The organism is Nesterenkonia muleiensis (genome assembly GCF_003600155.1).
Taxonomy (GTDB): Bacteria; Actinomycetota; Actinomycetes; order Actinomycetales; family Micrococcaceae; genus Nesterenkonia; species Nesterenkonia muleiensis.
Map to the genome: position 1 here is coordinate 1 of NZ_QWLD01000003.1, position 111479 is coordinate 111479.

Below are 111479 nucleotides of genomic sequence, written 5' to 3' on the forward strand. Positions count from 1 at the left end.
TCAACAAACTTGGCACACTATTGAGTTCTCAAGCTACAAACACCCCAACACCACCAGAAAAAACCATCTGGATCGCTCCGGAGCAACTTCTCCAAGTTACCGGTCTTGCTGGCGGCTGTCAACTTGGCGTCTCCGCTGAGTTTTGAGCGCACCACTCTAGGACCGGGGCCTAAGAGGAGTAGTTTTCGGGGTGAATCACCCCGGGTCGTGCTCTCGGTTTCCCGTGGGCACGAGTAGATACTTTACACACACTTCCAACTATCTCGCAAACTCGTTCGGCCGTGAGCCTTGCCACACCCGAGAAGACCCATAAATCACGCTGATCTGGGGCGTTGCAGCGGATTCAGGCTCGGGTGACCACCGCGAGATTCTTCTTGCCCCGGCGCACCAGGAGGTATCTGCCGTAGAGCCAACTGGACTCGGGAACCGTGGTGTCAACGGCATCGACCTTGTTGTTGTTGACGTAGGCGCCACCATCCTGAACGGCCCGGCGGGCTTCTGATTTGCTTGAGACGAGTCCCGTCTCGGTGAGCAGCGAAACGGCCGTTGCTTCCTCTGCTGAGAGCTGTACACCAGGAAGCTCAGCAGCAACTGCCTGGAGGGTCTGTTCGTCGATCTCTGCGATCTCGCCCTTCCCGAAGAGCGCCTCGGAGGCGTCGATCACCTTCCTGGTGGCCTCCTCGCCATGTACCAGGACGGTGACTTCCCAAGCCAGTCGCTTCTGCGCCTGGCGTTTGAAGGGCTCGGATTCAACAGCCTTCGCCAGCTCTTCAATCTCCGCCCGGGTCAGGAAGGTGAACACCTTGAGCCGGGTGATGACATCGGCGTCAGTGCTGTTGAGCCAGAACTGGTAGAAGGTGTAGGGCGAACACAGCTCAGCGTCGAGCCAGATGGCATTGCCCTCGGACTTGCCGAACTTGGTGCCGTCAGCGTTGGTGATCAGCGGTGTGGCCAAGGCATGGGCCGGCACCTCAGCGGCGCGGCGCACCAGCTCGGTACCGGCGGTGATATTCCCCCACTGATCGGAGCCGCCGGTCTGCATGAGGCACCCGTAGTCCTGATGCAGCCGAAGGAAGTCGTAGCCCTGGAGCAGCTGGTAGCTGAACTCGGTGTAGGAGATGCCCTCATCAGAGTTCAGCCGTTTGGCGACGATCTCCTTCTTGATCATGGTGCCCACACGGAAGTACTTTCCGATATCTCGCATCATCTCCAGTGCGCCGATGCCCTGCCACCAGTCCAGGTTGTTGACCATCTGGGCAGCGTTGTCTCCTTCGAAGGCGAGAAAGCGCTGTACCTGTGACTGCAGCCGCTGCACCCATCCGGCTACGGTCTCTGGGGTGTTGAGCACTCGCTCACCAGCCTGCTTGGGGTCACCGATCAGCCCGGTGGCGCCCCCGACCAGCCCAAGGGGCCGGTGGCCGGCCAGCTGGATCCGCCGCACGGTCAGCAGCTGGACCAGGTTTCCGATATGCAGCGATGCCGCGGTGGGGTCGAACCCGCAGTAGTAGGTGATCGGCTCCCCGGCCAGGGTTTCTTCCAGTGCGGACTCATCTGTGGACACATGGATCAGGCCACGCCACTTCAACTCCTGGAAGACGTTCTCAAAGCTGGGGTCATTGCGCTGGGCTGCCAGCGCCGGATTCTTGCTGTTCTCGATCACGTCCAGTACGTTACCGCAGAAATGCGCCGAGCCCTCAGAAACCGGTGGGGAGGGCTCGGGAGGCCAGCACTCGCAGAGACTGGGTGGAGCGAGTCAGGGCCACATAGAGACTGCCGACCTTTCCTGATGCCTCGTCCAGCAGTGCGGCCGGCTCGAGAAGTACGACGCCGTCGAACTCCAGTCCTTTGGCCTCATCAGCACTCAGAGCCACCACATCCTGGGCCATAGACCCAGCACCGGTTCCCACCCGCTGACCGTAGGCCCGCACCAGGGCGTCCCTGACTGCTGCGACCATCTGCTCAGGAGCGATCACGGCCACCAGCCCCTCCTCCAGACGCTCGTGCTCGGCGGCCACCGCGGTGACTGCCGCGGGGACCAGTGCGGCGGCGTCGTCGCATTTCTCGACCACAGGCGCATACTCGCCCTCACGCACGGTGCGCAGCGACGTGATGTCCAGACCATTGGCAGCGGCCACCTTTTCGGCCAGCTCCACAATGTTCTTCGGCGTGCGGTAGTTGACGGTGAGCTCTTCGATGCGCAGCCGGTCGTCGGTGAAGGGCCCGAGACCCTGTTCCCAACTGCGCGCAGAGGAGGGGGACGATCCCTGGGCGGTATCACCGACGGCGGTGAATGACTTCAACGGGCATCGGCGCATCAGCACATGCCACTGCATCGGTGAGAGCTCCTGGGCCTCATCGACCACGATGTGCCCATAAGTCCAGGTGCGGTCGACCCCGGCGCGTTCAGAGGCGGTCATCCGTGGCCCGGTGTCTGCGTTGAGCTGGGCCACCGCCTCGGCGTCCAGGAAGCCTTCGATGCCCATCTCCTCCAGCTGCGGGGTAGCGTTCTCCACCGCCTTCTGGGCATTCTCCAGGTCTTTTTCCCGCTGGGCCCGCTGGCGGGCCTGATCACGTCCGGCGGATTCATCCAGCTCCCCGAGCAGCTCTGCGGCTTCATCCAGCAGCGGTACATCGGCGACGGTGAAAGCGCTGCCAGGTGAGCGCTGCAGCATGCCGCGCTCACCCTCGGTGAGCTGGGGGGCGACGTCGGCCAGGTAGCGCGGTTTCGAGAACAGGTCCTCCAGCAGCGCCTGCGGGGTCCGCGGCATCCAGCACAGGTTCAGCAGGATCCGCACATCACGGGCACCTCTGACGTCCTCCACCACGTAGCTGCGATCGGCGTCGTTGCCCTCCGAGCGCTTCTCCAGGATCCGTTCGAGCTTGTCTGCGATCTCCCTGACCATGACTTTGACAAAGGTCGAGCGCGCCTCGTTGTAGGGCTTGCCCGTCCCCCTGGCCCGTTCCAGCCCACGCTTGACCATCTTGGGCGTCACCGTGACTTTCACCCCTTCGACGCTGACCTCACGCGGTGCCGAAATGTTGCGGCGGCGGTGTTCGACTGCGCTGGCAATAATCTGCGCCCAGTCCAGGCGTCCCTTGATCTCTTCGACCTCCGGAGTCGCTTCCTCCACTCCGCGGACTCCGGGGTAGAGATCGGCCAACGAGGACATGACCACTCCCGTCTCACCCAGGGAGGGCAGCACCCGTTCGATGTAGGACATGAAGGTGGCATTGGGTCCCACGATCAGCACACCGGCAGACTTCAGCCGGTCGCGGTGGGTGTAGAGCAGATAGGCAGCGCGGTGCAGGGCCACTGCGGTCTTCCCTGTGCCCGGGCCTCCCTGGACGACCAGCACCCCAGAACGATCGGCACGGATGATCCGGTCCTGTTCGGACTGGATGGTCGCGACGATATCGCCCATCTGTCCGGTCCGCCGGGCGGTGACCGCAGCCAGCAGCGCGCCATCGCCGTGGTTCTCGGTCCCCTCCTCCAGCACTGTGGCATCGAGCAGTTCATCCTCCAGGCTCTGGACCGCCCGCCGCTTGAGCAGCAGATGACGACGGCGCCGCACACCGTGACGGTCGAAGGCGGTGGCTTGGTAGAAGACTCCGGCCTCAGGAGCCCGCCAGTCCAGCATCAGCCGCTGCCGAGCCTCAGAGGTCAGCCCAATGCGTCCGATGTAGCGGGCTTCCCCGTTGTCCAGATCCAGCCGGCCGAAGACCATACGGTCGTCGACGGCATTGAGCTGCGCCAGCCGGTCTTCGTACATGGTGGCGAAGGCATCCCGCTCAGAGATGTTCTGCATGGTGCCCACTGCGCCGGTGGAGCGAACTTTGGACAGCTGCTGCTGATTCTCTTGGCGCAGCTCATCCAGCCGGCGGTAGAGGGCGGCAACGTACTCGCGCTCCTGGTCTATCCCCGCCTCGATCGGTGGCAGTGGGATCAGTCCGGCGTCGCCGTCATGTCCATTAAGATCAGCGGCCGTTGACGCTGTGGTGTCGGTGTCACTCATGCGGTGGTGAGACTCTCCCGTTTTCGGCAAAACGATCAGTCAATCCTACCGCCTATCACGTAAACGGGAGGTGACGGCCTGATCACCGCTCGTGGCGAGCCCCGCTCAGCCCACACGGACCAGGGTGAAACCGTCCCAGCCCTTCATACCGACAGTCTGCAGCGCTGTGGCGGTGAGCCCGGGCTGCTCGGCGATCATGTCGATCAGCCGACGGGTGCCGATGATGTCCGGGTCCTCGGAGGTTTCGTCGATCACCTTGCCCCCGCGCACGGTGTTGTCGATGACGATCACGGTTCCCGGTCTGCTCAGCTGCACCGCGGCGTCGAGGTAGGTGGGGTTGGACCTCTTGTCGGCGTCGATGAACACCAGGTCGAAGCGCTCTGCTCCCTGGTCGATCATGCTCTGCACCGAATCGGCGGCGGCGCCGAGCATGATCCGCACGCGATCGGCAACACCGGCGCGCTCGAAGTTTGCCCGGGCAACGGCGGCGTTGGTCTCCTCCAGCTCACAGGTCACCACATCTGCCTCGGCCCCGGCGGCCCGAGCCATCCAGATCGCGGAGTATCCGGCCAGGGTGCCGATCTCCAGTATCCTCCGGGCCCCGGTGATCTGGACCAGCAGACTCAGGAATGCGCCCATATTCGGGGCGACGTCGATGCCGGGAAAGAGCGTGTCCCCAGAGCTCTCCCTGGTGGCCTCCAAGACCTGGTCCTCCTGGACCAGCTTGTCGATGAAGTACCGGTCAACCTGTGCCCACTGCTCTGCTGTGCTCATGGATCTCAGCGTAGCGCAGAGGGTTCGTCAGGCGGTCGCGGCCGGACTCCGCTCCGTTTCAGGCCTTGCCTGCCCGGACGGTACTGCGAGACCGTGGGGTGTCCCTCGATCCAGAACCGCCAAGGGAAGGCCTCGGTGCCGCCGGCGCCGGAGACGCCCACCCGCGGACCCGAGCCGACGGCGGGGATCGGCGCCTGTGCTGGTGTGAGTCGGAAGCTCACCTCCGTATTGGGTCCCGGTGGTGCGCCGGCGTCGTCATGCGGTTCTCTCTGCACTGTCTTTTCTTCCTGCGCAGTCTGTTCAATCAACGCAGTCTGCTCTACCTGCACTGCGCTGCCGTCCATCGGCAGGGTCACCCCCAGCCCCTGTCCCAGCCGGCCGGGCCCGGAGAGCAGCTTGGCGCCGGTATCCTTGCCGCCCCGGCGGTCGACAGCGAGATCACGGCCGGTGAGCACCTCAGCGGCGCGCAGCAGCACTCCGCCGGCGGCGGCGGTGTGGGCAGTGAGGTTCAGGCAGTAGTGGATCCCGTAGGACTGGTACACATAGGCATGCCGGGGTGGGCCGAACAGCGAGGCGTTGCGTGCGGTCCTACCCCTGTAGCTGTGCGCTCCAGGGTCCTCGCCCTGACCTCCATAGGCCTCCACCTCGGTCAGCCGCACGGTGACCGAGCCGCGGTCAGTGGTCACCGTCAGCTCACAGCCCAGCAGATGCGGGGCCAGTTCCACGGCGTGGGAGTCGAATAGCGCCCTGAGCTGTTGGGCATCCACAAGCGGCCCTCCTCTCAGTTCTCCGTCGCCGGGGCGTAGCGCTGGGCATAGTCTGCCACCTGGTTGGCATATTCCACTGACTGGTTGTATGCGGTGACGGCAGCGTTCCACCCCTCGTCGGTGGTGAGGTCATCGCCGCGGTCGCAGAGGTAGACCGCGGCGGTGAGGGCGGCGTCGTCGTACTGGTGGATGTCGGCCTCACCGTCCAGGTTTCCGTCCTGGGCGTAGCGCTCCCAGGTGGTGGGGATGAACTGCATGGGCCCCACAGCGCGGTCCCACTGATCATCGCCGTCGAGCTCACCGCCGTCGGTGTCCGGGATCTCCATGACACCCTCACTGCCGTCCAGCGGCACACCGATGATCTCCGGCGCCACCACACCCTCCTCGGTGACCGTGGAGTCTCCGAAGTGCCCATGGACCGATTCCACCTGACCGATGCCGGCCAGGGTGTTCCATCCCAGGCGGCACTCCGGCTGGGTCTCAGCGATGTGCAGGGCGGCTCCGGCGTAGGCCTCCAGCGCCCGCTGAGGGATGCTGGTGGCCTCAGCGGTCTCGGCGACCCACTGCGAGTCGGGCAGCTCGGCCACAGGCGTGTTCTCGGCATTGCCGGCATGCTGCGGTACTGCCTCCGGGAGGATCTGCTGCGGTGCTGGCGGATAGCCCAGTTCCGCAGGATGCGGAGGTTCCGGCTCGCCGTCTGCACCGCAGCTGCGGGCCAGCACGACGACGCCGATCACTGCCCCGGCAGCGCCCAGGGCTGGGTAGAGGCGTTTTCGGCGGCGGCGTTGGAGGCTGCCTGTGTTGTTCCTGCTGATGCTCAGCCCTGGGGCTCGGCGGCGAGGGTCGGCTCCATGGTGGCGATGCCGGAGCGCAGTGCTGCCGATCTCTGCTGTGCTGCGGCCAGCTGCTCAGCCACGCGGACCGGGGCGGTGCCGCCGACGGCGTCGCGTGAGGCCAGAGAGCCCTCCACGCTGAGCACCTCGCGGACTGCGGGGGTCAGTGCTGGGTGGATGGCGGTCAATTCCTGGTCGCTGAGCTCGTGGAGCTCCTTAGCAGGGCTGTGCTGCTCACAAGCGCGCACGCACTCCCCGGCAACCTCGTGGGCCACCCGAAAGGGGACGCCCTGGCGGACCAGCCACTCGGCGATATCGGTAGCCAGGGAGAATCCCTGAGGCGCCAGCTCGGCCAGCCGCTCGGGGTGGAAGGTCAGGGTGGCAACCATGCCGGAGACCGCCGGCAGCAACAGTGCCAGGGTGTCCACGGCGTCAAAGACCGGCTCTTTGTCCTCCTGCAGGTCCCGGTTGTAGGCCAGCGGCAGCGCCTTGAGCGTGGCCAGCAGCCCGGTGAGGTCCCCGATCAGCCGGCCGGACTTGCCGCGGGCCAACTCAGCGATGTCCGGGTTCTTCTTCTGCGGCATGATCGAGCTGCCGGTGGAGTAGGCATCGTCTAGGGTCACGAAGCCGAACTCCTTGGTGGCCCACACGATGACCTCCTCGCTGAGACGTGAGAGGTCGACGCCGATCATCGCGTTGACCCAGCTGAATTCGGCGACCAGATCGCGGGAGGCGGTGCCGTCGATCGAGTTCTCCACCGGGCCGTCGAAGCCCAGTTCAGCAGCCACCTGTGCGGGGTCCAGACCCAGCGAGGATCCGGCCAGCGCACCGGACCCATAGGGCGAGTAGGCCAACCGTCGGTCGAGGTCGCGCAGCCGTTCGACATCGCGCAGCAGCGGCCAGGCATGGGCCAGCAGGTGGTGGCCCAGCAGCACCGGCTGGGCATGCTGTAAGTGGGTGCGGCCCGGCATCGGCGTATTCGGGTGGTTCCGCGCCTGCTCGATCAGGGCATCGACCACACCGAGCACGCCCTCGGCGATGCCGCGTGAGGCATCGCGCAGGTACATTCGCACCATCGTGGCGATCTGGTCGTTGCGGGAGCGGCCGGCGCGAAGTTTTCCGCCCAGTTCCTCCCCCGCGCGTTCCAGAAGTCCCCGTTCCAGGGCGCCGTGGACGTCCTCATCGGAGGCTGCGGGTGTAAAACTGCCGGAGGCGACGTCGTCCTCCAGCCGGCCAAGCGCGGAGAGCATCCCCGCCAGCTCATCTGCGGTGAGCAGTCCGGCCCGGTGCAGCACACGAGCATGCGCCTTGGAGCCGGCGATGTCGTAGGGCGCCAGTTTCCAGTCGAAGTGGGTGGATTTGCTCAGCGCAGCCATCACATCGGCCGGTCCTGAGGCGAAGCGGCCACCCCATAGGGACCCCTCGTTGGTGGTGGTCTTGTGCGTCATGGCCTCTAGGTTACTTCTGCACACCGGCCCCGGAGAGATCCGGCTTGCCGTACAGCCGCTCCTCGCGCTGAGCGGCGGTCTTGGCGGAAAGTCCATAGATGTCGATGAACCCGCGGGCAGAGGTCTGATCGAAGCTGTCCCCGGTGTCGTAGGTGGCCAGGTTGAAGTCATAGAGACTGGTCTCCGAGCGCCGGCCCAGGACGGTGGCGCGGCCGCCGTGGAGCTCCAGCCGGATCTCGCCAGAGACGTACTTCTGGGTCTCATCGATGAACACATCCAGATTCTTCTTCAGCGGGGAGAACCACTGTCCGTCGTAGACCAGCTCGGTCCACCGCTGGTCCACGGTCTTCTTGAACCGGGCCTGCTCGCGCTCCAGGGTGATGTTCTCCAGCTCGCGGTGAGCGGCGATCAGCGCCATGGCGCCGGGGGCCTCGTAGATCTCACGGGATTTGATGCCCACCAGGCGGTCTTCGACGATGTCGATCCGGCCCACGCCCTGAGCCCCGGCCCGACGGTTGAGCTGCTCGATGGCCTGCAGAGCGGTGACCGTCTCGCCGTCCAGCGCGACCGGAACGCCCTGGTCGAAGGTGATGGTGACAACGTCTGGTGAGGGTGGGAAGGCCGGGTCCTCGGTGTAGTCGTAGACGTCCTTGGTGGGGCCGTTCCAGATGTCCTCCAGGAAGCCGGTCTCCACCGCGCGGCCCCAGACGTTCTGGTCGATGCTGAACGGGTTCTTCTTGGTGGTCTCGATGGGCAGCTCGTTGCGCTCGGCGTAGTCGATGGCCTTGTCCCGGGTCAACGCGAGGTCGCGGACCGGGGCGATGCATTTCAGCTCCGGGCCCAGGGTTTGGATGGAGACCTCGAAGCGGACCTGGTCGTTGCCCTTGCCGGTGCAGCCGTGGGCCACGGTGGTCGCACCGAACTGCTGGGCGGCGGCCACCAGGTGCTTGGAGATCACCGGCCGGGAGATGGCTGAGACCAGCGGGTAGGCATCCATGTAGAGGCCGTTCGCCCTCAGGGTGGGCATGCAGTACTGATCGGCGAACTCGTCGCGGGCATCGGCGACATAGGCCTCCACGGCACCGCAGTCCAGAGCGCGCTGGCGCACCGTCTCCAGGGACTCGCCGCCCTGTCCGACGTCCACGGCCACGGCAATGACCTCGGACCCTGTGGCCTCGGCGATCCAGCCGATGGCCACCGAGGTGTCGAGTCCGCCTGAATAGGCCAGAACAATGCGATCAGTCACTGCTGCTCCTCAAAAATGGGTTGGTGCATTTGGCTCACTGATAGTCTACATAATTATTCGAACCCATGCATACTTATCGTTATAGCCGGCGGATGAGGGGCGATATGGACCGAATCGCCCACTGAGGGGCCCGCAGCCAGGGGCACCGGTCTTCCTCAGTACGGCCAGCCACTCGGCCATGCCGCTAGTGGCCTTGAATCATGCCGTTGTTGGGATCTCATGGACCTATAGGACCCTGATATCCAGCTGACCCCATGAAAACCGGATCCCACTGCCGCCATCAGCCCGTTAAGCTGATGGGATGGCCGATGAGACCACAGCTGAGCCCACCGAGCTGACCGATGAGCAGCTGGAGTTCCTCAACTCGCTGTTCGATCGTGCCCGTAACGGTCAGACTGATGAGCTGCTGGGGCTGATCGACCAAGGCATCCCGGTGAACCTCACCAACGCCCAGGGCGACACGCTGCTCATCCTGGCGGCCTATAACGACCACGCGGACCTGGCCCTCGGGCTGATTCAGCGTGAGGCTGACGTCGACCGTCTCAATGACCGTGGACAGGGTGCCCTGAGCTGTGCGGTCTTCCGGCAGAACCAGCAGATCACCAGCCTGCTGCTCGAGGCCGGCGCCGACCCTCATCTCGGTGAGCAGAGCGCCTATGCCGTCATCGACATCTTCGGCCTGGATTCCATGCGCTCCTTGATCGACCAGTACGTCCAGGAGATCTGACCGTCGCTGAGCCACCGTGGACCGCCTGTTAGGGTGTGGAGTGACCGAGGGGTGTCCTGGCTGAAGGACTGAGATGCCGCTGGCTCACGCAATGAGCAGCGCGGCAACCCTTTGAACCTGATCCGGGTCATGCCGGCGAAGGGACGGGGCTCTTCGCGCATCCGCTAGAGATTCACCGCTCCCCGCCTGGCCCGAGCCGGACCATCAACCCTGAGGAGAGCAGATGAGCGAGCGTTTCACCGACACCCTCCGCGCAGAGAGCCAACCGACCTGGAACGACGCCGTCGGGCACCGTTTTGTCCGCGAGCTGCTGGCAGGTGAGATCAGCGACGACGTGATGGCCGCCTATCTGGTTCAGGACCACAGGTTTCTCGACTCATTCGTCACCCTGCTCGGGTCCGCGATCGCCAGTGCCGACACCTTTGAGGCGCGACTGCGCTTCGGCAGTTTCGCCGGGATGGTCTGCAGCGAGGAGAACACATACTTCCTGCGCGCCTTCGACGCCCTCGGCGTCACCGATGAGCAGCGCACCACAACGCCGGACACCGCGCCGACCGCAGGCTTCAAGGCCATCATGCGCGAGGCCGCAGAGACCCGCGACTATACGGCGGCGCTGGCGGTGCTCAACGTGACCGAATGGCTTTACTACGAATGGGCACGCACCCTACAAGGCCCGCTGCCGGAGAACTTCGTGCACGCCGAGTGGATTACCTTGCATGACAACCCCGCCTTCACCGAGTTCGTGGAGTTCCTGCGCAGCGAGCTCGACCGGCTGGGGCCGGGGGCCGACGATGTGGCGCGCGACTTCTTCCACCGTGCCGTCGGCCTGGAGCTGGACTTCTTCGACGCCGTCTACACCGCAGCAGAGAACCGGTCATGACGCTCTTCGCACTGGAACCCTTCCGTCCGCTGCTGAATCTGCGTCCGGATGCCTGAGATTCTTGACGGGGAGTTCAGGGATCCGCGCCTCGCGGCGGTCTATGACGCGTTAGACCCTGACCGCACAGACCTGCGGCAGTATCAGCAGATCCTGCTCGAGGAGTTCGGTGCCTCCACAGTGCTGGACATTGGCTGCGGGACTGGGGTCTTTGCGCTCCAGCTGGCCGCATGCGGAGTCACCGTCCACGGCGTCGACCCCGCCGAGGCCTCCCTCAAGGTCGCCCGGAGCAAACCCGGAGCCGACGCCGTGACGTGGCATGCCGGCACTGCCGATACGTTGCCCCCGCTGCAGGTGGACGCCATCACCATGACCGCGAACGTCGCACAGGTCTTCATCACCGATGAGGACTTCGACCGCGTGCTCAGCGCCGGGTTCAGCCGGCTGCGCCCCGGCGGCGTGCTGGTCTTCGAGGCCCGGCGTGCGGAGGATCGCGGTTGGGAACGTTGGACACGCGAGCAGACCCGAAAAACCGTCCAGGCTCTTGATGTGGGGCGCGTCGATTCCTGGAATGAGCTGCGCGCAGTTGACGGCGAGCTCACCACTCACGCCGTCCCGGTGATCTTCCATCACGACGGCGCCCGCTACGACTCCGTCTCCACCCTTAGGTTCCGCTCCCGCGAGGCCATCGAGGCAGCGCTGGAACGCACAGGTTTCACGGTCCACGATGTCCGCGACACCGAGTACGCACCGGGCCGGGGCTGGATGTATATCGCCCTCGTGCCTTGATCAATGTCCGTGATCGAAGCGCACTCCGGTCGGACTGACGAACAGGCTCACCTCCCTGTGACGCAGAACGGCCTGCCGGAAATGTACCTGGTGAGAAAACGGCAGGCTCGCGTACAGTCGGGAGCAGGAGGCTGAAGAATGTCTGTCCGGCGTAGACCGCACAAGCGGGTCACCGCCCACCTGCACCCGGGTGGCTATGCCGATGCCCACCAAAACATGCCGCTGACTGACCGGGCCGAGCGGGAGCTTGCTGCGCTGCGGAATCAGACCAAAGAGCCGCCTTCGCTACCAGAGTCCAGCTCCGAGGAAGGCGCTGCTGATACGACGGAGAAGGTAACCCCAGCGCGCCGGCGTCGGTGGATCCTGGCAGCCTGCGGTGCGGTGCTGGCGGGCATGATCGGTTACCAAATGTTGGGCGACGTCGGCCCCTTGCCTGTTGTGGAGCAACAGACACCGGAGCCCGAGGCGGACTACCCGGTCTACCACTCGCTGGAGGAGGCGCTGACGCAGTCCTCCTTGGTGGTGGTGGGCGTACCGCTGGATTGGGAGGCGCGGGAGGATGATGGGCTTCACTTCACTGTCGCCACCTTCGAGGTCAACCAGACCCTATACGGCCAGGACCAGGAAGGGGAGGTCATTGAAGTTCGCCAGTCAAGCTCGCCAGATGATCCCGGCTCCAGCATCTCGGAGTACTACGTACACCTGGACGATGTGGAGTCCGAGGAGATCCTGCTGTTCCTCTCAGACTCCACCGCAGGTACGTACAACCCGATCAACCCGATGGACGGCATCCATGCTGTCGACCAAGGAGAGGTCTCTTCGATCCAATCCAACGTCATCGAGCTTCCGGCAACACTCAATGAGCTCCGGCAGCAGATCCAGCACTATGAGGACACTGAATCTCAGCATTGAGAGGGATGCTGCGCCGGCAGGTCAGCCGTATGGTGAAGATATGAGCACAGAAGAGAAGAGGAAGAAGGCTCCCGAGACAGCAGTCTGGTACTTCGTCGGCGCGACCTTCGCCTTCGCCCTGGGCCCGATGCTCTTCAGCGACGGTGGCCCTGACAGGTGGCAGACTGTCCTCTCCATGATTCTCGGAGCCGGACTGTTCATCAGCGGCTGCGTGGTCTTCGCCAAGGAGCGCAGACTGCGCAGGGAGGCCCAGAGCAAGCCGGTCGAAGACAGCGATGCCCCTTCAGGACCGTGATTCTGCCAGGCCGGTGAAGTAGTCGGCGATCTGCTGCCCACCGCTGGGGTCGCGGGCGATGACCATAATGGTGTCGTCCCCGGCGATGGTGCCCAGGATGTCTTTGGACGCGGAGTGGTCCACAGCGCTGGCCAGGAACTGCGCGGCTCCGGGCGGGGTGCGCAGCACCGCGAGATTCGCACTGGCCTCTGCCGAGACCAGTAAGTCGCGGCAGAGCGAGGCGAGCTTCGCGGTGGTCGTCTCCGCGATATCGGCCTGGAACTCCCGGTCGTGGCCCTCCGCCGGCACCGCATAGATCAGCCCGCCCTCCCCTGACCTGACCCGGGCCGCACCGATCTCCACCAAGTCCCGGGACAGGGTCCCCTGGGTGACTATGACTCCCTCATCGGCCAGCTTCTGGGCCAGCTCGGCCTGGGATCGGACCGAGGACCGGGAGACCAGATCCCGGATCTTGGCGTGCCGGGCGGTCTTGGTGGACAGCGCACTCCCACCGGAAGATGCGGAACTTCCCGAGGCCTGCTGCGTCATCGCTGTTCTCCCTCCCGCACCAACTGCGCAGTGGTCTCATCAGCCAGCCCGGACTCCACCAGCAGCCAGGCCATCAGTGCCTTCTGGGCGTGCAGCCTGTTCTCTGCCTCGTCCCACACCACTGATTGCGGACCATCGAGCACCTCAGCGGTGATCTCTGCCCCCCGGTAAGCCGGCAGACAGTGCAGCACGACGGCGTTCTCATCCGCTTGCGACAACGACCGCGCGTTGAGCTGATAATCGCCGAACAGTGTCATCCGTTGGGACTTCTGATCCTCCTGACCCATGGAGATCCAGGTGTCGGTGGCGACCACATCGGCCCCACCCAGTGCGGTGTCCGGGTCAGTGGTGACGGTGACCTTTCCGCCGGTCACCGCGGCCCGGTCCTCTGCGGCCCGGATGATGCGCTCCTGGGGCAGGTGCCCCTGAGGCCCGGCCACGCGCACATCCATCCCCGCATTGGCTCCGGCCAGGAGATAGGAGTTGGCCATGTTGTTCGCCGCATCGCCCAGGTAGGCCAGCTTCAGTCCGCTGAGCCTGCCCTTATGCTCACGGACGGTCAGCAGGTCTGCCAGCAGCTGGCAGGGGTGGTAGTCGTCAGTCAGGGCGTTGATCACCGGTACCTGTGAGTGCTCTGCCATCTCCTCCAGCCCGGACTGGGCGTAGGTGCGCCAGATGATCAGGCTGACCACCCGCTCCAGCACCCCGGCGGTGTCAGCGATGGACTCCTTGTGTCCCAGCTGCGAATCCCCGGGATTGATCACTTCCGGATGCCCGCCGAGTGCGGCGATGCCAGCGGAGAAGGAGAACCGGGTGCGGGTGGACGTCTTGTCGAAGATCACCGCGGCGGTCTGCGGCCCGGCGAGAGCTTTGACCGCATAGGGCCGCTGCTTCATCCAGGCGGCCAGGTTCAGCACCCGGTCCAGCTCCTCAGGACCGAGATCCAGATCGGTCAGGAAATGTCTGGTCATCGATCGCATCCTCCATCGGTGGTGAGACTCTGACAGGCGGCGGTGAGGCGCTCGGCGGCCTGGTCCGCCTCCTCGGTGGTGAGGTTCAGCGGCGGTGCCAGACGAAGGGTGGAGTCTCCGGTGGCGTTGATGATCAGCCCGTGCTGCTGCCGGGCGAGGCTCACCAAGTCCTTGGCCGGGCTCTCGGTGCCGGGAACGGGCGTGAGGTCTACTCCGATGTGCAGCCCGAACTGCCGCACCTGGGCCACCTGCGGGATGGCACGCAGCCTCCGGGCAAGGTGTGCCCCCACCGTCTTGACATGCTCCAGAAGACCCCCGGTCTCGATGACATGCAGGGTGGCCAGAGCCGCCGCAGTGGCCGGTGGATTGCCGCCGAAGGTGGTGCCGTGCTGGCCCGCCCCCATCAGCGTGCTGGCCCGCGCGCCGAAAGAGACCAGAGCCCCGATCGGGAACCCGGACCCCAGTCCCTTGGCCAGAGTCATCAGATCCGGAACGATGTGGCCTGCTACGGCGTGGTGCCGGAACCACTCTCCTGTGCGTCCGATGCCTGTCTGCACCTCATCACACACCAGCAATGCGTCGCAGCTGCGGGTGAGCTCGCGGGCACGGAGCAGGTATGCGTCGTCGAGCGGCAGCACTCCGGCCTCGCCCTGGATGGGCTCGAGGAAGACTCCGGCGACGTCGTCGTTCTCGAATGCGGACTCTAGGGCAGTGAGGTCGTTGAAGGGCAGGAACTCCACCCCACTGATCAGTTCACCGAAAGGTTCCCGGTAGGCCGGTTTATGGGTCAGTGACAGCGCCCCGGAGGTGCGCCCGTGGAAGCTGCCCTCCAGGGCGAGGATGCGCGGTTTGGCGGTGTTCTTCCGGTGGCGGAGCACTGCCTTCAGCGCAGCCTCATTGGCCTCGGACCCGGAGTTGGCGAAGAACACGCTGGACCCTGCCGGCGCTTCGGCCAGGGCAAGCAGCTTCTCGGCCAGGGCAATCTGGGTCGGAGAGGTGAAGAGGTTGGAGATGTGCCCCAGGGTGGCCTGTTGGGAGCTGATGACCGAGGTGATCAGCGGGTGGGCGTGGCCCAGGGCGTTGACAGCGATTCCGCCGAGCAGATCGAGGTACTCGGTGCCCTCAGCGTCCCAGACCCGTGCCCCGGAGCCGCGCACCAGCACCGCCTGGGGTGTGCCGAAGACCCCGGTGAGGGACTGCTGATAGCGGTCCATGAGCTCGGCGCTCTGACCTGAGTGCAGAGCGGAGGAGGTCAGTGCCGCGCCGTCGTTGGTGTTCATCATGACTCCTGATCGGGGACGACTTGGGTGCCCACGCCTGCGGAGGTCACGATCTCCAGCAGCATCGAATGCGGTTGCCGGCCATCGACGATATGTGCGCGTGGGACTCCGGAGTCGACCGCAGCCAGGGCGGCGGTCATCTTCGGGATCATGCCTGACTCCAGGCTCGGCAGCATCGCGCGCAGATCCGAGGCTGAGAGCGAGGAGATCAGCGAGGATCTGTCCGGCCAGTCGGCGTACAGTCCTTCGACGTCGGTGAGAATCACCAGTTTGGCCGCGCCCAGTGCTGAGGCGACAGCGGAGGCGGCGAGGTCGGCGTTGATGTTCAGCACCTCACCGGTGGGCCTGCCCGCGGCGTCGAACTCCGGGGCGATGGTCGAGATCACCGGAATCCGGCCGGCCGCCACCAGGTCATTGACGGCCTCCGGGTTGACGCCGGAGACCTCTCCGACCAGCCCCAGGTCCACCTCTTCGCCATCAATCTCAACGGTTTTGCGCACTGCTCGCAGCAGGGCAGCGTCTTCCCCGGAGAGTCCTACCGCATAGGGCCCGTGCGAGTTGATCAGGCCGATCAGTTCCCTGCCCACCTGACCGGTGAGCACCATGCGCACCGCTTCAAGGGTTTCGGGTGTGGTGACTCGCATTCCGGCGCGGAACTCGGATTCGATGCCCAGGCGTTCCAACATGTGGTTGATCTGCGGTCCGCCGCCATGGACCACCACGGGGTTGACCCCTACGTGGCGCAGGAAGACCACATCCTCGGCAAAGGCGCGGCGCAGCCCGTCATTGACCATGGCATTGCCGCCGTATTTGATGACGATGGTCTGGCCGGTGAACCGCTTGATCCAGGGCAGCGCCTCGATGAGGACCGCGGCTTTGTCCCCTGCTGTGGCCAGCGTGGAGGTATCCCGTGGGGTCAGGCTGGAAATCTCGTTCATCTGGTGCTTCCTGTCGGTGCTCACGGATCGCTGTGCAGGCGTTCAGCTGGAGTATGCGCTGTTCTCGTGGACGTAGTCGTGGGTGAGGTCATTGGTCAGGATGGTCGCCTCAGCATCGCCGGTCTTGAGGTCGATGATGACCTCCACCTTCCGCCCGGTCAGATCCACAAGAGACCGGTCTTCGCCGATCCCGCCGCCGCGGCAGATCCAGATACCGTTGACCGCCACATCGATGGTGGCCGGGTCGAAGTCGACCTCGGTGGTGCCCACTGCGGCGAGGATGCGCCCCCAGTTGGGGTCCTGCCCGAAGATCGCGGTCTTGAAGAGGTTGGACCGGGCGACGGCGCGGCCGGCAGTCTCTGCCTGCTCCTCGGTGGCGGCGTTGAGGGTGCGGATGGCGATCTCGTGGTGAGCACCCTCGGCGTCGGCGATCAGCTGGGCCGCCAGCGAGGCACAGACCTCATTGAGCGCTGCCTGAAACTCTGCCAGGTCCACCCCGGCGGGATCAGCTGCCTCGTTCGCGCCGGAGGCCATGACGATCACGGTGTCATTGGTGGACATGCAGCCGTCGGAGTCAGCCCGGTTGAAGCTGATCCGCACCGCTTCCCGCAGCGCGGCGTCGAGGTCCTGCTGGGAGATGACGGCATCGGTGGTGATCACCGAGAGCATCGTGGCCATTCCAGGGGCCAGCATGCCCGCACCCTTGGCCATGCCTCCGATGCTGAACCCCGCACCCGTGCCGGTCTCGGTTTTGATCACCGTGTCGGTGGTCAGGATGGCCTCGGCTGCCCCGGTGGCGGCCGCGGCGTCGTCATCGAGACGTGCCGCGGCGGCGTCGACCCCGGTGAGCAGCCTCGGCATGTCCAGCCGCTCTCCGATCAGCCCAGTCGAACACACCAGCACGTCGGTGGCCGAGACCCCGTGCCCGGCGGCGGTGAGCGCCTCAGCGACTCGTTCTGCGGTGGCGTGGGTGTCCTGGAAGCCCTCGGGCCCGGTGCAGGCGTTGGCGCCACCGGAATTGAGGATGACCGCATCGGCGCGGCCGTCGCCCATCACCTGCTGGGACCACAGCACGGGGGCCGCGGCCACCCGGTTGGTGGTGAACACGGCGGCGGCGTGCTTGTCCGGCCCGGTGTTGACCACCAGGGCCACATCGTTCTTCTCGGCGGACTTCAGCCCAGCGCGCACACCCGCGGCCAGAAATCCCACGGGGAAGGTCACGCTCATGGTGCTGCTCCGATCAGGTTCAGGCCGGTGGTCTCCGGCAGGCCGAGGGCCAGGTTCATCGATTGGACGGCGCCGCCGGCGGTTCCCTTGGTGAGGTTGTCTGAGGCGGAGACCACGATCACCCGGCCGGCGTGGGAGTCCACCACCAGCTGAAGAGTCACGTGGTTGGTGCCCAGCACCTGTTTGGTGGCCGGCCATCGGCCCTCCGGCAGCAGGTGCACGAACGGCTCAGCACTGTACTGGGCGGCATAGGCTTCGCGCAGCTGGCCCTCGGTCGTCCCTGCCGCGATCCGTGCGGTGGAGGTGGCCAGGATGCCGCGGGACATCGGCGCCAGGGTGGGGGTGAACGAGATCTGCACCGGCTGACCGGCCACCTGGCTGAGCCCCTGCTCGATCTCCGGGGTGTGCCTGTGCGAGCCGCCGACTCCGTAGGGGCTCATACCCCCCATGACTTCGCTGCCCAGCAGATGGGCTTTCAGCGACTTGCCAGCGCCTGAGGTGCCGGTGGCGGCCACCACGACGACGTCGGCCGGCTCCACCAGCCCACCGGCGAAGGCCGGTGCCAGTCCCAGCAGGATGGTGGTGGGGTAACAGCCTGGCACCGCGATCCGCTGAGAGCCGGCGAGCTTCTCCCGCTGGCCGGGCAGCTCCGGCAGTCCGTAGGGCCACGTTCCCTGATGCTCGGAGTGGTAGAAGGTCTTCCAATCGGCGGCGGATTCGAGCCGATGGTCGGCCGCGGCGTCGATCACCAGCGTCTGCTCCCCCAGCTGGGCGGCGATCTCCCCGGAGGCCCCGTGCGGCAGCGCCAGGAACACCACGTCGTGCCCGGCGAGATTCTCCGCGGTGGTCTCTACCAGTTCGCGCTCGGCCAATGAGTGCAGGTGCGGCTGCAGCCCACCCAGTCGCTGTCCGGCACTGGAGTGGGCGGTGACCGCACCGATCTCGACCTCGGGGTGGTTGGCCAGGAGGCGCAGCACCTCTCCCCCGGCATATCCGGAGGCGCCTGAGACTGCGGCTGTGAAAGTCATCCTTCGCTCACTTCGCGGCTCGTACGTGGTCCGAACCGGGTCTCCGGCTCGCTGTCACCGCAACTCTACGTGATTTTATGCAGAGGTATCAATATTTATGCATATGTTCCCGGCATTCGACGTGCGCCCCTCCTCCGGTAACCTGGCTGATGTCAGTGCGCAGACTCAACCAGAGGGGATATCGCCAAGGATGAGCGAACCGACCATGTTCGAAGAGGATTTTCCCGACACCGCGGTGGTCACCCGCGCCCGTGAGGCCGGTGGGCCCGAGGTGTTCGAAACTCTTGAGGTCCCAGCACCAACCCCGGGCCGGGGGCAGCTGTTGGTGAAGACCGCAGCCGCTGGGGTCAACTTCATTGAGACCTACCAGCGTTCTGGTGTGTACCCGGTGGAGTACCCATTCGTTCCGGGCAGTGAGGGCGCAGGTGAGATCATCGCCGTGGGCGAGGGCGTTGAGAGCTTCAGCACGGGCCAGCGTGTGGCCAGCACAGAGGCGATCGGGACCTACTCCACGCATTTTGTGGTCGATGCCGCCAAGGCGGTCGCCGTACCGGATGGCGTCTCGGACGAACAGGCCGCAGCCCTGCCGCTGCAGGGGGTCACTGCGCACTACCTGATCAACTCCACTTACCGGGTCTCCCCCGGCGAAACAGTGCTGACCCACGCCGGTGCCGGCGGAGTCGGCCAGATCCTGACCCAGCTGCTGAAAGCACGCGGCGCGCGGGTGATTACGACGACGTCCACCCCGGAGAAGGCTGAAGTCGCCGAAGCGGCCGGGGCCGACTATGTGCTGGGCTACGAGGGCTTCGCCGAGAAGGTTCGCCAGATCACCAACGATGAAGGCGTCTCGGTGGTCTACGACGGCGTGGGGAAGGATACGTTCACCGGCTCGCTGGACTCTCTGGCGGTCCGCGGGACCATGGTGCTCTTCGGTGGCGCCTCAGGGCAGGTGCCGCCCTACGACCTGCAGGACCTGAATAAGCGCGGCGGCCTCTACATCACCCGCCCGGCGGTGCATTGGTATCTGCGCAACGCTGAGGAGCGCACCTGGCGTTTCACCGAGCTGTTCGCCGCCCTGACCTCGGGGGACCTGAAGCTCAACATCGGCGGCAGCTACCCGCTGGCTGAGGCCGGCCGTGCCCATCAGGACCTCGAAGGCCGCAAGACCACAGGGAAGCTCCTGCTGAAGCCTTAGGTCAAGGAGCCGTGCGGGCCGGTGCTATCTTTGCACAGCACTGTGCCGCTCGGCGGCCAGGGCGACTGCGGCAGTCCGGGCCTCGGAGGCCTCCTCCGCGGTCAGCGTCCGGTCCGCCGCCCGGAAGAGCAGCGCGAAGGCCAGGGACTTCTTCCCCTCACCGATGCCCTGGCCGGAATAGACGTCGAACAGCTCGATGCTCTCCAGCAGCTCGCCGGCACCCTCCGTCAGTGCCGTCCGCAGATCCCCTGCGGTCACTGCCTCGTCGACGATCAGCGCCACATCCTGTGTGGTGGGCGGGTAGGTGGAGATGGGTTCGGCGGTCACCTGGTCCGGGGCGGCCTCCAGCAGCGCGGTGAGATTCAGCTCCATCACCGAGGTGCGCGGCGGAAGGTCGTGATCTTCAACCACCTTCGGGTGCAGCTGACCTGCGTAGCCGACCAGTTGGCCGTTGATCAGCAGTTGGGCCGTGCGGCCCGGGTGAAACGCCTGGTGAGAGCCTTGAGCCACTGTCAGCTCCACGTTCAGCAGTTCGGCCACGCTCCGGGCCGCTTCTACGGCGTCGGCCCAGTCCCGCCCCCGGCCCTCAGCGCCCAGCTGGGGGGCAGCCTCTGAGCCGGCCAGCGCCACGGCAACATGCAGCGGCTGCTCCGGAATCCCAGCCTCCAGCCCATCGATCACCGCATCACCCGGGTATGCGCCGAGTCCCGGGATCTCCGCTGACCCCTGTTGAGTGCCGGGGAGGAACACTGCACCTGTCTCGAACAGCGCCAGGTCTTTGAACCCACGGGAGACGTTGCGCCGCACCGCATCCAGCAGACCGGGCAGCAGGGTGGTCCGCAGCGTCGGGTATTGCGCTGCGATTGGGTTGGCCAGCCTCACCAGCGGCAGCGGGGTCGACGCCTCCGCACGGCCGAACAGCTCATTGGCCTCCACCGAGTAGAACGGGTAGTTCAGCACCTCGGTGAACCCGGCACCGGCAAGCCCGGAAGACACCGTACGACGACGCCGCTGCTCCGCCGTCAGCCCGCGCCCGGCAGGTGCCACTGGCAGCCTGGAGGGAATCTGGTCATAGCCGACCAACCGGGCGATCTCCTCCACCAGGGCCTCCGGGATAGTGATGTCCGGCCGCCAGCTGGGCGGGGTGACCAGCAGGGCTCCGTCCTGCTCGCGGACCTCGGACCCGATGTCGGTCAGCGTCTGGGTGATCTGCTGCAGACCGTAGGGCACCCCGGTGATCCGCTCAGGCAGGCTGGGGTCCATGGCGATGGGCTCTGGCAGCACCGGTTCGCCGACGTGGGTGGACTCACCGGTGTCGGTGCCACCGGCCAGCTGGACTAGAAGGTCCACCGCACGCTGGGCGGCCACCGCCTGCAATTGGGTGTCGACTCCGCGCTCGAAGCGCTTAGAGGCCTCCGAGGGAAGCTTGTGCCGGCGTTTGGAACGCGCAACGGTGATCGGATCGAAATGGGCGGCCTCGATGACGATGGTGGAGGTGGATTCTGAGACTTCGGTGCTGGCTCCGCCCATCACGCCGGCGATGCCGACGGGACCGGACTCATCGGTGATCAGCAGGTCCTCGGGATGAAGCTCACGCTCCTTGCCGTCAAGAGTGGTCAGCTTCTCGCCGTCACCGTTCTCTGATGTCACAGCGCGGCGAACCCGGATAGGCCCGGTGAGCTTGTCAGCGTCGTAGAAGTGCAGCGGCTGTCCCAGTTCCCACATCACATAATTGGAGATGTCCACTGCCAGGCTGATCGGCCGCATTCCTGCCAGCCGCAGCCTGGCGGCCATCCATGGCGGGGTCGGTGCAGTGGCATCGATCCCGGTGACGGTGCGGGCGACGAAACTGTCACAGCCGGGTGTACCGTAGATGGGGGCGTCGTCGTCGAGCTCCACCGGGTATCCGGATGTCGTCCGCTCAGGGAGCTGCACCAGCGAGACCGGATCGGTGAACTCGGTGCCGGTGGCGTGCGAATACTCCCGTGCCACACCGCGGATGGAGAAGGCATAGCCGCGGTCCGGTGTGACGTTGATCTCTGCCGCGGTGTCGTAGAGGCCCAGCAGTTCCATGGCATCTGTGCCCGGCTCCGGATCCAGGCCGAGCGTCCCGAGCACCAGAATGCCGGTATGATCCTCGCCGATGCCGAGCTCCTTGACCGAGGCGATCATCCCGGCCGAAAGGTGGCCGTATGTCTTGCGGGCAGAGATGCGGAAGTCTCCGGGCAGCACGGCACCGGGCAGGGTGACCACCACCTTGTCGCCGACCTCGAAGTTATGCGCACCGCAGACCACGCCCTGTACACCTGTGGGGTCGATGCCCTCTCCGGTCAGGGTCTGGGTCTGGCCTTCGGGCACCACGCGGACCTGGCACCAGTTGATGGTCTTGCCGTTGGACTGGGACTCCGGGACTTTCTCCAGCACCTGGCCGACCACGATCGGGCCGGACAGCTCTGTGGCGTGGACGTCCTCCTCTTCCAGCCCGACTGTGACCAGCTCGGCCATCAGCTCATCAGCTGTGCCGGTGGCGGGAAACTCGGTGTACTCCCGGATCCATGACAATGGGATACGCATGCCTCAGACCTCCTGTCCGAATCGCTGGCTGAAGCGGATATCGCCTTCGATCATGTCGCGCATATCGGGGACCCCATTGCGGAACATCAAGGTGCGCTCCACGCCCATGCCGAAGGCGAACCCGGTGTACTCGGGATCCTTGATCCCGGCGGCGGCGAGCACATTGGGGTGAACCATGCCGCAGCCTCCCCATTCGACCCACTGCGGACCGCCCTTGGCCTGCGGGTGCCAGACGTCCATCTCGGCACTGGGCTCGGTGAAGGGGAAGTAGCTGGGGCGCAGCCGGATGGCCACCTCGGGACCGAACATCGCCCGGGCGAAGTGCTCCAGGGTGCCCTTGAGGTCAGCCATGGTCAGCCCCTTGTCCACCGCCAGGCCCTCGAACTGGTGGAAGACCGGGGTGTGAGTGGCGTCCAGCTCGTCGGTGCGGAAGGTCTTGCCGGGGCAGAGCACATAGACCGGCAGCTGGCGGGTCAGCAGCGAGCGGACCTGCACCGGGGAGGTCTGGGTGCGCAGCACCAGATGGGAGTCCCGCGGTTCCACATAGAAGGTGTCCTGCATCTCACGTGCGGGGTGGTCGGGGTCGAAGTTCAGCGCATCGAAGTTGAACCACTCGGATTCCAGCTCGGGGCCTTCGGCGATCTCCCAGCCCATGGCGGTGAAGACATCGGCGACCCGCTCCTGGAGCACATTGAGCGGATGCCGGGCCCCCACAGAACGACGCCGCGGCGCCGCGGTGACGTCCACCGCCTCCTCCACCAGGACGCGGGCGGCATGTTCGGCCTCCAGCACCTCGGCACGGGCGGCCAGCGCCTTCTGGATCCGGCCCCGGGCAGTGCCCAGCAGTTTGCCGGCCTCCTTCTTCTGCCCCTTGTCCAGGTCTTTGATCTGGCGGTTGGCCAGCACCACCGGCGCCTTGTCCCCGGTGTGGGAGAGCCGGGCCGCTTTGAGCTGCTCAAGGTCAGCTGCGGAGTCGAACGCGGCAAGAGCCTCGGCGACGCACTGCCCGATGGCAGCCTCGTCGAGAGGATGAGGTGCGGTTGCGTGCTGGTCGGACATGCTGCTCCATGCTCTGAAACGGACGGTGTGCTGAATCGATAACTGTGGGCCGAAAAGGCCCTGCGACAGTTTATGCCGATAAAGTCCGCGATGCAGACTCGATGACGCAGTGATCAAGCTCACGGTGATACGTTGCTGGCAGTCCCCCTCGACACAGCACCAGGAGGCCCTCACATGTCATCTGAAGAACTCACGTCCGTTCTCCCCGAGGGACGCGTAGTGACCGATCCGGCCACTATGGACGGCTACCGCTGGGACCGGGCCAATGACCCCGAGGCCGGCACGCCGCTTGCGGTGGTCCGTGCCGAGTCCACCGAGGACGTGCAGGCCACAGTGCGCTTCGCCGCCGAGCGCGGGATCCCGGTGGTGCCTCGTGGAGCAGGCTCAGGGCTCTCCGGGGGGTCCACTGCGGTGGCCGGCGGCATCGTGCTGTCCATGGAACGGATGCGCCAGATCCAGGTCGATCCGCTGACCCGTACCGCGGTGGTCCAGCCTGGAGCGTTCAACGCCGAGGTCAAAGCAGCGGCCGGTGAGCACGGATTGTGGTACCCGCCTGATCCGTCGTCGTTCGAGATCTGCTCGATCGGGGGCAATATCGCCACCAATGCCGGCGGGCTGTGCTGTGTGAAGTACGGAGTGACCACCGACTACGTATTGGGGCTGGAGGTGGTGCTGGCCGATGGGCGTGCGGTGCGGCTGGGGGGTCCTCGGCTGAAGGACGTGGCGGGCCTGGACCTGACGAAACTCTTCATCGGCTCCGAGGGGACCCTGGGTGTGGTCACCGAGATCACCCTCCGGCTCATCCCGACTCAGCGTCCGCCGACCACCCTGGTGGCCACCTTCAAGACCCTGGATGACTCCACCAAGGCGGTCCTGGCCATCTCTTCCTCCATGCGGCCCTCCATGCTGGAGTTCATGGACAATCCGACCATCAACGCGGTGGAGGACGCCACCAAGATGGGACTGGACCGGGACGCGGCGGCAATGCTGGTCATCCAGTCTGATGAGCCCGCGGAGTTCGCCACCAAGGAGATCGAGCTGATCGAAGGACTCTGCTACCAGCACAACGCCGAGGAGGTCTTCTACACCGCCGACCCCGATGAGGGTAAGGCCTTCGTGGTGGCCCGCCGCATGGCCATCCCCGCAGTGGAGCAGAAGGGCTCGCTGCTGCTGGAGGACGTCGGCGTCCCGCTGCCCCGGCTCGGCGACCTGGTGCGCGGCATCGAGGCGATCTCCCAGAACCGAGATATCGTCATCGCTCTGATCGCCCATGCCGGCGACGGCAACACCCACCCGCTGCTGGTCTTCGACCCCTCTGACGAGGACCAGAAGCAGCGCGCCCACACCGCCTACGGTGAGGTGATGGACCTGGCCATCGAGCTCGGCGGAACCATCACCGGCGAGCACGGCGTCGGACGTCTGAAACGACCCTGGTTGGCCGACTACATCGGCGAAGACGCCCTGGACCTCAACCACCGGATCAAGAGGGCCCTGGACCCTGGGAATATCCTCAACCCTGGTGCTGTACTGGATCCGGTAGCCCTGCAAACCTGAAGCGAGAGAGCTATGTCTGACTACACCACCATCCCCGCCATCACCTACACCAAGGCTGCCGAGGCAGTCAGACTGACCATCGAGATCGGCGCTGACCGCGGGCTGGCCCTCTGCGCCGCAGTGGTGGACCCCGCGCTGGGCTTGGTGGCCTACGGCCGCGCTGACGGGCTGACCCCGCACAGCGTGGAGACCTCCCGGCGCAAGGCCAACACGGCAGCTTCGACCCGCAAGCCCTCCGCCTCGGTCCCCGCCGAGCTGGCCGATGCGATGGAGAACGGCACCGGCGGACTGCTGACCCGCATCCCCGGCGGAGTCCCGCTAGTATTCGGTGGTGTGCTGGTCGGCGGACTGGGCGTGGCTGGCGGTCCGCCGGTCAAAGATGCCGAGGTCGCCGCTGCCGTACTCGATGCCCTGGGTGCAGATCCGATCGGAGATGTGTGATGAAGATTGTGGTGTTGGTCAAGGAGGTTCCTGATTCGTATGGGGAGCGGAAGCTTAACCTGACCACTGGCCTGGCTGAGCGTGAGGCCAGTGAGAAGGTGCTGGATGAGATTACCGGCCGGGCGGTGGAGGTTGCTGTGTCGTATGCCGAATCTGCCCAGGAGGCGGAGGTGGCCCTGCTTGCGGTGGGTCCGGCCTCTGCTGAGGCGACGTTGCGTAAGACCCTGGCGATGGGTGGTGACTCGGCTCATCATGTGGTGGATGAGGGTCTGGCTGGTGCTGATCTGACCCTGACTGCTGAGGTGATCGCGGCGGCTCTGGAGCGTATCGGGTTTGATCTGGTGATCGCTGGAGATGTCTCTTCTGACGGCACCGGCGGGCTGATTCCCACCATGGTGGCCCAGCGGCTGGGAACCGCTCATGCCACCAGCTTGGATGCTGTGGAGATCACCGACTCGGCAGTCGCAGGGGAACGTGCGGCCTACGGGGGTACGGTGAGGGTTCAGGCGCCATTGCCTGCAGTGGTCTCGGTCACCGAACGGCTGCCCGACCCTCGGTTTCCGGGGTTCAAGGGCATCATGTCGGCGAAGAAGAAGCCATTGGAGACCTACACCCTGGCAGACCTGGGAGTCGAGGCTGAAGCTGATGTGCCGCGCTCGATCATGCTCTCCGTCTCTGAGACCCCTGCCCGGATGTCCGGGGAGAAGATCACTGATGACGGCGATGCCGGCACCAGATTGGCCGAGTACCTGATCCAGAGGAGGCTGGTGTGACCATGGTTGAGCAGAACACCCCTGAACGAAACACCTCTGAACCGAACATTCTGGTTTTCCTGCCTGTGCTGCCCTCCGGTGAGCTTCTCGGCTCTGCTGCTGAGCTGCTGGGGGCGGCATCTGCATTGGGCACACCGGTCGGCGTGATCCTCGCGCCTGCGGGGAAGGGCCACGCCGCTGCCGAGGCTGCTGGGCAATGCGGTGCTGCGCGGGTCTTCACCGCCGAGCACAAGGTGACGGGCTCATTGTTGACTACCCCCTACCTTGAGGTGGTGGCCGCTGCCTGGGAGGCGACCGGCCCTGAGGCGGTGCTGGTGCCCAACGATGTTGACGGGCGCGATATCGCCGCCCTGCTGTCGGTGCGGACCGGGTCGGCGATTGCCTCTGACGTAGTCGGGGTGCACCGGGATGAAGAGGGCGTGGTGGCTCACCACTCGGTCTACGGGTCCGGATACACCACCGAATCCGCTCCTACTCATGGCACGTTGATCATCACCCTGCGCGAAGGGGCTGTCGATGACCGGGCACCGGCGGCTGAGCCAGTTGTCGAAACCCTGGAGCTCAATGGTGCAGGGCTGGATGAGCCGCCGGGGACAGCGGCTTCGATCACCGAGTTCACCGAATCAGTGGAGGCCTCCACCCGCCCGGATCTGCGCGGAGCCAAAACCGTGGTCTCCGGGGGCCGGGGCCTGGGGTCCAAGGAGGGCTTCGAACTGGCAGGGCAGCTGGCTGATGAGCTCGGTGCTGGCCTGGGAGCCTCACGTGCGGCGGTGGATGCCGGTTATGCCGCCCACTCCCTGCAGGTGGGCCAGACCGGGGTGACAGTGACCCCGGACCTCTACATCGCCTTGGGAATCTCAGGAGCGGTCCAGCACCAAGCCGGGATGCAGACCGCTAAGACGATTGTGGCGGTCAATAAGGACCCCGAAGCGCCCATCTTCGACATCGCTGATTTCGGCATTGTCGGTGATGCCTTCGAGGTGGTGCCCCAGCTGATCGAGACTCTCAGGGCCAAGGGTCAGTGACAACGGATCCTGGGCACCGGCGCCGCGGGCTTCCTCGCACCGAGGAAGAGGCCACAGCGCAGCCAGCCGCGCCGGAACCCACACCAGCACCAGAGCCCACGGCCTCTGGCCCCACACCGCATCGCAGGCGAGGCCTGCCGAGAACTGAGGCCGAAGCCCAGGCCCGTGCCGCGGAACCCCCTCCAGCAGCCCCCGCCCCCGCTGTCAACGAGTCACCTGCTGCCCCGGACACATCGGCACCTGCCGAGCAGGAGGTGGCCGCTGCCGAAGCTTCGCACCCCGCCGCTACTGTGGGGCTTCCTCCGCATAAGCCCGGCAGACGCCGTGGTCTGCCACGCACTGAGGCCGAGGCGCGAGCCCGCAAAGCTGCAGCGGGCAAGCCTGCCGCTGCGCCCACATCGGCACCGGAGGCCAAGCCCGGGCTGAAACCGGGCCGCCGCACCGGGCTGAGCAGCACCCCTGCCCCGGCATCGGCCACAAAGTCTCCACCGGCAGGGCGCCGTACCGGCCTCGGCGGCACACCCGCACCCCAGCCCGCTCCCGCCCCACCTGAGCAGCCCAAACAGTCCAACACTGAGGAACCCGTCCCTGAGAAGCTCGCCTCCGGCACCCCGGCGCCTGCTGAGACCAAGCAGGGTGCCGGCAGCAGCGTCACCCCTGCTGCGGAACCCACACGCGAACCGGTCAGGGCCTTTGCCGGACGCACCCCCACACAGTGGGCCGTACTGGCCGCAGCGGCAGTGGGCGTCGTCGTAGTGCTGGCTGCGGTGCTGGTGCTGGGCTCCAGATGGCTCTTAGGCACCCAGGCCGGCACCAGCTTCCTGGCCGACTACCCCGGTCAGTACGCCCAGCCCGGTGCCCCCAGCGGCTATCCGTGGTGGTTGAACTGGGCTCATTTCTTCAACATGTTCCTGATGGTGCTGGTCATCAAAACCGGCATCCAGATCCGCGGTGAGACCCGGCCAGCAGCCTACTGGACCCCCAGGTGGAACCCGAAGCGCAAGATCAGCCTCACCATCTGGACCCACCAGGTGCTGGATCTGCTGTGGGTGCTCAACGGCATCATCTTCGTGGTGCTACTCATTGCCACCGGGTACTGGCGACGGGTGGTGCCCACCAGCTGGGACGTCTTCCCCAACGCGATCTCAGCCGGACTGCAGTACGCCTCCCTGGACTGGCCGACCACCGGGGACTGGGCCCACTACAACAGCCTCCAGGAGCTGGCCTACTTCACCACCATCTTCATCGCCGCCCCCCTGGCCATCGCCACAGGAATCAGAATGTCTGGACTCTGGCCTGCGAACAATCACACATTGAACAAGGCGTTTCCTCTCGAGCTAGCCCGGGCGGTGCATTTCCCGGTGATGATCTATTTCGTGGTTTTCATCGCCGTACATGTGATCCTGGTCTTCGCTACCGGGGCTCTGCGCAACCTCAATCAGATCTACACCGGCCAAGATGTCACCAACTGGACCGGGTTCTGGCTCTTCACCCTCTCCCTGGCCGTCATCATCGCCGCGGTCTTCGCCACCCGCGCGGTCATCATCGCCCCCATCGCCGCCCTCTTCGGGAAAGTGGGGCGATAGCCACTGCGCCGGTAGGAGTGATCGCGTAGTCCGTATCCCGGACTGTCCCTATCCGGTGAAAGTGCTGTATGTCACACTGCTTTCAGTGTGCCGGAGTCACGACCCTGTCCCGACTCAATGATGAGTTCGCACCGCGAAAGGACGTTATCAGCGTGGATAACCTAGCAGTCCTCAGTCTTCTAGCCATAGCCCCCATTCTTGTGGCCGGCATCCTGTTGGCCGGATTCCGATGGCCTGCCAAGTACGCCATGCCGATCAGCTATCTCACCGCCCTGGGGATCGCCTGGACCGCGTGGGAGATGCACCCCACCGCTCTGGCGGCCGCTTCCCTGGAAGGGCTGATCGTCGCCGGAACCCTGCTCTACATCGTCTTCGGCGCCCTGCTCCTGCTCTCCACCGTCACTGTCTCCGGTGCCATGGAGCGCATCAAAGCCGGCTTCAACCACATCTCCCCCGACCGGCGCATCCAGGCGATCATCATCGGCTGGCTCTTCGGCAGCTTCATCGAAGGTGCCTCGGGATTCGGCACACCTGCCGCGGTGGTCGCCCCGCTGATGCTGGCCATGGGCTTCCCGGCGGTTGCTGCTGTGGTGGCGGGCCTGATCATCCAGTCCACACCCGTGAGCTTCGGCGCGGTCGGCACGCCCATCATTGTCGGGGTAGGCAACGGCCTGGGCGAAACCTCACCCGGGGTCCCAGAACGCCTCGGCGAACTGGGCATGAGCTATTCGGAGTATGTAGCCCATATCGGATTCCAAACCGCAGCCATTCACATGGCGGTCGGCATTCTCATCCCGCTGATCCTGGCCTGCATGCTCACTGGGTTCTTCGGGGAGAAGCGCAACTTCGCCCTGGGCCTGAAGGTCTGGCCCTTCGCCGTCTACGCCTCTCTGGCCATGACGATCCCTTCGGTGACCGTGGCCTATCTGATCGGCCCGGAGTTTCCTTCGCTGATCGGCGGTCTGGTGGGCCTGACGCTGGTGATGTTCACCTCGTCCAAGGGGTTCCTCATGCCGAAGGAGACCTTCGACTTCGGACCCCGTGCCGCCTGGGAGGAGCGCTGGATGGGCCGGATCGCTCCCGGAACCTCCCAGGAGCCCTCGGCGCCGATGAAGATGACGCTGGTACAGGCATGGTCTCCGTACCTGATCCTGGCTGCCCTGCTGGTGCTGACCCGCATCATCGATCCGCTGACCGAGTTCCTCACCACCTCAGGACTCACCCGGATCACGGTCGCCGATATCCTCGGCGTGGAGGGCATCACCACTGACGTAGACCTTTTCTACTCGCCTGGCTTCATCCTGATCTTCGTCTCGGTGATCGCTTACCTGATCTACCGGATGAATGGCAAGCAGATCGCCCAGACGTGGGCAGTGGCCGGCAAGCAGATCCTCGGCACAGCGGTGGCGCTGCTGTTTGCGGTACCCATGGTGCGCGTACTGATCCAGTCCGGCGCCAACGAATCCGGTCTGGACTCCATGCCGGTGGTGCTGGCCCAGGGCGTGGCGAGCGTCGCCGGAGACACCTGGCCGTTCTTCGCTCCGTTCATCGGTGCCCTGGGAGCGTTCATAGCAGGTTCCAATACCGTGTCCAACCTCACTTTCGCCCAGTTCCAGTGGTCGGCCGCCAATCAGATCGGGGTCTCCCAGGAGACAGTGGTCGCGGGTCAGGCCGCAGGAGGAGCCGGCGGCAACACGATCGCGATCCACAACATTGTCGCCGCATCAGCCACTGTCGGCCTGCTGAACCGCGAAGGCGATATCATCCGCAAGACCGTGTGGGTTGCCCTTTACTACTGCATCGCCGCTGGAACCATCACCTTCCTGGCTATCAACGGCTTCGGCGTGAACGTCGGTACCGGTGCACTGATCGCGCTGATCGCAGGCCTGTTCGGCATCGGCTACTGGGCGGTCAGGCGCGGTGATTCCAAGGCGGTGCAGTTACCCCAGCAGAACTGAGAGCGGTGTCGGCACCCACCCCTTGCATTCGAAACTGTGTTCGACTGATACTGGTGGGATGAGAGTTTCAGAGTTCGTTCCCGTAGCAGCTCCGGCAGCTGCCCATGAGATTCCCGTGATGCCCACTGCCCTGGCCGCCGGGTTCCCCTCGCCAGCCCTGGACTTCGTGCACGAGAGCATCAATCTCCAGGAGCATCTGGTCCACGACCCTCCCGCCACCTTCATCGCCCGGGTCAGCGGGGACTCGATGGTCGGTGCCGGGATCAGCGACGGTGACCACCTCCTGATCCGGAAGGGAACCCAACCACGGGACGGCGACGTCGTCGTCGCGGTTCTTGACGGACAGTTCACTGTCAAACGGCTGCGGCTCACCGGTGCCGGGGTGCGGCTGCAGGCGGCGAACCCGCAGTACCCGGATATCCAGGTCCCGGAGCTTTCTGAGCTGGTGGTCTGGGGCGTGGCCTATATGTGTCTGCACAGTCTGCGATGACTGAGAAGCTGGTCGCGCTGATTGACGTCAACAGCTTCTACGCCAGCTGTGAACGCGCCTTCGACCCCGCGCTGGCTGCCCGACCGGTGGTGGTGCTGTCCAATAACGACGGCTGTGCAGTGGCCATGAGCCCGGAGGCCAAGGATCTCGGCGTGAGCGTCGGCATGCCCTGGTTCAAGCTTGCTCCGACAGCAACGCAGCGGGGGATCATCGCCCGGTCCAGCAACTACGAGCTCTACGGGGACATGAGCCACCGGTTTCTGCAAGTCATCGGAGAGCATTCGCCCCAGGTGGAGAAGTACAGCATCGACGAGGCCTTCGCCGCCTTCGACGGTCCCCCGTCAGCGGCTGAGCCGTGGTCCCGGAAGCTCCGGCAAGAGATCACAGATCGGCTTGACCTGCCGGTGGGCATCGGCGTGGGGCCGACCAAGACCCTGGCCAAGCTGGCGAATCTCGCGGCCAAGAAGGTGGATGGAATGCATGGCGTCTGCGTCTGGGATGCCCTGCCGGAGGACTACCGCGAACAGGTGCTGTCGCGGCTTCCGGTGCAGCAGATCTGGGGTGTGGGACCACGCACTGCCAAGAAGCTGGCGGCCATGGGCGTAGAGACGGCCAGCCAGCTGCGTGCGGCTGATCCGCTGATGGTCCGCAAGCGTCTGGGCGTTCCGGTGATGCGTAGTCTGCTGGAGCTGCGCGGACAGCCCTGTGTGGAGCTCACCGATGCCCGGGACTTCCTTGACTCCTTGGTCTTCAGCCGCTCCTTCTCCTCACCGGTGACCACCGCCGAGACCATGGAACAGGTGCTGGTCAGCTATGCCCAACGCGCCTGCACCCGGCTCAATACCCGCCAGTCAGAGGCAAAGACTCTGACCGCCTGGGCGATGACCTCCTGGCACAGCAATAACAGCGTGTTCGAGTCCCCCTCGGCCACCCTCTCCCTGCCGGCACCGACTAACGATCCGGTCATTCTCTCGCGTGCCGCCAAGTCGCTGCTGCCGAAGATCAAGGAGGGGACCCGCTACACCAAGGCCGGGATCACTCTGACCGACCTCTCCCCTGCCGGCTCACAGCCCACCCTGGATGTGCTGGTCGATCCGCAGCAGGAGAGCGGCCTCGGGCCTCTGCTGCAGAGAGTGCGGGAGAAAGCCGGCACGGATTCCATCGGCCTGGGCCTCGGCGGGCTCAGGATTCCGGCGGAGTGGGAGATGCGCCGGGAGATGATGAGCCCGCGTTATACCACCCGCTGGGAGGAGATGCTCATCGTCCACGCAACGTAGCCCTCTCGCGCACGGCGTACGTTGTACGATATTGGGATGAATATGAGCCGCACGACTTTCGACAGCCCTGCCCTCGACTCCCCCGCCACCACCGCGCATGAGTTCATCGCCGTCCGCGGTGCCGCGGAGAACAACCTCCGCGGCGTCGACGTCGACATCCCCAAGCGCAGACTGACCGTCTTCACCGGGGTCTCGGGGTCCGGGAAGTCCTCGCTGGTCTTCGGTACCGTCGCAGCCGAGTCCCGGCGGCTGATCAATGAGACCTATGATGCGTTCATCCAGGGCTTCATGCCCGCCATGGCCCGCCCCGAGGTGGAGGTGCTGACCGGACTGACCGCGGCCATCATCATCGACCAGGAGCGGATGACCCCGAATCCGCGCTCCACAGTCGGCACCGTGACCGATGTCAATGCGATGCTGCGTATCCTCTTCAGTCGGTTCGCCCAGCCGCAGATCGGCTCCCCGCAGGCCTACTCCTTCAACGTCGCCTCAGCCTCCGGCTCCGGGACGCTCACCAAGGCCGATGGGACCCAGGAGTCCGCGGGCTTCAGCGTCACCGGCGGCATGTGCCTGCGCTGCGAGGGACGCGGTCAGATCAACGACATCGACCTGTCACAGCTGGTGGACGAGTCCAAGTCGCTGAACGAAGGGGCGATCACCGTTCCCGGCTACAAGGTGGGCGGCTGGTCGGTGCGGTTCTACAGCGAGTCCGGGTTCTTCGATCCGGAGAAGCCGGTGAAGGACTACACCGAGCAGGAGCGGCAGAATCTCTTCCACCGGGAGCCTGGCAAGGTCAAGATCAGCGGGGTCAATATGACCTTTCAGGGCCTGGTCCCCTCGGTCAAGAAGTCCTTCCTCTCCAAGGATCGCGATGCGATGCAGCCCCATATCCGCAGCTTTGTGGACCGCGCGGTCACCTTCACCGACTGTCCGGACTGCGACGGAACCCGGCTCTCCCAGTTGACGCTCTCATCCACCATCGCCGGGAAGAACATCGCTGAGCTGTGCGCCATGCAGATCAGCGACCTGGTGGAGTGGATCCAGGACCTCGATACCGCCGTCGAAGGCCTGGCCAACGCGGAACCGCTGCTGGAGACGGTCCTGGAGACCCTGCGGAACTTCGTGAACATCGGGCTGGGCTATCTGTCCCTGGAGCGCTCCTCGGGCACCCTCTCCGGCGGCGAGGCTCAACGGGTGAAGATGATCCGGCATCTGGGTTCCTCGCTGACCGATGTCACCTATGTCTTCGACGAGCCGACCATCGGGCTGCACCCCCACGATGTGGCGCGGATGAACGAGCTACTGCTGAAGCTGCGGGACAAGGGCAACACCGTCCTGGTGGTGGAGCACAACCCCGAAGTGATGGCCGTGGCCGACCACATCATCGATATGGGCCCAGCCGCCGGAAGCCACGGCGGTGAGGTGGTCTACACCGGCGACTTCGCCGGGCTGCGCGCCTCGGCCACCCGCACCGGAGAGCACCTGGAGTCCCAGCAGCCGCTGAAGCAGGACCCGCGTATACCCACCGGAACCATCGAGATCCGCGGTGCCACCACCCACAACCTGCAGGACATAGACGTGGATGTGCCCACCGGAGTCCTAGTCGCGGTCACCGGTGTAGCCGGTTCGGGCAAGAGCTCGCTGATCCACGGCTCAGTGGCCGGACGAGAAGACGTAGTCGCGGTGGACCAAGCCGCCATCCGCGGGTCCCGCCGCTCCAATCCCGCCACCTACACCGGACTGCTGGAGCCCATCCGCAAGGCTTTCGCCAAGGCCAATGGCGTCAAGCCCGCCCTGTTCAGCGCCAACTCCGAGGGTGCCTGCCCCAACTGCGGCGGCGCCGGAGTCATCTACCAGGACTTGGGGATCGTTTCGGGCATCTCCACTGTCTGCGAAGAGTGCGGTGGCAAGCGGTTCCAAGCCTCCGTGCTGGAGTACCGGCTCGGCGGGCTGAACATCGCAGAGGTGCTGGCACTGCCGGTGGAGGAGGCCCTGGAATTCTTCAGCGGCAAGGGTGCCGGCAGCAAAGAGACCGCACTCGCCGCCGCCCAAAAGATCCTGACCCGACTCTCCGACGTCGGACTTGGATATCTGACCCTGGGGCAGCCGCTGAGCACGCTCTCCGGCGGTGAGCGCCAACGCATCAAGCTTGCCATTGAGATCGGCTCCGATGCCGAGGTGATGGTGCTCGACGAGCCCAGCGCCGGGCTGCATATGGCCGATACCGACCGGCTGATCAGGATGCTGGAGAAGATCGTGGACTCCGGACGCACCGTGATCGTCATCGAGCACAATCTTGATGTGATCTCCCGAGCAGACTGGGTCATCGACGTCGGTCCCGGCGCTGGGCACGACGGCGGGCAGGTCGTCTTCTCCGGCCCGCCCGCCGATCTCGCCACCGCGGGCAGCTCACTGACCGGCCAGCACCTCAGCCGACGGCATGGAGCAGGTCAGCTGTCCAGCTAACCTCACGGAGCTCACCATTCTGCAGTGCGGTCGATGCCGAGGGTGGCGACCAGGTCTTCGTGGAGTTCGAACCACACACGGTGGCAGGAGTCGATATGGGTGCGATCAACCCATTCGCGCTCGCCCGCCTGAGCTCGCCTCAGCGCCTCGGAGAAGCGGGTGTGGTAGCCGCAAAACCTGGTGAGGGCGGTGGCGAGCGCCCCAGCCAACGGTGCCAGATGCTGAGCAAGGCGCTCCAACTCGTCAAGGACGCCGAGGTCCCAGCTGGTGTCGGTGTGGTCATTGGCGGCGAAGCCGTCGCTGCCCGTGGGCTTGAGCTGCCAGTCAGTACAGGCTTTGAGCAGACGCACGTTCAGCGGCAGAAAATCACCGTAGATGGCCCGGATCTCACCTTCGGCCCTCGCAACGGCGAGTTCTTCCTGAAGCTGGCGCTGGTTCTCATTCCGGCCAGTTTCGGTCAGGGACCACCCAGAGAGGCCGGCGAAGGCGGTGTGCACAGCCCAGCCCCTTCTTTGGGCGTCCTGCAGAACAGTGGCCGTCTCCGTCACACCGAGCCCGAATCGCCGTGCGATGCCCTCGGTATCGGCGAACCCGCGCAGACGTACTCCGTGCAGCGCCAACAGCTCAGGAGTGGACGAGTGGCTCATGTGCTCTTCTCCCGGCGCGTTGCGAGACGGGTGAAGTGCTGCTGGCACGCCTGCGGAGATTTGAACCCCATCGCTTCAGCGATCTCCGCCCAGGTCAGGCCCTCGCTACGCGCGGCGAAGATCAGTCCTGCCTCGAGGCCGTCAACCTCTGACCGGGCCGCCGGCAGCAAGGTCAGTGCCTGTGCGATGTCCTCGGGGCCCAGCTCAGCTAAGCGCCACAGAGCGAAGTGGGTGAGCTCCACAGCTGAGGGCGGCAGGGGGTCCGGGCGCCATGGCACAGCCGGAAGGTCCTGCGCGCCCAAGCTCATGAGGTGCTGCTGAGCATGGTGCTGTTTTTCTGCGGCAGCGTAGTCGGCAGAGGCGGCATCGTCAGATTTGCGTTCCACACGGCCCATACTTCACAATCAACATATTATTGTCAATAATTTGTTGAAAGATGGGTGAGGGGTGCTGATACCGCTTCGCGAGGCCACGTCGTCTGACTGCGGCGGCAAAGCGTCCGCCTTGGGCGAGCTGCTACGCGCTGGACTGCCGGTGCCAGAGGGTTTCGTGGTGCCCTTCTCCGTCTTCGACTCAGCAACCCGAGAGTTCGGGCTCACGTCGTTGAAGCCCGCCACTGCACGGGGGACGCTTGCTGACCTCTGCCTGCCGGATGCTCTGTGCCAGCAGATGGAGATTCGGCTCAGCGATCTCGGCGGTGGTCCGGTGGCGGTGCGGTCCTCCGCGGCAGGTGAGGACACTGCGGAAGCCTCAGCTGCCGGCCAGCACGAGAGCTTCCTGGCGGTCCACGGACTCCAAAACGTCCTGGAGGCGTTACGGTCCTGCTGGGCTTCGGCCTTCTCAGACCGAGCAGTGGCCTACCGGCAACACCGCCCCGTGACGCACGGGTCGGCCGCGGCGCCGCAGATGGCGGTGCTCATCCAGCGCCATCTCGACGCCGAGGTCTCCGGCGTCATGTTCACCCCCCTCTGCTCTGGGGAGGCAACTCTGCTCGAAGCCTCCTGGGGACTGGGGGCAAGCGTCGTCGAAGGCGCTGTCACCCCCGACGCCTTCCGCATCGACGACGCCGGTGAAGTCACCCCAACCATCGGAGAGAAGCGGTACCGGCTTGACCGCTCCGGCACTCGGCTGAAGACCAGCGAGGTCGCGGAGAGCAAGAGGTCGCTGCTCTGCCTCAGCGGTGGCTCAGCCAGACGGCTGGCCGAGCTCGGCAAGCAGGCAAGTCAGCTCCTCGGAAGCCCGCAGGACATCGAATGGGTCATCGACCGGCACCAGGCATGGCTGGTGCAGTCCCGCCCGATCACCGCAGCACCGCACCCCTCGATCCGAGCGTCAGCGGCCGGAGACACCGCTCCCCAGGACTCGGCCTCTCTTACCGGCACTCCGGCAAGCCCTGGAAGGGCCTCCGGTCCTGTTCGAGTGGTCAACGGCCCCGGGGACTTCGCCCGAGTCCAGCCCGGCGATGTGCTCGTCTGTCCGTTCACCGATCCAGCCTGGACCCCTCTGCTGGCAGGCGCCGCAGCGGTGGTGACCGAGGTCGGCGGACGCCTTTCCCATGCAGCCATCGTCGCCCGCGAGCACCGCATTCCCGCGGTTCTCGGGGTCCCCGGTGCCAGAAGGAAGCTCATTGACGGCCGAACCGTCACTGTAGATGGCACCACCGGCAGCATCACTACTACTGCTCAGGAGGCCCGCAGATGACCGTCCGGCATCTCTACCTCGCACGCCATGGCGACGCCGATGCCTTCGGCGAGCTCACCGGCACCGGGCGCGAGCAGTCCCGGCTGCTGGGCGAGCGCCTGTCCGCAGCGCCCATTGACGTCATCTGGCACTCCCCGCTGCCCCGCGCCGAGGCCAGCGCCGGCCGGATCGCACAACAACTGGGCAGCGCCCCCCTCATCGAGGCCCCTGAGCTGATCGACCACGTCCCCTACGTCCCCGCTTCGTCTGAGACTCCACAGTCCTGGACCGGGTTCTTCGACGGCTATGACCGGGCGGATGCTGAGCAGGGCCAAAGGATCGCTGAGAGCCTGACCCGGCGGTTCGGTGGAATACCTCCCAGCCCCGGCCGGAACGCCCGCCGGACGACTCACGAAGTCCTGGTCACCCACTCCTACCCAATCGCCTGGCTCCTCCGCCACGCACTGGACTCACCTCCGGGGCGCTGGCTAGGACTCAACAGCGCCAATGCAGCGCTGACCCTCATCGAGCACCGCAGCCACACACCGGCCACCATTGTCATGTTCAACGACATGAGCCACCTACCGCCCGAACTGCGATGGACCGGATTCCCCGAGGCAATCAGGCCCTGAGCAGACTGCTGTGCGGTCTGTCAGCCAGTGATCGAAGCTTCATTCTGACAGAATCCTCACAGCAACCTGGAATCGAACACGTTTTCTATATCAGCATGTTAGCCCTTGCGGCACGGTAGAAGACGTGTTCTAATATGAATTGCGCGATGGGAAGCGCGACGCGTGCAGAAGCCCTCCTCACTGCTTCTGCACGCGTCTTCCATGTTTGAAGCCGCAGTTCGCCGTGATTCGCCGACCTCGACTCAACTCGTGACTTTCGGCACCTATGCTCTGCCGCAGCGGCTTCTACGCTGGAAAAATGAACGAAACTGCCCTCCAAGCCACTCCTTCAGACTCTAGAGTCATCTCAGGCCATGACTCTTCCCAGTCCGCCCGCTCAGATCTCTCCGCACTGTCTCTGCGTCCGCCGGCACACCGTGTGGAGCGCCGAGCCGTCGGGTGGTGGATGTTGCAGTCGGTGGTGCTGTCGGTACCGATTCTGGCCGCTGCCATCGTGGCCTATGTGCTGTGGGAGGCTGCCCGTCCCTGGCTGGTCCTGGCGATCGTCGCCGCATCTCTCCTGCTCATCGTGGGAGTCGCCGTCGAACCGCTCATGCGTTACCGGGTCCACCGTTGGGAGACCACACCGGAGGCGGTCTATGCCCGAAGCGGCTGGCTGGTGCGCGAATGGCGAGCCGCTCCCCTGTCACGAGTCCAGACCGTCGATGCCCTGCGCGGACCGTTGGAGCAGCTGCTGGGGCTCTCGACCCTGCGTGTCACCACCGCCTCGTCCTATGGGGCCATCGACATCGGCGGACTGGACCAGAAGACGGCTGCCCGCTTAGCCGAAGACCTCACTGAAATCACCCAGCAAACCCCAGGAGACGCCACATGAGCACGGTGTCTCCTGAAACGGCGGATCAGCACCTTTCCGCTGACACCCCGACGACCACATGGCAGCGGCTCAGCGCCCGCATCATCTGGGTCGATCTGGCGATCAGTGTGCTGTCAGTCCTGCCGGCAGCGGTCGCGATCTGGGTGTTCGACATCGACGCTACCGGCGGTCAGATCTGGCCGCTGATAGGCCTGGCAGTCCTCGGCGTCCTGGGCGCAGTCTTCGACATGGTGCGCTGGACCTTCACTCGCTTCCGGATCTCACCCGGCTATGTGGAGCTGAAAACCGGAGTCTTGCTGCGACAGCATCGCTCCATTCAACGCGACCGGGTCCGCAGCGTGGACGTGGAGGCCAAGCTACGCCACCGCATGGCGAAAATGCGGGTAGTCAACATCGGCGCCGGGCAGCAGAGCGCAGCCGGGGAGTCCGCACTGTCCTTGGACGCCCTGAGCGCCGACGACGCGTTGTCGTTGCAGGACGATCTCCTCAACGGTGCAGCAGCGCCTGCCGAAGATCCGCGCCTCGCTCCGGATCCCGATCAGGACGGACTGCCGTCACCGCAAAGACCGGACGCCGATACTGATGCACAGAACGATGATGACCAGACGGCCGTGGCTCCGCCACGTGAACCGATCAGGGTCTTCGCCCGGTTCGAACCCCGCTGGTTCATCTACAACATGTTCAACATCTGGGCCTACGTCCTCGCTCTCGGACTGCTCTGGGGCGGCCTCTGGCTGCTGAACACCGTCGGCATCGACCTCTACGGCTTCGTGGTCGGCCTGCTGGACTGGGAGTCGATCGGCTGGGTCGGCACCGTGCTCATTGCCCTGGTTGCCGTCGGCGCGCTGGGAGCAGTCGGCCTGGGCATTTACTATTTCACCGAGAACTGGAATTTCGAACTGGCCCGCGTGCCCAGTGGCAAGGGCACCATGCTGCGCACACGAAAGGGCCTGCTCACCACCCGGGAGATCAACCGTGATGAGAACCGGATCCGCGGGGCACAGATCTCCGAACCGGTGCTGTGGCGATGGATGGGCGCCAGCGACACCAGCGTGATCACCACCGGCCTGGACGAGTGGTCCATGTCCGAACCGGCCGCAATCCTGCCCCGCGGTCCGGTGCACCGCGCCAAAGAAGTCGCCGGCCAGGTGCTGGGTGCCCCCGAGAACCCTTTTCATGCTCACCTGAACCCACATCCTCGCCGAGCACTGCGACGCCGGCTGTGGTGGGCAACTGCTCTGGCCCTCGGCATCGGGGGTGTGCTGACCTGGCTCGCCCTCATCGATGTGGTCCCCTATACGACGATCTGGGCGGCAGCCGCGTTCTGGCCGATGAGCCTGCTGGCAGCGGTCATCGCATACCGGGCACTGGGGCACACCCTCACAGACCGATATGTCATCACCCGCTCCGGGCTGTTGAACCGAGCCACCACAGTCCTGCAGCGCTCCGCTGTGAGCACCATAGTGATCAGTGAGTCTCTGCTCCAGCGGCGGCTTAACCTGCGCACAGTCTCCACGATGACCGCAGCAGGAGGCGGCGGCTACGACACCCCAGACATTGACAGGCAGCAGAGCGTGGAATTCGCAGTGCAGGCCGCTCCGGGACTCCTGGACCCCTTCCTTGTCCCCGACAAGTAGGTCTCTCAGCCGGTCTCGTGAGCAAGGTGCCGCTGCGGCAGAGACATGGTCAATGACCTTCGACAGTGAGCTGGACGCCGCTAGACCAGCGGCAGGAGCAGGAATGGTCACCGGGCGGACCGGTAGACAACGCTGATGAAACATTGCACCAGTACGCTGTTGCGCATGCCCACATCAGACTCCGAGCACGGTGCCGCAGCGCCGAATGGCCACGGCTCCGACAAGCAGAGTGAGAGCACCGAAAATGTCCAGCCCCTGGCTGGAGAGGTCATCCCACACTCCGCTGCCGAGGACGTGCTGGGGGTGTTCATCGGCACGTTCATGGCCGCACTGGGCCTCTACCTGTTGGAGCAGGCGGGAGCGGTCAGTGGAGGAACCGCTGGGGTGGCGCTGCTGCTCAGCTTCGGCACCCCACTGAACCTTGCCTCGCTGTTCCTGCTGGTCAACATCCCGTTCTTCGCCCTGGCCATTTGGCGCAAGGGCTGGAGGTTCACCCTGCGGACCGCAGTGTCGGTGGGCATCGTCTCCGCTCTGATCGCCGTCTGCGAACGCTACTTCCCGGTCCCCGAGATGCACCCGGTCTTCGGGGTGGTCGCCGGCAATGTGCTGCTCGGGATGGCCCTGCTCGCCGTCTTCCGGCACGGCAGCTCACTGGGCGGGTTCAACATTCTGGCCATCATTGCTCAGGAGCAGTTCAACCTGCGCGCCGGCTACGTGCAGATGGCCCTGGATGTCTCGGTGATTCTGCTGGCCTTCACCGTCATCGCACCGCAGAACGTGCTGCTCTCCGCTGCCGGGGCAGTGATCATGAACATCATCCTGGCTTTCAACCACCGCCCTGGTCGTTACAGAGCCTGAGGGCAGCTCAGCTAAATCGCTGAGGGTTGAAGAGGTCGATGGGATGGTCTGTCTGCCCGTGCTGGACCAGGTCGGCGAGGATATCTCCCACCACCGGGACGAATTTAAAGCCGTGGCCGGAGAATCCGCAGGCGATGGAGACCTGCGGATGCTCCGGGTGCAGGCCGATGACAAAGTGCTCATCCGGAGTCACCGAATACAGGCAGGTCTTGGCCGCGACCACAGGTCGGCCCAGATGAGGGAAAAGCTCGCGCGCCCGCTCCAGCATCCGCTGATTCTCCGCATCGGTGACCACCCGGTCCACCGTATTGGCCGTGGTCGGGGTGCCCTGCCGGAAGAACCCGAGCTTGAACCCGCCGTCGGGCCCGTCCGTCAGGGGAAAGCCGTAGATCTGGTGATTGTCATAGGTCTGCTCCACATAGACCGGATGCTCGCCCTCATCCCACTGCGCAGAGGGCACCGCGTTGTAGTCCGGAGTGAACCAGTGGAAGATCATCCGTTCGATGCTCAGCGGCAGGCTCAGCTCCGGCAGCAGCTGCGGGGCCCAAGCCCCGGGCGAGATGACCAACTTCTCAGCGCCATAGTGTCCAGCCGGGGTGCGGACCTCCACCCCGCCGTCAGGTGTAGTGCCCCACCAGATGGCAGGTTCGCCGAACCGCAGCGTGGCCCCTTTCTTCGCGGCGACCTCGGTGTTGGCGATCACCGTCTCCTCCGGGCGCACATAGCCGGCATTGTCCTCGTAGAGACCCAGGGCGTCGTCGTGCGGGTCGAAGGTGGGGAAGCGGGAGCGGATCTGGGCGGCGGTGAGCACCTCATGGTCCAGGTTCCAGTGCTCTGCGGCTGCCTTGGACCCGGCAAAGGTCTTCGACTCCGGGTGACCGATGTAGATTCCGCCGCAGAGGGTCATCAGCTGCCGGCCCGACTCCTCCTCAAGCCTGCGGAACCCGCTGTAGGCGGAGAACAGCAGCGGCACATAGGCAGGGTCCTCAAAATAGGACTGCCGGATGATGCGAGTCCCGCCGTGGGCTGCTCCCTGGTCGTGCCCGGGCTGGTAGGTCTCCAGCCCCAGCACGCTGAACCCACGGCCGGCCAGTGAGTTCGCCGCCGCGGCTCCCATGGACCCCAGGCCGATGACGACGGCGTCGTAGCGCTGGCTTGCTTCCCGCACCAACCTCCGTCTGGCACCGGTCCCCTTCTCGCTCTCTGCCGCGGTCAACTGCGCATCCTCTCTCCGCTGGAATCGAAGAGGGGATCCTGCGCGACGGACCCGCCGCACCTCTGACCGAAATAGGCTACCTCTACCCGGGTGCCGGACGATGCCAGCTCCACCGGCAACCAGGCGTAGGCGATGGAGGCGCCGATGCTGTAGCCCTGGTCGGCACTGGTGACATAGCCGACTGCCTCCAGTTCCTCTGCCGGGTCAACCGGCTCCGGATAGACCGGTTCGCCTCCCAGCAGGACCCGGGTGGGGTCATCGAGCACCACGCAGCAGAGCTTCTGGGCAGGCTGTTCAGCCCCGGGGCGTGCCAACTGATCTGCAGCCTCGCCGCGAACGGCGAACTCCAGGCCGGCCTCTGCGGGGGTGTGCTCCCGGGTGATGTCCTGCCCGTAGAGCCGGAAACCCTTCTCCAGACGCATCGACTCGAAGGCTCGGCGACCTACCGGCAGAATTCCGTGCTCCGCCCCCGCCTCGAAGAGCGCGTCCCAGAGGAAGCGTCCGAACTCAGCCGGGGCGTAGAGCTCCCAGCCGAGCTCGCCGACGTAGCTCAGCCGCAGTGCCAGCACCGGAACCCCGGCCACCGAGATCTGCTTGGCCCGGTAGAACCTGAAGGACTCATTGCTGAGCTCTGCCTCGGTCAGCTGCGACAGCACCGACCGGGCCAGCGGCCCCCAGAGGCCCAGGCCGCAGGATCCTGAGGCGGCATCCTCGACCCGCACCTGTAGCCCGAGCTCTGCAGCGCGGCGACGCAGCCACGCAGTGTCCTGGTTCCCGTTGATGCCCAGGTGATAGCCCTCAACGAGTGTGGCCACAGTGATGTCGGAGAGGATCCCGCCGTCCTCGTCGAGCAGCAGTCCGTAGACCACCGTGCCGGGCTTCGTGCCGACCGGACGGGAGAGCAGCGTGTTCAGCAGCTCTCCTGCGTCGGGGCCGCACACGGTGGCCCTGGGCAGCGATGACATATCGACGACGCCGACCCCGGCTCTGAGCGCCCGGGCCTCCACCGCGACCGTGGGACTCCAGTGCCGCGCCGCCCAGGCATCGCGCGCCGGAAGCGGATCATCGCCGAGCATCGGGGCCGCTCGGTCGGTGTTGGACTCGAACCAGAGTGGACGCTCCCAACCGTTGGCCGCGCCGAAGACGGCGCCGAGCTGCTCCTGGCGCTCATAGAACGGCGAGGTCCGCAGTCCGCGCAGCCGCAGCGTGGAGGCCTTCGGGTGGATAATGTCGTAGACCTCGTCGTAGGACTCTTCGCCCTGCTCGCGGGCCCAGCGAGCGGAGACCACCGCCGGGTCGAAGCGAGCCAGGTCCAGTCCTGAGGTGTCGATGCCCGGGTCACCGGTGGTGATCCAGTCAGCCATGACGTCTCCGACCCCGGCGGACTGGGTCACCCAGACAGCCTGGGCCATCCAGAGGCCGTGAACCTCCGGCACCGGGCCCAGCAGGGGGCCGCCGTCGGGGGTGAAGGAGAAGATGCCGTTGAAGGACAGGCTGCGCTCCAGCTCGGCCCCGCGCAGCCAGGGCACCAGCCGCTGAGCCTCTTCCCAGCTGGGCAGGTAGTCCTGCTCGGTGAAGGGGTGCACCGCTGGCTCCACCCCGGTGGCGGCGAACTCCTCGGCGGAGGCGATCTGATGATCGGCCACGGGTATGGGACGGTGCTCGTAGGCGCCTAGGGCGATCCGGTGTCCCCATTCGCGGAAGTACATGGCGTGGTCCTGGTGCCGGATCATCGGACGGAGGACCTCTTGAGCATCGTCGATGTGCTCCAGCTGGGGCAGCCGGGTGCTGAATCCAAACCCGTGCTCCACAGCCAGCTGTGGGATCTCAAAGCCCAGCAGCTCACGGCTCAGACCTGGCCCCCAGAGCCCTGCGGCACTGACGACCACCTCGGCGTCCACGTCCTGGGGTTCTGCCCCGGCGGGAGCTCCCACAGGCAGGGTTCGTACGCCGGTGACCGTCGAGTCCTCGATGCGCAGGCTGACCACTTTGGTGTTCGGCAGCAGGGTCGCACCTCCGGCCTGCGCTCTGCGAGCCTGGAACTCGACGGCGCGCACGCCTTTGACCACCGCGTCTGTCGGAGTGTGGAAGCCGCCGAGTAGGTGCTGGGCGTCCAACCCCGGCCAGAGTCCGGCCACCTCCTCGGGGCCGATCAGCCGGGAGGGGATGCCCCAGGATTCGGCGAAGCCGTGGCGGCGTGTCAGATCATGCAGCCGTTCCTCAGTGGTGGCGATCTCCACCCCGCCGACACGCTTGGACACCCACTGGCCGTTGACCGTGTGCCCGTCGAGCTTGTCCACGGTGCGCTTGGCCAGCTGGGACATGGCTCTGCTGGGACCGGTCTGGAAGACGAAGCCCGGCGCATGTGAGCTGGACCCGCCGGTGGCGTAGAGCGGCCCCTGGTCGATGACGGTGACGTTGTTCCAGCCGCGCAGCACCAGTTCGTCGGCCAGCGCGGCGCCGACCACACCGAGTCCGATGATCACTGTGCGAGGTCCTGACATGTGACCCACCCCTCCCACGACGTTGCACTTAGCGCAACATCATCTTTATTACGCAACTACGGTACTCATCCACCCCTGTGCCGGACAACTCCCACCACCTGCCCGAGGGGAAATTAACCTTCCTGCAACACCCCAAGCCCCACACCCCGGCCGCAAGTGCCCCGTCTGTGCCTTGAGGCTCAGGCCGTGGCACCTGTGGTGACCACACCCAGCTTGGCCTCGAGCCGGTCAGCGGCCTCACGCAGGACCGCCACATGATCCACGAAGGAGGACTCCGGGAGCCGGAAGGCCGGCGCGGTGGTGGACAGGGTGGCTACGATCTCTCCCCCCGGGCCGCGCACAGGCACAGCCAGCGCATTGATGCCCTCCTCCCACTCAGCCACGGCTGAGGCCCAACCGCGCTGCAGCACGGCTTCGAGCTCATCCGCCAGAGTCTTGGCGTCGGTGATCGTTGACCCGGTGAAGGCTTCCAACGCCCCGGTGAGGATGCGCCTCTGCTCAGCGGGGGACGCGTAGGCCAGCAGCACCTTCCCGGTGGAGGTGGCATGCAACGGTCCCCGCTGGCCCACATACTGCCGAGCCACTCCGATCATCCGCTCGCCCACCGTCTGAGTGATGGTCACCGCTGCCGACTGGTCGAGAATAGCGACATTGACCGTCTCTTTCAGCTGGGCCGCGGCGTCATCACAGCTGGATTGGGCGTCACGGGTCAGATCGATGCGCCCGGTCACGGCATTGGCCATGCGCAGCAGCCCGAAACCCAACCGGTAGGCGCCCCTGGCAGTCTCCTGCTCCACCAGATCGTGGGACTCCAAAGTGGCCAGGAGCCTGAAGGCTGTGGACCGGTGAACACCGAGCCGCCTGGCGATCTCGCTGATGGTCAGTGACGGCTGTTCGCGCAGCATGCCCAGAATCTGCGCGGCGCGGTCCACCGACTGCACTGGCTTCGCTTCGACTGCGGTGTCCATCACCGTAACTTCCTCCTAGATGTTTCCTTCTGATGAATTGTTCTTCACATCAGCCATGGGGGCTTGACGCACCCCGGGGAGTGGCGTCATCCTATGTGCATCACACTGTTGTGTATCACGAGCAGTGTTGCATAATAAGAAACATTACCACATGGTGATGCTAGTACGTTGGGCGGTGACCAGCACAGATATGTCCCTCAAAGTCTGCTCCATCGATGACCTGAGGCCTGGGGAGGGCCTGCGGATCGATTCCATCAACCCGCCGATCGCGGTATTCCTCACTGAGGACGGCGAGGTCTACGCCATTGATGACACCTGCACCCACCAGGATGCCTCGTTGTCCGCCGGCTGGGTGGAAGACTGCCGGGTGGAGTGCCCACTGCATGAGAGCACCTTCTCCCTGGTCACCGGTCAGGTCGACCAACCCCCGGCGAAGAAGGGCGTGCGCACCCACCAAGTCCACGTATCCGGCGGCGCAGTCTATGTGGAACTTTCCACCGCCGCACCGAATCTGCCTCCTGGAGTGATCGTCGCATGAAGGTCCTTGCCCGTGAAGGGCACCTGCTGATCGTCGGAGCCGGCCTAGCCGGCTATCACACCGCTCGTGGCGCCCGTCTCAACGGCCACACCGGACCGATCACCATTCTGGGTGCGGAGAACCGCCCGGCCTACGACCGGCCCGCACTGAGCAAGGCGTATCTGACCGGGGCCGTGTCCGAGTCAGATCTGGCTCTGGACGATCCCGACCAGCCCTTGGACGTCCGGTGGGTGGCGGGGCTTCATGTCGCAGGTCTCTCCGAGCACCCGCTGGGAGTGCTCACCTCAGACGGTGAGTTCTGGGCCGCCGATGCCGTGGTGATCGCCACCGGCGCGGCAGCCCGCACCCTCCCGGAGACCAATCCCGGCGACGCCGCCGGACGGCCCTATGTGCTCCGCACCATGGACGACGCGCTGGCCCTGCGGGACATCTGCTTGGAAGGTCTCGAGGTCGCAGTTCTCGGCGGGGGATTCCTGGCGCTGGAGGCGGCCGCGACCTGCACCCAGCGCGGGGCCAGCTCAGTCATCGTCGCTGCCGGAGAGGAATTCCCCGGGGCCCGCAGACTCAGCCTCCCAGTCGGCCAGGCACTGCGCGCCGCCCACGAGGCCCATGGGGTCGGCTTCGCCTCCTCAGCCCGCGCAGTGTCGGTGACCAGCACTGCCGCCGGCCACACAGTCCACCTCGGCGATGGCAGCGCAGTTGCCGCCGATATTGTCATCTGCGCCTGCGGGGCCGCGCCGGCCACCAGCTGGCTAGCCGGATCAGCGCTGAGACTCTCGCCCACCGGGGCCGTGCTCTGCGACGATTTCGGCGCCACCAGCATCCCCGGGGTGTGGGCTGCCGGCGACTGCAGCGAGTGGCAGTCCCAGTCCAAAGGTCTGCGCCCGGTTGGTCACTGGCAGGAAGCGGTCGAGCAGGCCGCGGTGGTGGCCGCGGGGATCACCGGCGCCGAGCCCCAGCCGATGCAGGAGCCGTACTTCTGGTCCGATCAGTACGACCTGATGCTGCAGGGGGCAGGCGCCATCGCCTCGGCAGATGAAGTGCGGATCATCAGCGGCTCGGTGACCACCGGAGACCTGCTGGTCAGCTACCTGCGCGAAGGAACCGAGATCGGCATCCTCGGATTCAACCGTCTGCGCGAAGTCAAGCGCTGGCGCAAGCAGCACCAGAGGAAGAAGGCCGCCGTGCTGGCCGCCTGAGGGCACCACCGCATACCGCGCCGTCGTACCCACGTCTTCTGGGCCTGAAAGAGGAGGTTAGTCGCCACCTATGATCATCGACCATCTGGAGGAGCCGCTCCCCGGCTCCAGCCTGCGCCCGACCCCTGCCGGCTCCGCCTACACCGATCCGGCCATCTTCGCCGCCGAACAGGCCGATATCTTCGAGCAGCTCTGGAACTGCGTGCTGCGAGCCGATTCAATCAGTACCGCAGGCGACTGGAAGAAGGTCACCGTTGGCCGCGAGGAGCTGATCATCGTCCGCACCCGCAGGGCCGGGATCCGCGCCTTCTACAACGTCTGCCAGCACCGCGGGATGCGAGTCTGCACCGGCGACGAGGGCCGGGCCAGGAAGCTGCAGTGCGGGTACCACGCCTGGACCTATGCCCTGGAGGGTGAGCTGGTGGCCGCCCCGAACCTCACAGCGATGCCGGATGTGGACCGCCGCGAATACGGGTTGAAACCGGTGCATCTCCGTGAATGGCTGGGCTACGTCTGGGTCTGCCTGGCAGCGCAGCCACCGGACTTCGACACGGAGGTCCTCGGCGAGGTCCGCACACGGTTCGGCGAGGTCGAGTCCATCGACAACTACGGAATCGAGCACCTGTTGCTGGGCGAGACCAAGACCTATGACGTGGCGGCCAACTGGAAACTGATCATCGAGAACTTCATGGAGTGCTACCACTGCGCGACCATCCACCCGGAGCTGACCGAGGTGATCCCTGAGTTCGCCGACGGGCTTGCCAGCCAGCGGAAGAACGGCGAGGTCCACGGGTCCAGCTTCGGCGAGGACATCCAGGGGTTCACCGTGGACGGCTCGGCCGGGGTGGCCGCTCTGCCGGCCATCGCCCCGGATCAGGACCGCAAGTACTACGCGATCACCGTCAAGCCGCAGGTGTTCATCAACACCGTGCCTGACCATGTGATCGTTCACCGCATGTTCCCAGTCTCGCAGTCGCGCACCATCGTGGTCTGCGACTGGCTCTTCCTGCCGGAGGTTATCCACCAGAGCCTTCCTATCGAGAAGTCAGTGGAGCTGTTCCACCGGGTGAATCAGCAGGATTTCGAGGCCTGTGAGCTGACCCAACCGTCGATGTCCTCGGCAGCCTATGCCGGCGGCGGCGCTTTGGTGCCCAGCGAGCATCATATTGAGGAGTTTCACACCTGGTGGCGGGAACGGCTGAGGGGAGAGTCCAGAGTCGCCGCGTAGGCTGGGCTCATGATCAGTGTGTTTGACCTTTTCAGTGTGGGGGTGGGGCCTTCGTCCTCGCATACGGTGGGGCCGATGCGGGCTGCCCGCCGGTTTGTGGCCGAGCAGTTGGTCGGCACAGCGCAGCTGGTCGGTACGGACCACTCGGCAGGCGCAGGGCAGTTGATCAGTACAGACAACGACGACGTCGCGGCTGCGCCCACTGACGCCACAGCTGCTGAGGTTGTCCGCCCGTCCCGGATAGGCCGGGTCGCTGGCATCCAGGTGGAGCTCTTCGGTTCGCTTTCGGCCACTGGTGCCGGGCATGGGACTTTTGATGCGATCCTGCTGGGCCTGGAGGGGTGGGCTGCTGAGGAGATATTGCCTGAGCAGGTCGATGAGCGTAAAGCAGTCATCGAGGCCACCGGGACTGTGCAGGTCGCCGCCCAGTTAGGTCAGCGGAGAGATGTGACTCTGCGGGTGGAGGACTTCATCCAGCGTCCGCTGACGCATCTGGAGCGGCACTCCAACGCGATGATTCTGCGGGCGGTGGATGCCGACGATGAGCTGCTGGCTGAGGAGACCTACTACTCGGTCGGCGGTGGGTTCGTGGTCGCTGACTCTGATGACCCGGAGGCTGGGCTGGAGCAGTCCCAGCAGGAGGCGCCTTATCCCTTCCGCACCTCGGCGGAGCTGATGGACCATTGCCGCCAGTCCGGGCTGCCGGTCTCTGAGGTGATGCTGGCCAATGAGTGCCTCCACCGCAGCCGGGATCAGGTGCTGGATGGGATCTGGCATCTGTGGGAGGTGATGGAGGCTTCGAAGAACTCTGCGCTGAAGCGTGAGGGGCCGCTGCCCGGCGGGTTGAAGGTGCGTCGTCGTGCTCCTGACTGGCATGCCAAGATGTGGGCTCAGGACCCGGAGCGGTCTCATGCCTTCTGGCAGGAGTGGGTGAATCTGGTCGCGCTGGCAGTCAATGAGGAGAATGCCTCCGGGGGCCGGGTGGTCACCGCCCCCACCAACGGGGCTGCCGGGATCATTCCGGCCGTGGGGTTCTACGCCACACACTACGGGCCTGGGGCCAGCTTTGCGGAGAAGACCCAGCTGCGCCGGATTGTGACCACCTATATGCTCACCGCCGCCGCAGTGGGGGTGCTGTACAAGGAGCAGGCCTCGATCTCCGGGGCTGAGGTCGGCTGTCAGGGTGAGGTCGGCTCGGCCTCTTCGATGGCGGCTGCGGGGCTCTGTGAGGTTCTCGGCGGGAGTCCGGCTCAGGTGGAGAACGCCGCGGAGATCGCCATGGAGCACAACCTGGGGCTGACCTGTGACCCGATCTCCGGGCTAGTCCAGGTGCCCTGCATTGAGCGCAACGCGATCGCGGCGACCAAGGCGGTCAACGCTGCCCGTATGGCGCTGATGGGTGACGGAGAGCACCGGGTCAGCCTGGACGAGGTGATCACCACGATGCGCGAGACCGGCAAGGACATGTCGCATAAGTACAAAGAGACCGCCCTGGGCGGACTCGCCGTCAACGTGGTGGAGTGCTGAGCTCGAAGAACGGAATCTGCACACTCTACTTTGCACAGAACCGGGATTTTCCGCCTGTCATGCAAATCTGACTGTGCATTTCTGACCGGGAGTGGTTCCGATCTTCGCATCTGACGCTGCGAATCATCGGGTCAGGTCAATCAGGATCTTGCCGCGGGCCCCGCGCTGGTTGTGCTCCAGCGCATGGGCTGCCTGCTCCAGCGGGTAGGCGGTGTCGATGTCCACTGTCAGCCGGCCTTGGGCGCTCTTCTCCAGCAGGGTCCTCAGACGCGGACCGTCCGGCCGGACCCACACCCAGTGGCCGCCACGCTCCACAGCGGTCGGGTCGGCGATAGAGGCAAAGCGTCCGGACTCAGTCAGGACAGCCTCAGACTCCTCGGCCACTCCCCCAACGAGGTCCGCCACCGCGGTCACCCCCTCAGGCGCGATCAGCCGGACCCGCTCCGGCAGGCCATCCCCATAGGTCACAGGCTCCACACCGAGCTCCCGCAGCCGCTGGTGATTAGCCTCGGATGCTGTGCCGATCACCCTGGCGCCGACCTCCACGGCCAGCTGGCTGGCCAAATGCCCCACTCCGCCTGAGGCGGCGTGGATGAGCAGGGTGTCCTCTGCGGTGATGCCCAGCGTCTCCAGGGTGCGCAGCGCGGTGAGTCCGGCCAGCGGGAGTGCAGCGGCGGTGTCGAAGGTGACTCCCTCGGGAATGGCGGCCACATCGGCAGCACGGACCGAGACGCACTCGGCATAGGTTCCGCCCTGCACATAGTCCTTGCGGGCATAGCTGGCCACGCGGTCACCTGGGGTGAGCTCAGGCACATCGGGGCCCACGGCTTCCACCACTCCGGCCACATCCCAGCCGGGAATCACCGGGAAGAAGGTGTCCATCATCGGGTCGAGTGCACCGGACATCAGCTTCCAGTCCACCGGGTTGACCGAGGCTCGCTCAGCCCGGATCAGCACCTCTCCGGGCCCTAGCTTCGGGGTCGGCAGGTCCTTCAGCTGGAGGGACTGCGGTTCGCCATACTCTGTATACGCCATAGCTCGCATGTCCGAGGGAACAGGGCAGCACCGCTGAGCATTCCCGGCGACATGCGTGGCAGCCTCGCCGCACCATGCTCCCTCGCCTGGCTCTGCCGCGACTGTTGGATTCTCTCCGCCTCCATCACGGACAGGAGGAGAGAATTCAACACTCGGCAGCTGAAACCGCCCAGACCTTCAATTGGATAGGCTCACAGAGTGACTTCTCCTGCCCTTCGCCGCCTCGCACTCGACGACGCCGAGGATGTACTCGCCGGGTTCACCGCCGATCCTGAGATGGAGCGGCAGGGCGAGGTGAAGGATCTGGAATCAGCGCAGACCTACATCCGGTTCCTGACCAACGCCGAGGAAGGCAACCACGGCTTTGCGGTGGATGTCAGCGACCGCTGCGCCGGCGTGGTCGGGATCAACGGAGCCACCCGGCACAAGCTGGGCTGGTTCTTCTACTGGATGCACCCGGACTTCCGCGGCCAGGGACTGACGGCATCAGCAGCGGCGGCGGTGGCGAACTGGGCGCTGAGCAGCCGTGATTCCGGTGGCGGCGGTTTCGAGCGCCTGGAGCTCGGCCACCGGGTCAACAACCCGACCTCGGGCGCAGTGGCGCAGGCTGCCGGATTCATCCACGAGGGCACAGAGCGCAAGAAGTTCCTGGTCAATGGCGAACGCATCGACGTCTTCACCTACGGCCGTCTGGCCACCGATCCAGTGCCAGAGACTTCGCCATTGGGGCTCAAGGCCCCATGAACGCACTCTATATCCGCTGGCAGGCGGCCCAGCCCAACCGTCACGGTCACAAGCCGGGTGTCTTCGCCCTGGTCAATGGACTGGCCAAGAGCGGGAGACTCAGTGATCAGGACTGGGCCTGGTGGCGAGCTTCGAACGACTGGTATAACGGCGCCTACACCAATCCGGCTGATGTGGACCCTGATGTCTTCAACTCAACAGTGCATCCCGGTGCCGCCGCCTACTTCAAGCTCAGCGCCGCGCATCTTCTGGAGCGGGTCCCCGGGTACCTGAACCTGCTGGACAAACATGGCGTGGCCCACGAGTGTCTGCGCACATCTGCTCCCGGGCGCATCGTCTACGAGGATCAGGTACAGATCGTCGCGGTGAGGGAGAAGCCGTGATCATCACACCAGGAACCCGAGCGGTGCTGTTCGACTTAGACGGCACACTGATGGACCATGAAGGCGCCCGTGACGCCGCTCTGTTGTCCATGGTTTGCCGTGACCACGAGCCCACCGCTGACCAGTAGCACCGTTACCTCCAGTCCTGGAGAGATAACTCGGAGCTCCTCTACGAGAGCCACCTGGCCGGTGAACTCACCTTTGAGCAGCAGCGCCTCCAGCGTATCCTCCGTTTCTCCGAGGTCGCCGGGATCAGTGTGGAGAACGACGACGAGGCCTGGGCGCTGTTCCACGGCTACCAGCGGGAGTATCAGCGCTATTGGAGGGCCTTCGACGACGTCGCTGCGATCATTGCTCGCCTGGAGGAGGCCGGGCTGAGCATCGCCGTTGTCACCAACGGTCCTGAACAACAGCAGAAAGCCAAAGTCGCCCATCTCGGCTTGGGCCGCCTACCAGTGATCGCCTCCGGAGCCTTGGGATTCAGCAAACCTGACCCACGTATTTTCAAAACCGCCTGTCAGGCTGTCGACCAGCCGGCAAAGAACTGCCTCATGGTCGGCGACAACCCTACAGCCGATGTGGTCGGCGCACAGGAGGCCGGACTCGGCGCGGTCCTGCTGGACCGACACGGGAACACCGGCAAAGCGCATGCCCGCCTCCCGGTGATCACCACCCTGGCCCATCTACGTTGACTCTGCAAGACATGAGCGGTCCCCGTCCAGACATGATCAACGAGGACACTCTCAACGGTCGTCGTAGTCCCCAGGGTCGGCTACGAGCTCCACCTTAAAGCGCTCGGCGTTCTCCGCGAATGCCGCATAATAGTCGGGCCCTCCCGCGAATGGGTGCCGGTCCTCATAGAGCCGGTTCCAACCATGCCGTGAAAGTTCGTTCCACAGCGCGTCGACATCCTCACGAGTGCCGGCGTGGAAGGCCAGGTGGTTCAAGCCCGCGCCACGCCGATCATGGGCCGGCGAATTCAACGTCTGCTCCAGAACTACATAGGTGTCACCGAGGATCCAGCTGATCCCTTCTGGCCATCGCTGATACTCCGTATAGCCCAACCGGTCCAGCAACCACTCCCAGCTTGCTGTGGAACCTTCCACATCCAGCACTCGCAGCTCAATGTGATGCACGGTGCCAGAGACAATGCGCCGCGGCAGGTTCTCCAGTAGTTCTGACACAACGTCATCGACCGCACCGAATGCCGTGTCGATCACCATGTGCGGGTCAGTCCACGGCGCATAGTCGTGTTGACGTTGAACGACAGCCTCCCAACTGGGTTCACCGACCTGCTCAAACCCACGGTTCCGGCCAACCAGCCGGCTCTGATGTGCGGTGTTGTCTGAGCAGATCAATACGACGAAGTGCAGCTCAGCGTCTGCGCCACGGGCAGCACGTCGCCAAGTCTCACGGGCCGGTTCGCTGTCGTTGACCGCGTCCACCACGACGTCGGTTCCCGCCCTGAGACTCGTCTCGGCAACGGCCCTTGCCGCCTCGTACGCCGCAACTCCGGCGGTCCAGCCGCGTTGAACACCGGAAGCCAATAGCGCCTCTTCCACCGCGTCGATCGACACATGGACCGCCGACAGCGCAGCGGCCGCGCGTTCTGCCACAGCGCTCTTGCCGGTTCCCGGCAGTCCTGAGATCACGATCAACCGCGGGCACCTCATACAAGCTCCCTGCGTATGGCCTCAGCTGAGGCCCGCAACGATTCTCTCGAGCGGCCCTCCCACAAAGCTTCCACAACGAACCCGTCCCCTTCATAGCGAGGAAAGATGTGGAGATGCGAGTGGAAGATCTCCTGAAAGGCAGCCTCTCCATCGGCGAAGAACAGGTTGATTCCCTCACATCGCAGCTGGGAAGCTCTCAAGGCTCGAGCGATGCTCTGGGCAACACGCATCATGTGAGCGGCCGTCGCCTCAGGCAGATCAATCAGTCCGACGTGGTGGCGACGCGGAATGACAAGAACATGGCCATCCGTCACGGGATTGATGTCCATGAACGCGATAACACCGTCGTCCTTCCACACAACATCAGACTCCGAGGGATCCTCAACAATCCCGCAGAATACGCAGTCCTGATTCTCCATGACGTCAAGCCTACGTCGGCATATTCCGCGATCCAGGCATCCTGCGTAGGATCGGGGCTATGACAACGACGATTCAGCTCAACTCTGGTGCCCATATCCCGCAGATCGGGTTCGGGACCTCGCAGCTGGCAAAGCCTGCTGAATCTGTGGCTGAGGCGCTCAGGGCCGGTTATCGGCATATCGACACTGCGCAGATGTATAAGAATGAGGCCGAAATCGGGCAGGGTCTTCGTGCTTCTGGGGTGTCCCGTGAGGAGGTCTTCGTCACCACTAAGCTCAACAATCCCCATCACGATCCCGCTGATGCGCACCGCACTTTCGCTGAGTCGTTGGAGCGGCTCGGCCTCGACTATGTGGACCTGTTCCTCATCCATTGGCCGATGCCGTTTCTGGAGATCGACTACGTGGACACCTGGAAGGCGGTGATCGAGCTGCTAGAGTCTGGCCGGACCAAGTCCATCGGTGTGTCGAACTTTCAGCCCGATCATCTGGAGCGGATCATCGAGGCCACCGGGGTGGTCCCGGCAGTGAACCAGATCGAGGTCCACCCCTATTTCGCCAACAACGAGCTGCGCGAGTTTGCCAAGGCTCAGGGCATCGTCATCGAGTCCTGGAGCCCGCTGGGCAAGGGCGATGAATTCGGCGATCCGATCATCACAGAGCTTGCTGGGAAGCACGGCAAGACCCCAGCACAGGTGATTCTGGCCTGGCATCTCCAGCGCGGCGACGTCGTCATCCCCAAATCTGATACCCCGCACCGGATCAGTGAGAACCTGGAGACGCTGGGCTTCGACCTGCCGGAGCAGGACGTGGCCGCCATCGACTCCTTGGACAAAGGCGAGGAGGGCCGCCGCAGCCCGCACCCCAACGAAGTCGGCAAGTAGTCGCTGATGAGCAGAGCGCAGGTTCCGCAGAGCGCGATTGACGCCAGCCTGTGGGTCATTCTGGGCCACAGCCTAGCCGATAAGACTCCCCCGTCTGCCGGTTCACAACCAGTGCCCGCGGAGGCCTCCGAAGCCGTGGGCCGGATGCTGGCCGAACAAGGCTCCGCTGAGCTGGAGTCCGCAGTGCTCGAAACCATCCGGGCCGGCCTGCATGCACTGGGGCGGGACCCGTCCCTGACGCTTTCTGCTTCTCGCTACGACGCACTGCGCGGGGAGTTCATGGACTCCCACCGCATTCATGCCGGCAAAGGCAGAACCTTGTGGCCAGTGGGCAGCACCACCATCCTCAAGCGCGCCTCAGGATCGTGGTCGCAGGCCCTGGCCCACGCCGGCCTGGCCGTCTCAGCGGAGACCCGGCCGGCCGGCTTCGGCCGAGCGCGGTTCACCTCCGAGCAGTTCAGCGCCGCGATCTTCGACTTCACCTCCCAGGCGCTGCGTGAAGGCTCCTCCACCAGTTACCAGAATTATGTGGCCTGGCGGAAGCGTCAGCAGCAAGCTGGCCGTACTGATCTACCCTCGGGACCGGCTATTCGCAACAGCTTTGGCAGCTGGAGTGCCGCACTGGATCAGGAGGGCACCTCGGCGTAGCGGTCAGCGCAGCGGCACAAAACTGTAGGGACCGTGCCGGGTGATCACGACGCCGTCGGAGGTTCTCTCTACCCGCAGCATCTCTGCTCCGACGGGGATGACCATCAACCCGCCCTCGGCCAGCTGGTCTATCAGCTCCTCGGGCAGCTGCTCGGCGGCCGCGGAGACCAGGATCCGGTCGAAAGGTGCTTCCTTCGGAGCTCCAAGCACGCCGGGCTGCGCCTGACGCACCTGGGCCCATGGCATGCCATAGGCAGCCACAGCCGTTGAGGCCCGCTGAGCGAGTTCGGGAACCAGCTCGACGCCGCGCACCCGCCCGGTCTCCCCCACCAGATGGCCCAGCAGCGCGGTGGTCCAGCCCGATCCTGCGCCGAGATCAAGCACGCTGTGACCAGCCTGCACCTGCAGCAGCCGCAGCATATTCGCCACCGTCCGCGGCTGGGAATTGGTCTGGCCATAGCCGATGGACAGTGCCTGATCCACTCCGGCCAGCGCGCGCAGCTCCCCTGGCAGGAAATCGGCGCGATCCACTGTGCCCATGGTCTGGGCCACTGCATCAGGACCGGACCTGCGTCTCATGCCTTCATACTGGTCGCCGCCGCACCCCAAGGTCAATGTCTAGGCTCACCGATGATCTCCACAGTGGCGCCGAGAGCCTCGTAGGTGGACCGTGCCCGAGCGTCTCTGGTGGCTAAAACCGCATCATGCTCGCAGGCTGCCAGCGCCACGAGACCGTCATAGGTGGCGCCCCCAGCAACGCCGTGGTGAGCTAGCACCTGGTGCACGCTCTGCGCGCTCTCCGATGAGAGGACCAGCGGCTGTGCGAAGTTGCCCTCAATCAGCTCCACAGCATCCCCCGGGGCCAGCCGGGCGCTGCCCGGCAGACGCGTCAGGACCGAGTAGGTCTCAGCCAGAGCGTGTCCGCTCACACGCAGCTCGCGACCTGCCGCCCAGGCGTTGACCACACTGTGTGCTGTGTGAGATTTGGCAAGCAGGGGGATGGCAACACTGGTATCCACAACCCGTGCCGGCTTGCCCGTCAACGCCGGCCCGAGTCGATCAGGGCGTACATGACATCGTCGGTCACCTCAGTCTCCCCGTGAGAGACGAGACGGCTGTCTTCGGTGCGCTCAAGACGCGCCGTTCGACCCCCAGGAGTGATCTGTAGGCCAGAACCGTAGAAGGAGATATCCACTGTGGAACCAGCTGCCAGCCCCAAGGCGTTCCGGAGATCTTTGGGCAGGAGCAGCCGCCCACCCGAATCAATCTTTGCTTCCATGGGACTACTTTACCATCATAATCCCATTCTCCGATCTGTGGACGCTGAAGATCAGCAGATGCCGATAGACTGACACGCCGTCCCAACCCACTCCGTTGACCACCGCTGCCCACCACTGAGGAGTCTCCTGCTGATGAGCCCGCATCTGCTGTTCCGAACTATGGCGATCGCCGAAGCCGTGTCTTGGACACTGCTGATCGGCGGCATGGTTCTGCGCGCCAGAGCCGAGTTGGACATCGCCGTGACCATCGGCGGCGGAATCCACGGTTTCGTCTTCCTGGCCTATGCGGTGACAGCGGTGCTTGTGTCGAAGAATCAACGGCTCGGACCTTGGCCCACATCCGTGGCCGTAATCAGCGCGGTCATCCCCTACGCCACCATTCCGGCAGACCAGTGGCTGACCCGCACCGGACGTCTTACCGGCCCGTGGCGGCGCCACCGCACCGATGATCCGAAGGATGCGCACTGGCACGACAGGCTTTTCCGGACGGTGATCAGGAACCCTGTGGCCAGTTGCTTGATTCTGCTGCTGGGCGTCGTCGTGGCCTATCTGGTTCTGCTGTCTCTGGGCTCACCGCTGGACAGACTTCCCAACCGATAGGTCATATCTATGGGCCCGCGAACCACATGGCGAACCGGCGGCCCCAGGCTCCGCGAGGAGGGCGGCAGAACCTGAACTGGCCCCGTGGCCGCCCTCTGCGGCTGTCTGACGCGATGTCAGTGGTTGGTCAGGCCCGCCGCTTTCTTGCTCAGGTGTTCCAGCTCCGCCCGGTTGCGGCACAGCCCGATCGCCTCCGCGTAGGCCGCCCGCGCCTCGGTGATCCGACCGGCCCGGATCAGCAGTTCGGCCCGCACGGCAGCAGGGCGGTGGCTTCCCGGGAGACTCAGTCCCTTCAAGGCAGTGAGGCCGGCCTCGGGGCCGCTTGCTTCGGACACTGCGACGGCACGTGCCAACCTCGCCGCCGGAGACGGCAGGATCTGCAACAGCAGGTCATAGTGCCCGACGACGCGACCCCACTGGATATCGTCCATCGTTTCCGCCGTGGCATATTCCGCAGCGATCCGCGCCTGCATCACATACGCCGCTGCCGTGACGGAAAGGCCTACCGAGCTGTTCACCTCACTCAGCAGTGCAAGTGCCTCGTCAATCTCTTCATCGTGCCATTGAGAACGATCCTGGTCAGCGAGCAGAACGAGCTCACCATCTGCGCCGACACGGGCCTCCCGGCGGGAGTGTTGCAGCAGCATCAGCGCGAGCAGCGCCTTGAGCACAGGCTCCTCCGGGCACTGCTCCAGGACGACCCGGACCAGCCGGACCGCCTCGGCTGCCAGGTCGGCGCGGAGCAGGTCGGTTCCGCTGCCGGGGGTATAACCTGCGGAGAAGGCCAGATAAGCAGTCTGGGCGACGCTGTCGAGCCGCGCCGGCAGCACATCCGCGCCAGGGACCTCGAATGCGATTCCGGCGGAGACGATCTTCTTCTTGGCTCGGGTGATCCGGGCCGCCATCGTCGCTTCGGGCACCAGGAACAGTCGGGCGACGTCGTAGGTGCTGATCCCCAGAACCAGACGGAGAGCAAGAGCGCTGGCCGCCTGGGCCGGCAACACCGGGTGGGTGCACATCAGCACCAGGCGCAGGACATCGTCTTCGACCAGATCCCCGGGGTCAGCCATCATCCCTGCCCACGCTGCCCTGCGTTCGGTCTCGGTCCCCAGCAGCTGCTCCCGGCGCCGGCGCATGGTCTCAGACCGCAGCCAGTCCAGTACGCGGCGGCTGGCGACGGTATTGAGCCAGGCCGCCGGACTATCCGGCACCCCCTCTGTGGGCCACAGCCGGGCAGCGGCTTCGATGGCATCACCGAGTGCGTCCTCGGCCAAGTCCAGCCGGCGGTATCTCGCCACGAGCAGGGCGATCAAGCGTCCCCACTCCTGGCGCACCACGCGCTCAAGCGCCGAGTCAGTCACCGGATGATGGCCAAGCACCTCATGAAGGCACACCCTCCGGGCCTGCGGTGCGCTCTTCGGATGAGACGGTGCGGCGGATCTCAACCGCATCACCGACCGCTGCGATGATCTTGCAGCATTCGACCAGATCGTCCAGATCCTCGGTCTCCACCACGTAGAAGCCGCCCAGGTGTTCAGCGGTTTCCGCGAATGGGCCATCTGTGAGGTGCTCTCCACCAGGCATCACCGTCTTGGCCTGTGCTGAGGCATGCAGTTCAGCCCCACCGGTGATGCGATGGTGACGCTTGGTGAGCTCCTCCTCAAAACGGGTGTACTCCGAGTAGCCTGCTTCTCGCTCCTGCCGGCTCATCGTGGTCCACCACCTGTCGGTATCGCCGACGATCCCCACCATGTATTCCGTCATATGTCCGGTCCTCTCTGCTCTGGGACGTTTCTGTTCAACACCCCGGGCCGCGGTCACGACCTCACCATCATGACGGATGAGCACCCGGGGAATCGACAACCACCGCCGCATGATTGAGGAAACTATCTCCGGACCATGTTGCTCTGGGGTGCAATTCTGCCGACGGGTTCATGTGACAGCGGATCGCTGCCCAAAGGCCGGACCTGGTCAGGTCGCTGATACTGGCATCCACCGCCCAGTGGATGGATGCCACGGCAACGCGCATCGTCGAGGCTCAGGGATACCTGCACGGCGCAAACCTGGAAAGCCCACTCAACAAAAAAGCGTCGCGCAGTTCCTCCGAGACGTCCAGTAGAGAGCCCAGAAGCCTCTACTGTACGACGACGTTGTCGGTGACATAACCGTCTAACGAGAGGGTAGCGGTGTAACTCAGGATACCCATGCGGCCTCACCCTCTCAGCTATGACTGACTATGCCTGGAGCACGGTGCTGCTGACCCTGAACTCGACCACGTCGTAGATCACAAGCGCCGGCTGCGTGAGAACTGCCTCTTCGACCCGGCGCTTGTCGGTCCGAGGACGAGACCGTCGGACATGGGCGTTGGGGCCTGACGGCTCCTTGGCACGACCCCGATTTGAAAGTCGTCGTCGTAGACGACATCGCCGGGATCATCGGACAGCACGCTGTCGTGCTCGACGCCGTGTGCTCACAGGATGCGTCTGAGCGCTTCGATCCGCTCAGCCATCGATTCCGGAATCGGGGTCTTGAACCAAGTGATCGCCCCGATCGTATTGCCGTCTTCATAGAACGGCGGGTTCGGCAGATGCTCCTGGAACCAGTCATCGATGTCAAAGAACCGGCCCTCCTGCTCTGAATTGAGCACTCCGGCGCGGCGGAGATGATCCACTGCGCCGAATACCCCGACCTCTACGCCGAGACGCCCTCGATAGCGCACCTGAATCCGCACGAATCTCTCCATAGATACGTCAGCCCCTTCTTACCCCCAGATGCTAATCCGCGCCTGAAATCGAAGATTTCACCGTCGCACCGCAGTTTTCAGTGAACGAAGATGCAGAACAGGTGACCGGCCGGATCGGCGTAAACCCTCAGTGGTTCCTCCGAGTGCTCGGTGCGGTCAAGCATCAGTTTCGCCCCGAGGGCGAGGGCACGCTCATGCTGGGTGTTGAGTGCGGCGACGTCGTCGACCGTCATGTCAAGGTGCATCTGCTGCGGCACCCCTGGTTCAGGCCAGGTGGTGGCAGGCAATTCATCGACCCGCTGAAAAGCCAGACCGCGCTCTCCCGATGGCTTCAGCAGAACCAGCCAGTCAGACTCCTCAAACCCTTCATCTCCCGGCCGGTAGCGGTATCCGAGCAGCTCACGGTAGAAGTCGGCCAGCTGCCGCGGGCTGACGCAGTCGAGAACTGGCTGCAGAAGCTGAGGATACTCGACATCGATCGTGGTCACGGCTGCCTCTTACCTCACGAGGGTGATTCTTTGCAGAACCCCACCACACTAGCCTTCGCAGTGATGACTTTCAGGGATCATCTGCAATCCTGCCTGAAGCACGGTGCTGGCGCAATGGTTTACTTGCAGGATGAAGGAAATGGTCGTGGTCACCCACGGCGGGACAGCAAGCATCGTGATCGCCTACTGGATCGGCATGCCTCTGAATTCACTCAGTGTCGCCAGCTTCCGCCTGAGCCCGGGAAGCATCACGCATCTCAGAGAAGACGACTACTTCCACAACCGTGCTGTTGATTCTCTCAGCGACACCACTCATCTCACGAGTTGAACATCAAACCGGACACCGACGTGGCTCCAGGGCTGAGCCGCTACTGGTGCCCACTTTGATCGCCCAGCACGACATCGCGTGTGATCTCGGCATGGCCGAGGTGCTGGCTAATTTCCTCGAGCACATGCGCGAGCACGCCTTCACAGGAACCGGTCCAGAACTCCTCACGCCCGGCTGGGACAGCGACGGGAGCAGCGGCGAGATTCGTCTGCCCCACATCAGCCAGGAACGCCGCTCGCGACGACGCGGTGAGCTTCAGCACCTCTGCCACAGGCATGGTGGCCGTAAATTCGGCGTCGCGGTCTCGAGGCACCTCAATACCGAGGTTCACAGTCGACGACCAGCGCCGCATCGCCCCGCAGCAGTGGACCACCAGCTGCACACCGGAGTTGCTGCCCTTCACCGGCAGCACGGCGTTGGCGGCGTCGTCGTCCATTCTCGACACCAACTCCACCAGCTGGTCGAACTTGTGCAGAATCAGCCTCACCAGAGGGCTCTCAGCAGCTGTTCCAGTCATCTTCTGCTCCTGCCGTTCTCGCTGCGGGTCATGTCAGGCCTTCTTCACCACGGAGGACTTCAGCTGCATGGGGCCGGAGCCATCGACCTTGCAGTCGATGTCATGGTCACCCACGCCGTCGACCAAGCGGATATTTCGCACCTTGGTGCCCACCTTGATCGGGCCTGAACCGCCTTTGACCTTGAGGTCCTTGATCACGGTGACCGTGTCGCCGTCGGCGAGCACGTTGCCCACCGCGTCCTTGATGACCCGCACCTGGGGTTCCTCCTCGGAGTCAGCCTCTGCGAACCATTCATGGGCGCACATGGGGCAGACCAGCAGCGCGCCGTTCTCATAGGTGTCTTCGCTGCTGCATTCTGGGCAGTCGGGCAGCTGATCAGACATCGGTCTCCTCAGCAAGAGTCAGAAGAGTGGATTCCTGATCAAGAGTACCCTTATGCCCATGTACACCCAGCTCGTAGGCGCTGTGCTCAGCAGGCTCGGTGCCACTTCCACGCATCGCGATGCCGACCAGCGGCTTCACGAGGCCGGCTGGCCGTCGGTGGCCACGGAGTCACTGGCTAAAGCTGTCATGAAGCGGTTGATCTCCTTGCGGCTTCGTAGACGGTAGAAGGTCAGCCGCTCGTTCTGCGGGTCAGCCATCGCCTCTTCGTACCGCTTTTGGACCCGCGGGTACGAGGACCACGCCCACCGCAGAATCGACTCGTCACCGCGCCAGAACATGAGGCCACGCCAGTTCTCGCGATTGCCGTTCCACAGTTCCTGACCGGTCATCGCACGATGAACCGTACGACTGAACGACTGCCACATCACCCGCCCGCGGGACGGGTTGACCCAGACCACCGTATCCGCTTGCTGCCAGACGAGAGTGCCGAGCTTGCCCTGGTAATTTCCATCAACCACCCACGCCTCATCATCCTGCGTGGCCTGCTGGACCTTCTCGCGCAGCTCCTCGGAAGTGGCCTCCGACCAGTTCGGCCCCCAGAACAGCGCATCGAGTTCAATATGCGGCACCCCGAGGATCTCGGAGAGTCGTTGTGCCACCGCCGACTTGCCCGAGCCGGAGCTCCCCACCACCGAGATGCGGCTCATCCCCGGCAGATCTTGGAACTGGGCAGAACTCTTCATGCGCCTTCCTTTCACTCATTCATCTAAGAGCCGCTACACCACGTTGACCCCATCGAGCATATTTCACACGGTGCGGTTCTTCAGCCACAAACGGTAGTTGCGCAATGCGCGACGTTGCAACAGAGTCTCCTTGAGCAGGGCGATCTTGGGATTGATTCCTGGGCGGGTGCGCCGACCGGCCCCCACACGTCGGAGCTGCTGCCGCACGCGGGCCATGCCTGCAGCGGAGGCAATAGCTTTATCTTTGATCCGCACCGGCTTGAGCTTAACCTTCTCCTCGGCATCCTGACGCCATGCGTTCGGCAGATCCGGGTTGGCGGCCAAAGCGCTGCCCATGCCGACAAGCGCGACGCCGCTCGCTAAGACCTCCTCAGCCACCGGCCGCCGGGCAATCCCTCCGGTCAGCATCAGCGGCAGCGGGCTTGTCTTCGCCAACTCTTCGGCCAGCGCCAGGAAGTAGGCTTCACGGGATCGGGTGCGCTGGTCACCGTCCTGCCCGGTCATGGCAGGGGCCTCATAGCTTCCCCCGGAGAGCTCGACGAGGTCGACTCCCCAGGGAGCGAGCATCTCGATCACTGTCGCGGCGTCGTCAGCGTCGAAACCGCCGCGCTGGAAGTCAGCCGAGTTCAGCTTGACCGCAACGGTGAACGAGGGGGCGACCGCGGCCTGGATCGCCCGAACAGTGTCCAGAAGCAGCCGTGCCCGGTTTTCCAGGCTGCCGCCCCACTGATCAGCGCGCTGGTTGGCCAGCGGCGAGAGGAACTGGGAGAGCAGGTAGCCGTGCGCAGCGTGGATCTCCACGCCGTCGAACCCTGCCTCCTCCGCCCGGCGGGCCGTCTGCGCGAAACGCGTCACGGTCTCTTCGATCTGCTGCGCGGTCATCTCTACCGGTTCTGCGAACCGTTTGCTGTTCTTGCCCATGCTGAGGGGAATGGCCGAGGGCCCCCAGGCCACTCCAGGCATATCCGCGCTCATCTGACGGCCGGGGTGGTTGATCTGCATCCAGACTCGCGCGCCTCCGCTCTTAGCGGCGGAAGCCCATTGGCTAAACGGCTCCAGCGGAGACTCCGCATCCAGGACCACACCGGCCGGTCCGGTGAGCGCCTCGGCGTGGACCATGACATTGCCGGTGATGATCAGCCCGACCCCGCCCTGGGCCCAACGACGGTAGAGCTGGAAGAGAGACCTGCCGGGGAGCTGGCCGGATGCGGCCATATTCTCCTCCATGGCGGCCTTGACCAGCCTGTTGGGGACCGATGAGCCGTTCGAGAACGTGAACGGCTCGAAGAGCGGTGAGGTCTGCTGCATGCGCGCGGGTGGGTTGAGGGCTGATGCTGCCGATGGCATGATAGCTCCTGAATAAGGTATGTTTACATTGCTCACATCAATGTAGGAGAGGGAAGTAAGCAGTGTCAACTTTGGCGAAGGATTCCTATCACCACGGCGACCTGCGGGCCTCCCTGCTCGCGGCGGCGATGCAGATGCTCGAAGCCGGCGAGCCTTTCTCATTACGGGCCATCGCCCGCCAGGCGGGGGTCTCCGCGACAGCTCCCTACCGCCATTTTGCCGACCGTGACGCCCTTGAGTCGGCCCTGGCCGCGCAGGGCCTGCGCGACCTGCTCGCCGATCTGACCAACGGTCGCGAACTTCCGAAATCTCCCGCAGACCTGGGTGAGCTCGCCGTCGTCTATGTGGGGTTCGCCCTGCGCCGCCCGGCACTGTTCAGGCTGATGTTCGGCAACGCCTGCGACGAGGGCAGCGAGGAGCGTGTGGAAGCTTCCGCACAGATCCACGAGCTGCTGCAGACCTCAATGCTGCGGGTCTTCCCCGCCGCGGAGGCAGAAGCACTGGCCGCGGCCGGATGGGCCCTGGCTCATGGACTGGCCTATCTGCACATGGACGGCAAACTCCCGGAGATGCCGGACGATGAGGTGGCCGACCACGTGCGTGCCGCATTCCACGCGATCCTGACCGCCCGCGCTTCCCCCGACTACCCAGACCCGACTGTCCCGAGAAGGAAATCATGACCAAGCGCATCTTGAACGTCGTCACCAACGTCGGCCACTACGACGACGAGTCCCACCCCACCGGACTGTGGTTGTCCGAGCTGACGCATGCCTGGCATGTCTTCGAAGAGCGCGGCTTCGAACAGACTCTGGTCAGCCCGCAGGGCGGTGCTGTGCCGTTGGAACCGCGGTCGTTGAAGTTCCCGAACTACGACAAGACCGCCAAGGCCTGGCATCACGAGCCCAAGAAAATGGCCCTGCTGGAGAGCACGGCCAGCCCTGAGGAGATCGATCCGGCCAACTTCGACGCCATCTACTACACCGGCGGGCACGCGGTCATGTACGACTTCCCCGACAACCAAGGGCTGCAGCGCATCTCCCGGGAGATCTTCGAACGCGGCGGCATCGTCTCCTCGGTCTGCCACGGATATTGCGGCCTGCTCAACATCACGCTGTCGGACGGCTCGTATCTAATCGACGGGCGCAAGCTGACCGGGTTCGCCTGGACCGAGGAGGTCCTCGCCCGCGTCGACAGGCTCGTGCCGTACAGCGCCGAGGAGGAGGCCAAGAAGCGCGGCGCCCTCTATGAGAAGTCCAAGGTGCCGTTCAAGTCGTACGCGGTGGTCGACGGCAATCTGGTGACCGGCCAGAACCCCGGCTCGGCAAAAGAGACCGCCGAGAAGATTGCCGCGCTCCTGTAGCTCACGCCAATCTGCTGTCCTGCTGCCGCGCTCAGAACTCTGACGGCAGGATCCGTCCGAGATGATCGACGTCTTCGGCGACCGCGGCCGCGCGCTGCTCCTCGCCGGATTCGGCATAGCCCCAGCGCACCAACACCGCGGGCACACCGTGCATGGCCGCCCCGTGAACGTCGTGGTTTCGGTCACCGATCATCACCGCGCAGGAGACGTCTGCACCAGACTCAGCCAGGCCGGTCAGCGCCGAAGCCACCACATTGGCCTTAACCTGCACCCCGGGGAGCTCCTGGGAGTCCTGGTAGGTGGCTCCACGGATGACGGTGAAGTACTCCGTCAGCCCGGCACCGTCCAGGATCGGCTCAGCCATCTCCTGCAGCTTCGCTGTGGCCAATCCGAGCGGTATCCCCGCAGCGTGCCATAAACGAATCAGCTCGGCGATGCCCGGAAACAGCGGGACATGGATCATCCGCGGGCGATACCGCGCCCGGTACTCGACCACCACACGGTCCAGGTCAGCCTCCGGCACCGTACTGAATCTCGCGAAACCCTCCCGAATGGGCGGTCCTACGAAACGCAGCAGCGTCGCGGCGTCGGGCACTGGGTATCCGCAGACCTCCAACGCCTCGGCGATCGAGCCGGTGATTGCCGGGGCCGAGTCGGTGATCGTGCCGTCCAGATCCAGAACGACGGCGCTTGCCCGGGCGGGCAGCTCAAGGGCAGGAACAGCAGGACTCGCGGCAGCGGGGATGTGCATAGACACAGCCTATTCGCTCCTCAAGAGCTTGCGCTGCCAGGCGCCCTCCAGACTGGCCGCCCGGAATCCGATCCGGACGTTGATGGCGAGCATGTGCTCGTTCTCGTCCGCGTTCCAGGTGTGGATGCGCTCCACCTTCGGATGCTCACGTGCCAGATACTCCAGGTTCGCGGCCTTGACCCACAGCCCGAGCCGCTTGCCGCGGTGCTCGCCGTGCACCAGCGTTTCGTCCTGGTATGCGGCCGGTTTGCCCTGCGGAGACTTGATGATGGTGAAAGCGACCAACCTCCTGCTCGGGACATGTTCGGCAGCGGTCAAGACGTAGTCCTGCTTGGCTTTGGCCAGCAGCTGGTCACGGCGCCGGACCCGCTCAGCGTCCCAGGCCTCCTCTTCAAGTTCCAGTCCGCCCTGCGGCACGTCCACGCTCATCCGCCGGTAGAGCTCTGCCAAGGCGTCCAGCCATTCGGCCGGCGTATCGTCTGCCCACTGCACCAGCCTGTAGTCCGGGCCCGCCTTCTGCTGCGCCTCAGTCTGCCAGGCAGCGGTGTCCTCCGGCGCGACCGGCAGGACAAGCGTGGAATGCCGCTCGACCTGCTCCAGGGTGAATCCGTGCCGGACGGCGAAGCGGCTGATGGCGTCGACGGCGATGACCCCGGACTCGGTGGGCGGGATCAGCCTCTCCTCACCCTCGGCTGGTTCACGGTTGATGGACCATGCCGTCACCGTGGTGCGTCCGGCCTGCCGGAGTGTCTGCTCGGCAGCCTTCCACAGGGCTGTCCCGATGCCGCGGCCACGGTGCTCAGCGGCCACCGCGACGTCACTGAAAGCCAGGTGGAGATTGTCGGTCAGCGGCAGGCCGAGGAAGGCGAAGCCGAGATAGTCAGCTGTGTCGGTCGGTAGGCCCAGTTCATCGGTGACAGCATCCTCAGCAACCGCGGCGAAGACGTGCTTGCGCTCCTCGCGCTGGTCCACGAGGGGCGCGAACATGCGGTCGGGAGGGGTGATCAGGTCCTCGTGGCCAAGGGCCTCCCGGTGCACTGCAGCCTCCAGTTCGGTGTGGGCCACCAGCCATACCGGCACAGGGCCCTCCGCGGTTTCAGGAATGCGGATCGAAACGATGCGGTAGGAGGTCATGACTTGATACTTTCAGCCAGAGCACAGCCGGTCCAGGGATTCTCCTGCTTCCTTTGCCAGCGGCTCGGAGCTCCTGCCCATAGGTATCCATACGTTTGCACAGTTCAGAGCAGGAGGTTGACCGCACCGACGGCGGTGAGCACCAGCACCAGGCGCTCGAAGAGTTTCTGGGAGATGCGGCCGGCGAACCAGCGGCCGATGAACGCGGCGACGACCACCATCGGGATCAGGGTCGCCGAGATCAGGAACACCTCCCAGTTCAGCAGTCCCAGCCCGATGTGGAAGGGGATCTTGGAGACATTGACCGTGAAGAAGAAATACGCCGTGGTGCCCAAGAACGTTGTCACCGGCAGCCGCATGGCCAGCAGGTACATGCTCATCACCGGCCCTCCGGCATTGGCCACCATGGTGGTGAATCCCCCCAGGGACCCGAACCCGTAGCCGGCCAGTCTGCCGGGCTTCGGCTCCCTCTCCTGCACTGTACGGGCACGACGACGGCGCCAGAGCGTGAAGCCCAGGAGGGCCAGCAGGATCACCCCGATGACGCGGCGGACGGCGCCGTCAGAGGCTGCACCGAGGAACACCGTACCCACCGCGACGCCGATGATGACCGGCCAGATGAGCCTCCGCAGGATGGTCCAGTCCACTGTCTTCCGGTACATCCATATGGCGAAGAGGTCGCCGACGATCAGAAGGATGAGCAGTGCGGCTGTGGACTCACGAGCCGGCAGAACGGCGGCGAAGAGCGCGACGGCAAGTGTCGCCGCTCCGGGCAGCATGGTTTTCGAGGCCCCGACGATCACCGCTGCGCAGCCCAGCAGTGCCCAGCCAGAGGCATCGAGTTCAATCACTGGGCAAGCCTACTGTGCCTACGGAGGGCCGCACAGGTGGCGTCAGAAAGCCCCAGCGAGGGCGAAGAGCCCTGCCGCCAGGCCGAAGCCCATCACGCCGATCGCGGTCTCCATGACGGTCCAGGTCTTCAGCGTGGTCTTGACGTCCATGTCGAAGAACTTGCTGATCAGCCAGAACCCGGAGTCGTTGACATGGGAGGCGATCACCGAACCGGCGGCGACGGCGATCACCATGGTGGCCAGCTGAACCTCGTTGTAGCCAGCGGCTGTCACAGCGGTCGAAAGCAGGCCTGCCGCCGCGGTCAGAGCCACAGTGGCCGAGCCCTGGGCGATGCGCAGGGCCCCGGAGATGAGGAACCCGGCCAGGATCAGCGGGATGCCGAGGTCCTCCAAAGAGCCGGAGAGCGCATCGCCGATTCCTGAGGCGCGCAGCACCCCTCCGAACATGCCGCCGGCGCCGGTGATCAGGATGACCGCACAGACAGGCCCCAGGGCGTTGTCCATGATCTCCTGGATTCCGGATATTCCGCGGCCGCTGCGCACGCCGAGAGCGAAGATCGCCACAATGAGAGTGAGCGTCAGGGCTACCGGGGTCTGGCCGATCATCAGCAGCACGGCGTACCAGGGGGCCCCGGCCTGGGCTTCGCTGATCACACCGGCGGAGAAGAGGGTCGTCAGGCCGGTGTTGAAGAAGATGAGAATCATCGGCAGAAGCAGGACCGTGATGACGGTGGAGAACCGCGGCGGATTGGCCTCGGCCTCCTCACTGGCCTGGCCCAGAATGACGGGGATCGGCAGTACGAAGCGTCGTCCGGCCCACAGCCCGTAGAGATAGCCGGTGACGTACCAGGTCACCACCGCGATCGGCACGGCGATCAGTAAGACGATGCCGACATTGGCGTTGAAGAACTCACCGGCCGCAACCGGACCCGGGTGCGGCGGTACAAAGATGTGCATGACCGAGAAAGCACCTGCGGTGGGCAGCCCATAGAGCAGCAGCGATCCACCCAGACGGCGCCCGACAGCGAAGACCACTGGCAGCATCACCACCAGTCCGGCGTCGAAGAAGATTGGGAAGCCGAAGAGGAGTGAGGCCACCCCGAGGGCGAACGGGGCCCGTTTCTCGCCACAACGGCTGATCAACGCATCGGCGAGTACCTTGGCACCGCCGGAGACTTCGACCAGCCGTCCCAGCATTGCGCCCAGACCCACCAGCAGCGCGACTGATGCCAGGGTGGAGCCGAAACCTTCGGTCAGCGTTGGTACGACATCCTCGGTGGGGATGCCGGTGGCGACCGCTGTGAGCAGGCTGACCACGATCAGGGCGAGGAAGGCGTGGACTCTGAAGCGGATGATGAGGATGAGCAGCACGGCGATCGACGCCGCGGCGATGCCCAGCAGCGGGCCGGTGCCCAGGCTTTGGTCCCAACCGTCAGCGGTCATGGGGTGGTCCTTTCGTTCAGGTGCGCTTTGAGCCAGCGGACGGCGGCGTCGACCAGCTCTTCTGGGGTGGAGTCATTGATGATGCGAATGCCTGGCTCATCGGGCTGTAAGGGCTCCAGCGCGGCCAGCTGGGAATCCAGCAGGGAGGGCGGCATGAAGTGCCCGGAACGGTGCGCCAGCCGGTCTTCGAGCCGGGGCCGGTCGACATCGACGTGGAGAAAGAGCACCTCACCGTCAGCGGTGCGCAACAGATCCCGGTAGGAGCGTTTGAGCGCGGAGCAGGTGATGATGCTGCCGGCCTCAGCACGACTGCTCATCCAGTCGCGGAGAGCGCCCAGCCAGGGCCATCGGTCCTCATCGGTCAGCGAGGTGCCGGCAGACATCTTGGCGATGTTCTCCGGCGGATGGAACTCATCGGCCTCAGCGTAGGGAGGCCCCAGCTGCTGGCTCAGTGCCTCGGCCAGCGTTGTCTTGCCGGTGCCGGAGACGCCCATCACCACGATGTGGTGGCCCGGGGGTCCCACCGGCCGGTGAGCGGCGCGGATAGGCTGAGGGGTGGGATTCGTCATCGAATGCCTTTCATGTGATGCAGGACACTGTCAATTAAAATATCATCTTTTGTGGTTAAACGTATGATCTTTTGAAAGGGATGTTGTGCCGGATAAGCATGCACACCGGTTCGGAGCCTCCAGCGATGCGGTGGCCCGAGTACGTCAGCGCGGCCTCTCCGATGCCCTGGGCAAGGAGATCGTCACCGGTGATCTGGCGCCGGGAAGCGTGCTGACCCTGGAATCTCTTCAGGAGCGGTTCGGGATATCCCGGACAGTGGCTCGCGACGGGGTGAAGGTTCTGGAGTCCCTTGGCCTGCTCTATTCCAAGCGCAGGGTGGGCTTGGTGGTCACCGAACCACGGGCCTGGAATGTCTATGCACCCATGGTGATTCGCTGGCGGCTGGACTCCGACGGCGCCCGTAGGACCTATATCGAACTGACTCAACTGCGTATCGCCGTGGAGCCGGAGGCCGCCGAGCTCGCTGCCCAGCATCGCACCGGCGCTGAGGCCGATGAGCTGCTCCGACTGGCGGCCCGCATGCGCACCCTCGGCGAAGCCGGGGCGCTGGATGAGTTCATGGTGGTCGACGTCGCCTTCCACTGCCTGATACTGGACGCCTCGGGAAACACGATGTTCGCTGCCCTGGGCGACGTCGTCGGAGAGGCGCTGCATGGGCGGACCACACACGGGCTGATGCCGGCCACCCCGATGCCCGAGGCTCTGGACGCCCATGACGAAGTGGCGCGCGCCATCGCCCGCCAGGACCCCGGATTGGCCCGTAGCCAGATGCAGTTCCTGGTCGATGAAGTGCGCGCCGCCCTGGAGCATGACGCTGTCGGCGATGCGCACCTGAGAACACCACTCGTCCCCCGGATAGGCGTGCCCTAAAATAACAGGATGCTCAGACGCCTTGCCGCCCGCGCGTTCTGGTCACTCAGCCGCTGGAAGCTCGTCTCACAGCCTGCGCCGGACCGGCCCACCGTGCTCATCGGCGCACCACATACCTCCAACTGGGACTTCGCCCTGATGCTCGCCATCGCCTGGCGCCTGGACGTCAACATGCGCTGGCTGGGGAAGAAGAGCCTCTTCCACGGATGGCGCGGCCCGATCATGCGCGCGCTCGGCGGCATCGCAGTTGACCGCGCCGATCCCAGCCGTGTGGTCTCCGAAGTGATTGAGCGTATGCAGTCGGGCGAGGTCTTCGGCCTGGTCATCACCCCCGACGGCACCCGCAACGGGCACACCCACTGGAAATCCGGCTTCTACCGGATCGCCCGCGAGACCGGGATGCCGGTCACGCTCGGCTACGTCGATCGCACCACGATGACCACAGGCCTCGGCCCCACGGTCACCCTGACCGGCGAGATCGCCAAGGACATGGATGCCATCCGCGCATTCTATGCGGACAAGGCCGGTTTCCATCCCGAGAACCGCGTTGAACCGCGACTGCGCGAGGAGAGTTGAGGGCCGCGTCGTCGTTCCCTGCCCATGGCCACCTGCGGACAGCCGCGGCCCTGGAAGCAGAGGCGCAGCGACGAGCAGTCACTGTCGCCAAGCTGGTTGCGCCCCTGTTCAAAGAGTGAGTCCAGCTCCGAGTCATGTCTACGCGACCGTTTGCGGCTGCGAGACCGCACCAAAACAGTGAGGTCTGGCCCAGATACCTCGAATCGTGGGCACCGTCCCTCCTTTCAGCTCAGCGCTGTCCCCAGGACTCAGGCACTGGACGTGGGCTCGACCGCGTCACCGTGATCTCCAGGGAGGCCAAAAGAACCCTCGGACAGTACCGGCACGGTGCTCGATGCATTGAGCGCGAGCGCTACGTCGACATCCGAATCGAAGCCCTTGGCGGCGAGCTCGCGCGCACTGACACACTCTCTTACGCGCTCAGGGAGACTTTCACGCACAGCATCGAACAGGTCCAGGGCTGCCGACGCCTCCGGGCTCATACTCTGCCTGTCACCCCGTTGCGCCAGTGCGGAGAGAATAGCGCCCGCGCCAAGCTGGTCTTCGAGCGCGGGCCGCAGGGAGTCGCCGTGGTCCCATCGTTCGCCCGCTGCAATGACCGCCATAGATTCGCCATGGTCGAGCCCCGCCCCCAGCCATTGGGCTACTGCGCTCGCGTTACGCAGGCATCCAGCGACGACTGTGGACCCTACTTCACCCAGCGCTGCTGCGATCGTTGATCCGTTTGGAGAAGGCAGCACCAGACGAGGAACCTGCCGGTACTCGAGGAGGCCAGCCGGTGACAAAGACGGCGCGGGAAGGGCACCGGACTTGGCCGCCTCGAGACGGCCCACAGCGAGCACTGCCTCAAGCTCTCGTGCGAACACCTCTGCTTGCCCGCCCTTTCACCGGTATGGATAGACCTGCATCCCTCTCTCAACCGCGATGCAAACCGAGGTGGAGAAGCTCAGCACATCGACGACGACCGCGATATCAGCACCACTGGCTCGTGCGCCGACCGGCCCCCAGTCGAAACGAATAGGGTAGTCGCGCTGCCCCATCAGGTCAGCTAGGCCGTTCACGTCTCAGTCACCTGCCTCGCTTGCATTAGCACCTGGCACCTGGCACCTGGCACCTGAGGATAGGAGAGACAGGCTACACCGGCCGTTCCCACAGGATCACCTCGAAGAGATCGCCGACTTGGCGTTGTCCCTTGCGGAGAAAGCCAAGTCGCTCGTAGTAACGCGTCAAGCCTGGGTTGGTCAGTGCACTGTCCAAACGGAGATGGGCTCTTTCGCGCTGCTTGGTTAAGCGCGCTGCCCAGTCCAGCAGTTCAGCGCCCAGGCCCTCCCCCGCCCGGGTCACATCAACCATGAGGCCGTGCACATAGACTGCGGTCCCGTCATCGGGGCCCCAGAACTCTGGGTCAGCCCATAAGACCCTCAGTGCGGCGACGACGTGTTGGTCTCGCAGCACATGCCATTCACCCCGATCTACCTGCTCTTGAATCGTGGAAACAGGCACCTCTCCGGGACGCCATTGGTCAATGTTGCGGGAGGCTAGCCAATCTTCTCGTTGCCGGCGCAACTGCCAGATCGGGATGACATCTGCATCTGAAGCCGGTATGGGATCAAGCACTCGACCAGTGAATCACATGCTGTGGCATCGTTCCCGTTGCACGAACCGGGGCTGACGTCCAGATAGTGAGAGCCCTCAGCCGTCTGGGGCGATGCGCATCTCATCTCCTGCCTCAAGCAGGCCGCTTCAGGTCAGCGACGGGTTCGTGAGCCGTGAAGCCAGCCGCCGCGTAAGTCGCAAGGGCTCCAATGTTGGAGGTGTACGTGGCAACCGCAGCGCTCGAGGCTCCCATGTCTTTCAAGGCAGCAGCGCCGGCGATGGTGATAGCGACTCCATATCCGCGCCCGTGGTGATCACGGTGCACGCCCATTGGTTCGATGAGCCCGGGCCGACCGATGCCGGCGCTCCAAACCGTTGTGACGGCAACGGCGTCGTCGTTTCTATCGAACGCGATCAGATGCCGCGCGAGGTGAGAGAACGGTCCTCCGAACATGGTGTCCCACCGCTGCAATAGGCGTCGCTTGTCCGCGTCGCCGAATGGCGTTCCTTTGAAAGCAGACCAGTGCACTGTGACCCAGGCCTCCGCCTGGTCAGGACCAGCTGCCTCAACGCGGATCTCCGTTCGCGCCATCCGGTCCCTGCCGATCGGACGGGACAGGTCACGGTGAAACGGTGTCCACGGTTCACCGGCAGTCCACCCTTGGTCCGACAAGAACCTTTGGAGACTGCGCGCACCTCGTGCTTCGACAGCTGCTTCTCTGGCAGCCAGGACTCCTGAGTCAGGATGGTTCAGGTCTGAGCCGATCTGCTGTGCCAGCTCGTCATCGTGGTGCGCTGTTGGGTCCATCGCGATGCGCAGAACATCTGGCCCATCCAGCATGCCTAACGCAACCATCTTCCCGTTGCGGGACCATACTCGCAGGTCCGCGGCCGTCCTCTCTGCTCCGACCAGTGAATGCCACCCGAGATCCCCCGGGTGGAGTTGGAGAGTCCCCCGGTCAGTCTGCCAATAGCTCAAGTCAACGGCGATCCGACGCAGATCAGTGGCTGCAGGAGTGGCCATCCGGATCAACATGGTGAAATCGAATCGAGTTGCGTCGGGATCGCTTGAAACAGTGTGATGGCAGCCCTCAGGAGAGCTCGGAGAGAAAGGACAGGCTGCGCTCGAGGATGAGGCCGGCTGATTCGGAGTCATAGTTGTCCAGTGACGAGTCGGAGAACAGGTGCGCCGTGCCGGAGTAGAGGAAGAGTTCGGCGACCGGCGTCGAGTCGGCAAGTTGGCGGGCGAATTCCAGATCTTCGGCGAACCACTCGTCGTCCACTCCGCCATGGATCTGCACCGGCAGGCCCTCGGGCCACTGGCCGAACTCCGAAACCGGCAAACAGGATTCGAGGAAAAGCGCGCCTACGGCGCCCCTTTGGGTTTGTGCGAGTTTTTGTGCTGGCATCACGCCCATCGAAAAACCTGCATATACCAGTTCCCTGGACAGCGATTCCGCCGCATCGACGCCCCGGGCAAGGACGTTGTCGAACCCGATCTGCCGAGCATGAGCGACACCAGACTCGAGATCGTCGAACGTACGTCCGTCGAACAGGTCAGGGACGTGGACGGTGTGCCCCGCAGCGCTCAGCTCGTCAGCAAAGGCCTGCACGCCCTTGGTGAGTCCCTGCACATGGTGGAACAGGATGATCTCAGACATGGCCCGCCTCATGATCTAGAAGTGTCGAACGTCCTTGAACGCTAGTAAGTCCGCTCATGAATGGCAAGGGTTCGCCTATGGCCCGAAACCGCCGATGACTCCCCGAGGCTTACACGTTGAAGCGGAGCTCCACCGCGTCGCCGCGGTGAGAAGCATCTGGTCGTGGAGGCGCCATGTCGAAGCAAACTCTAGAGTTTGCTGTCATCCTGCAGCCACATTCGCAGTCAGCCGATGTGGACCATTTTCGCCGTCAAATTCTCTTGTCCAGAAGCCCCTGCGCGCGCATGTTGACGAGATTCTGCTGAGGAAGCTCCAGGTATTCATGCGGGTGATCCTCATGGCCTGGTGATGTGCTTCGATATGAGCGCAGCCATCCTCAGGCGGTTGATGTGGGCGGGAACCGGAATGCCTGTGCTCTTACGGGTGAGACTCTGAGCGATTTGGTGAAGAATCCCAGCAGAGTCCTTCCTGAAGCCGATCAGACTGTCATCGCCTAGTCGCCAAGGGACGTCGGGGTGGGCTTCGCGCACCTCGAGCAGGGAATGCAGATCCACGAGATCCTTTTTCGAGTTGCGGCCCTTCCAGCTGTGGGCCTTGTGCACAAGGGCCGCTTCGAGGTCAGGTATACGAGTGGTGTATTCGACGGTTTGACCGTCGAACAGCGCGGCTGTGACGTTGATGAGAAGCGGCGCGGAGGACAGGACAAAACTCAGTTCGGGCAGCGTATCTACTTCGCCGATTCCGGGGACGTACTGGGTTCTCATTCCTGGCGCCGGACCGTGCCGGGACAGCAGCAGGTTGACCTCGACTCGCTGCTCAGAATCCAACATCTTAAAGTAAAGGTTGCCGCCGCTCTTCGTGAAATTCTGCGCGATCAGGCTTTCGCTGATCGATCCGATGACCCTGACATCGTCAACAGCGGCATCAGCATCGAGTGTGGATCGCAACTCAGCGTTGGCTGTCGGATAGACCTGGAGAAGGAGCCGAACCATGTGACCGCCTACGATCCGATAATCACCGCCGTCCCCTACTGCTCTGGCGATCTCCTGTTGGCCCAGATAGCCGAGAGCATCGGCGTTGCTCATCGCGCGGACGTGAACATCGATGGGCCGGCTCATCACGACACCTTTGCAATGAATGTGCCGAGGTGTTCAGCAGCGGCATCACTGTCGAGTTCAGGGCTATGTGCCAAGTCCCAGTAGACGATCATCGCATCAGCGAGTGTCGAGTTATCTGTCCCTTCAGGTGCGGAGAAAAGGTCGAGCAACTTCCAGAGACTAGGGTCTCGCGGGGTGCAAACAGTGAGCGTTGCCTCGTTGATCGGCGCGGGAACGAAACCGTCATCAGATAAGTCGATGGGGATGCTGACATAGATGCGGCCGCGTGTTGGGAGCTTCCACGGAGCATACCGATCCGCCGCCATGTCACCACTGACGAGAGGTTGAGCATCGAGGAAGTTCGCCACGTCGACGGCATTGGTCACCTGTTCAGCAATCGGATCGAGGCTGTACCACCCGAATTCCTGGCCACCGGGACCGATGTACTCGTCTCGCCAGTGGTTGAGCAACCTCGATCGATCCCTAGCGACAAGGCCATCACCGTGATCGATGACCAGGTCCCCCAGATAACGCGCCGCGTTGGAGACTGACTGTTGGCTGGTTCCGAGCATTTCCGCGATCACCGGTTGCCGTGCGGGCTCTGCAGCCAACAGTAGGTAGCGCTCAACTGCCCATCGCGTCCAAGCCGGTCGCCGAGAACGGACATCAGGGCGCTTCGGCGCGAGGTTTTCCTCGGCTTCGTAGGAGACGCCGGCATGGATGAGCCGGATCGGCTCTGCAGTAAGTATGTCGATCTTCCCCTGCTTGGCACGTTGAACCACACCTTCAGTGGCCGTCCTGCCGACGAGCAGGGCGCGAGGGGCCGCGTCGTGGTGAGCGATGAGGTTGCGTACGGCATGGGCGTTGAGACGCTCTTCGGGCTGGGCAGGCGCAACTTCGAAGAACGAGCCATCCGGAGCGCCAAGCAACCAGGTCGTCGCCGACGCGCCCTCGGCGATGCTCACATTGAGCTCGCGCAGGAGCGAGACGATATCCACAGCCACTAATCCTCCAACAAGCTTTCTCCCATAAGATGGGCTTTTATTTGTTGGACAAGTTCACCACGTTCCTGGTATTACGTCCATGTTGATTCTGCGAGCAGGTGTCAGCGAACTTCTGCGTGGGAGTCTTTATTGTCCTTGGTGCCGAAGGCGCGGGATTGCGACAAAACCACCACCGTAGCCGAGAACCATCTGGACTCGAGCGCAGGCCGGTTGAACCGGACTCCGGTTCAGCGTGAATGCCCAGGCAGCCCTACAGGATCGCCCTCATCGCTGGCCATTGGGTTGCCACAAAGCCAACCCGCTCGTACATGCGTCTCCCGGTCTCCGTTGCCATCAATTCGGCCCGCTCCACCCCTGTTCCACGGGCCCAGGCCAGGACAGCATCAAACGCCTCTCTTCCATATCCCGACCCCCGATGCTCGGGGAACGTGCACACGTTGCTGATCAGCACGTCCCGTCCGGTAGGACACGCCGGCGACGGGGCCGCATCGCGAATGGCACCGACGGCTGCAGCTACCACCTCGCCGTCAGCTTCAACCACAAAGATCCCGTAGTCGGGATGATTGATACGCTCCGCAAACCAATCACGAGCCTCGTCCTGCCACTCCGGAAAATGCGCCTCCACACCCATAGCCCGGAACATCTCCACTCGCAGTTCGACCAGCGCCTGGACATCGTCAGCAGTTGCACGGCGGAAGCAAACCGTCCGTGACACGTCGTCGCTCGCTCCAGATGTTTTACTCACGTATCAACCATAGAGCGCCTTGAACGTCGAGCATCAGCGCTTCTCTGCCTCGATCACAAGCATCGTCGGGATATCGGCAAACCACTTCTGGTACTCACTCCAGTCCACCTCGTCGAGCTGATCGTGCGGAAGGCTCCGCGGTTCTGACAAGCTCGTCATGACGAATCCCGCAGCGCTGAGTTCACCGATGTAGAACTCCAGGGGTCGGTGGTAGTGCCAGTGGCCCCCGAAGCTGTCGATCCACCACCGTTGTGGCGTCAGGTAACTGGTCACCTGGCGGAACCATGCATCATCAGCACGCTGGACCTTCTGGTTGAAGAACGCAGGGTGCAGGATAGCTGCCACGAGGACACCACCCGGTTTCAGCAGTCGTTGCACGTCGTTCAAGAGAGGCGAGAGTCTCGACAAATCCATGAGTACCATGTGCGCGATGGCCGCATCGAATCGACCGATTCCCGGCGGAAGGCCGGTGTCGAGGTCATGAACGACCCATTCGACACTTGAGGGTCGGGCTCGAGCCTTGTCAATCAGTCGTCGGCTTCCGTCGATGCCCACAACCTCAGCGCCGAGTTCTGCATACCGGCGGGACAACCACCCGTGTCCACAGCCCACGTCGAGTATTCGCTGCCCAGTCGGCGATGGGATCGCCGCGCGAAAAGCAGGTTCGGCACGGCGGAAGAAGGAGTCCTGCTCCTGGCCGGCAGCGTCCGCATAGGCATCTGCGACTGTGTCCCAACGGCTGATGTCTTCCGAGCTGCTCACCCCAATGAGTCTATCCAGCAGCGGGACTGATAGCGGGCCGAAAGGCCCTCTCGCTCCCTACGAAAACTCGTGCAGATCTCCGAGAAGTCCTGATGATGCGGTGGGAGATGTTTCTCGTTGACCCTACTGTGATCATCCTGCTGGTCAGCCAAGACGACAAACACCACAGGAGTTGTCAGATATGGTGTGCTTGGGCCGATAGGACACGCTTTCACAACCTGTTGAGACGACACAACGAACAGGATCAACGGCATGAACGAAACTCACGCTGCGCACCTCTACGACGCAGTGAACAGCTGGGCTGCCGACGACGAGTTCTTCCTGAACTTCGCAACGAAAGACAGCAGCTCTCGCGTTCTGGATCTGGGCTGCGGTACCGGTCGCATCACGGTGGCGATCGCCGAAACCGACTGTTCCGTCGCAGGCGTGGATCCTCATCAGCCCTCAATCGACGCGGCCAAGACGAAACCTGGCGCCGACCTGGTGGAGTGGATTGTCGGCGGCTCCCGAGCAATACCCTTTGGCCATCAGTTCGATGTGGCTATCATTTCCTCGAATGTCGTTCAGGCGATTCTCGAGGATGCCGAGCTCGCCAGCACTTTTCGAGACATCGCTGCTCACCTTCGGCCGGGCGGTCGCCTGGCGTTTGATTCGCGCGATCCGCAGGCGCGCGGATGGGAACGCTGGACCAAGGAACGCAGCCATAAGGTGGTCGAGCTTCCCAGTGGACAAAGCCAGCACTGGTACCGCACCACAGCCGTGGATGAGGCTAACGGCATGGTTGATTTCTGCGCTCACGAAGTCGATGCCGAAGGGAGGGAACGGATCGGGTCTGCCCGTATTCGCTTCCGCACAGAGAGGCATTTGCACTCCATGCTCACCGACGCAGGCCCCATCGTCGACGAGGTGTACGGCGGATTCCAAGGAGAACCTGTTGGACGAGGTATCGGGACGCTCGTTTTCACAGCACACCGTGCCTGAACCCCGCTGTAAATCCGCGGCTGGTCACTTCGTTCCGCAGAAGTCTGCAGAGACCACCCGTGAGAACACGACATCGACGATGCCTGCACTCACAGTTTGATACTGTCATCAGTTCTCCTCCGCTCCCAACACCATCAACTTCTGCGGGTCAGGGAACGGAACGAAACCCACCTTCGCGTACACTTCGTGCGCGTCCGCTGTGGAGAGCATGAACCGTTTGAGACGCAGCGGCCGGATCGCATCAACGATTACCTTCGACAGCGCAGTCCCGATGCCACGACCTCTCGCCTCTCGCGCGATGTAGACATCACACAGCCACCCGAACGTCGCACCATCGGTGAACACGCGGGCGTAACCTACCTGCACGTTGTCAGGATCATAGACACCGAAGTTGACCGAGACGTTGGCCGCCTGGGTCACAACGTCGAAAGGACGCCCTACCGCCCAGAATGCGTCAGTTGATAGCCACTGGTGAACCTTGACGAGGTCGAGCCGAGAACGATCGGTGTCGACCTCAAAACCATTCTGCAGGGCGACTCGAACGTCAATCAGACGCGTAGAGACATCAGTTTCGCCAGGCATGGTTATTATCCTCCCACGAGGAATCAGTCAGCTACACGTTGAACTTGAACTCGACCACGTTCCGTAGCCGAGAACCATCTGGCTATGTGTCCGTCGACCCGACCGACAGCGTGGCACAGCGCTCCCGAACGGCACGCGTGAGTGTCACAGATGCCGGCCGAAGTCCATCCGCTGGTGCAGGATCCGGACCACCTCGATATGGCTCACACGCTGCAGATGGAAGACCACGTGACTGCCAACCGCGTAGCTCCGATACCCCTCGCGGATTTCCTCCCGGACACGCCCACGGTCAGGGTCCTCCGCAACGCGCTCGACCACCGTTTGGATCTCACGGATGGATTTCTCCGCCTGACTGATGTCCCAGCGATCCTCGGTGAAGTCCCAGATCGATGAGAGATCCCGCTGCGTGGCCGGAGTGAGTCGGTACTGGCTCACAAGGTCTTCGAGGCGACGAAGGCGTCGACGTCGAAAACCTCCGCTTCACCGCTGGCCTCACCGGTGACGAGCGCGGCACGCAAGGCGGACAGTTGAACCTCCCGCTCTTCCAACAGTCGCAGACCGGCACGGACGACCTCACTGGCCGAGCGGTACCGGCCGCCTCGCCTGGCGAGCGGCCACAACGCCTTGACCTCATAGTCACCCAGCACCCAGACATGCAGTGGATATCGCTTCAAGCCTCGGCTCAATCGACTCGGCCATAAGCGTGATCTCGCGCTCGGAGATGCGATGCCCTCGCGCCTGCTGCTTCCAGCCAGACAAAGACTCTGCCACACGACCCATCCGTTCGCGCGCCGATGAGAGCGTCAGACTGCACTCCCCCGCAAGTGCCAAGAGTCCGTCGACCTCATCTGGCAGAGCGTCAGCTCCCATGATCGACGTCGACCGACTTCGGTTCAGGTCTGGATTCGGATTCACATCGAACACCGGACTGAGGGTCCACAAGCCCCGATCAGCCAGGAACCCGTGATTCCGCAGGTGGTCGTCAGTGTTACCGAGGGCGACACTGGCAATGACCCGATCGTAGAGTTCGTGGTGGTCCTGACGGATTGAACGCGAGAAGTCACGCATCGCCTCAGCAATCTCCGCATAGTCGCGATGCTCGCCGTCGGCGGATCCGATGGCTGTCATCGCGCTGATATAGCCGATGCGCGAGCCACTGCTCGTCCGGTCGAACCGGCGCAGGATCAATACGCTGCGATCCCCTACGCGCGTGAGCCGACGGTGCGGCGTGCGAATGCCCGCAAACTCCAGGAGATCAAGCATTGTGGCCTCCCAGGCCATCACATCCCACTGATCGCTGGAATGCGGGAACTTCGCGATGGCGAGGCCTCCGTCCTCAAGCAGCACCGAGGCTTTCGGCCGGGCACCGCCCAGGCCCGTCGTTCCTGTGTCCAAGAGCTGTTTAACGGCCGCGGTCGGGTCATCGTCGGAGGCAAGGTCATCACTGGCCCACAGCAGTTCTGGCAGTGAGATCAGCTGAGGCACATGCGAGGGCTTGCCCAGGAATCGATTCGCACCGGGGAGCCGAAAGCGCAATGCGCCTTGACGGGTGTCGTCGCTGACGCCGAGGAGGAAGTCAAGATCGTCTAGCTGACGTGGCGTTCTGCTTTCTTCGCGGGCGCGTACCCTCTCGGCCTTCTCAATGAGGTTACGGCCCCAACGATCAGGGGCGCTGTCGGCGAAAGCCCGGATCAGCCCAGCCTGGTGCTGCGAGCCGGAGACCAGCAACAGCGCGGGGTCAATGTTCATGCCGCCATCTGCGAGATAGGCCGAGTCATAGAGGAAGGTCGTGGAAATCTGGCTGCGCGTTCGGGTAAAGTGCGCCTGCCCCACCACACGAGTGCGCCCGACGTCCTCGACGAGAACTTCAACAGTGGTCATCGGGCACGCTTCTTCGCGAGGCTGCCGGCACGGAGCCTGCCGATATCACTGTTCAACGGATCGATCGCGCTGACTACCTGGTCGAGCACGCCGAGCGCACGGAGCACCTGGACAACATTACTGAAACTCACATTCGGGTTTCCTGACTCGATCTTGCGCAGTGTGTCACGGGTGATGTCGGCTCGCTCAGCGACCTGCTGCGCAGTCAGACCCAGCACCATGCGCCACCCACGCACATGCTCCCCGAATTCTGTGACCTGGCGGTCGATCCTGTAGCCAGCCATACACGCCTCCTTGTATCCGACGACAATTATAGCCGTACCATCTAGATATGACGAGTATAATAGTCATATGTAACAACGATTCAGCTGCATCAGGGCTTCCGCTTGTCGGAACGTTCGCCATTCACTCGTCACCGGATCCGGACAGCATGCCAGTCCAAGAACCCACTGAGTAGCACCCTTGTGCCGGGCAACACGCACGGGCAGCAGCACCTCCGCAGCAGAATCGGACACGACACACAGCGGCGGGGCCAGGAACCAGGCGGGATGGCAGTTCTCCATATGCGCGAAGTCGTGGCCGAGTGGATCCTTGTCTCACAGCGTTCACAACCCGATCATGCACGCAGACACCGACACCCTCCAGGTCACAGACCCGTACAGGCGCGTACCTGTCCTACGCCTGGTGTCTTTCGTGCCGATCAAAGAGAGCACCAGTCCGTCCTAGGGCTCGTCACGAAACACGCCAAAGACCCAGCGCACCCTTGGAGACAATGGCACGGCAACAATTGCCTGTTTCATTGGCCCCGCTAGAGAATAATAAAATGTCTGATCACCCTGCGCTGGTCCCCGAACTCGCGATCACAGACCTCACTAAATCACTCAATTTTTGGAGGGATCTGATCGGGTTCACAGTCGACTACAGCCGGCCCGACGAGGGATTCGCCTATCTCACTATGGGCGGCGCTCATCTCATGCTTGACGAAATCGCTATAGGCCGAAGCTGGCTCACTGGTGACCTCGAACACCCGCTGGGCCGTGGAATCAACTTTGAGATCGCAGTACAAGACCTTGAACCAGCCCTGAGAAGACTTCACGGGGTCGATTGGCCGCTGTTCTTAGCGCCTGAGGAGAAGTGGTACCGCGCCGACAAGGAGGAGATTGGAGTACGCCAGTTCCTTGTTCAGGACCCCGACGGCTACCTCCTCCGGCTGCAAACCGATATCGGTCGACGCCCACTCCAGGAATAGACATGCAGCATCGTTCAGCATTCTTTGCCCGGGCTTACCCGCGGCGATGGCGGCTATCCACGGTGTGGATGAAAGCGGAGACACAACTGACCTCCTGAAGCCGTGATTAAGTGCCCCGCCAAACGATCCGGCAAATTACGGCGCTATCCCGGTCCGAATCAAGGTCATAAAGCCGAGATTTGCCGAATGGATCGAAAAGTTAGACGTTAAAACGGAACTCCACCACGTCGCCGTCTTTCATGATGTAGTCCTTGCCCTCCATGCGGACCTTGCCGGCGGCCTTAGCATCGTTCATGGAGCCGGCGGACACCAGGTCCTCGAAGGAGACGATCTCGGCCTTGATGAAGCCCTTCTGGAAGTCGGTGTGGATCACCCCTGCCGCCTCTGGAGCAGTGTCGCCCTTGTTAATGGTCCAGGCGCGGGCCTCTTTCGGCCCGGCGGTGAGATAGGTCTGCAGCCCGAGGGTCTCGAAGCCCACGCGCGCCAGCTGGTCCAGTCCGGATTCGTCGAGCCCGTTGAGCTCCAGCATCTCGCGGGCCTCCTCCTCGGAGAGCTCCACCAGCTCCGACTCCAGCTTGGCATCCAGGAACACCGACTGCGCCGGCGCCACCAGCCCGGCAAGCTCCTGCTGCTTCTCCGGTGAGTTCAGCACGCCCTCATCGGCGTTGAACACGTAGATGAAAGGCTTCGCCGTCAGCGGGGAAAGCCCGCGCAGCTCATCCATGTCCAGCTTGTCGGAGTCGATGGAGGAGAAGATCGTATCTCCGCGCTCCAGCACCTTCTGCGCCGCCAGATAAGCATCCAGGGTGGACTGCTCGGCCTTCTTTCCCTTGACCTGCTTCTCCAGCTTCGGGATCGCATTCTCCAGGGTCTGCATATCCGCCAGGATCAGCTCGGTGTTGATCGTCTCCATATCGGAGGGCGGGTCCACCTTGCCGTCCACGTGGATGACATTCTCATCCTCGAACACACGCACCACCTGCGCGATCGCATGGGCCTCGCGGATGTTGGCCAGGAACTGGTTGCCCAGCCCCTCCCCCTCCGAGGCCCCTTTGACGATGCCGGCGATGTCCACAAAGGACACCGTGGCAGGCAGGATCTTCTGCGAGCCGAAGATCTCAGCCAGCTTGTCCAGCCGCTCATCGGGCAGGTTCACCACGCCCACATTGGGTTCGATGGTCGCGAACGGATAGTTCGCCGCCAGGATCGCCTGCCGGGTCAGTGCGTTGAAAAGGGTCGACTTGCCCACATTGGGCAGTCCCACAATGCCAATAGTCAGTGCCACGGGGATCTAGCCTACCGTGACGCTGGCCCTTTAGGCGTGAAGCTCGGCGTAAGCCGGCGAGGGGAACCGCGACGTCTGGGACCCGTGCAAGCGCGCAGCGGCTATGCGGGCCACGCCGCGGCGCGAGCGTGGCGTGCACCCGCCGCCGGGACAAGCACAGTGCCACGGTGGTCTAACTTACCGCAGGCCAGCAACCTCCCGGTGACAATGCCGTCACACCCCCGCCACGACGATCACCGATGATGTTCATGTTGCAGAGTCCGCACCCCGCTCATATAGGGTCTACTCCGTTCATACGAAAGAAAATTGAGGCTCACAGTGACTGTTACCCCCTCCAGAACCAGCTCCAAGGTCAATTGGCCGGTGTTCATCGCTTCTGCGCTGATCATCGTGGTCTTCACCACCTGGGCAGCACTCGACTCAGACACCGCCTCCAGTGTTTTGGAAACCACCTTCGGATGGCTGGGCCACAACCTGGGCTGGTACTTCATTCTCACCGCCGCGATCATCGTGATCTTTGTGCTCATCATCGCCTTCTCCCGGCTGGGCAAGACCCGGCTGGGACCTGACCACTCCACACCCAAGTTCAGCCTGTTCACCTGGGCCTCGATGCTCTTCGCTGCGGGCATCGGCGTGGACCTGATGTTCTTCGCCGTGATCGGCCCGGCCACCAATCTGCGGGTCGGCCCCGGCGCGGCAGAGGGCACTCTCCAGGCCGCTGAGCAGGCAGCCCTGTGGACCATGTTCCACTACGGCATCCCCGGCTGGGCCATGTACGCGCTGACCGGAATGGCCTTCGGCCTCTTCGCCTACCGCTACCACCTGCCGCTGTCCATCCGCAGCGCCCTCTACCCGATCATCGGCAAGCGAGCCCAGGGAAGAGCAGGCGATGCCGTGGAGGTCGGTGCGGTCATCGGCACTGTCTTCGGGATCGCCACCTCTCTGGGTATCGGCGTGGTCTTCCTCTCCTACGGGATAAGCTGGCTCTTCGGTGTCGAGTCCGGCCCCGCAGTGCAGATCTCACTGATCGTGCTGGCGGCGATCGTGGTGACCATCTCCACCTACTCAGGTGTGGACAAAGGCATCCGCCGGCTCTCCGAGCTCAACGTCCTGGTCGCCATCCTGCTGATGGTCTACGTACTGGTCTCCGGAGAGACCGTCCGGCTGCTCAACGCCCTGGTGAAGAACATCGGTGACTTCTTCGTGATGCTTCCCGGCGCACTGGTCCAGACCTTCGCCTATGACACCGATCCGGCCTGGCTGGAAGAGGACTGGGTGATGTGGTGGACCGTCTTCTTCTGGACATGGTGGATGGCCTGGTCCATCTTCGTCGGGCTCTTCCTGGCGCGCATCTCCCGCGGCCGCACCCTGCGCCAGTTCATCATCGGGGTGCTGCTGGTGCCCTTCCTGTTCAACGCGCTGTGGATCTCGATCTTCGGCAATGCCACCATCTTCCGCATCATGGGCGGGGACACCAGCTTCGCCGAGGCAGCAGAGGATCCCGACGGCGCCGGCTACTTCGCCCTGATGGCCGAATTCCCCGGAGCCACCTTCATCATCGGGGTCTCCGTGCTGGTGGGGCTGCTATTCTACGTCACCAGTGCCGACTCCGGTTCTCTGGTGCTGGCTAACTTCACCTCCAGGGTCAGTGTGGAGAACTCTGACGGCCCACGATGGCTGCGCGTGGTGTGGAGTGTGATCATCGGTGCGCTGACCATCGTGATGCTGATGCTCGAAGGCATCTTCACCTTGCAGATGGCCGCGGTGATCATCGGGCTACCGCTGTCGATCGTGCTCTATATGCTGCTGGTCAGCGTCTGGCGGGCCCTGCGCATGGAGAACTACAGCACCGATTCACGCAGCGCCTCACTGCCCTCCATGCTCTCCGAACGCAGCCAGGAGACCACGCCGGAGAGCTGGCGACGGCGCCTGGCCCGCCATATGCACTACCCCTCCGAAACCGAGACGGTCGAATACATGGACACCGTGGCCGTACCGGCGGTGGAGGAGGTCGCTGAGGAGCTGCGCAAGCGGGGAGCAGAGGTCACCTGCACCCGCGGAGTGGTCGAGGGCACCGAGATCCCCCAGGTGGACCTGCACGTCTACTTCGGTGACCAGCCCATGTTCAAGTATCAGCCCTACGCGGTGCAGTACCCGGTGCCGACCTTTGTGCTGAAGACTCGGCGCTCCGGCGAGGTCTTCCAGAAGGTGGAGGTCTTCTCCGCCACCGGATCCACCGGCTATGACATCCTCGGCTACACCAAGGAACAGGTCATCGCCGATATTCTCGACGCCTACGAACGTCACCTCTCCATGCTGCAGCTCAGCGATCAGAGCGGCCACGCACCGGTGGCCATCGACACTGGTAGCATCCCGAACGATTGGGACCATGTGCGCGCAGAGAAGAAGGCGGAGTAGTCTCAGCTTGAGCCTGGTCCAGAGGATTCAGAGAACAGACCAACCGACATCCAGGAGCTGCATATGACTGCCACCCTGTTCATCAACGGCCAATGGGTGCCCGCCGCCTCCGGCGAGACCAGAACGATCACCTGTCCCGCCGACGGCAGTGAAGTCGGTGTGGTCTCCGAGGCCGGGGCCGACGACGCCGTGGCAGCCATTGCCGCTGCCCGCCGGGCCTTCGACTCCCGGGTCTGGGCCGATGTGCCAGCCGGTGAGCGCGGAGACTTCCTGCTGAAGGTCGCTGATCAGCTCAGCCAGCGCAAGGATGAGTTCGCCCGCGCCGAGGCCCTGGACACCGGCAAACGCCTGGTGGAGGCCGAGATCGACATGGATGACATCATCGCCTGCTTCAGGCACTTCGCGAAGCTGGCCGATGCCGATGCCGGGCGCATCGTCGATGCCGGAGACCCCACGGTGATCTCCAAGGTGGTCTACGAACCGGTGGGGGTCTGCGGGATGATTACCCCCTGGAACTTCCCACTGCTGCAGGCGGCCTGGAAGCTCGCCCCGGCGCTGGCGGCCGGGAACTCGCTGGTCCTCAAGCCGGCAGAACTGACCCCGCACACCTCCATCCTGGTCATGGATGTCTTCGACTCCCTCGAGCTCCCCGCCGGTGTGGCCAACCTGGTCACCGGTGCCGGTGCTACCGCCGGCGCTCCGCTGTCAAGCCACCCGGATGTAGACCTGATCTCCTTCACCGGCGGACTGATGACCGGCAAGAAGATCGCCGCAGCCGCCAGCGAGACCGTCAAGAAGATCGCCCTGGAGCTCGGCGGCAAGAACCCGAACGTGGTCTTCGCCGACGCCGATTTCGACGCCGCGGTGGACAATGCGCTCAACGCCGGTTTCACCGACTCCGGCCAGGTCTGCTCCGCCGGGGTGCGGCTGATCGTGGAGGATTCCATCAAGGAGAGATTCGTCAACGAGCTGGTCCGCCGCGCGGAGAGCATCACCATGGGCGGACCGTTCGACGCCCACGCCGAGACCGGGCCGCTGATCTCCGCAGAGCACCGTCAGAAGGTCCACGCCTATGTGCAGAAAGGGATCGAGGAAGGCTGCACCCTGCGCTGCGGCGGGCACTTCGGCGGTGAGGAGCACACCGCAGGCTCCTTCTACGCCCCCACAGTGCTCGACGGGGCCAAGCGCGGCATGTATGTGGTTACCGAAGAATCCTTCGGCCCGGTGATCACCGTGGAGACCTTCACCACCGAGGAGGAGGCCATCGCCATCGCCAATGACACCGTCTACGGCCTGGCCGGCGCGGTGTGGACCTCAGACTCCGGCATAGCGCATCGGGTCTCTTCACGGCTGCGCCACGGCACGGTATGGGTCAACGACTACCACCCCTATCTGCCGCAGGCCGAGTGGGGCGGGTTCAAACAGTCCGGGATCGGCCGTGAGCTGGGCCTGGCCGGCTTCGATGAGTACCGCGAGGCCAAGCACATCTATGAGAATACGAAACCCTCGGTAACCGGCTGGTTCCGGATGCCCAGCGACATACCGGCAGCAGAGCTGCCTCAGACATAGAGGGCGGCCCTGACCGGTTGGTTCAGCACTCCCGACCGCTGGCCAGCTGCTCTGCTGAAGACATCAGCACGTCTCGAAACTACCGAAACTCTCAGGCTGCGCCGGAGTTTAGGCAGTTTCGAGACATGATCCCTACCGATACACGAATCAAGGAGTGAGGAACACGCTGTGAAGAGCTTTGACTATGTGGTGGTCGGCGGCGGGTCCGCCGGGGCCGCTGTGGCCGCCCGGTTGAGCGAGAATCCCGAGATGAGCGTTGCCCTGCTGGAGGCCGGGCCCACCGATGTGGACAATGAGCAGATCCTCCAGCTGAACCGCTGGATGGAGCTTCTGGAGTCCGGATACGACTGGGACTACCCGATCGAGCCGCAGTCCAACGGCAACTCCTTCATGCGTCACGCGCGCGCCAAAGTGCTCGGCGGGTGCTCCTCGCACAACTCCTGCATCGCCTTCTGGCCGCCCAAGGAGGACATGGACGAATGGGAGGCCATGGGCGCCACCGGTTGGAACGCCGACACCGCGTGGCCGCTGCTGAAGCGTCTGGAGACCAACGATGCCGCCGGAGATCACCACGGGGCAGAGGGCCCGGTGCATCTGATGACCATCCCGCCGGAGGACCCCTGCGGGGTCGCCCTGCTGGATGCCTGTGAGCAGACCGGCATCCCCCGGGTGAAGTTCAACTCAGGGTCCACCGTGGTCACAGGCGCCAACTTCTTCCAGATCAACCGGCGGGCCGACGGGACCCGGGCCTCGTCGTCGGTCTCCTACATCCACCCCATCCTGGAACGGGAGAACTTCACCCTGCTCACCGACACTTGGGTGCGCCGGATCCTGTTCAGCACTGACTCCGGGCAGGACCATACTGGGGGTCCCCGGGCCACCGGAGTCGAGGTGGTCGACAACGCCTTCGGCCGTCCCAGTGTGATCACCGCGAACAAGGAGGTCATCGTCTCCGCCGGGGCCATCGACTCACCGAAGCTGCTGATGCTCTCCGGGATCGGTCCGGCCGAGCACCTGGCCGAGCACGGCATCGAGGTGCTGGTGAACTCCCCCGGCGTGGGCGAGAACCTGCAGGACCACCCGGAGGCGGTCATCGCCTGGGAGGCCGCCCAGCCCATGGTGGAGCAGAGCTACCAATGGTGGGAGATCGGGATCTTCGCCGACACCCTGGAGGGCACCGGGTCCTCCGACCGGCCCGGCCGCCCGGATCTGATGATGCATTACGGCTCGGTGCCGTTTGACATGCACACCCTGCGTCAGGGGTATCCGACCTCCACCAACACCTTCTGCCTGACCCCGAACATCACCCATGCCAAGTCTCGTGGCACCGTGCGGCTGCGCAGCCGGGACTACCGGGACAAACCGAAGGTGGATCCGCGCTACTTCACCGATGCCGAGGGCCACGACATGCGTGTGGCCGTAGCCGGCATCAAGCTCGCCCGTGAGATCGCCGCCCAGCCGGCGATGGCCGAATGGGCAGGCGAGGAGCTTTACCCGGGCAAGGACGTGGTGACCGACGAGGAGATCGCCGACTACGTCTCACGCACCCACAACACCGTCTACCACCCGGCCGGCACTGTGCGGATGGGATCCGAGGATGACGCGATGAGCCCACTGACCCCGGACCTGAAGGTCAAGGGCGTGACGGGGCTGCGGGTGGCCGATGCCTCGGTGATGCCGGAGCTGACCACGGTGAACCCCAACATCACCACCATGATGATCGGCGAGCGCTGCGCGGATTTGGTCAGAACTCATCCCAAGACGGTGGCCGGCGACTAGGTCACCAGCAGCAACACCAGGGCAACCATTCCTAGAGCCGCCACAGCCAGTGCAAGTCCGGCCACGCTGCCCACCGCAGGGGGGTACCGCCCATCGGCTATACCCCAGGTGGAGCTCACCAGCCGGCGCCGGTGTCTCAGCGAGATCCCGGCCGCCACTATCAGCGCCGCGCAAAACAGTGTCAGCACCGCTGGGCCGTGGTAGGGCGCCCAGCGCAGGGTCATCCCAGCGACGACCACCAGCAGCAGCGCGGTGCGGGTCCAGGAGAGCAGAGTCCGCTCAGGCTGAACCCCAGGGTCCTGGTGTGCTGCCGGCCGCGTGCGCACCCGCTACCCCTGCATCAGCACAATGAGCAGCACCAAAGAGATCAGTGCCACACCGGCTCCGAGCAGCGGGGCGATCAGCGGCAGCGGCAGCGGCCGCCTGTGCCGCAGGCTGCGTTCGACCCGCAGCCAGCGGGTGAACGCTCCGGCGGCCAGCAGCGTGCCGAGCACCAGCAGCAGCACCACCGCCAGCAGAGTACGCGTCTGCGCTTCGAAGATGTTCTGGGTGAACGCCTCCACCGCCACACCTCCGGCGAGCAGAGCCAAGGAGGTGCGGATCCAGGACAGGAATGTACGCTCATTGGCCAAGGTGAAGCGCGGATCAGGCTCCTCTCCGCCGCCGAGAACCCGTTCCCGCCACACTGCTCCCTTCTCTCGTCTCACCGGTCCGCATCCTCAATCTTGCCTCGCTCCAGGGCGTTCCAGAAGTCACCGCGGACGTAGCGCTGCTCCGGGTCCGGGTCAAAGTCCCAGGGTCTGGTCTTTCCGGTGGCCAGTGCTCTGCTGGCCAGCCGGCGGCGGCGTTGGCTGGACCGCACCTGTTCATCCAGGACGTGCAGGTCATAGCGGGCCTGCAGTTCCTTACGCAGCAGTTCCACCTGCTCAGCCTGCTCGGACTCAGCGGCAATGTTATGCAGCTCCTCCGGGTCAGCTTCCAGGTCGAACAGTTGATCGGGGTCCCCGGGACAGGCGGTGAACTTGAACCGCCCGCGGACCAGAGTCAGCTGAGGCTTATAGGTTCCCTCTGCGAGGTATTCGATGACGATGTCCCTGTCATCCGGCCCGACTTCGCCGGTGAGCTCCCGCCGGATGGATTCGAGCAGAGAGATTCCGGCAGCATCGGGCACTTCCTCTCCAGGCGCTGCGGCCCCGCAGATCTCGAGGAGCGTGGGCAGCAGATCCACCAAGGAGACTGGGTGGGCGAACCGCCCACGAGGTATTAGGTGCTCTGGCCCGGAGATGATCAACGGGACGCGAGAGGACTGCTCGTAGGGGGACATCTTGTACCACAGCCCCTTTTCTCCCAGCATGTCGCCGTGGTCGCTGGTGATGATCATGACAGTGTTGTCCGCCAGCCCGAGGTCCTCGATCCGCTGACGGATCCGGCCGATGTGATCATCGATGTAGCTGACCGCGGCATAATAGGCCCGGCGAGCCCGTCGAACATCCTCGATGTCGGGCTCTCGTGTGTCGAATCCGCTCATCTGCCGCAGCCGGGAGGTGTGGGGGTCCTGGTCGGGCGACGGCGGCTCCGGGTGCCGAGGGCCAGGGATGTCGACGTCGGCGAACCTGTCCCAGTGCTCGCGAGGCGGCTCATAGGGGTCATGAGGGTGGATGAAGCTGGAGACCATGAGGAAAGGCCTTTCCTCATCGGTGGCCCGGTCAGCTCGAACCCTGTCGTTGAGATGCCGAAGACTCCTCCAGCCGACCTCGTCGTCAAAGTCCTGCTGGACGGAGGCCTTGGACACTCCGGCGGTGAAGACGGGGGCGGCGTCGTGATACCACTGCAGCCGCTGCTCCAGTGGACGGTCCCAGTCGGGGACCATGTCGAGATCCGCCGGGTAGACATCAGTGGTCAGCCGCTGTTCGAAACCATGGTGCTGGTCAGGGCCGATGAAGTGCATGCGTCCGATCAGCGCGGTGTGGTAACCGGCGGCACGCAGATGGTGGGCGAAGGTCGGCACCGAGGCCGGGAAGTCATCACCGTTGTCGTAGCACTCGATGTCCGACGGCATCCGGCCAGTCATCATTGAGGCCCGCGAGGGCGCGCATAACGGGGAGTTGCAATAAGCGCGGTCGAACACTGCGCCCTGATCTGCCAAGGCGTCGATCGAAGGGGTTCTGGATGCTTGATCGCCGTAGGCTCCCAACGCCGCCGCGGCCATTTGGTCGGCCTGGATCACTACGATGTTCGGGCGGGTCATGTGCCTTAGAGTACCTTTGACTCACGTTGTTCGAGGAGTTGATGATGAGTGCATGCTGCGGGCCATCGCGCGGCAGCCGCGCGTCCGGGGTCAACCGGACGGCGGCTGAGCGGCCGCTGCTGCACCGACTCGCCGCTGCCTCCGGTGAGCAGCTGTCGCTGATCGGGCTGAGCGGTGGGCGGTTCCGGATGGGGAGTGACGACCGGCTGGCCTCCCCGGAGGATGGCGAAGTCCCGGTGCGGTGGGTCCAGGTGGCACCGTTCGCGATCTCCGCCACTACGGTGACCGTCGCCGAATTCGCAGCCTTTGTGCTGGAGACAGGGTACGCCACCGACGCAGAGCGCCACGGGAACTCCCTGGTCTTTTCCGGTCTGCTCAGCGCCTGGCACAGGAACTCCCCGGCAGTGACCAGTGCCCCGTGGTGGCGGCAGGTGCCGGGAGCCTGCTGGTTTCAACCCGAAGGGGTGGACTCGACCGTGGAACAGCGCATCCACCACCCTGTCACCCATGTCTCGCGCCACGACGCCGAGGCCTATGCGCAGTGGGTGGGAGCAAGGCTGCCGGATGAGAGCGAATGGGAATTCGCCGCTCGCGGCGGGCTTGACCAGCAGCCCTACCCGTGGGGCGGCCTGCTGGAGCCGGAGGGAATACCCAGGATGAACACGTTCCGCGGACAGTTCCCCGGCACCCCCGAGGGCCCGGTGGGAACAGTGGCCGCAGACAGTTTCCCGCCCAACGGCTACGGACTGCACAATATGACGGGAAATGTGTGGGAGTGGACGTCCAGCAGCTTCGCCGCCGGTGACGACCGGGCCGTGATGCGGGGTGGTTCGTATCTCTGCCATGACTCTTATTGCAGGCGGTACCGCACCTCGTCTCGGACCGTGACCACTGCCGACACCTCCTTGGGGCACACCGGCTTCCGCCTTGCGCTCCGGGCCGGCTGAGTCTAGGTCAGACAGAGGGGCCGCCTTCACTCTTCTCATCCGGGGAACTCATGTCTTCTGCAGTCGTCGCGACACTGCCGATCTCCCCTGTCTGCGGGTCGTACCCGTCTTCCCACTCACCGGTCTCGAAGTCGTAACCCACAGGCTCACCATGCTCATTGGTGCGTTGGTACCACTCGGTGTAGTCAGCATGCGATGAGTCGATGTCAGCACCTGCGCCCTCCCCGGGAGCACTGGGAACCACTCCGAAGGCGAAGTCGTCACCGTACTGATCCACACCTTCGACCACAGCATTGCTGACAGCCGTCTCCGCGTACCGTTGGCGAAGCGTATAAGGGTCAGTGCGCAGCTCCCTGAACCAGGCGACGATGATCAGCAGCATGACGATCGAGAAGGGCACCGCGGTGACGATGACCAACTGCTGAAGCCCGTCCAGGGCCGTTGCGTCACCCAGCAGGAGCATCACCACGGCGATCCCGGTCATCACCAGGCCCCAGAACACGACGACGACGACCCGGGGTGACTGGCTGCCGCGGGAGGAGAGCATGCCCATCACCGTCGATGCGGAGTCCAGGGCGGTGACGGCGAAGACGGCCAGCACCAGGATGGTCACCACGGGCAGCCAAACGGCAACTGCAGGGATGTTCTCCACAATGGTGAAGAACACCTCCGGGGCCGCCATATCGGCGCTGAAGCCCTCGTACCCTTCACGGTACATCCACATGGCGGTCCCGCCCATCACTCCGTAGGACACGATCAGCAGCACGGTGGGGACCGTGATGACACCCAGGATGAACTGGCGAATGCTGCGGCCACGGGAGATCCTAGCGATGAAAATGCCCACGAAGGGTGACCAGGATATCCACCAGGCCCAGTAATACACCGTCCACCAGGATTGGAACTGCTGAGTGTCATCTCCCCAGGAGGCAGAACGGCCCATCAGCTCGAACATGTTTCCGATGTACTCCATGACGCCTGAAGGCAGCAGGTTCGCCAGAAAGAGCGTCGGCCCCGCGATGAAGATGATCAAGACAATGCCCAAGGTCATCACGATGTTGATGTTGGAGAGATAGCGGATGCCCCGGGCAACTCCGGAGACCGCCGATAGGATGAATCCGATCGTCAGCACCGCGATGATCACCAGCAGGGCCGTGTTGCCCAGCTCATCCCACCCGGCCACGATGGTCACACCTTGACCTACTTGCATGGCCGCAATGCCGACCGTTGCGGCAGTGCCGAACAAGGTGGCGATAATGGCGAAGATGTCGATCAGCTGTCCGGCGAAGCCCTCGGAGTGCCTCTTGCCGAACAGGGTGCGGAAGACCGACGACATCAGCAGCACCCGTCCGCGGCGGTAGGCAGCGTAAGCGACAGCTCCTCTCCTCCTACCAGGGCGTAGATCGCCCAGGCGTGGAATCCCCAGTGGAAAAAGGTCTGCCCCAGGGAGTAGTGCATCGCCTCGGTGGTCTCGGGCTCATTGGTCAGCGGCGGCGGTGAGGTGTAGTAGACGAGCGGCTCGGATGGCCCGAAGAACAGCACCCCGATTCCCAGTCCGGCGGCGAAGAGCATGGATATCCATGCGAAGGTGGAGAACTCGGTCTGCTCGCCGTCCTTGCCCAACGGAATGCGTCCGTAGGGCGAGAAGGCGAGGGTAAGCATGGCGACAAGGATGACGGCGGCGGTGATATTGAACAGCCAGGAGATGTTGAAGGTCACCCAGGTGAAAGCCGTGTCAGCAACAGCGGCTACCTGTTCAGGGCCTAGCACGCCCCAAATGACGAAAGCAACGGTGAGCACCCCGGCGACAAGAAGCACCACCTTGTCGATACCGTAACTGCGCCGCTGGTCATCGATGCCGATGCCTGGCACCAAAGCCGGGTGAGTGTCATGGGGGTATTTGGGGCGCCGGTAATCTAAAGTCTCGAGAGCTTCGCCGGCCCGGCGTCCGGCGCGTCTGGCCCCGGCTCCGAGCTTCTTGCGGAGAGGCTGGTCAGGGTCCTTCATCGGAAATTACTCCTCTATATTCTGTTTCGGAATGCGTCATCGCGCGGCCCACATCAGCGAAGGTGGGTCAGGAGGAAGTGATACTGAATGGCGTGAGGAAACGACGTGTGGGGCTCAGAAGGTTAAGGATCGCTTCCGCACCAACCGATGGCAGCGCCTTCCCAGGAGTCGTTGGCATAACCCGCAGCAGTATTGGGCGCTGTGGAACTCATGCTTCTGGGCATAGAGACATCCTAGCCAGAATTCAAACCCAACCGTTGTTTATTGCCTGCCGAGCAGCGTCGTGACGGTTCTGAGCTCCGGTCTTACCGATCGCCGAGGAGAGGTGGTTGCGCACGGTCCCCTGCGAGAGGTGGATCTTGGCAGCAATCGCCTTGATGGAGCCGCCTTCGGCCGCGGCGCGCAGGACCTGCTGCTCCCGTCCGGTCAGTGGGTTGAGGCCGCCGGTCAGGGAGTCGGCGGCGAGCGCCGGATCGACCACGCGCTGCCCAGCAGCGACCCTCCGGACCATGGCGGCCAGCTGTTCGGCCGGGGTGTCTTTGACCACGAAGCCGGCTGCCCCGGCGTCCATGGCCCGGCGCAGATAACCAGGACGGCCGAAAGTGGTCACGATCAGGCAGCGCACCGGCAGTTTGGCCTCGACCACCTGACGCACCGCCTCGATGCCGTCGGGGGTGCCAGGATCGCTGCTGGGCATTTCGATGTCCACCAGCGCCACATCCGGGGTGTGCTGGCGCACGGCCTCGAGCAGCTGGTCTCCCCGGCCGACTTGCGCGACCACGTGCAGGTCCGGCTCCAGGTTCAGCAGTGCGGCGAGTCCCCCGCGGACCAGGTCCTGGTCATCGGCAAGCAGCAGACGGATCGGTGTGCTCACAGGTGAACCTCCAGCACGGTTCCTGGACGCTCCGGCACAGTGCCCTCCAGCTCCGGATAGGCACGTCCGATGACTACGTTGGCGCCAGACTGCCTGGCCCGCTCCCGCAGACCGCGCAGCCCATTGCCCTCGCGAGTCTCGGCGAGCCCCACGCCGTCGTCGGCCACTCGGAGCCGATCTGCGGTGATGCTGATCTCACACTGGGAAGCCTCCGAGTGCCGGACCACGTTGGTCACCGCCTCCCGCAGCGCCCAAGCCAGCACCGGTGGCCCCTCGCCCTCCAGCGAGGAGCTGATGCACGGGACGATTCCCGCCGATTCCAAGGTAGAGCGGGCGACGTCGAGCTCACCGGGAAACTGCGGGGCCTTCAGCCGGGTGACGGTGGAGCGCACCTGGCTCAGAGACTCGCGCGAGAGCTGTTCGATGGCCTCGAGTTCGGTGCGGGCCCGCTCCGGATCGGAGTCCATCAGCCGCCGGGCCAACTGCGCCTTGACGGTGAGCACGGTCAGCGAGTGCCCGAGCACGTCATGGACATCCCGGGCGATGTGGTCGCGTTCCTCAGCCTGGCGCAGCTCATCAGCCCTCCGACGGTCGTTATCTTCGTGATACTCGGCGATCCGGATGGCGATGATGAACAGCATGGCCATCCCCGGGCCACCGAGGATCCAGAAGCTGCTGCCCCCGTCGAGGATGAAGGCGATAGCACTGGGCACCGCCCAGACCAGCACGCCGATGGGGATACCGAGGGCGGGCCGGCGTGTGTAGATCACCATTGCGGCGATGAAGGGAGTCATGGCGGAGACCCAGGGCCCGGCTGCAGGGATGACCAAGGCCCCGAGCGCTGCTAACAGGACAACACCGATGATCAGTTCCCTGTTCGTCGGGATACGGTATTCCAGCGTGGAGTCGAAACCACGCCAGCTCAGCCACAGATAGGCCGCTCCGAAGAGCCCGACGCCGGCAAAGCCCACAAGCTGCCAGCCGAGCGCGGCGCCTTCGGTGAGGATCCCGATCACCGGCACGGCAAGGAAGACGATCCACATCCCCGCGTACAGAAAACCTGCGTTGAACCGCGGGCCGGAGCGTCCGGTGGTCTCAAGGCGCAGGTCCCCAGTCTCAGCCCCGCCGGTGGTTGCCATACTGCTCATCCTCTCACCATCCTTTAGCCCAGACGCCGCAGGTGATGAACTCGTGCGCGGGTTATATCCCGCGCAGTTGTTCACAACCTGCGGTGTCTGTGAGTTCTATCGCCGTGCGGTGCTGCGGCGGCGCAGCAGGAAGCAGCCGACGGTAAAGACGACGCTCCAGGCCACGATGTTCAGCAACAGCGCCCACAGGGGATCGGTGCCGAGGGTGCCTTCACCGGTGCTGAGGATGTCACCGCCGGTAAGCGGGTAGCGGGCCAGGGCGGTGACGCCGTACATGGGGGTGAACCGGCCGATGTCCAACAGGATCCCGTCCAGCGGGAAGAAGTTGTTGCCCAGGAAGCCCAGAACCACCAGGAGACCGGCGGCTGCGCCGACTGCGGCGTCGGAGCGGAAGGCCAGGCCCGCCAACAGCCCGTAGAGCGCGAACGGCAAGGAGGCCACCACAGTCAGGAGCGCCGTGGCGATCCACCGTTCGGGATCCATCTCTGTGGCGGTGAACAGGCCCACCAGGTTGATCAGCAGCACTGGGAAGGCGGCCATGACCAGGGCGATGATGGACTTGGCCAGCACGAACATCCCATGCGGCATGGAGGTCAGCGCCAGCTGGCGTCCCCAGCCCTGCTGGAGTTCCACCGCCGCGGAACCGGCCAGCGAGGTGGTGGCAGTGGCCGCGCCGTAGACGGCGATGCCCACCATGGTGTGGGCGCTGACGTTGCCGGTGCCGTCGGGCAGATCGAACTCGTTCCAGTCGGCGCTGACCCCGAAGATCAGGAACAGCACTGTGGGCAGCACGATGATGAAGAAGGAGTTGGCGAAGTTCCGCAGGTTCCGCCAGAAGTCCATCAGGATATAGGCACTCACTCGCATCCCGCCCCGTGCTTGGCGCACGGTGCGGGTCCCCTGCTCGTTCGCTTGACTGCTCATCGCCCGCTCTCCTTGTCTCCATAGTTGGTGCTGGTCAGTTGCATGAAAGCCTCCTCCAGGCTTGCCGGGCGCACGGTGATCCCGTGGGCGCCGGTTTGGGTGAGCAGGTGGCGGGCCAGGGCGTCGGCGTCGTCGGTGCGGAAGGTGATGGTGGCCCCGCGGACCTCACGGGAGATCACCTGCGGCAGAGCCTCGAGCTCCTCCGGGGAGGGCTCCCAGGTGACCTTCACATGAGCTGCGCCGGCGCGCTGGCGGACCTCGTCAGTGGGACCGTCTGCGATAACTTTACCGGAGTGCATCAGCACGGTGCGGCGGGCAAACTGTTCGGCCTCCTCCAGGTAGTGGGTGGCGAACAGGACGGTGGTGCCGGACTCGGCGGTGTCGCGCATCCGGTCCCAGAACTCGTGCCGGGCGCCCACGTCCATTCCTGCGGTGGGCTCGTCCAGGATGATGATGTCCGGCCGGGGCAGCAGGGCCAGGGCGAACTTCAGCCGCTGCTGCTGGCCACCAGAGCATTTGCCCACCGCACGGCCGGCGATGCCTCCCAGCCCGGCGGTCTCCATCACCTCATCGACCGGGAGGCGGTTCTTGTGCAGTGCGGCGATGATCTGCACGGTCTCCTTTACTGAGAGGTCAGGCAGCAGTCCGCCGGTCTGCAGCAGTGCCCCGAGCCGTCCGTTCTGCGCGGCCTTGCGCGGTGAGCCGCCCAGCACTCGGATAGTTCCTGACTCCGGGGTGTTGAGCCCGAGGATCATATCGATCAGCGTGGTCTTGCCAGCGCCGTTGGGGCCAAGGACCGCCGTCACCTCACCTCTCTGGAAGGCCAGGCTCACACCGTCGACGGCGCGCACCCGTCCTCCGTCCCCGTCGGGGAAAGAGCGGACGACGTCGCTGACGGTGATGACGGGCGAGCCGGCGTCGTCGGGCTCTGCGATCCGTTCAGTACGTATCTGTGTGTTCATACCTCCAGCATGGGGGCTGGAGGCAGGGAACGCGTAGAGCACCTGTCACGAATCCGTCATGACATTTGTCAGTGCTGGTTCCGGCGGCGGGGAGACCCCGCTCGCCTCTCGGCCGCGTACGGCGGTCACGGCCTTCACGCCTGAAGCTGGTTTCGGCGGCGGGGAGACCCCGCTCAGCGTGGCGTAGCCCGCTGAAGTCAGAAGCCGCTGATGAGGAACTCGGAGATCATCGGATCAAGGCCCTCCAGCACGGCTTCTTTGGACTGGTAGAACGAGACGGGGCCGTTCCAGTCACTGCGGACCAGGCCGGCGGCGGTCGCCCAGTGGGACCCCACGCGAGCACCGGATTCGAGGATGTCGTAGCGACGGCAGTCCTGCGGTCCGTCCGGGAGCTCCACGTTCTCAATGCCGGCCGCTCGGACTTCAGCCAGCGAGGGCTCAGCGGAGGGGTCGCTGTCCTGGATCCGCCAATACTGTTCGGAGGCAGCGCCGGAGCCGATCACGTCCATCAGCAGCAGATACTCGCCATAGCTGGGCAGGGTGTCCTCTCCCAGACCGTCTTCGGTACGTACACTACTGGCCTCAACTGTTCCGGGCTCCTGCCGAAAGGTGTAGTGCTGCCAGGATTCACCGTCGTCCTGGAAGCGGACGACCGATTCGGCACGATAAGCCTCTGCCTCACCCTCCAGCGGAAATGCGATGCGAGTAGTGAGGGTCATATCTGCGTATTGACGCCAGAGCCCACCAACCCTGCTGCCATTGACCGTAAAGGATTCCCACCGCTGCATGCGGCAACACTACGCCGTCTGCGGCAATCGCGGGAGGGTTCTCTGCTCACCCAATAGCCACAGATTCGGCGGCCGCCGGATTCAGCAGTTCGGGTGAGAGGTTGATCAGGCGAAGCCGGCAGCGGTCGGTGATCTGCTCATCGGTAAGGCTGCGGACCAGTGCTGCCTCGGCGTCGTCGTCGGTATGATCATCGAGACCACTCTTGGGCAGGGATGAAGAAACAGGCCCCTTGTGCAGCGGCACGTCGATCACCGTGACCGCGGCGGGAGTCAGCGGGATGAACTGGTGCCGGTCGATCAGCTTCAACCCTTCGAACAGCACTCGCAGCGCTGCCCCGTGGGAGACCACTGCGGCGGTGCGCACCTCAAAGCTGAGGTCGGTGGAGGGGCTGGGCTGGATCTCGGCAGTGTGGCGGACGATGTCGAAGAAGGCACCCCGCATGCGGGTGACCAGCTCCTGGTGGGACTCACCGCCGGCCGGGGTGAAGCTTCCGGCGCGCCAGCCTTCGAACTGATCGGGGAAGTCATCCCGGATCTCGGCGGCGTATCCACCCTCCCACTCCCCCAGGTTCTGCTCGGCCAGGTCAGGGCGGACAGTGGGGGCGATATCGAGTCCGAATTCGGCGAAGGTCTGCTGGGTCCGCACCAGGGAGGAGACGTAACCCTGCTGCGGGTTCTGCGCCCGGACGAACCCGCCGGCGATCCGGGCCTGTTGGATTCCGGAGTCTGCCAGAGGGATGTCTGAGCGCCCCTGCAGCCTGTGGTCCTTGTTCCATTCGGTTTCGCCGTGCCGGATGAGCACAATTCGGATCATTCCCGCTCCCCTGTCATCTCCATGCAGTGCTGTACGTGTCGCCACAAGGCTCCATGTTTCACCCTATGCCATGGCGACGACGCGGACCGTGGAAGCTTCTTGCCCAGGTGCCCGTACTCTTGATCTATGAGCCTGCGCGATGAGCCCGCCGAGCATCCGATCACCTCCTCCGGGGTGCTGCTGACCACTCCGGTGCTGGATGTGGTGGAGGAGCGCTTCCGCTTCGGTACCGGCGCTGAAGAGCTGACCCGGGTCTATGTCAGCCATCCGGGTGCGGTAGCGGTGCTGGCGGCGGACGCTGAGGACCGTGTACTGCTGATCAACCAGTACCGGCATCCGGTGCGGATGAACCTCTGGGAGATTCCTGCCGGACTGCTGGATGTGGAGGGCGAACCGATGCTGGAGGCCGCTCAGCGGGAGCTGGCAGAGGAGTCCGACCTGCGGGCCTCGGTCTGGCATACGCTGGTGGACTTCTACACCACTCCGGGGGCGCACAACGAGGCAATCCGCATCTACCTGGCCGAGGGGTTGAGTGAGGTGCCTGAGGCGGAGCGGCATGTGCGCCAGGCTGAGGAGGCGGATCTGAGCTTTCAGTGGGTGCCGCTGGGTGAGGCGGTGGAGGCAGTGCTTGCCGGGAGGATGCACAACCCTTCGGCCGTCACCGGGATTCTCGCGCTGCATGCGGTGCGCACCGGTGCAGGCCGGCTGCGTGATGCCCGGGCGCCCTGGCCGGATCAGCCCCGCGGCCTCGCGCCCTGAACAGGGCCGACTGAACAGGACCGAGGATCAGCACCGGGCCTCTACGATGGCAGGGCAAGTATGCGGAGCAGAACAGGAGGACGAGGAATGGCCGAAGAGTTGTCGCTGCACTCTGAGATAGTCGGTGAAACAGGTGAGACCGTGGTGTTTCTGCACGGGCTCTTCGGCCAGGGGAAGAACTTCAGGCAGATCGCCAAGGGGCTCACCTCGGATTTTCAGTCTCTGCTGGTGGACCTGCCCAACCACGGGGCCTCGGACTGGACCCAGCGGTTCGACTACGTGGAGCAGGCTGATGTGGTGGCTGAGCATCTGCGCCGCACGGTGGCCGCTGAGGCGCCGGTGAATCTTGTGGGCCACTCCATGGGTGGCAAGGTGGCGATGCTGCTGGCGCTTCGTCATCCGGAGCTGATCGGCCGCCTGGCGGTGGTGGACATCTCGCCGGTGGCACATCAGTCCATGGGAGAGTTCGAGCACCTGCTGGACAGCCTGCTGGACTTACCGCTGAAGGAGATCAGTTCCCGCGGTGACGCCGACGAGCTACTGCGCGAGCCGATCCCTGAGGATATGGTCCGCGGTTTCCTGCTGCAGAGCATGGTGCGCAGCGACGACGGCTTCCGCTGGCGGCCCAACCTGCAGCTGCTGCGCCAGTCGTTGCCCCAGATCGCAGATTTTCCAGATACCGACGACGCCCGCAGGCAGTTCGAGCACCCAGTGCTGTGGGTCGCCGGGGCCAAGTCCGACTACATCAAGGACGACTACGCCCCCGCCATGAGGGAGCTCTTCCCCCGCACCACTTTGACCACGGTCAAAGGCGCCGGGCATTGGGTGCACGCCGAGCAGAGCCAGGTCTTCACCGAAGTGCTGAAACGTTTCCTCCATGCTGGGGGCAGATGAGGAGCTGGGGCTGACAGGATATGAACCTGCGAGCCCTTGTTCTCGCGTCATGGCTCTCCGCAGGTCAAAACTAACATCGGTGCCGCGGGCAACTCCGGGCTTACCACCACAAGACGTATTGACGGTTCAATCACAGCTCTGAGTAGGGATCGGTCTCAGGCTCAACCCCCGTCTGCTGCACGAACTCTGGCAGTTTTGCTGTCAGTACGTTCCAGACGACGTCGTAGTCGACGCGCCCGTATTCGTGGGACAGCAGGTTCCGCATGTCGTAGATGCGGCGCCAGGGCACCTTCGAATGTTCTGCTTTCCAATCTTCGTCAAGGCCTCGGGTTGCCTCGGCGATGATCTCGATGGCTCGCTCTGCGGCGTAACGATTGGTCAGCCCCGCCGGTGATCGGCTCACGAAAGCCTCGTAACCCTCGTCAGCGATCATCCGGCAGATCCCCAGCTGACGACTGATGTCACGCAGCTTTCGCTCATGACGTCCGTCGCTGGTCATACAGCGATGGCCTCATCACGTTTGCGGTAAATACCACCGTAGTCCTCGGGGTTCTTCGGCACCGACATCAAGTCTACCGGCACGCTCAAGATGCTCTCCAGGCGTCGGCGTAATTCGATCACCGCAAAGGCGTCGTGGTCGGCGTCGGCGGGAAACTCGACGAAGAAGTCGATGTCGCTCTCATCAGTCGCTCTCCCCTGTGCCACCGACCCGAAGACCTTGATCGCTTCAAAGCCAAGCTCCTCAGCTTCGCAAAGAATACGCCGACGGTGCCGGGCGAGCAGCTCCGCAGGGTTCGCACGCAGCGCCTCACTCAGCTTCTTCTCAGCAACTGGGCTCAGGCGTCGTCGTCCACTCTCTATTGCGGCGATAACTGACTGGGTGGTACCAGTGCGCTCGGCCAGCTGAGCCTGCGTCAGCCCAAGGGCGACCCGGCGCGCACGGAAGAACCGGTGGCGCGGCACCTCCTCGATCAGCAGATTGTCTTCAGCACCCATGAATCCAGAATATAGCTAAAAATTGCTATACGGAAGGGTTGGCAGCGTCGTCGACCCCGTGGGGGATTAAAGCCCTCGATAGTAATCCCGAATATAGGCCGCCATCTGTTCTCTACGTTCTGCCAGGAACTCCTGATATGTTTCGGAGGTCGTTTTCCGCAGGGAGGCAGGAACGGCGTTCTCCTCAAAAGTGCTGGCGAGCTCTTCCTCCGAGGCGAGCTCTCCCAACCCCAGCTCGCCGGTCTCCACCTGATCGCCTACCCGTTTCAGGTAGTCAGCGGGTGCCGCGTCTTTGATCCCAATGTTCACCGGGGTCTCCGTCAGTGCATAGTTGGCAATCTGGTTGTACTGAGTTCGGTCCGTCACCCCAGAACGCACCAAGTAATTCTTCGGTACCAGATGGTGAATATCTCCGCCTTCTTCCATCATCTGACCTATGGTGATGTGTTTAGACAAGAAGCCTTTGGCATTGCGCTGAATCTGTGCTGCCAGAAAGACCGTGAAATACGGACTGCGTGTGCTGGTGGTGTTCATGTTAGACGGCAGCTCCACCTCCCAGAATCCATCAGTCAGTTGGCCTCTCTCGATCTGGTTCAGGTACTCCTCTACACCGAGTTCATCGATCCGACGTATATCGAGCTCGAACTGGGTCTCAAGCGAACCAGAATGCCGCCCGGTCAGCATGGACATAATGAACCATCGGCGCACTACGCGCTTAATCTGGCCCTCGGACAGGAACTTCTCCGCGCGAAGCCTGAGGTACAACGCATAGGCGAAGTTCAACGCGTTCTTGGAGCTGATCATCTTCGCCTGAGTAAATCCAGCAGACTTGATGGTCAGAGTGAATTGCTGGAAGTTGTACTGGTTGACGATCTCCAACAGCACTTTCTCCAAGGTAGCAAAGGACTCTGCTGCAAGGTCCTCACGGAAGGTGCGGGTTTCGAAATCACGACCCGAAAGCAGACTCACCAGCGAAGCCATCTTGCCTCGACCGAAGCCCCGCAAACCAGCTACACGGATCACGTCTGTATAGTCCGGGTCATAAAGGTCAGATGCGTCGTCTTTGAGCCAGGCGATCTTGCTCATGAAACCGGACTCCACGAACCCGGCATCATTCTTGACAATGTCGTCGTAAACACCTGGATGTCTGGCCATATGGCAGAAGTAGTCAATAAGTTTGCGGAGCTGCGATCCGTGCTCACCCTGACTGGAGATCTTACTCATGGCGAAGTCTGCGCTGGAGAGCGGGACTCCCTTGGAATTGATCCGAATAAAGATCTCAGTCACCGTGTTGATATCAAGTTCATCCGCCAAGGTAATGATGCCCACTTGAGCATTCCGGACCGCCGACAATTTGCCGCAGGCGTCGACAACGGCCTTTTCATCTGCTTCTGGATTCTGCGTGAGGTACGCACGGATCGCTGAGAACGTCGACGAGTCGTTCATGAACTCTGCAACATCCGAGATCCATGCTTTGTCCCGATCGATAACCGGTGTAAGTGTCTGGAACTCTTCGGTCTGCGGGTTGAATGCTATCTTGATGCGCTTCTTCGAGTAGTCCTTGTCAACCACTGCGTGGCCCACGAGCGCCGCAGTCATGGCGGTAATACGCTGCTGACCATCAATCAGAATGTGCTTGAACCCGGAAGTGGTGCCGTCCTTCAGCCCAATCTCCTGACTCTGCCAGGTAATGAGATACCCAACCGGATATCCCTTATACAGAGAATCCATGAGGTCACGCACTTTCGTGGAGCTCCAGACGAACGGCCGTTGCATCTCCGGAATCGCAATCTGACCGCTCTTGACCCAGGACAGTAATGTCTCCACCTGGTGCTGCTGAACGCTGTACTTCGACATGGGCTCCCTCACGCTCTATCGGTACGTCACGTTAATTCGACCCTATCCCAGGTTCACCAGCCCCCGAATACCGGCACCGACCAGGTGACCGACCCCACCCATGTCTTACCCTCCGCCTAGTGTCGATCGCGTCCACATGCAATAAAGGAGAAGGCGTTCGCCATGGGACACAACCGTGATCCGGACCTCGACGTCGTGGCGACGGTCAAGCAGATCCGGCGCGATGTTGAGAAGCGCCAAGCGATCAAGGAAAGCACCGTCACGAGGTGTCAGGTACAGTTCGAGCCTAAGGGCACGATATACACCTACGCGGCAATCTTCGCTGAAGGTCGGTGGTACAACACCAGGCAGTCGCATAAGGTCTACGCCCATGATGCGATGTTGTCTCTGCTGACCGGCAGCAAGGTGATCGCCGCTCATATCGCGACTGACTTCGAGTAGGTCGTCTGATCGGTATCCGACGGGCGTGGAGGCTTATAGAACCCTGTCCGCCGGACTGGTCATGCCGGTGCTGAAACTCCAACCCAACCCCGGCGTCGTCATCCTTCACGCTCAATCTATTGATTTTCGATAGATTTCTGTTGATACTCGTGTCATGTCAACATGCCCCTGGCTCATCAATACCCTGCGCGCTCTGCTGATTCTGCTGTTCGGGTGCCTGCTTGCGATACAGGTCGCCGTCATCCCAGCCCAGTTCCGGTGGCAAGCGCAGGCCTCCCCCGAACACGCCCACTGGCAGGTCTCCGCCACCGCCATCACCATCTTCTGGATCGCCTGCCTCCAGGCCGTCATCGCCTGCACCTGGGGCCTGCTGAACCTGGTGTCCCGTGACCGCATCTTCAGCGACGCCGCCGCACCCTGGGTCAACGCGATCCTGGTGACCATCGGCATGGTCTGGGTCAGCCTCGTCGTGGTGATCATCATGCTCGCCGCCGATATCGGCAACACCATCTACCACGCCATGATGGGGCTGGCCCTGATCCTGGTCACCGCCGTCGGACTGCTGATGACGGTCATGCGCGCCCTGCTGCGCCAGGCCACCACGCTGCGCACCGAGATGGACCAGGTGGTCTGATGCCCATCCGCGTGAACATCGACGTCATGCTCGCCAAGCGCAAGATGAGCGTGGGCGAGTTCGCCGACCGCGTCGGCATCAGCCCCGCCAATGTCGCAGTCCTGAAGAACGGGCGGGCCAAGGCCGTCCGCTTCACCACCCTTGACGCCATCTGCCGGGTGCTGGACTGCCAGCCCGGCGACATCCTGGAACGGACTCCTGATGACCCGACTTATCACACAACCAATGACCACACCGACTGAACACACCGATGTGCTGGTGGTCGGCGCCGGGCTCGCCGGCCTGCGCACCGCCACGCTCCTGGCCCAGCTCGGGCATAGCGTGACACTGATAGAACGACGACGGCGCCTCACCGAGTTCATCCGCACCACCGGAATCTTCGTGCGCAAGACCCTGAGCGACTACGGCCTGCCCACCGAGCATCTCGGTCCGCCCATCCGCACCATGGTGCTCTACCCGCCCAGCCTGCGAAAACCGGTGCGACTGAGCAGTGAGCGCGATGAGTACCGTGTCGGGGAGATGGGACCGCTGTATGAACACTATGCGCGTGAAGCCGTGCTGGCCGGAGTGGATCTGCGGCTGGGCACCCGCTTCCTGGGGCTTGTGGAGGACGACTGGCTGATCAGGGAGGACGACGGCGCCCGGCGGATCGCTGCCCGGTTCATAGTGGGTGCCGATGGTGCCCGGTCCCAGGTCGCCAAACACCTGGGTCTGGACCTCAACGCCCACCTGCTGGTCGGTACCGAGCGGGTCTATCCGCTCACCGACCCGGCCGGGGAGCCTGCCTTCCACTGTGTGATCGACCCACGGTTAGCACCCGGCTACCTCGCCTGGACCGTCAACGACGGCGTCCATGCCCACGTCGGTGTGGCCGGCTACGCCCACCGCTATCCGCATGGGATCAACCATGCCCTGGAGAGCTATGCCGCCGTGGCTCCTGGTCTCTCCCCCGCCGACCGGAATCCTGCGCAGGCAGAACCACGCGGTGGCCCCATCCCAGTGGGCGGCTTGCTGCGGCGGATCAGCTCTCCGCGCGGGCTGCTGGTCGGCGATGCCGCCGGTGCCGTCTCACCGCTGACCGCTGGCGGGCTCGATCCCTGCCTGCGGCTCTCCGACTACGCGGCCGGAACACTCCACCAAGCCCTGACCAACGCTGATCGCAGCACGCTGCAAGTCTACGACGGCGCAGCGTTGCGCAGAGAGTTCCGCGGCCGTCTGGCCATGCGACACGCCCTGGCGCAGATCCGCACACCAGCTGCGGCCGAGGCTGCCTTTCTCGGTCTGCGCATCGGTGCCGGTCGAGCCGCTGCCGGGCATATCCTCTTCGCCGACAAGTCTTTCCCCTCGCCGAATCAAGTCATTCCAACGCGCTGAGGGCCCATGCCGAGCGGTCTCTGATCTGCGGCTACTCCGGTCTGAAGGGTACGAGTCCTGACCCGACCGGAGGCATGTCCGACCCCACGAGTAACGTGAATCCTATGAACGCAAGGCTCTTGTCTCCAGCGCATCAGCTGCCGGATCGCGCGGCCCATCTGGCCGGCGAACCGGAACTGGCTGCCGCCTGGGAGCAGGAAATCGCCGAACGCCGGGCACAAGCGGCGAAGGTGCAGCACCTGCTGACCTACAAAGCCCGGAAACTGCATCAGAATAAAGACCAGCACTCCTTCACCCGCCAGGCGGTCGAGAAGACCATCATCCGCGACGCCGCCGCTGTACTGGGGATGACCGAGGCCGCCGTGCGCCGGTTGCTGGGCACAGGCGAGTTCCTGAGCCGGAAGCTACCGAAGACCTGGGCCTCATACACTGCCGGTGCCATTGACCGCGACCGTGCGAAGAGTGCCGCCCAGGCTGTAGAAGACATTGCTCACCGCGATGATCTGCTTCGGGTGATCGACGCCGAGATCGCCGCCAAAGCCCCGCAGGAGAATGCCGCAGGCTTGGATGCGTGGCTGAAACGCCGGGTCCCGGAACTGGATAGTGCAGCGTTCGAAGAACGCTATGAGCGGGCTCAGGCCACACGCTATGTGACCTTCCACCACCGTGGTGACGGCATTACCCGCATTGACGCACTGATCCCCACCCTGGTGGCAGCGCCATTGGAGCAGGAGATCTACGCCCAGGCCCGCCACACATCCCGTACGGCTGCTGACTCTGCCACCAAGGACACGGGTGTCGAAAACACGCCACAGCAGGGGCAGGCCCTGGAAGACAACACGCTGGCGGAGCGGACTGTGGAGAGCCGGACCCTGACCCAGCGGATCGCTGATGCCTTCACCGACCGGCTTCACAGCACCAATCAGCTCCGCGCCGCCGAGCACTCAGAGCACGACGGCGCGGCCCCGCCAACAGCAGCACAGCTTTCGCCGGTGCACGCGAAGATCGGGATTCTGGTCCCGCTCCAAACCGTGGCCGGGGAGTCTGATGCCCCAGCCATCAGCTGGGACCGCTCCTGGTCACTGCCCGCCGACCAGGTGCGCCGGATCGCCACAGACCCCGACGCCGATCACGACTGGTACCTCGCCGGCACCCGCCCAGGGCCCGATGGGCATGATGAGATCGTCACAGTGGTCCACCGGCGCTGCGGCCCAACCCCACAGACCACCGGAGGTCCCAGGGCCAATGCCGCAGAACACAGCATTGAACCTCCATCCGCCGCCCGAGACGCGCTCCAGGACTGAATCAATACTGCTGATCCAGCGGCCGAAAACCTGCTGACCAAGACGTACCAGTCCCGGACCTCCCGGGATAAACAACGTGAGGCGATCCTACTCCGCGATGGCCAATGCGTTCAGCCTGGGTGCAGCAACTCCGGCTGGCGGGCAGAGATCGACCACAAGCAATCCTTCGAGACCGGCGGCCAAACTACCGGAACGAATCTGCAAGTGCTCTGCCATGACCACCACCAGATCAAAAGCCACAACCTCGGTCACGATCATGACGCCACACCGGGAAAACCATCCGTCGCCAAGAGTCCGCCACCGCGAGGTGATCCGCCGGACTGGGTGGCGCACAGTGTTGCCTGAACCCGCCAGCTGCGCCCCACAAGCGCGGCGGGTCAGGCACGCCGTTGCCCACATCATCCTGTCCCGGGGCCAGTGCTCTCGACGATCCCAGAACCGGAAGGACTCCAAACCAAAGTGACAGTGACACAGGACCAGAGTCACGCAAGACCGGGGTGACACGGAGATCTGGCACCAAAACGAACTCCAGTCTGGCCCGAGGCGCCTCACCAGGAACAATGAGGCGCTGATGAGCTGACTCTGATGACCTGACTAGGCTGTCAGCAGGCGCTGCCTCTCGAACTCGATGTCGTAGTCCGCGGCAGGCCACTTCAGGTTGAGGTCGGCCAGAGCGGCGATGAGAATCTCCTGCACTGCCAGCCGTGAGTACCACTTCCTGTCGGCACCGACCACATGCCAGGGCGCGTGATCAGCGTCGGTGGCCTCCAGCATGCCCGAGTAGATCGTGCGGTACGAGTCAAACTCCTTGCGTGCCTGGGCATCCGAGGGATCGTACTTCCAGTGCTTGTGCTCACGGTCCAGCCGCGAGATCAGCCGCTCCAGCTGCTCCTTGGCGGAAATGTGCAGCATCACCTTCACTATCACGAATCCATGGCGCACCAGCTCCTGCTCAAAGAGCTGCAGCGTCTCCACCCGGAGTGCCAGCTCATCGGCATCAAGGGTTCCGTTCACCGCCGGCACCAGGACATCCTCGTAGTGCGAGCGGTCGAAGACCCCCACATGCCCCGGCGCGGGCAGCCGGGCAATGATGCGCTGGAGATAATGCTGGGACTGCTCTTCTTCGGTGGGCTTGCCGAAGGCGGTCACATCCACACCCAGCGGATCCATCGTCCCGACTACGGACTTCACCATTCCGCCCTTGCCGGAGGCGTCCATCCCCTGCAACACCAGCAGCACGCGCGGTCCCGGGTCCAAGGAGTCCAACGCCTTTTCGACCTCACCGTCGAATAGTTCGCTGCGCCGCTTCTTGTGACTCTTGTCCAGTGCCGGTGCGCGCCCGGCGATCGCCTTCAGCACCGCGGACTTCTCAGCCCTCGGAGCAGAAATGTGGTGGGCCCAGAGCAGCTCCTGCAGCTCAGCGAGCAGATCAGCGCGCTCGGCCAGAGTCTTCAGACCGCGCTTCTTCCTCCCGTCGAAGCCGACCCGGCGTCGGGTGCTGATCTCACCGAGATCCAGCGGATGCTCATCCTGAGCCACCCGCCACAGTGCGCGCGGGTCGCCGTCGAACG

Annotated in this window: 120 protein-coding genes and 1 riboswitch (1 of these 121 running past the window's edge); of the genes, 51 read left to right on the plus strand and 69 right to left on the minus strand. The window is 64.2% G+C overall.

All coding sequences use genetic code 11. The features are described from left to right. Positions 1 to 343 precede the first annotated feature (343 nt). From tyrS to DVO78_RS00225, 7 genes are all read right to left on the minus strand, one after another. The gene (tyrS, locus tag DVO78_RS00195) at positions 344 to 1660 is read right to left on the minus strand and encodes a tyrosine--tRNA ligase (protein WP_120002802.1); all 1317 of its coding nucleotides are present in this window, start codon (positions 1658 to 1660) and stop codon (positions 344 to 346) included. A gap of 34 nt (positions 1661 to 1694) precedes the next feature. Beyond that, positions 1695 to 4013: a HelD family protein gene (locus tag DVO78_RS00200; RefSeq protein WP_120002803.1), complete on the minus strand. Its 2319-nt coding sequence runs from the start codon at positions 4011 to 4013 to the stop codon at positions 1695 to 1697. A 105-nt stretch (positions 4014 to 4118) separates the two neighbouring features. Further along, positions 4119 to 4787, minus strand: coding sequence for an O-methyltransferase (locus DVO78_RS00205; RefSeq protein ID WP_120002804.1), 669 nt, complete (start codon positions 4785 to 4787; stop codon positions 4119 to 4121). Between the two features lie 5 nt (positions 4788 to 4792). Further along, positions 4793 to 5554: a DNA-3-methyladenine glycosylase gene (locus DVO78_RS00210; protein WP_120002805.1), complete on the minus strand. Its 762-nt coding sequence runs from the start codon at positions 5552 to 5554 to the stop codon at positions 4793 to 4795. 14 nt (positions 5555 to 5568) lie between these two features. Continuing rightward, positions 5569 to 6291 carry a lytic transglycosylase domain-containing protein gene (locus tag DVO78_RS00215; protein WP_238385051.1) on the minus strand — a complete coding sequence of 241 codons (723 nt, stop codon included), beginning with the start codon at positions 6289 to 6291 and terminating at the stop codon, positions 5569 to 5571. A gap of 80 nt (positions 6292 to 6371) precedes the next feature. Next, entirely contained in the window at positions 6372 to 7835 is a 1464-nt protein-coding gene (gene argH, locus DVO78_RS00220) for an argininosuccinate lyase (RefSeq protein ID WP_120002807.1), read from the minus strand. 10 nt (positions 7836 to 7845) lie between these two features. After that, entirely contained in the window at positions 7846 to 9081 is a 1236-nt protein-coding gene (locus DVO78_RS00225) for an argininosuccinate synthase (RefSeq protein ID WP_120002808.1), read from the minus strand. A 301-nt stretch (positions 9082 to 9382) separates the two neighbouring features. Between DVO78_RS00225 and DVO78_RS00230 the strand changes: the two genes are divergently transcribed. From DVO78_RS00230 to DVO78_RS00250, 5 genes are all read left to right on the plus strand, one after another. Continuing rightward, positions 9383 to 9808 carry an ankyrin repeat domain-containing protein gene (locus DVO78_RS00230; RefSeq protein WP_120002809.1) on the plus strand — a complete coding sequence of 142 codons (426 nt, stop codon included), beginning with the start codon at positions 9383 to 9385 and terminating at the stop codon, positions 9806 to 9808. A 37-nt stretch (positions 9809 to 9845) separates the two neighbouring features. Next, a riboswitch (TPP riboswitch) is annotated at positions 9846 to 9969 on the plus strand. A 62-nt stretch (positions 9970 to 10031) separates the two neighbouring features. Continuing rightward, the gene (locus DVO78_RS00235) at positions 10032 to 10688 is read left to right on the plus strand and encodes a TenA family protein (RefSeq protein WP_120002810.1); all 657 of its coding nucleotides are present in this window, start codon (positions 10032 to 10034) and stop codon (positions 10686 to 10688) included. Positions 10689 to 10736: 48 nt separating this feature from the next. Beyond that, positions 10737 to 11474: a class I SAM-dependent DNA methyltransferase gene (locus tag DVO78_RS00240; RefSeq protein ID WP_202912034.1), complete on the plus strand. Its 738-nt coding sequence runs from the start codon at positions 10737 to 10739 to the stop codon at positions 11472 to 11474. 138 nt (positions 11475 to 11612) lie between these two features. Further along, on the plus strand, positions 11613 to 12386 hold the full coding sequence (locus DVO78_RS00245; protein ID WP_120002811.1) for a hypothetical protein: 774 nt from the start codon (positions 11613 to 11615) through the stop codon (positions 12384 to 12386). 40 nt (positions 12387 to 12426) lie between these two features. Then, positions 12427 to 12681: a hypothetical protein gene (locus tag DVO78_RS00250; protein WP_120002812.1), complete on the plus strand. Its 255-nt coding sequence runs from the start codon at positions 12427 to 12429 to the stop codon at positions 12679 to 12681. Here DVO78_RS00250 and DVO78_RS00255 read toward each other — a convergent pair. The 6 genes from DVO78_RS00255 to argC are packed head-to-tail and all read right to left on the minus strand — an operon-like array spanning position 12670 to position 18653. Continuing rightward, positions 12670 to 13209, minus strand: coding sequence for an arginine repressor (locus DVO78_RS00255; RefSeq protein ID WP_120002813.1), 540 nt, complete (start codon positions 13207 to 13209; stop codon positions 12670 to 12672). The genes DVO78_RS00250 and DVO78_RS00255 overlap by 12 nt on opposite strands. Continuing rightward, the gene (gene argF, locus DVO78_RS00260; RefSeq protein WP_120002814.1) at positions 13206 to 14189 is read right to left on the minus strand and encodes an ornithine carbamoyltransferase; all 984 of its coding nucleotides are present in this window, start codon (positions 14187 to 14189) and stop codon (positions 13206 to 13208) included. Before argF ends, DVO78_RS00255 begins: the two co-directional genes overlap by 4 nt. Continuing rightward, positions 14177 to 15460, minus strand: coding sequence for an acetylornithine transaminase (locus DVO78_RS00265; protein WP_420799044.1), 1284 nt, complete (start codon positions 15458 to 15460; stop codon positions 14177 to 14179). Before DVO78_RS00265 ends, argF begins: the two co-directional genes overlap by 13 nt. After that, a complete protein-coding gene (gene argB, locus DVO78_RS00270; RefSeq protein ID WP_120002816.1) occupies positions 15460 to 16398 on the minus strand; it encodes an acetylglutamate kinase in 939 nt (312 codons plus the stop codon). Before argB ends, DVO78_RS00265 begins: the two co-directional genes overlap by 1 nt. 42 nt (positions 16399 to 16440) lie before the next feature. Further along, positions 16441 to 17625, minus strand: coding sequence for a bifunctional glutamate N-acetyltransferase/amino-acid acetyltransferase ArgJ (argJ, locus tag DVO78_RS00275; protein WP_120002817.1), 1185 nt, complete (start codon positions 17623 to 17625; stop codon positions 16441 to 16443). Beyond that, entirely contained in the window at positions 17622 to 18653 is a 1032-nt protein-coding gene (gene argC, locus DVO78_RS00280; protein WP_120002818.1) for an N-acetyl-gamma-glutamyl-phosphate reductase, read from the minus strand. The genes argJ and argC overlap by 4 nt, the downstream gene beginning before the upstream one ends. 190 nt (positions 18654 to 18843) lie before the next feature. Here argC and DVO78_RS00285 point away from each other — a divergent pair, with 190 nt between their 5' ends. After that, entirely contained in the window at positions 18844 to 19848 is a 1005-nt protein-coding gene (locus DVO78_RS00285) for a quinone oxidoreductase family protein (protein ID WP_120002819.1), read from the plus strand. Positions 19849 to 19872: 24 nt separating this feature from the next. On the opposite strand, the gene pheT is transcribed toward DVO78_RS00285, so the two are convergent. Together pheT and pheS are read right to left on the minus strand one after the other, a co-directional pair. Continuing rightward, positions 19873 to 22422 carry a phenylalanine--tRNA ligase subunit beta gene (gene pheT, locus DVO78_RS00290; RefSeq protein WP_120002820.1) on the minus strand — a complete coding sequence of 850 codons (2550 nt, stop codon included), beginning with the start codon at positions 22420 to 22422 and terminating at the stop codon, positions 19873 to 19875. Between the two features lie 3 nt (positions 22423 to 22425). Next, positions 22426 to 23481, minus strand: coding sequence for a phenylalanine--tRNA ligase subunit alpha (pheS, locus tag DVO78_RS00295; protein WP_120002821.1), 1056 nt, complete (start codon positions 23479 to 23481; stop codon positions 22426 to 22428). A gap of 174 nt (positions 23482 to 23655) precedes the next feature. On the opposite strand from pheS, the gene DVO78_RS00300 reads away from it, so the two are divergent. The 9 genes from DVO78_RS00300 to DVO78_RS00340 all read left to right on the plus strand — a co-directional run bounded on the left by DVO78_RS00300 (position 23656) and on the right by DVO78_RS00340 (position 35051). After that, a complete protein-coding gene (locus DVO78_RS00300; protein ID WP_120002822.1) occupies positions 23656 to 25035 on the plus strand; it encodes an FAD-binding oxidoreductase in 1380 nt (459 codons plus the stop codon). Between the two features lie 12 nt (positions 25036 to 25047). Then, on the plus strand, positions 25048 to 25476 hold the full coding sequence (locus DVO78_RS00305; protein ID WP_120002823.1) for a GlcG/HbpS family heme-binding protein: 429 nt from the start codon (positions 25048 to 25050) through the stop codon (positions 25474 to 25476). Further along, positions 25476 to 26249, plus strand: a complete 774-nt coding sequence (locus DVO78_RS00310) for an electron transfer flavoprotein subunit beta/FixA family protein (RefSeq protein WP_120002824.1) — start codon at positions 25476 to 25478, stop codon at positions 26247 to 26249. Before DVO78_RS00305 ends, DVO78_RS00310 begins: the two co-directional genes overlap by 1 nt. A gap of 2 nt (positions 26250 to 26251) precedes the next feature. Continuing rightward, the gene (locus tag DVO78_RS00315; RefSeq protein ID WP_120003137.1) at positions 26252 to 27274 is read left to right on the plus strand and encodes an electron transfer flavoprotein subunit alpha/FixB family protein; all 1023 of its coding nucleotides are present in this window, start codon (positions 26252 to 26254) and stop codon (positions 27272 to 27274) included. Next, positions 27271 to 28860, plus strand: a complete 1590-nt coding sequence (locus DVO78_RS00320; protein WP_238385052.1) for a cytochrome b/b6 domain-containing protein — start codon at positions 27271 to 27273, stop codon at positions 28858 to 28860. The genes DVO78_RS00315 and DVO78_RS00320 overlap by 4 nt, the downstream gene beginning before the upstream one ends. Before the next feature lie 152 nt (positions 28861 to 29012). Then, complete coding sequence (locus DVO78_RS00325) at positions 29013 to 30818, plus strand: L-lactate permease (RefSeq protein ID WP_120002825.1); 1806 nt, start codon at positions 29013 to 29015, stop codon at positions 30816 to 30818. A gap of 58 nt (positions 30819 to 30876) precedes the next feature. Further along, entirely contained in the window at positions 30877 to 31308 is a 432-nt protein-coding gene (locus DVO78_RS00330; RefSeq protein WP_120002826.1) for a LexA family protein, read from the plus strand. Further along, on the plus strand, positions 31305 to 32585 hold the full coding sequence (locus tag DVO78_RS00335) for a Y-family DNA polymerase (RefSeq protein WP_120002827.1): 1281 nt from the start codon (positions 31305 to 31307) through the stop codon (positions 32583 to 32585). Before DVO78_RS00330 ends, DVO78_RS00335 begins: the two co-directional genes overlap by 4 nt. A 36-nt stretch (positions 32586 to 32621) precedes the next feature. Continuing rightward, positions 32622 to 35051 carry an ATP-binding cassette domain-containing protein gene (locus tag DVO78_RS00340; RefSeq protein ID WP_120002828.1) on the plus strand — a complete coding sequence of 810 codons (2430 nt, stop codon included), beginning with the start codon at positions 32622 to 32624 and terminating at the stop codon, positions 35049 to 35051. A gap of 11 nt (positions 35052 to 35062) precedes the next feature. Here the strand turns inward: DVO78_RS00340 and DVO78_RS00345 are convergent, their stop codons facing one another. Both DVO78_RS00345 and DVO78_RS00350 read right to left on the minus strand, forming a co-directional pair. Beyond that, positions 35063 to 35698 carry a transcriptional regulator gene (locus tag DVO78_RS00345; RefSeq protein WP_120002829.1) on the minus strand — a complete coding sequence of 212 codons (636 nt, stop codon included), beginning with the start codon at positions 35696 to 35698 and terminating at the stop codon, positions 35063 to 35065. Beyond that, positions 35695 to 36093 carry an SANT/Myb-like DNA-binding domain-containing protein gene (locus DVO78_RS00350; RefSeq protein WP_120002830.1) on the minus strand — a complete coding sequence of 133 codons (399 nt, stop codon included), beginning with the start codon at positions 36091 to 36093 and terminating at the stop codon, positions 35695 to 35697. The genes DVO78_RS00345 and DVO78_RS00350 overlap by 4 nt, the downstream gene beginning before the upstream one ends. 52 nt (positions 36094 to 36145) lie before the next feature. On the opposite strand from DVO78_RS00350, the gene DVO78_RS00355 reads away from it, so the two are divergent. The 5 genes from DVO78_RS00355 (at position 36146) to DVO78_RS00375 (ending at position 41379) form a co-directional block, all read left to right on the plus strand. Beyond that, positions 36146 to 37399, plus strand: coding sequence for a PEP/pyruvate-binding domain-containing protein (locus tag DVO78_RS00355; protein ID WP_120002831.1), 1254 nt, complete (start codon positions 36146 to 36148; stop codon positions 37397 to 37399). Continuing rightward, on the plus strand, positions 37396 to 38010 hold the full coding sequence (locus tag DVO78_RS00360; protein WP_120002832.1) for a histidine phosphatase family protein: 615 nt from the start codon (positions 37396 to 37398) through the stop codon (positions 38008 to 38010). Before DVO78_RS00355 ends, DVO78_RS00360 begins: the two co-directional genes overlap by 4 nt. Positions 38011 to 38308: 298 nt before the next feature. Next, on the plus strand, positions 38309 to 38884 hold the full coding sequence (locus DVO78_RS00365; RefSeq protein ID WP_120002833.1) for a PH domain-containing protein: 576 nt from the start codon (positions 38309 to 38311) through the stop codon (positions 38882 to 38884). Then, a complete protein-coding gene (locus tag DVO78_RS00370; protein ID WP_120002834.1) occupies positions 38881 to 40521 on the plus strand; it encodes a PH domain-containing protein in 1641 nt (546 codons plus the stop codon). Before DVO78_RS00365 ends, DVO78_RS00370 begins: the two co-directional genes overlap by 4 nt. Before the next feature lie 165 nt (positions 40522 to 40686). Beyond that, complete coding sequence (locus tag DVO78_RS00375; RefSeq protein WP_120002835.1) at positions 40687 to 41379, plus strand: YitT family protein; 693 nt, start codon at positions 40687 to 40689, stop codon at positions 41377 to 41379. Between the two features lie 7 nt (positions 41380 to 41386). Here the strand turns inward: DVO78_RS00375 and solA are convergent, their stop codons facing one another. The 3 genes from solA to DVO78_RS00390 form a co-directional block, all read right to left on the minus strand. Continuing rightward, on the minus strand, positions 41387 to 42595 hold the full coding sequence (gene solA / locus DVO78_RS00380) for an N-methyl-L-tryptophan oxidase (RefSeq protein WP_238385054.1): 1209 nt from the start codon (positions 42593 to 42595) through the stop codon (positions 41387 to 41389). Then, complete coding sequence (locus DVO78_RS00385; RefSeq protein ID WP_120002836.1) at positions 42592 to 45099, minus strand: GcvT family protein; 2508 nt, start codon at positions 45097 to 45099, stop codon at positions 42592 to 42594. The genes solA and DVO78_RS00385 overlap by 4 nt, the downstream gene beginning before the upstream one ends. Positions 45100 to 45278: 179 nt before the next feature. Continuing rightward, on the minus strand, positions 45279 to 46067 hold the full coding sequence (locus DVO78_RS00390; RefSeq protein WP_120002837.1) for an IclR family transcriptional regulator: 789 nt from the start codon (positions 46065 to 46067) through the stop codon (positions 45279 to 45281). A 151-nt stretch (positions 46068 to 46218) separates the two neighbouring features. On the opposite strand from DVO78_RS00390, the gene DVO78_RS00395 reads away from it, so the two are divergent. From DVO78_RS00395 to DVO78_RS00410, 4 genes are all read left to right on the plus strand, one after another. Continuing rightward, entirely contained in the window at positions 46219 to 46605 is a 387-nt protein-coding gene (locus DVO78_RS00395; protein WP_238385055.1) for a bifunctional 3-phenylpropionate/cinnamic acid dioxygenase ferredoxin subunit, read from the plus strand. Then, positions 46602 to 47804, plus strand: coding sequence for an NAD(P)/FAD-dependent oxidoreductase (locus DVO78_RS00400; RefSeq protein WP_120002839.1), 1203 nt, complete (start codon positions 46602 to 46604; stop codon positions 47802 to 47804). Before DVO78_RS00395 ends, DVO78_RS00400 begins: the two co-directional genes overlap by 4 nt. 70 nt (positions 47805 to 47874) lie before the next feature. Then, positions 47875 to 49032: an aromatic ring-hydroxylating oxygenase subunit alpha gene (locus DVO78_RS00405; RefSeq protein ID WP_120002840.1), complete on the plus strand. Its 1158-nt coding sequence runs from the start codon at positions 47875 to 47877 to the stop codon at positions 49030 to 49032. 9 nt (positions 49033 to 49041) lie between these two features. Then, on the plus strand, positions 49042 to 50559 hold the full coding sequence (locus DVO78_RS00410; RefSeq protein WP_120002841.1) for an L-serine ammonia-lyase: 1518 nt from the start codon (positions 49042 to 49044) through the stop codon (positions 50557 to 50559). 123 nt (positions 50560 to 50682) lie between these two features. Here DVO78_RS00410 and DVO78_RS00415 read toward each other — a convergent pair whose 3' ends face one another. After that, positions 50683 to 51603: an NADP-dependent oxidoreductase gene (locus tag DVO78_RS00415; RefSeq protein ID WP_120002842.1), complete on the minus strand. Its 921-nt coding sequence runs from the start codon at positions 51601 to 51603 to the stop codon at positions 50683 to 50685. A 189-nt stretch (positions 51604 to 51792) separates the two neighbouring features. Here DVO78_RS00415 and DVO78_RS00420 point away from each other — a divergent pair, with 189 nt between their 5' ends. The 4 genes from DVO78_RS00420 to DVO78_RS00430 all read left to right on the plus strand — a co-directional run bounded on the left by DVO78_RS00420 (position 51793) and on the right by DVO78_RS00430 (position 53413). Further along, entirely contained in the window at positions 51793 to 52338 is a 546-nt protein-coding gene (locus DVO78_RS00420; protein ID WP_120002843.1) for a GNAT family N-acetyltransferase, read from the plus strand. Continuing rightward, positions 52335 to 52721, plus strand: a complete 387-nt coding sequence (locus DVO78_RS00425) for a hypothetical protein (protein ID WP_120002844.1) — start codon at positions 52335 to 52337, stop codon at positions 52719 to 52721. Before DVO78_RS00420 ends, DVO78_RS00425 begins: the two co-directional genes overlap by 4 nt. Then, positions 52718 to 52849, plus strand: a complete 132-nt coding sequence (locus tag DVO78_RS18095; RefSeq protein WP_274380717.1) for a hypothetical protein — start codon at positions 52718 to 52720, stop codon at positions 52847 to 52849. The genes DVO78_RS00425 and DVO78_RS18095 overlap by 4 nt, the downstream gene beginning before the upstream one ends. 96 nt (positions 52850 to 52945) lie before the next feature. After that, positions 52946 to 53413 carry an HAD family hydrolase gene (locus DVO78_RS00430; RefSeq protein WP_274380726.1) on the plus strand — a complete coding sequence of 156 codons (468 nt, stop codon included), beginning with the start codon at positions 52946 to 52948 and terminating at the stop codon, positions 53411 to 53413. 51 nt (positions 53414 to 53464) lie between these two features. Here DVO78_RS00430 and DVO78_RS18210 read toward each other — a convergent pair whose 3' ends face one another. Next, positions 53465 to 54373, minus strand: coding sequence for an AAA family ATPase (locus DVO78_RS18210; protein ID WP_338016557.1), 909 nt, complete (start codon positions 54371 to 54373; stop codon positions 53465 to 53467). Between the two features lie 17 nt (positions 54374 to 54390). Then, a complete protein-coding gene (locus tag DVO78_RS00440) occupies positions 54391 to 54813 on the minus strand; it encodes an HIT family protein (protein ID WP_120002847.1) in 423 nt (140 codons plus the stop codon). A gap of 59 nt (positions 54814 to 54872) precedes the next feature. Here DVO78_RS00440 and DVO78_RS00445 point away from each other — a divergent pair, with 59 nt between their 5' ends. Both DVO78_RS00445 and DVO78_RS00450 read left to right on the plus strand, forming a co-directional pair. Continuing rightward, positions 54873 to 55697 carry an aldo/keto reductase gene (locus DVO78_RS00445; RefSeq protein ID WP_120002848.1) on the plus strand — a complete coding sequence of 275 codons (825 nt, stop codon included), beginning with the start codon at positions 54873 to 54875 and terminating at the stop codon, positions 55695 to 55697. Positions 55698 to 55703: 6 nt separating this feature from the next. After that, the gene (locus DVO78_RS00450) at positions 55704 to 56345 is read left to right on the plus strand and encodes a hypothetical protein (protein WP_120002849.1); all 642 of its coding nucleotides are present in this window, start codon (positions 55704 to 55706) and stop codon (positions 56343 to 56345) included. A 3-nt stretch (positions 56346 to 56348) separates the two neighbouring features. Here the strand turns inward: DVO78_RS00450 and DVO78_RS00455 are convergent, their stop codons facing one another. Genes DVO78_RS00455 through DVO78_RS00465 form a run of 3 tightly spaced genes read right to left on the minus strand, consistent with a single transcriptional unit; the run spans position 56349 to position 57624 of the window. Continuing rightward, entirely contained in the window at positions 56349 to 56924 is a 576-nt protein-coding gene (locus DVO78_RS00455) for a protein-L-isoaspartate O-methyltransferase family protein (protein ID WP_120003140.1), read from the minus strand. A gap of 32 nt (positions 56925 to 56956) precedes the next feature. Further along, positions 56957 to 57364 (minus strand): PIN domain-containing protein, encoded by a 408-nt coding sequence (locus tag DVO78_RS00460; protein WP_238385056.1) that lies wholly within the window; start codon positions 57362 to 57364, stop codon positions 56957 to 56959. Between the two features lie 20 nt (positions 57365 to 57384). Continuing rightward, on the minus strand, positions 57385 to 57624 hold the full coding sequence (locus tag DVO78_RS00465; RefSeq protein WP_120002851.1) for an AbrB/MazE/SpoVT family DNA-binding domain-containing protein: 240 nt from the start codon (positions 57622 to 57624) through the stop codon (positions 57385 to 57387). 133 nt (positions 57625 to 57757) lie between these two features. On the opposite strand from DVO78_RS00465, the gene DVO78_RS00470 reads away from it, so the two are divergent. Then, positions 57758 to 58225, plus strand: a complete 468-nt coding sequence (locus DVO78_RS00470) for a DUF3817 domain-containing protein (protein ID WP_338016540.1) — start codon at positions 57758 to 57760, stop codon at positions 58223 to 58225. Positions 58226 to 58341: 116 nt separating this feature from the next. Here DVO78_RS00470 and DVO78_RS00475 read toward each other — a convergent pair whose 3' ends face one another. The 4 genes from DVO78_RS00475 to DVO78_RS00490 form a co-directional block, all read right to left on the minus strand. Further along, entirely contained in the window at positions 58342 to 59538 is a 1197-nt protein-coding gene (locus DVO78_RS00475; protein WP_238385057.1) for an RNA polymerase sigma factor, read from the minus strand. Between the two features lie 67 nt (positions 59539 to 59605). Further along, on the minus strand, positions 59606 to 59989 hold the full coding sequence (locus DVO78_RS00480; protein WP_120003141.1) for a YciI family protein: 384 nt from the start codon (positions 59987 to 59989) through the stop codon (positions 59606 to 59608). Positions 59990 to 60695: 706 nt separating this feature from the next. Continuing rightward, positions 60696 to 60968: a hypothetical protein gene (locus DVO78_RS00485; RefSeq protein ID WP_157983774.1), complete on the minus strand. Its 273-nt coding sequence runs from the start codon at positions 60966 to 60968 to the stop codon at positions 60696 to 60698. A 77-nt stretch (positions 60969 to 61045) separates the two neighbouring features. Next, positions 61046 to 61456, minus strand: a complete 411-nt coding sequence (locus DVO78_RS00490; protein ID WP_420799037.1) for a VOC family protein — start codon at positions 61454 to 61456, stop codon at positions 61046 to 61048. A 139-nt stretch (positions 61457 to 61595) separates the two neighbouring features. Between DVO78_RS00490 and DVO78_RS00495 the strand changes: the two genes are divergently transcribed. Continuing rightward, positions 61596 to 61784: a histidine phosphatase family protein gene (locus DVO78_RS00495; RefSeq protein ID WP_202912036.1), complete on the plus strand. Its 189-nt coding sequence runs from the start codon at positions 61596 to 61598 to the stop codon at positions 61782 to 61784. 40 nt (positions 61785 to 61824) lie between these two features. Here the strand turns inward: DVO78_RS00495 and DVO78_RS00500 are convergent, their stop codons facing one another. The 4 genes from DVO78_RS00500 to DVO78_RS00515 all read right to left on the minus strand — a co-directional run bounded on the left by DVO78_RS00500 (position 61825) and on the right by DVO78_RS00515 (position 64776). After that, positions 61825 to 62301, minus strand: a complete 477-nt coding sequence (locus DVO78_RS00500) for a mycothiol transferase (protein WP_120002856.1) — start codon at positions 62299 to 62301, stop codon at positions 61825 to 61827. 33 nt (positions 62302 to 62334) lie between these two features. Then, a complete protein-coding gene (locus tag DVO78_RS00505; protein WP_120002857.1) occupies positions 62335 to 62685 on the minus strand; it encodes a zinc ribbon domain-containing protein YjdM in 351 nt (116 codons plus the stop codon). A gap of 135 nt (positions 62686 to 62820) precedes the next feature. Beyond that, the gene (locus tag DVO78_RS00510; protein ID WP_202912037.1) at positions 62821 to 63429 is read right to left on the minus strand and encodes a P-loop NTPase family protein; all 609 of its coding nucleotides are present in this window, start codon (positions 63427 to 63429) and stop codon (positions 62821 to 62823) included. Positions 63430 to 63492: 63 nt separating this feature from the next. Further along, complete coding sequence (locus DVO78_RS00515) at positions 63493 to 64776, minus strand: NADH:flavin oxidoreductase/NADH oxidase family protein (protein WP_202912038.1); 1284 nt, start codon at positions 64774 to 64776, stop codon at positions 63493 to 63495. A gap of 62 nt (positions 64777 to 64838) precedes the next feature. Between DVO78_RS00515 and DVO78_RS00520 the strand changes: the two genes are divergently transcribed. After that, positions 64839 to 65456, plus strand: coding sequence for a TetR/AcrR family transcriptional regulator (locus DVO78_RS00520; RefSeq protein WP_120002858.1), 618 nt, complete (start codon positions 64839 to 64841; stop codon positions 65454 to 65456). Next, positions 65453 to 66136, plus strand: coding sequence for a type 1 glutamine amidotransferase domain-containing protein (locus DVO78_RS00525; RefSeq protein ID WP_120002859.1), 684 nt, complete (start codon positions 65453 to 65455; stop codon positions 66134 to 66136). The genes DVO78_RS00520 and DVO78_RS00525 overlap by 4 nt, the downstream gene beginning before the upstream one ends. A 31-nt stretch (positions 66137 to 66167) precedes the next feature. Here DVO78_RS00525 and DVO78_RS00530 read toward each other — a convergent pair whose 3' ends face one another. The 5 genes from DVO78_RS00530 to DVO78_RS00550 form a co-directional block, all read right to left on the minus strand. After that, on the minus strand, positions 66168 to 66887 hold the full coding sequence (locus DVO78_RS00530; protein ID WP_120002860.1) for an HAD hydrolase-like protein: 720 nt from the start codon (positions 66885 to 66887) through the stop codon (positions 66168 to 66170). Between the two features lie 9 nt (positions 66888 to 66896). Then, complete coding sequence (locus tag DVO78_RS00535) at positions 66897 to 68021, minus strand: GNAT family N-acetyltransferase (RefSeq protein WP_120002861.1); 1125 nt, start codon at positions 68019 to 68021, stop codon at positions 66897 to 66899. A gap of 104 nt (positions 68022 to 68125) precedes the next feature. Then, on the minus strand, positions 68126 to 68872 hold the full coding sequence (locus DVO78_RS00540; protein WP_120002862.1) for a sulfite exporter TauE/SafE family protein: 747 nt from the start codon (positions 68870 to 68872) through the stop codon (positions 68126 to 68128). Between the two features lie 42 nt (positions 68873 to 68914). Beyond that, positions 68915 to 70315, minus strand: coding sequence for a GntP family permease (locus DVO78_RS00545; RefSeq protein WP_120002863.1), 1401 nt, complete (start codon positions 70313 to 70315; stop codon positions 68915 to 68917). Further along, entirely contained in the window at positions 70312 to 70884 is a 573-nt protein-coding gene (locus DVO78_RS00550; protein WP_120002864.1) for a gluconokinase, GntK/IdnK-type, read from the minus strand. Before DVO78_RS00550 ends, DVO78_RS00545 begins: the two co-directional genes overlap by 4 nt. Before the next feature lie 85 nt (positions 70885 to 70969). Here DVO78_RS00550 and DVO78_RS00555 point away from each other — a divergent pair, with 85 nt between their 5' ends. Next, complete coding sequence (locus DVO78_RS00555; protein WP_238385058.1) at positions 70970 to 71755, plus strand: FadR/GntR family transcriptional regulator; 786 nt, start codon at positions 70970 to 70972, stop codon at positions 71753 to 71755. Between the two features lie 9 nt (positions 71756 to 71764). Then, on the plus strand, positions 71765 to 72331 hold the full coding sequence (locus tag DVO78_RS00560) for a 1-acyl-sn-glycerol-3-phosphate acyltransferase (RefSeq protein WP_120002865.1): 567 nt from the start codon (positions 71765 to 71767) through the stop codon (positions 72329 to 72331). Positions 72332 to 72579: 248 nt separating this feature from the next. Here the strand turns inward: DVO78_RS00560 and DVO78_RS17845 are convergent, their stop codons facing one another. The 9 genes from DVO78_RS17845 to DVO78_RS00600 form a co-directional block, all read right to left on the minus strand. Further along, a complete protein-coding gene (locus DVO78_RS17845; RefSeq protein WP_338016541.1) occupies positions 72580 to 73197 on the minus strand; it encodes a 2-phosphosulfolactate phosphatase in 618 nt (205 codons plus the stop codon). 18 nt (positions 73198 to 73215) lie between these two features. Continuing rightward, the gene (locus DVO78_RS17850) at positions 73216 to 73392 is read right to left on the minus strand and encodes a hypothetical protein (RefSeq protein ID WP_238385059.1); all 177 of its coding nucleotides are present in this window, start codon (positions 73390 to 73392) and stop codon (positions 73216 to 73218) included. Between the two features lie 73 nt (positions 73393 to 73465). Then, positions 73466 to 73948, minus strand: coding sequence for a GNAT family N-acetyltransferase (locus DVO78_RS00570; protein ID WP_338016542.1), 483 nt, complete (start codon positions 73946 to 73948; stop codon positions 73466 to 73468). Positions 73949 to 74060: 112 nt separating this feature from the next. Beyond that, positions 74061 to 74951, minus strand: coding sequence for a GNAT family N-acetyltransferase (locus tag DVO78_RS00575; protein ID WP_202912040.1), 891 nt, complete (start codon positions 74949 to 74951; stop codon positions 74061 to 74063). A gap of 67 nt (positions 74952 to 75018) precedes the next feature. After that, the gene (locus DVO78_RS00580) at positions 75019 to 75588 is read right to left on the minus strand and encodes a dienelactone hydrolase family protein (RefSeq protein WP_120002867.1); all 570 of its coding nucleotides are present in this window, start codon (positions 75586 to 75588) and stop codon (positions 75019 to 75021) included. 335 nt (positions 75589 to 75923) lie between these two features. Further along, positions 75924 to 76706, minus strand: coding sequence for a hypothetical protein (locus tag DVO78_RS00585; protein ID WP_120002868.1), 783 nt, complete (start codon positions 76704 to 76706; stop codon positions 75924 to 75926). Next, the gene (locus tag DVO78_RS00590; protein WP_157983775.1) at positions 76706 to 77683 is read right to left on the minus strand and encodes a hypothetical protein; all 978 of its coding nucleotides are present in this window, start codon (positions 77681 to 77683) and stop codon (positions 76706 to 76708) included. Before DVO78_RS00590 ends, DVO78_RS00585 begins: the two co-directional genes overlap by 1 nt. Before the next feature lie 256 nt (positions 77684 to 77939). After that, complete coding sequence (locus tag DVO78_RS00595) at positions 77940 to 78434, minus strand: GNAT family N-acetyltransferase (RefSeq protein WP_202912041.1); 495 nt, start codon at positions 78432 to 78434, stop codon at positions 77940 to 77942. A gap of 33 nt (positions 78435 to 78467) precedes the next feature. Beyond that, positions 78468 to 79196, minus strand: coding sequence for a class I SAM-dependent methyltransferase (locus DVO78_RS00600; RefSeq protein ID WP_157983776.1), 729 nt, complete (start codon positions 79194 to 79196; stop codon positions 78468 to 78470). A gap of 252 nt (positions 79197 to 79448) precedes the next feature. Here DVO78_RS00600 and DVO78_RS00605 point away from each other — a divergent pair, with 252 nt between their 5' ends. Beyond that, positions 79449 to 80177 carry a class I SAM-dependent methyltransferase gene (locus tag DVO78_RS00605; RefSeq protein ID WP_120002872.1) on the plus strand — a complete coding sequence of 243 codons (729 nt, stop codon included), beginning with the start codon at positions 79449 to 79451 and terminating at the stop codon, positions 80175 to 80177. Between the two features lie 108 nt (positions 80178 to 80285). Here DVO78_RS00605 and DVO78_RS00610 read toward each other — a convergent pair whose 3' ends face one another. The 5 genes from DVO78_RS00610 to DVO78_RS00630 all read right to left on the minus strand — a co-directional run bounded on the left by DVO78_RS00610 (position 80286) and on the right by DVO78_RS00630 (position 82924). Continuing rightward, entirely contained in the window at positions 80286 to 80759 is a 474-nt protein-coding gene (locus DVO78_RS00610) for a GNAT family N-acetyltransferase (protein WP_120002873.1), read from the minus strand. Between the two features lie 144 nt (positions 80760 to 80903). Next, positions 80904 to 81194: a type II toxin-antitoxin system RelE/ParE family toxin gene (locus DVO78_RS00615; protein WP_120002874.1), complete on the minus strand. Its 291-nt coding sequence runs from the start codon at positions 81192 to 81194 to the stop codon at positions 80904 to 80906. Then, positions 81191 to 81433: a type II toxin-antitoxin system ParD family antitoxin gene (locus tag DVO78_RS00620; protein WP_238385060.1), complete on the minus strand. Its 243-nt coding sequence runs from the start codon at positions 81431 to 81433 to the stop codon at positions 81191 to 81193. The genes DVO78_RS00615 and DVO78_RS00620 overlap by 4 nt, the downstream gene beginning before the upstream one ends. Continuing rightward, positions 81396 to 82640, minus strand: a complete 1245-nt coding sequence (locus tag DVO78_RS00625; protein ID WP_120002875.1) for a type II toxin-antitoxin system HipA family toxin — start codon at positions 82638 to 82640, stop codon at positions 81396 to 81398. Before DVO78_RS00625 ends, DVO78_RS00620 begins: the two co-directional genes overlap by 38 nt. Further along, positions 82637 to 82924 (minus strand): helix-turn-helix domain-containing protein, encoded by a 288-nt coding sequence (locus DVO78_RS00630; RefSeq protein ID WP_120002876.1) that lies wholly within the window; start codon positions 82922 to 82924, stop codon positions 82637 to 82639. Before DVO78_RS00630 ends, DVO78_RS00625 begins: the two co-directional genes overlap by 4 nt. Before the next feature lie 539 nt (positions 82925 to 83463). Between DVO78_RS00630 and DVO78_RS00635 the strand changes: the two genes are divergently transcribed. Further along, positions 83464 to 83889, plus strand: coding sequence for a bleomycin resistance protein (locus DVO78_RS00635; protein WP_120002877.1), 426 nt, complete (start codon positions 83464 to 83466; stop codon positions 83887 to 83889). A gap of 199 nt (positions 83890 to 84088) precedes the next feature. On the opposite strand, the gene ychF is transcribed toward DVO78_RS00635, so the two are convergent. Beyond that, positions 84089 to 85174, minus strand: a complete 1086-nt coding sequence (gene ychF, locus DVO78_RS00640) for a redox-regulated ATPase YchF (protein WP_120002878.1) — start codon at positions 85172 to 85174, stop codon at positions 84089 to 84091. Positions 85175 to 85492: 318 nt separating this feature from the next. Between ychF and betT the strand changes: the two genes are divergently transcribed. From betT to DVO78_RS00655, 3 genes are all read left to right on the plus strand, one after another. Then, positions 85493 to 87592: a choline BCCT transporter BetT gene (gene betT, locus DVO78_RS00645; RefSeq protein WP_238385061.1), complete on the plus strand. Its 2100-nt coding sequence runs from the start codon at positions 85493 to 85495 to the stop codon at positions 87590 to 87592. 63 nt (positions 87593 to 87655) lie between these two features. Next, entirely contained in the window at positions 87656 to 89161 is a 1506-nt protein-coding gene (locus DVO78_RS00650) for an aldehyde dehydrogenase family protein (RefSeq protein WP_120002880.1), read from the plus strand. Between the two features lie 168 nt (positions 89162 to 89329). After that, positions 89330 to 90940, plus strand: a complete 1611-nt coding sequence (locus DVO78_RS00655) for a GMC family oxidoreductase (RefSeq protein WP_238385062.1) — start codon at positions 89330 to 89332, stop codon at positions 90938 to 90940. Here DVO78_RS00655 and DVO78_RS00660 read toward each other — a convergent pair. Genes DVO78_RS00660 through betC form a run of 3 tightly spaced genes read right to left on the minus strand, consistent with a single transcriptional unit; the run spans position 90937 to position 93188 of the window. Next, complete coding sequence (locus DVO78_RS00660; RefSeq protein ID WP_120002882.1) at positions 90937 to 91266, minus strand: DUF202 domain-containing protein; 330 nt, start codon at positions 91264 to 91266, stop codon at positions 90937 to 90939. The genes DVO78_RS00655 and DVO78_RS00660 overlap by 4 nt on opposite strands. Before the next feature lie 3 nt (positions 91267 to 91269). Continuing rightward, positions 91270 to 91647 (minus strand): YidH family protein, encoded by a 378-nt coding sequence (locus DVO78_RS00665; RefSeq protein WP_120002883.1) that lies wholly within the window; start codon positions 91645 to 91647, stop codon positions 91270 to 91272. Next, positions 91644 to 93188 carry a choline-sulfatase gene (gene betC / locus DVO78_RS00670; protein WP_120002884.1) on the minus strand — a complete coding sequence of 515 codons (1545 nt, stop codon included), beginning with the start codon at positions 93186 to 93188 and terminating at the stop codon, positions 91644 to 91646. Before betC ends, DVO78_RS00665 begins: the two co-directional genes overlap by 4 nt. Before the next feature lie 41 nt (positions 93189 to 93229). On the opposite strand from betC, the gene DVO78_RS00675 reads away from it, so the two are divergent. Next, positions 93230 to 94135 (plus strand): formylglycine-generating enzyme family protein, encoded by a 906-nt coding sequence (locus tag DVO78_RS00675; protein WP_238385063.1) that lies wholly within the window; start codon positions 93230 to 93232, stop codon positions 94133 to 94135. Between the two features lie 7 nt (positions 94136 to 94142). Here DVO78_RS00675 and DVO78_RS00680 read toward each other — a convergent pair whose 3' ends face one another. The 6 genes from DVO78_RS00680 to DVO78_RS00700 all read right to left on the minus strand — a co-directional run bounded on the left by DVO78_RS00680 (position 94143) and on the right by DVO78_RS00700 (position 100047). Beyond that, positions 94143 to 95468: a BCCT family transporter gene (locus DVO78_RS00680; protein WP_338016543.1), complete on the minus strand. Its 1326-nt coding sequence runs from the start codon at positions 95466 to 95468 to the stop codon at positions 94143 to 94145. Next, entirely contained in the window at positions 95468 to 96139 is a 672-nt protein-coding gene (locus DVO78_RS18215) for a BCCT family transporter (RefSeq protein ID WP_338016544.1), read from the minus strand. The genes DVO78_RS00680 and DVO78_RS18215 overlap by 1 nt, the downstream gene beginning before the upstream one ends. A gap of 244 nt (positions 96140 to 96383) precedes the next feature. Continuing rightward, positions 96384 to 97013 (minus strand): response regulator transcription factor, encoded by a 630-nt coding sequence (locus DVO78_RS00685; protein WP_120002886.1) that lies wholly within the window; start codon positions 97011 to 97013, stop codon positions 96384 to 96386. Further along, entirely contained in the window at positions 97010 to 98161 is a 1152-nt protein-coding gene (locus tag DVO78_RS00690) for a sensor histidine kinase (RefSeq protein ID WP_120002887.1), read from the minus strand. The genes DVO78_RS00685 and DVO78_RS00690 overlap by 4 nt, the downstream gene beginning before the upstream one ends. A gap of 96 nt (positions 98162 to 98257) precedes the next feature. Beyond that, positions 98258 to 99085 (minus strand): ABC transporter permease, encoded by an 828-nt coding sequence (locus tag DVO78_RS00695; RefSeq protein ID WP_238385064.1) that lies wholly within the window; start codon positions 99083 to 99085, stop codon positions 98258 to 98260. Continuing rightward, positions 99082 to 100047, minus strand: coding sequence for an ABC transporter ATP-binding protein (locus DVO78_RS00700; RefSeq protein WP_120002888.1), 966 nt, complete (start codon positions 100045 to 100047; stop codon positions 99082 to 99084). Before DVO78_RS00700 ends, DVO78_RS00695 begins: the two co-directional genes overlap by 4 nt. A gap of 58 nt (positions 100048 to 100105) precedes the next feature. Here DVO78_RS00700 and DVO78_RS18100 point away from each other — a divergent pair, with 58 nt between their 5' ends. Next, complete coding sequence (locus tag DVO78_RS18100; RefSeq protein WP_274380722.1) at positions 100106 to 100234, plus strand: hypothetical protein; 129 nt, start codon at positions 100106 to 100108, stop codon at positions 100232 to 100234. Positions 100235 to 100244: 10 nt separating this feature from the next. On the opposite strand, the gene DVO78_RS00705 is transcribed toward DVO78_RS18100, so the two are convergent. Both DVO78_RS00705 and DVO78_RS00710 read right to left on the minus strand, forming a co-directional pair. Next, complete coding sequence (locus DVO78_RS00705) at positions 100245 to 100766, minus strand: hypothetical protein (protein WP_120002889.1); 522 nt, start codon at positions 100764 to 100766, stop codon at positions 100245 to 100247. A 115-nt stretch (positions 100767 to 100881) separates the two neighbouring features. Then, entirely contained in the window at positions 100882 to 101649 is a 768-nt protein-coding gene (locus tag DVO78_RS00710) for a histidine phosphatase family protein (protein WP_120002890.1), read from the minus strand. Positions 101650 to 101775: 126 nt separating this feature from the next. Between DVO78_RS00710 and DVO78_RS00715 the strand changes: the two genes are divergently transcribed. Both DVO78_RS00715 and DVO78_RS00720 read left to right on the plus strand, forming a co-directional pair. After that, positions 101776 to 102408 carry an NUDIX domain-containing protein gene (locus tag DVO78_RS00715; RefSeq protein ID WP_120002891.1) on the plus strand — a complete coding sequence of 211 codons (633 nt, stop codon included), beginning with the start codon at positions 101776 to 101778 and terminating at the stop codon, positions 102406 to 102408. Between the two features lie 87 nt (positions 102409 to 102495). Further along, positions 102496 to 103302, plus strand: coding sequence for an alpha/beta fold hydrolase (locus DVO78_RS00720; protein WP_120002892.1), 807 nt, complete (start codon positions 102496 to 102498; stop codon positions 103300 to 103302). Positions 103303 to 103432: 130 nt separating this feature from the next. Here DVO78_RS00720 and DVO78_RS00725 read toward each other — a convergent pair whose 3' ends face one another. From DVO78_RS00725 to DVO78_RS00735, 3 genes are all read right to left on the minus strand, one after another. Beyond that, positions 103433 to 103801 carry a HepT-like ribonuclease domain-containing protein gene (locus tag DVO78_RS00725; protein ID WP_120002893.1) on the minus strand — a complete coding sequence of 123 codons (369 nt, stop codon included), beginning with the start codon at positions 103799 to 103801 and terminating at the stop codon, positions 103433 to 103435. Continuing rightward, on the minus strand, positions 103798 to 104298 hold the full coding sequence (locus tag DVO78_RS00730; RefSeq protein WP_120002894.1) for a helix-turn-helix domain-containing protein: 501 nt from the start codon (positions 104296 to 104298) through the stop codon (positions 103798 to 103800). The genes DVO78_RS00725 and DVO78_RS00730 overlap by 4 nt, the downstream gene beginning before the upstream one ends. A gap of 66 nt (positions 104299 to 104364) precedes the next feature. Next, positions 104365 to 106155 (minus strand): GmrSD restriction endonuclease domain-containing protein, encoded by a 1791-nt coding sequence (locus DVO78_RS00735; protein WP_120002895.1) that lies wholly within the window; start codon positions 106153 to 106155, stop codon positions 104365 to 104367. Positions 106156 to 106317: 162 nt separating this feature from the next. Between DVO78_RS00735 and DVO78_RS00740 the strand changes: the two genes are divergently transcribed. From DVO78_RS00740 to DVO78_RS18270, 6 genes are all read left to right on the plus strand, one after another. Continuing rightward, a complete protein-coding gene (locus DVO78_RS00740) occupies positions 106318 to 106596 on the plus strand; it encodes a hypothetical protein (RefSeq protein WP_120002896.1) in 279 nt (92 codons plus the stop codon). Positions 106597 to 106750: 154 nt separating this feature from the next. Beyond that, positions 106751 to 107230: a DUF2975 domain-containing protein gene (locus tag DVO78_RS00745; protein ID WP_120002897.1), complete on the plus strand. Its 480-nt coding sequence runs from the start codon at positions 106751 to 106753 to the stop codon at positions 107228 to 107230. After that, positions 107230 to 107472 carry a helix-turn-helix domain-containing protein gene (locus tag DVO78_RS00750; RefSeq protein ID WP_120002898.1) on the plus strand — a complete coding sequence of 81 codons (243 nt, stop codon included), beginning with the start codon at positions 107230 to 107232 and terminating at the stop codon, positions 107470 to 107472. The genes DVO78_RS00745 and DVO78_RS00750 overlap by 1 nt, the downstream gene beginning before the upstream one ends. Continuing rightward, positions 107456 to 108604 carry an FAD-dependent oxidoreductase gene (locus DVO78_RS00755; RefSeq protein ID WP_202912042.1) on the plus strand — a complete coding sequence of 383 codons (1149 nt, stop codon included), beginning with the start codon at positions 107456 to 107458 and terminating at the stop codon, positions 108602 to 108604. Before DVO78_RS00750 ends, DVO78_RS00755 begins: the two co-directional genes overlap by 17 nt. 104 nt (positions 108605 to 108708) lie before the next feature. Beyond that, the gene (locus tag DVO78_RS00760; protein ID WP_157983777.1) at positions 108709 to 109908 is read left to right on the plus strand and encodes a 13E12 repeat family protein; all 1200 of its coding nucleotides are present in this window, start codon (positions 108709 to 108711) and stop codon (positions 109906 to 109908) included. A gap of 147 nt (positions 109909 to 110055) precedes the next feature. Then, a complete protein-coding gene (locus DVO78_RS18270; protein ID WP_420799045.1) occupies positions 110056 to 110253 on the plus strand; it encodes a hypothetical protein in 198 nt (65 codons plus the stop codon). Positions 110254 to 110502: 249 nt separating this feature from the next. On the opposite strand, the gene DVO78_RS00765 is transcribed toward DVO78_RS18270, so the two are convergent. Further along, positions 110503 to 111479 carry the 3' portion of a PPK2 family polyphosphate kinase gene (locus tag DVO78_RS00765; RefSeq protein WP_120002901.1) on the minus strand. It continues 67 nt past the right edge of the window, so only the last 977 of its 1044 coding nucleotides appear in the window; its start codon lies off the right edge, out of view; it ends in the stop codon at positions 110503 to 110505.

Excerpts from the sequence above, each read along its gene's own strand:
- DVO78_RS00675 (WP_238385063.1), top strand. The coding sequence starts at position 93,230 with ATGATGAGTGCATGCTGCGGGCCATCGCGCGGCAGCCGCGCGTCCGGG.
- DVO78_RS00760 (WP_157983777.1), top strand. The coding sequence starts at position 108,709 with ATGAACGCAAGGCTCTTGTCTCCAGCGCATCAGCTGCCGGATCGCGCG.
- DVO78_RS00425 (WP_120002844.1), top strand. The coding sequence starts at position 52,335 with ATGAACGCACTCTATATCCGCTGGCAGGCGGCCCAGCCCAACCGTCAC.
- DVO78_RS00445 (WP_120002848.1), top strand. The coding sequence starts at position 54,873 with ATGACAACGACGATTCAGCTCAACTCTGGTGCCCATATCCCGCAGATC.
- DVO78_RS00650 (WP_120002880.1), top strand. The coding sequence starts at position 87,656 with ATGACTGCCACCCTGTTCATCAACGGCCAATGGGTGCCCGCCGCCTCC.
- DVO78_RS00405 (WP_120002840.1), top strand. The coding sequence starts at position 47,875 with ATGATCATCGACCATCTGGAGGAGCCGCTCCCCGGCTCCAGCCTGCGC.
- DVO78_RS00415 (WP_120002842.1), bottom strand. The coding sequence starts at position 51,603 with ATGCGAGCTATGGCGTATACAGAGTATGGCGAACCGCAGTCCCTCCAG.
- DVO78_RS18215 (WP_338016544.1), bottom strand. The coding sequence starts at position 96,139 with ATGAAGGACCCTGACCAGCCTCTCCGCAAGAAGCTCGGAGCCGGGGCC.
- DVO78_RS00395 (WP_238385055.1), top strand. The coding sequence starts at position 46,219 with ATGGTGATGCTAGTACGTTGGGCGGTGACCAGCACAGATATGTCCCTC.
- DVO78_RS00375 (WP_120002835.1), top strand. The coding sequence starts at position 40,687 with ATGCCCACATCAGACTCCGAGCACGGTGCCGCAGCGCCGAATGGCCAC.
- DVO78_RS00310 (WP_120002824.1), top strand. The coding sequence starts at position 25,476 with ATGAAGATTGTGGTGTTGGTCAAGGAGGTTCCTGATTCGTATGGGGAG.
- DVO78_RS00360 (WP_120002832.1), top strand. The coding sequence starts at position 37,396 with ATGACCGTCCGGCATCTCTACCTCGCACGCCATGGCGACGCCGATGCC.
- DVO78_RS00510 (WP_202912037.1), bottom strand. The coding sequence starts at position 63,429 with ATGAAGAGTTCTGCCCAGTTCCAAGATCTGCCGGGGATGAGCCGCATC.
- DVO78_RS00440 (WP_120002847.1), bottom strand. The coding sequence starts at position 54,813 with ATGGAGAATCAGGACTGCGTATTCTGCGGGATTGTTGAGGATCCCTCG.
- DVO78_RS00205 (WP_120002804.1), bottom strand. The coding sequence starts at position 4,787 with ATGAGCACAGCAGAGCAGTGGGCACAGGTTGACCGGTACTTCATCGAC.
- DVO78_RS00450 (WP_120002849.1), top strand. The coding sequence starts at position 55,704 with ATGAGCAGAGCGCAGGTTCCGCAGAGCGCGATTGACGCCAGCCTGTGG.
- DVO78_RS00265 (WP_420799044.1), bottom strand. The coding sequence starts at position 15,460 with ATGAACACCAACGACGGCGCGGCACTGACCTCCTCCGCTCTGCACTCA.
- DVO78_RS00740 (WP_120002896.1), top strand. The coding sequence starts at position 106,318 with ATGGGACACAACCGTGATCCGGACCTCGACGTCGTGGCGACGGTCAAG.
- DVO78_RS00530 (WP_120002860.1), bottom strand. The coding sequence starts at position 66,887 with ATGCACATCCCCGCTGCCGCGAGTCCTGCTGTTCCTGCCCTTGAGCTG.
- DVO78_RS00545 (WP_120002863.1), bottom strand. The coding sequence starts at position 70,315 with ATGACCGCTGACGGTTGGGACCAAAGCCTGGGCACCGGCCCGCTGCTG.
- DVO78_RS00370 (WP_120002834.1), top strand. The coding sequence starts at position 38,881 with ATGAGCACGGTGTCTCCTGAAACGGCGGATCAGCACCTTTCCGCTGAC.
- DVO78_RS00580 (WP_120002867.1), bottom strand. The coding sequence starts at position 75,588 with ATGTCTGAGATCATCCTGTTCCACCATGTGCAGGGACTCACCAAGGGC.
- argF (WP_120002814.1), bottom strand. The coding sequence starts at position 14,189 with ATGCGATCGATGACCAGACATTTCCTGACCGATCTGGATCTCGGTCCT.
- argH (WP_120002807.1), bottom strand. The coding sequence starts at position 7,835 with ATGACGCACAAGACCACCACCAACGAGGGGTCCCTATGGGGTGGCCGC.
- DVO78_RS00610 (WP_120002873.1), bottom strand. The coding sequence starts at position 80,759 with ATGCCTGGCGAAACTGATGTCTCTACGCGTCTGATTGACGTTCGAGTC.
- DVO78_RS00755 (WP_202912042.1), top strand. The coding sequence starts at position 107,456 with ATGACCACACCGACTGAACACACCGATGTGCTGGTGGTCGGCGCCGGG.
- DVO78_RS00365 (WP_120002833.1), top strand. The coding sequence starts at position 38,309 with ATGAACGAAACTGCCCTCCAAGCCACTCCTTCAGACTCTAGAGTCATC.
- pheT (WP_120002820.1), bottom strand. The coding sequence starts at position 22,422 with ATGCGTATCCCATTGTCATGGATCCGGGAGTACACCGAGTTTCCCGCC.
- DVO78_RS00235 (WP_120002810.1), top strand. The coding sequence starts at position 10,032 with ATGAGCGAGCGTTTCACCGACACCCTCCGCGCAGAGAGCCAACCGACC.
- DVO78_RS00285 (WP_120002819.1), top strand. The coding sequence starts at position 18,844 with ATGAGCGAACCGACCATGTTCGAAGAGGATTTTCCCGACACCGCGGTG.
- DVO78_RS00560 (WP_120002865.1), top strand. The coding sequence starts at position 71,765 with ATGCTCAGACGCCTTGCCGCCCGCGCGTTCTGGTCACTCAGCCGCTGG.
- DVO78_RS00525 (WP_120002859.1), top strand. The coding sequence starts at position 65,453 with ATGACCAAGCGCATCTTGAACGTCGTCACCAACGTCGGCCACTACGAC.
- DVO78_RS00200 (WP_120002803.1), bottom strand. The coding sequence starts at position 4,013 with ATGAGTGACACCGACACCACAGCGTCAACGGCCGCTGATCTTAATGGA.
- DVO78_RS00745 (WP_120002897.1), top strand. The coding sequence starts at position 106,751 with ATGTCAACATGCCCCTGGCTCATCAATACCCTGCGCGCTCTGCTGATT.
- DVO78_RS00470 (WP_338016540.1), top strand. The coding sequence starts at position 57,758 with ATGAGCCCGCATCTGCTGTTCCGAACTATGGCGATCGCCGAAGCCGTG.
- DVO78_RS00695 (WP_238385064.1), bottom strand. The coding sequence starts at position 99,085 with ATGAGCAGTCAAGCGAACGAGCAGGGGACCCGCACCGTGCGCCAAGCA.
- argB (WP_120002816.1), bottom strand. The coding sequence starts at position 16,398 with ATGAACGAGATTTCCAGCCTGACCCCACGGGATACCTCCACGCTGGCC.
- DVO78_RS00515 (WP_202912038.1), bottom strand. The coding sequence starts at position 64,776 with ATGCCATCGGCAGCATCAGCCCTCAACCCACCCGCGCGCATGCAGCAG.
- DVO78_RS00300 (WP_120002822.1), top strand. The coding sequence starts at position 23,656 with ATGTCATCTGAAGAACTCACGTCCGTTCTCCCCGAGGGACGCGTAGTG.
- pheS (WP_120002821.1), bottom strand. The coding sequence starts at position 23,481 with ATGTCCGACCAGCACGCAACCGCACCTCATCCTCTCGACGAGGCTGCC.
- DVO78_RS00340 (WP_120002828.1), top strand. The coding sequence starts at position 32,622 with ATGAATATGAGCCGCACGACTTTCGACAGCCCTGCCCTCGACTCCCCC.
- DVO78_RS00455 (WP_120003140.1), bottom strand. The coding sequence starts at position 56,924 with ATGAGACGCAGGTCCGGTCCTGATGCAGTGGCCCAGACCATGGGCACA.
- DVO78_RS00725 (WP_120002893.1), bottom strand. The coding sequence starts at position 103,801 with ATGACCAGCGACGGACGTCATGAGCGAAAGCTGCGTGACATCAGTCGT.
- DVO78_RS00705 (WP_120002889.1), bottom strand. The coding sequence starts at position 100,766 with ATGACCCTCACTACTCGCATCGCATTTCCGCTGGAGGGTGAGGCAGAG.
- DVO78_RS00315 (WP_120003137.1), top strand. The coding sequence starts at position 26,252 with ATGGTTGAGCAGAACACCCCTGAACGAAACACCTCTGAACCGAACATT.
- argC (WP_120002818.1), bottom strand. The coding sequence starts at position 18,653 with ATGACTTTCACAGCCGCAGTCTCAGGCGCCTCCGGATATGCCGGGGGA.
- DVO78_RS00465 (WP_120002851.1), bottom strand. The coding sequence starts at position 57,624 with ATGGAAGCAAAGATTGATTCGGGTGGGCGGCTGCTCCTGCCCAAAGAT.
- DVO78_RS00735 (WP_120002895.1), bottom strand. The coding sequence starts at position 106,155 with ATGTCGAAGTACAGCGTTCAGCAGCACCAGGTGGAGACATTACTGTCC.
- DVO78_RS00635 (WP_120002877.1), top strand. The coding sequence starts at position 83,464 with ATGTCTGATCACCCTGCGCTGGTCCCCGAACTCGCGATCACAGACCTC.
- DVO78_RS00255 (WP_120002813.1), bottom strand. The coding sequence starts at position 13,209 with ATGACGCAGCAGGCCTCGGGAAGTTCCGCATCTTCCGGTGGGAGTGCG.
- DVO78_RS00500 (WP_120002856.1), bottom strand. The coding sequence starts at position 62,301 with ATGACTGGAACAGCTGCTGAGAGCCCTCTGGTGAGGCTGATTCTGCAC.
- DVO78_RS00680 (WP_338016543.1), bottom strand. The coding sequence starts at position 95,468 with ATGTCGTCGGTCTTCCGCACCCTGTTCGGCAAGAGGCACTCCGAGGGC.
- DVO78_RS00330 (WP_120002826.1), top strand. The coding sequence starts at position 30,877 with ATGAGAGTTTCAGAGTTCGTTCCCGTAGCAGCTCCGGCAGCTGCCCAT.
- DVO78_RS00230 (WP_120002809.1), top strand. The coding sequence starts at position 9,383 with ATGGCCGATGAGACCACAGCTGAGCCCACCGAGCTGACCGATGAGCAG.
- argJ (WP_120002817.1), bottom strand. The coding sequence starts at position 17,625 with ATGAGCGTGACCTTCCCCGTGGGATTTCTGGCCGCGGGTGTGCGCGCT.
- DVO78_RS00305 (WP_120002823.1), top strand. The coding sequence starts at position 25,048 with ATGTCTGACTACACCACCATCCCCGCCATCACCTACACCAAGGCTGCC.
- betC (WP_120002884.1), bottom strand. The coding sequence starts at position 93,188 with ATGACCCGCCCGAACATCGTAGTGATCCAGGCCGACCAAATGGCCGCG.
- DVO78_RS00400 (WP_120002839.1), top strand. The coding sequence starts at position 46,602 with ATGAAGGTCCTTGCCCGTGAAGGGCACCTGCTGATCGTCGGAGCCGGC.
- DVO78_RS00700 (WP_120002888.1), bottom strand. The coding sequence starts at position 100,047 with ATGAACACACAGATACGTACTGAACGGATCGCAGAGCCCGACGACGCC.
- DVO78_RS00335 (WP_120002827.1), top strand. The coding sequence starts at position 31,305 with ATGACTGAGAAGCTGGTCGCGCTGATTGACGTCAACAGCTTCTACGCC.
- DVO78_RS00575 (WP_202912040.1), bottom strand. The coding sequence starts at position 74,951 with ATGGCCACTCCTGCAGCCACTGATCTGCGTCGGATCGCCGTTGACTTG.
- DVO78_RS00730 (WP_120002894.1), bottom strand. The coding sequence starts at position 104,298 with ATGGGTGCTGAAGACAATCTGCTGATCGAGGAGGTGCCGCGCCACCGG.
- DVO78_RS00385 (WP_120002836.1), bottom strand. The coding sequence starts at position 45,099 with ATGTCAGGACCTCGCACAGTGATCATCGGACTCGGTGTGGTCGGCGCC.
- DVO78_RS00390 (WP_120002837.1), bottom strand. The coding sequence starts at position 46,067 with ATGGACACCGCAGTCGAAGCGAAGCCAGTGCAGTCGGTGGACCGCGCC.
- DVO78_RS00585 (WP_120002868.1), bottom strand. The coding sequence starts at position 76,706 with ATGAGCCGGCCCATCGATGTTCACGTCCGCGCGATGAGCAACGCCGAT.
- DVO78_RS00750 (WP_120002898.1), top strand. The coding sequence starts at position 107,230 with ATGCCCATCCGCGTGAACATCGACGTCATGCTCGCCAAGCGCAAGATG.
- DVO78_RS00710 (WP_120002890.1), bottom strand. The coding sequence starts at position 101,649 with ATGATCCGAATTGTGCTCATCCGGCACGGCGAAACCGAATGGAACAAG.
- DVO78_RS00715 (WP_120002891.1), top strand. The coding sequence starts at position 101,776 with ATGAGCCTGCGCGATGAGCCCGCCGAGCATCCGATCACCTCCTCCGGG.
- DVO78_RS00480 (WP_120003141.1), bottom strand. The coding sequence starts at position 59,989 with ATGACGGAATACATGGTGGGGATCGTCGGCGATACCGACAGGTGGTGG.
- DVO78_RS00535 (WP_120002861.1), bottom strand. The coding sequence starts at position 68,021 with ATGACCTCCTACCGCATCGTTTCGATCCGCATTCCTGAAACCGCGGAG.
- DVO78_RS00240 (WP_202912034.1), top strand. The coding sequence starts at position 10,737 with ATGCCTGAGATTCTTGACGGGGAGTTCAGGGATCCGCGCCTCGCGGCG.
- DVO78_RS00410 (WP_120002841.1), top strand. The coding sequence starts at position 49,042 with ATGATCAGTGTGTTTGACCTTTTCAGTGTGGGGGTGGGGCCTTCGTCC.
- DVO78_RS00345 (WP_120002829.1), bottom strand. The coding sequence starts at position 35,698 with ATGAGCCACTCGTCCACTCCTGAGCTGTTGGCGCTGCACGGAGTACGT.
- DVO78_RS18100 (WP_274380722.1), top strand. The coding sequence starts at position 100,106 with ATGACATTTGTCAGTGCTGGTTCCGGCGGCGGGGAGACCCCGCTCGCC.
- DVO78_RS00550 (WP_120002864.1), bottom strand. The coding sequence starts at position 70,884 with ATGACGAATCCCACCCCTCAGCCTATCCGCGCCGCTCACCGGCCGGTG.
- DVO78_RS00630 (WP_120002876.1), bottom strand. The coding sequence starts at position 82,924 with ATGGCTGGCTACAGGATCGACCGCCAGGTCACAGAATTCGGGGAGCAT.
- DVO78_RS00350 (WP_120002830.1), bottom strand. The coding sequence starts at position 36,093 with ATGGGCCGTGTGGAACGCAAATCTGACGATGCCGCCTCTGCCGACTAC.
- DVO78_RS00485 (WP_157983774.1), bottom strand. The coding sequence starts at position 60,968 with ATGGAGAGATTCGTGCGGATTCAGGTGCGCTATCGAGGGCGTCTCGGC.
- DVO78_RS00245 (WP_120002811.1), top strand. The coding sequence starts at position 11,613 with ATGTCTGTCCGGCGTAGACCGCACAAGCGGGTCACCGCCCACCTGCAC.
- DVO78_RS00625 (WP_120002875.1), bottom strand. The coding sequence starts at position 82,640 with ATGACCACTGTTGAAGTTCTCGTCGAGGACGTCGGGCGCACTCGTGTG.
- DVO78_RS00720 (WP_120002892.1), top strand. The coding sequence starts at position 102,496 with ATGGCCGAAGAGTTGTCGCTGCACTCTGAGATAGTCGGTGAAACAGGT.
- DVO78_RS00505 (WP_120002857.1), bottom strand. The coding sequence starts at position 62,685 with ATGTCTGATCAGCTGCCCGACTGCCCAGAATGCAGCAGCGAAGACACC.
- DVO78_RS00690 (WP_120002887.1), bottom strand. The coding sequence starts at position 98,161 with ATGAGCAGTATGGCAACCACCGGCGGGGCTGAGACTGGGGACCTGCGC.
- DVO78_RS00250 (WP_120002812.1), top strand. The coding sequence starts at position 12,427 with ATGAGCACAGAAGAGAAGAGGAAGAAGGCTCCCGAGACAGCAGTCTGG.
- DVO78_RS00605 (WP_120002872.1), top strand. The coding sequence starts at position 79,449 with ATGAACGAAACTCACGCTGCGCACCTCTACGACGCAGTGAACAGCTGG.
- DVO78_RS00495 (WP_202912036.1), top strand. The coding sequence starts at position 61,596 with ATGGTCGTGGTCACCCACGGCGGGACAGCAAGCATCGTGATCGCCTAC.